This is a genomic window from Providencia sp. PROV252 (genome assembly GCF_033676005.1).
Lineage (GTDB): Bacteria > Pseudomonadota > Gammaproteobacteria > Enterobacterales > Enterobacteriaceae > Providencia > Providencia vermicola.
In genome coordinates, this window is sequence record NZ_CP096294.1 from 3,798,509 (window position 1) to 3,913,851 (window position 115,343).

Genomic DNA, 115,343 nt, shown 5'->3' on the forward strand with positions numbered 1-115,343 from the left:
ATATGTAGATCAACAGGACGAGCACCAATAGCACAACCACCTGGCAGAGAAACTTCACCATGACCAAAACGTGCCACTAAAGGTGCCAGCGCCCAGATAGAAGCACGCATAGTTTTCACGAGGTCATAAGGCGCGCAGTAAGTGCTTACTGTGCTCGCATCAACAAATACAGAACCATTGCGTTTCACTTTCGTACCAAGCTGGTTCAATAATTTGATGGTGGTGTCGATATCCCTCAAATGAGGAACATTCTGTATTTCTACTGGCTCTTCAGCCAATAGAGCAGCGAACAGGATTGGCAGCGCAGCGTTTTTCGCGCCAGAAATAGTAACCTCACCCGATAAACGGGTTGGTCCTTTAACTAAAAACTTATCCATTCAAGTATTCTCGTATGTCGAATTGTACAGGCTGTTCGCTTAGGCTTTGAAATCAAAGGCCACTAAGTTTACGATCGCGCTCCCATTGCGCAGGGGTGTACGCTTTAATTGATAGAGCATGGATGCGGTTATCCGCAATATATTCCATCAATGGCGCATAAATTGCTTGCTGTTGCTTAACACGGCTCATACCGTCAAACATGTCACCGACAGCGATAACCTGAAAATGGCTACCATCACCCGTAACAATAGCCTCATCCAGAGACAACTTTTCCATCAATACTTGTTTTATTTCGTTGGTTTCCATAGTGACTCTATTATGATTATTTGTGGTTTTTAATTTTACTCTGGCTAATTCTAGTTGAATGTGCCCAATTAGTCACAACTCGAATTAAAAGAGCATAAACGCCTATCCTAAAGGATTACGCCTAACACTTAAACCAAAGAAAACGCCTCTTACGCACAAATGCACGTAGAGGCGCTTATTTTTACATAACTTGACTAAATTTAAGACTCATCGCCTTAATCTAGAATGATGCTTTTCACCCCATATAACTCAATAAGTGTATTCAAGTTATCACTGGCCCCAATAATATTCAGAGGCTGTTTTTTGGCTTGAAACTCACCTTTTAAGCGAACTAACATAGCCAGCCCCGTTGAATCTACATGGGTTAAGCCAGAAACATCTATTTTCTCAATATGTTCCAGCAGTGGGGACTTTTTGTCCCAAAACGACATCAATGAGTCACGGTCTAATGACCCCGTCAGATACAACGTTGATTGCGTTTTCTCCCATGCCAATACCTGGCTCATATTAGTTTTTCTCTTCTAACGTAATTGGGGCTTTTGCACTGATTTCTAACTGTTTTGTTAAGCCATCAATACCTTGCTTACGTAAAATATCCCCCCACTCATTTTGCTTGGTGGTGATCATGCTTACGCCTTCAGCAATCATGTCATATGCCTGCCAGTAACCTGTTTTACTGTTTTTACGCCATTGGAAGTCTAAGCGTACTGGTGGGCGGCCATTGGTATCAGTTATCGTTACGCGAATGGCAACAATGTTTTTATCACCAATGGGTTGTTCTGGTGCAATTTGGTAAGTTTGACCATGGTACATCGCCAATGCTTGGCCATAAACCTGCTCAAGGTAATCTTCAAATGCCGCAAAGTAGGCATCACGTTGTGCGGGTGTTGCGCCTTTATAGTAAGTACCTAAAACGAGTGCACCTGCATATTTAATTTGCACATAAGGCAGTAATTCTTCACGGACAATCGTTCTTAGATATTCAGGATCTTGTTTGATTTTCGGCTGTTCAGATTTCAACCGAGTAAAAGTTTTTGCTGCCGCCTCATCCATTAATTTATACGGATTAGTTTGGTCTACTGCCATCGCAAATGGCGCAATAGCCAACATGGCAACCATCATTAAACGTTTAAACATAATTCATTCCTTTAACTATTTTGAGGGAGCTTCACATTACTTAGATGCAGGCTCTGCACCTTGGCTATCGCCACTCTTATACAAGAACTGCCCGATTAAATCTTCTAACACCATAGCGGGTTTAGTATCCTCAAGGCGTCCGCCATCTTTCAAAATCGCAATCCCTAACTCCTCATCATCAGGGCCAATATTCATGGCAATATACTGTTCACCCAGTAAACCTGATGTACGAATGGATAAAGAACTTGAATCTGGAATATTGTCATATTCACTTAATAAGTCGATTTTCACTTCAGGTACATAGTTCTTTTTATCGAGAGTGATACTGGCAACACGGCCGACAACCACACCACCGACTTTGATCGGAGAACCTTCTTTCAAGCCACCAATATTTTCAAAAGACGCTGAAATTTGATAGGTAGATTGGCTACCAATTGATTTCAAATCGGCGACTTTTAAACACAAAAAGATAATTGCGGCAATCGCCAACAACATAAAACAGCCAACCCATATTTCACTTTTTTTACTTTGCATGACTTAGTTCCCAAACATCAGTGCGGTAAGTACGAAATCCAGTCCTAAAACAGACAATGACGCGTGAACAACGGTTCTCGTTGTTGCTTGGCTGATCCCTTCCGAGGTTGGAATTGCATCATAGCCATTAAACAGTGCGATCCACGTCACCGTAAAAGCAAACACTAAACTTTTGATAACACAGTTAACCAGATCTAATCGCCAGTCGATAGAAGATTGCATTGATGCCCAGAAAAAGCCTTCATCAATCCCCTTCCAATCCACACCGACTAATGCGCCACCTAAAATCCCGACAGCCACAAAAATCAGTGATAACAAAGGCATACTAATAAAACCCGCCCAAAAGCGTGGCGCAATAACCCGTCTTAATGGGTCAACTGCCATCATTTCTAAGCTCGAAATCTGTTCCGTAGCTTTCATTAAGCCAATTTCGGCGGTCAACGCCGAACCTGCACGCCCTGCAAATAACAAGGCCGTCACAACAGGGCCAAGCTCTCTTAATAAAGAAAGCGCCACCATCATGCCAAGGCTAGCTTCTGCACTGAATGTGGTGAGGACAAGATAACCTTGTAGCCCCAGTACCATGCCAATAAATAAGCCCGATACGGCCACAATCAATAAAGACTGTACGCCCACAGCATACAGTTGCTTCATCAGAAGTGGCCACTGCTTGCCAAATTCAGGTTTCCCCAATAAGGCACGAAACAGCATATATCCAGCTCGACCAAAGGCAGAAAAAATATCAATCCACCGACGTCCGAAGGCTGCTATCGCCTTTATTATCATCTTATTTTACCCTAATAAATCGGCCAGATAATCATTGGCAGGAAAACGGAACGGCACGGGACCATCAGCGATACCATCAAGAAATTGGCGCACTCTAGGGTCTTGATTATCACGCAGCTCTTCACCCGTTCCCTGAGCAATAACATGCTGCTGGGCAACAATATACGCATTATCTGCAATGCTCAATACCTCTGGCACATCGTGAGAAACCACCACACACGTTACGCCAAGCGCTTGATTCAGTTCATCAATTAATTTAACTAAGACCCCCATAGTAATTGGGTCTTGCCCCACAAAGGGTTCATCAAACATGATCAAATCAGGGTCAAGGGCAATGGCACGTGCGAGTGCAGCACGGCGAGCCATCCCACCAGAAAGCTCTGATGGCATCAATTTTGCGGCGCCGCGTAACCCAACCGCCTCTAATTTCATCATCACTGTCGTGTGAATTAAAGACTCTGGCAAGTTTGTGTGTTCTCGCAGCGGAAATGCCACGTTATTGAACACATCCATATCGGTGAACAGCGCTCCTGATTGGAACAGCATGCTCATTTTTTTACGTGATTGATATAACTTGGAACGTGATAGCGACGGAATATTGTCACCATCAAACCAAATTTCCCCCTCACTTGGCCGTAATTGCCCACCAATCAAGCGCAGCAATGTGGTTTTACCAATCCCAGATGGCCCCATTATTGCCGTAATTTTACCACGAGGGACAGTCAGGTTAATATTTTCAAATATTTTCCGATTGCCTCGAGTAAAGGACATGTTCCGTACTTCAATTAAGTTGTCTGTCTGTGATTGCATTATTAAATAACTCGTTATACATCATGCCTGAGTATGCATTTATCCGTTCAGATATTACCGAAAGATAAACTGAAAATCGTCAAATATCACAACAAAGTGGAATTTATAGTATCATAGCGTCAAAAAGGTAACTGTTAATATTGTAGCTGTTTTTTATCTCTAAAAAGCGGCTAACTCCCTATGGAATTTACCTATAGTTAGGTAACTCTTTCATTAATAAAAGCAGATAGCTCTTAGAGTGTTGCAATTTACTAGCATGAGAATACGTGAATTAGCGAATACATTTTTGGTTTAGGGTGCTAATGACAGCGTATTTCATACGCCTTAAACATAAACAAAATAGCGATTAGGTGCAAAACTATCATTAAGAATAGCTTAACAGACAAAATACTTACTGATACTAAGTATTCGTTATACAATTTGATTTCGCTAATCCGATTAACTTAAAAGCTACGCATGGAACTAGAAATGTCAAACTTCGATTTTCAGAAAGTAGGTAAAGAAGTTCTCCATATCGAACACGACGGCTTAAAAAACCTCGAACAATATATTAATCATGATTTTGACTGTGCTTGCCAACTGATTTTCGGCTGCAAAGGCAAAGTTGTCGTTATGGGTATGGGAAAGTCGGGGCACATTGGCAGGAAGATTGCCGCAACATTAGCTAGTACTGGGACACCTTCGTTTTTTGTTCATCCTGGTGAGGCTAGCCATGGCGATCTTGGCATGATCACTAGTAAAGATGTGGTGTTAGCCATTTCAAATTCAGGGGAATCAGGGGAAATTTTAGCGTTACTACCTGTTTTAAAACGTATTAAGGTTCCCTTAATCTGTATGACTAACAACCCTGATAGTAATATGGGGAAATATGCAGATGTGCACCTGTGCATTAAAGTACCACAGGAAGCCTGCCCATTAGGGCTCGCGCCAACGACCAGTACAACCGCAACCTTAGTCATGGGTGATGCCTTAGCTATCGCATTATTGACTGCCCGTGGGTTTACAGCGGATGATTTCGCACTTTCTCACCCAGGCGGCGCACTCGGGCGCAAACTTTTACTCTTAGTTCGTGATTTAATGAATACGGGTGAAGATATCCCCCATATCCCTAAAAGCGCGTCTTTGCGGGAAGCTTTAGTCGAGATAACCCGTAAAAAACTGGGTATGACGGTTATCTGTGATGACGATATGAATATTGAGGGCATTTTTACAGATGGTGACTTGCGCCGTATCTTTGATATGGGAATTGACCTAAATAACGCGAAAATTGCAGATCTCATGACGCCAGGTGGCATTCGGGTTTCGCCCAATATGCTCGCGGTTGAAGCGCTTAATTTAATGCAATCAAAACACGTGACCTCATTATTAGTCGCACAAGACAACAAATTAGTCGGTGTTTTACACATGCACGATCTGCTCCAAGCAGGTGTTGTATAATATAAGGAAATACCATGAGTTCTCAAAACGTGGATACTTGCTACGGCCCTGTGGCAACATCCGTTATCGAAAAAGCCGCTAAAATTAAGCTGCTAATTTGTGATGTTGACGGTGTGATGTCCGATGGCTTGGTATATATGGGCAATAGTGGTGAAGAGCTCAAAGCTTTTAATGTACGTGATGGCTATGGCATTCGTTGTCTATTAACGTCCAATATTGACGTCGCCATTATTACAGGCAGAAAAGCGAAACTCCTTGAAGATAGAGCAAAAACTTTAGGCATTACACATCTTTACCAAGGCCAAAGCGATAAGCTTTTGGCGTATCGCGAACTGTTGGATACACTACAGCTAGCAGAAGACGAAGTAGCTTATATTGGCGACGACCTTATCGATTGGCCAGTAATGGCTCGAGTTGGGCTATCTGTTGCTGTTGCGGATGCACATCCACTGCTATTACCAAAAGCGAACTACATAACACGCATCGCTGGTGGAAAGGGTGCAGTACGTGAACTTTGTGACCTGATCCTTCTTTCCCAAGGTAAATTGGAAGAAGCAAAAGGCTTATCGATATAACGAATAGATTGAATTCATGAGCAATGCGAAGAAGTGGTTAATCATTATTTTATCCTTAGTTGTGCTGGGGCTTATCGGCTGGAATTTAGCGGGTAATGACACATCAGACTCACAGGAAAAAGTAATCAATGATGGGCAACCTAATTATCAAACTGATGATTCAGTAACTTACGTCTATAACCCAACAGGAAATCTAGCGTATAAACTCGTTTCGGATAAAATTGATAATTATACCGAAGGAAAAATCACGTGGTTTTCGAAACCCGTTTTAACCACTTATAATGAAGCGGGCGTGCCAACATGGACAGTCACTGCCTTTAAAGCAAGGTTAACAAACGATCGAGTGCTTTATCTGTACAGTGATGTTCAAGTCGATAGCTTAACGAAAGAGTCGCAAATCCAACGAATTACAACTGAAAGTGCAGTTGTCAATTTGACAACACAAGACGTTTCATCTGACGATAAAGTGACCATTATTGGACATGGCCTTAATTCTACTGGTCTAAAAATGAAGGGAAATCTTCGTACTAGAACCGCAGAATTAATCGAAGATGTGAAAACTCATTATGTGTTACAACCAGAAGAGCATCAAAATGAATCAAGTAACTAAGAAGCGTTTTATTCAAGGAGCGGTTGCCAGTGCAATTTTGGCTCTTAGCCTCCCAGCGATGGCATTAAAAAGTGACACCCAGCAACCGATGACAATTAACTCGGTTAAGCAATCCCTTGATCTAGAAAAGAACGTCACCACATTTACCGATGACGTCATCATTAAACAAGGTTCAATTGATATTCGAGCCAACAAAGTGGTTGTAACACGTCCAAGCAGCGACTCCGATAAAATCGTCATCGAAGCATTTGGTAACCCTGTGACCTTTTATCAGCTACAAGATGACGGCAAGCCAATTAAAGGCCATGCAAACAAAGCGCGTTATGAAGTTGATAAACAGCTCGTCACGTTAACGGGCGGTGCGTATTTAGAGCAGCTAGACAGCAATATTAAAGGCGACAAAATCACCTATGTTGTGCCAACACAGCAAATGGAAGCCTTTAGTGATAAAGGCAAGCGCGTGACTACTGTGATTTTGCCAGCGCAATTGCAAGAAAAAGGCCCAGCAGCAAACAATTCATCAGCAACTACGGGTAAGAGTAAATAATCGTTATGGCGACACTAACCGCAGAGAATCTGGCTAAATCCTATAAAAAACGCAAGGTTGTTGAAGATGTCAGCCTTGAAGTTAAATCAGGCGAAATTGTTGGCCTGTTAGGGCCAAATGGTGCCGGTAAAACCACCACCTTTTATATGGTTGTGGGCATTGTTCAGCGGGATGCGGGCAAAATTTTAATTGATGGTGAAGATATCAGCTTACTGCCACTGCATGAACGTGCGCGCCGCGGTATTGGCTATCTTCCTCAAGAAGCCTCTATTTTCCGTCGCCTTAGCGTTTATGATAACCTGATGGCGGTATTGGAAATCCGCGAAGATTTAACCTCTTCCCAACGTAAAGAACGTGCTGAAGAGTTAATGGAAGAATTTAGCATCACACATCTTCGCGACAGCATGGGGCAATCCCTTTCTGGTGGGGAACGCCGCCGAGTTGAGATTGCAAGGGCCCTCGCCGCTAACCCAAAATTCATCTTATTGGATGAACCCTTTGCGGGTGTCGACCCAATTTCTGTCTTGGATATTAAAAAAATTATCCAACATTTACGTGACTATGGCCTCGGTGTTTTGATTACCGACCATAACGTCCGTGAAACGTTAGATGTGTGTGAAAGAGCCTATATTGTCAGCCAAGGTCACCTGATTGCCCATGGTACACCAACCATGATATTGGAAAATGAACAAGTGAAACGTGTATACTTAGGTGAAGGTTTCCGGTTATAAACCGTATGTCGTATTCTATTGTTAGGGAGAAGAAAACAGTTTCATGAAGCAAAGTTTGCAGCTCAGAGTCAGTCAACAACTTGCGATGACCCCTCAATTACAACAGGCAATCCGTCTGCTGCAACTTTCTACACTTGAGCTTCAACAAGAAATCCAACTTGCGTTGGAAACTAACCCGCTTCTTGAGCAAGAAGAGTTAGGTTCTGAAACTGACTCGATTGATTCCCTTGCCACCACAGACAGCAGTGAGCTCGATACCAAAGACGCTTTAGAAAACAATGACATGCCTGAAGAACTTCCTCTTGATGCGGATTGGGACGAAATCTACACAGCAGGAACACCTTCAGGTACCAGCAACGATTACAGCTTCGATGAACTCCCTGTTTACCAAGGTGAAACCACTCAGACACTGCAAGATTACCTGATATGGCAATCGGATCTCACGCCGTTTACGGATACTGACCGTGCGATTGCCACCGCAATTATTGACTCCATAGATGACTCTGGCTATCTCACAACAACAATCTCTGATATACATGAAGGGATTGATAATCCAGAAATTAGTTTAGAAGAAGTGATTGCGGTACTTAAACGCATCCAGCACTTTGACCCACTTGGTGTCGCGGCACAAGATTTAAAAGAGTGTTTATTAATTCAGCTTTCGCTCTACCCAAAAGAAACGGAAGGTCTACAAGAAGCAAAGTTAATCATTACCAACCATATTGATTTACTGGCTAACCGTGATTTTAGGCAGCTTGGTAAATTAACGCGTTTAAAGGAAGATGCTTTAAAAACGGCTATCGACTTAATTCTCGCATTAAATCCAAAGCCAGGGCAGTCTATCAATACAGGTGAATCGGAATATGTTATTCCTGATGTTTTAGTGAAAAAGATAGCTGGGCACTGGCAAGTTGAGTTAAATACAGATAGCATTCCTAAACTCAGTATTAACAATCATTATGCTTCGATGGCAAATAGTTCAGCTAGCGATGATGATACACAATATATTCGCAGCCACCTGCAAGATGCAAAATGGTTGATTAAAAGCTTAGAAAGCCGCCATGAAACCTTGTTAAAAGTGGCGACCTGTATTGTCGAACAGCAACAAGAATTCTTTGAGCTGGGAGAGGAACACATGAAACCCATGATACTGGCGGATATTGCCTATCAAGTGGACATGCATGAATCCACCATCTCGCGAGTGACAACTCAAAAGTTTCTCCACAGCCCACGAGGCATTTTTGAGTTGAAGTATTTTTTCTCCAGCCATGTAAGCACGGATACAGGTGGCGAAGCCTCCTCTACCGCAATTCGGGCCTTGGTGAAAAAACTGGTTGCTGCGGAAAACCCCGCAAAACCATTGAGTGACAGTAAATTGACGAGTATGCTGGCAGAGCAAGGTATTCAAGTGGCTCGTCGTACTGTTGCTAAGTATCGTGAATCGTTATCTATTCCGCCCTCAAACCAGCGTAAACAACTGGTTTAATTGATAAAATAAGGAAGGTTGTATGGAATTTCAGATTACTGGACACAATATTGAAGTTACTCCAGCACTGCGTGAAACTGTTGAGAAAAAACTCAGTAAATTAGAGCAACTGTTTGACCGTATTAACAGTATCCAAGTCGTCCTGAAAGTTGAAAAAGTTCAGCAAATTGCTGAAGCAACCGTGCAAGTCAATGGAGCGGAGCTCCATGCATCAGCGGAAGAAAATGACATGTATGCCGCTATCGATTTACTGGTAGACAAACTGTCGCGCCAATTAACCAAACATAAAGAAAAACTGAGACAACATTAATACATTGAGGTGGCTGATTCGTTAGCCAACGAATGTTTCAAACCAGATGGTGGCATACATCATCTGGTTTTGTAGTCCTAAGTGAACAATAAAATGAATAGTGATATAGAAATCCAGTTAAACGATGTTTTATCATCAGCCTGTACACGTAATAATATTGTGTGCACCAGTAAAAAAAGAGCCCTAGAAATTATTAGTGAGCTGGCTGCCGTTGAATTGGAATTACCTGAAAATACGGTATTTGAAGCGTTATTAACCAGAGAAAAAGTCGGTACCACGGGTATTGGTGGCGGGATTGCAATCCCTCATGGCAAGTTAGATGAAAGCGAAAGTTCCCATGCTGTTGGTGTATTTTTGCATTTAGAAGAACCTATTGCCTTTGATGCGATTGATAATCAGCCTGTTGACCTGCTTTTTGCACTACTTGTGCCATCTGATCAATGCAAAACGCACTTACACACGCTCTCACTTATCGCCAAAAAGCTGGCCGATAAAACATTCTGTAAGCGTCTGCGTAGCGCACAAAGTGATGATGAACTATATAGTATTATTACTGAGTAAGTGATAATTTATGTGTCTTGCTATAGATTAATGATATTGCTATGGTTTTTATCATTAAAAACATGCAAAACACAGTTTATTAAGAAATACATCATTAGGAAACGAAAGGGAGTAAGCTCATGGTGCTGATGATTGTCAGCGGCCGTTCCGGTTCGGGGAAATCCGTTGCCTTACGTGCGCTGGAAGATATGGGTTTCTATTGCGTGGATAACCTGCCAGTCGTATTACTGCCAGAGTTAGCCAATTCACTGGCTGATCGTAACATCTCAGCAGCAGTGAGTATCGACGTGCGTAATATGCCCGACAATCCAGAAGTGTTTGAAGAAGCGATTGATAAATTACCCGCTAGCTTCTCTCCACAACTATTGTTTCTGGATGCCGATCGCAACACCCTGATCCGCCGCTACAGCGATACTCGCAGGTTACACCCACTTTCAAGTAAAAACCTGTCTCTTGAAAGCGCAATTGACGAAGAAAATGAGCTCCTAGAGCCACTTCGTTCACGGGCAGATTTAGTTATCGATACCTCTGAGATGTCTGTGCATGAACTTGCAGAAATGCTAAGAACGCGTTTAATGGGCAAACGTGAGCGTGAGCTGACAATGGTGTTTGAATCTTTCGGCTTCAAACATGGTATCCCTATTGATGCGGACTATGTTTTTGATGTGCGCTTTTTACCAAACCCACACTGGGACCCGAAACTGCGCCCAATGACAGGCCTTGATCGCCCTGTTGCTGCATTCTTGGATAGGCACACTGAAGTTCACAACTTTATCTACCAAACCCGTAGCTATTTAGAGTTATGGCTACCGATGTTAGAAACGAACAACCGTAGCTACTTAACCGTTGCGATTGGCTGTACGGGGGGGAAACACCGTTCTGTCTATGTTGCAGAACAGCTTGCTGACTATTTCCGCTCCCGTGGTAAAAACGTGCAATCGCGCCACAGGACTCTCGAAAAACGCAAGTAGCTGAAATGACTGTAAAAGCCACCATAACGCTAAAAAACCGCCTTGGAATGCATGCAAGACCAGCTATGTTACTTTATGATTTAGTTCAACAATTTAACTCTAAGGTTATTTTGCGGAATAATAGCCAAATTGAGGCAGAGGCGGATAGCGTTATCGCAATGTTGATGTTAGACTCGGAACAAGGCAGTAAAATTGATATTGAAGTGAGTGGTGCAGATGAAAATCAGGCATTATCCGCAATTGTTAACCTATTCGAGAGTGGGTTTGATGAAGAGTAAGCCTATTTCTACCTAACAATAAAAATATCAATATGCGTATTTTTACAAAGGCAGGCTTGGAGATCGTGATCCTGATCTCTTCCCTTTAAAGCGCATAGCGCCTAATATTTTAAACAAATTTATTAATAGCAACACCCCCTACCTTCTGGGTGGGGGGTGTTTGCTTTGTACGTCTCTATTGGAGTGTGGTATGACAAAGCCAACAATTATTATCAATGATTTAGATGCTGAACGCTTAGATGCACTAATGGAACAGCCAGCTTACGCAGGCACCCCTGTTGCTGAAGCGCTCAATGATGAACTTGACCGTGCGGATATTCTTAGCCCACAAGAAATTCCTGCTGACGTGGTCACAATGAACAGTACGGTTCGCTTTTTAGACCTCATTAGTAATGAAGAGCGCACACGTACATTAGTTTACCCTGCCTCGCTAAAAGACAGTTCAGAACAGTTATCTGTTATGGCGCCTATCGGTGCTGCACTATTAGGTATGCACGTTGGCGACGAAATTAGCTGGGAGCTGCCAAACGGTGTGCAAACACGCGTTCGTGTTCTTGAAATCGTGTATCAGCCAGAAGCGGCTGGTGAATTTCACCGTTAATTTCGACTTGCTGAATTAAGGATGGCTTAGCGAAAAAAGTTTTCTTGAAAAACTCAGGCAAGTCTTCTGGCATATTCAGGCACTCATTGAGTGCCTTTTTTGTGCCTAGTTATCTTGATAGATGATGCTACGGTTTTTTCGTTATACGCAGTAGCCTTTTGTGTTGCCACTGGCGAAAAAATTTATCCAATAAAAAGAGCCTAATCACCTTTATCGCTAATAACCCCCCCCAAATAGACATCACCCAAATTGGCCAATCACGCTGCGGAGTATAAAAAGAGTTAACGGTATACAATACGGCACACACAATAATCGCAATGATGATGTTCTTCAGTAATTTTATTTCATCATTAACCCGCTTTTTCGCCTCTTCTATACGGCTGTCCAACTCATAACTTTCGAGTAAAGGCTCAGAGGTTAGCTCTGATACACTCACATTAAAAACGGATGCGAGTGCACTTAGAGTTTCTAAACTTGGCACTTCATTATTTTCAATGCGTTGGATCGTTCTTGTACTTAGGGATGACAATTGAGCAAGTTGCTCTTGCGACCAAGCTCTTGCCAATCTGAGCTGCTTGACTTTGTTTTCCATCATAACCTACCTTAGACCTAGCAATCTTCGTGTATGGCTATACTGTCAACTCAATAGAATTTTGACCACGACGCCTTAGCGACAGAGGGACGACAATAACATGACAGTTTATAAATCAATAAATTAGATAATATTATCACCAAGTAAAAGCGCCTAATAAAAAGTATTAGGCGCTTAAAGTTGTTCGTTAGATGAGGAAAGCCTTACTCCCCTGCAATACTCATTTCTGGGATCAACACAGAGCCGCACTGAATATTACTGCGAGTTTCGATATCATCAGCAATAGTGACCATATTGGCCCACATATCTTTTAAATTACCTGCAATAGTAATTTCACTCACTGGGTATTGGATTTCGCCGTTTTCAACCCAAAAGCCTGATGCACCACGAGAGTAATCCCCTGTAATGCCGCTCACACCTTGCCCCATTAACTCAGTAACGACTAAACCTGTTCCCATTTGTTTGAGCAATGCATCAAAAGAAAGCCCTTGCCCAGCGATACGCCAGTTATGAATTCCCCCCGCATGGCCTGTACTCTGTAAGCCCAGCTTTCGAGCTGAATAACTGGTCATTAGCCACGTTTGTAGAACGCCATCTTCCACGATATTACGCTCAGTTGTGCGTACACCTTCGCTATCGAAAGGTGAGGAGGCTAAACCGCCAATTAAATGTGGCTGCTCATTAATGGTTAACCAACTTGGTAAAATTTGTTTGCCAAGGCTGTCTAATAAAAAGGACGATTTACGGTAAATGCTGCTGCCGCTGATCGCCCCAACAAGGTGACCAAACAACCCTGTCGCCACTTCTGACGCAAAAATGACAGGGGCCTTCATCGTTGGCAGTTTTCTTGGGGATAGACGCGCTAACGTGCGGCGAGCGCATTCTTGACCCACCCACTCAGGGGATTTCAATGCATCCACACTGCGACCAATGGTGTAAGCGTAGTCACGCTCCATATCACCATTATGCTCTGCAATAACGCAGCTCGACATAGAATAACGACTTGAACAATAGCTTTGCAGCATGCCGTGGGAGTTCCCAAACACGCGCACACCGTAGTGGCCGTTAAAGCTACCGCCCTCGGTATTCACAATGCGCGAGTCCGCATTGAGCGCTGACATTTCAGCGATAGACGCTAAGCGGATAGCTTCTTCAGGAGAGAGCGCTGTCGCTTGGAATAATTTAAGATCAGGTGCTTCAAACGCCAGCAATGATTTTTCTGCTGGGCCCGCACAAGGGTCTTCAGAGGTATAATTCGCAATATCGATAGCGGCTTGAACGGTACGCTCGATGGCTTCAGGGCTTAAATCTGTTGAAGATGCGCTACCTTTACGCTGTTGGTGATAAACGGTGATCCCAAGGGCACCATCACTGTTAAATTCAACATTTTCAACTTCGCCTTGACGGGTACTAACGCTTATCCCTGTGCTTTTATTCACTGCCACTTCCGCGGCATCACAACGTGACTTTGCAAATTCTAATGCGTGCGCAACTGCATCTTCGAGTTTTTTACGTTGTTCTGTGACTTGTTCGGTTACACTCATGCATTCAATCCAATAATGTGGGGAAAATGTTTTTCTGCCCTAACATGCAAATGCTAGGTAGTCATAAAGGGGTTTTCCCAGTTACAATAGATAATAGTCAAATGTTAACACTCACAACGCAGTAAATCATATTAATTACGTGTAATTTCACGACTGTGTTTGGAAAAAGGAAAATCGATATGGCCAAACAGCCTGATGACTGGCTGGATGACATCCCAGCGCCGCAAGACGAAGAAGACGAGGAGATCATTTGGGTCAGCAAAAGCGAAATTAAACGCGATGCTGAGATCCTCAAAAAACTGGGGGCTGAACTCGTTGATTTAAGTAAAAGCGAGCTTGAACGTATTCCATTGGACACTCAACTACTTGAGGCCATTGAGCTCGCTCAAAAAATTAAACGTGAAGGTCGCCGTCGACAATTACAGCTTATCGGTAAGTTATTACGTTCACGTGAAGTGGAACCGATTACCGAAGCCCTTGATAAACTGAAAAACCGCCATAACCAGCAAGTCGTTATTCTGCATAAATTGGAAGATTTACGCACCCGTTTGTTGGAAGGGGGTGATGATGTGATTGAAGAAGTGGTGACGCTGTTCCCAACAACGGACAGGCAACAACTGCGCGCCCTTGTGCGTAATGCGAAAAAAGAACGTGAAGGCAACAAACCGCCAAAAGCGTATCGTCAAATATTCCAATATTTGAAAGACCAATCTGAAATCGCCTAATCGTTTTCCCCTACGCCTATTTTGGGCTAGGGGCTGTTTATCTTTGCTGCTGATTTTTACCGCTAAAAAGGTCAAAAAACAATTAAAACAATGATAAATGTGTCAATCAAGATGACTGGCTATTATCTACGTTAGCTATTGTGCTTAAACGCTGCCCTGCGGGTTCGATTAAAGCGCGTTTCACTCATTTGATACTGTGTTGAGAGGCTCTTGCCTAGTTCACTAGGCGGCGAACCTCTCGCCTTGCCTAAAATCGCTTTAATTCGAATAAAAATTGACCATCAAAGATAAACAGCCCCTAGGGGAAAATCCTAAAAAGCATCCCTTCCATTGATAGCCCGCGTAAAGCGGCGTACTATTCGCCTGTTAGTCATACTCTGACCCGTATTATCGCGGCTGCTGAACCCCGATAAATAATGAGGAAGATATGGATAATACTCGAAATAGAGCATGGCGCAGAGCCCAAGCTCGTACCAATAAATCACGTGATCAACTGAACGCTCGCCTCGTCGACTGTTATGCGCCAGAAAAAAACTGGAAACAGATGTATGGGCGCAGTGAAAAAATGATCCGCGCAGCCCAACTCGGCATGGCCTACCCGCAAGTAAGCAGCGCCAAGCTTGTGCGTAATAGCCTTGATGAGATACAAGAAGATTAATGAATATTTTATTCATTTGCAGTAAAAATCAATGGCGTAGCCCAACCGCTGAACAGATCTGGCGCAATCATGCAAGCTGGGTCACCCGTTCAGCGGGAACCAGCCGCCACGCCAAACGCCCCGTTAATGCCGATTTAATCCGTTGGGCTGATGTCATTTTTGTGATGGAACAAAAACACAAAAACCGCCTTAAAGCTGATTTTTCGCGCCTACTTGAACACAAGCCCCTCCATGTTCTGGATATTCCTGATGATTATCAGTATATGGCTCCTGAACTGATAGCCTTACTGGAAGATGCAGTCCCTCACATCCTTAACCAAACTGCTGTTTAATTGCCTCAAGCAAGGTGGGAAACGTCGTGTAGCCTTCTCTATCCAGAAAATGCCCTGCATTCTCTTCTAAGATAACCTGTGTTTTTAATGCCTCCGCCAGCACTCTTGATGAGGATGGTGAGACAATTTCATCATTGGTCGATATGATTGAAATTCGCTTATCAGCCAGATCAGTTAATGTTGCATAGCCGAGTGGGCTCAAAGTGTGACTACGCAGCTCAGGTAGCGTCCGTTGCTCTTCATCAAAACCAGACACTAAGACATACCCCTTAACCGCTTGATTCTTATTTTGTAAAAAACGCAATGCGGTAACACAACCAAGGCTATGGCCAATCAACACAGACTCTTTATCAATGTCAAAAGGAAGCTGTTGCAAGCGCTGCTGCCATTTTACTGGATCAGGGGATAAAGAATCTGGCATGTCTGGCACATCAACTTGCGCGCCAAGCGCTTCAAGCTGGCTTTTTAACCATGGGAACCAATTTTTTTCGGGGGATGCTGTATAGCCATGGATAATAACGAATTTTTGATTTATTAATGGCCGTAACATCGAAGTGAAGTTGCTCATCTTAGAATTCCTATCAACTCAGTCATCTTGCTTAGACTTTACCATGAGTGATTGGAAAATCAGTTAGCACTTTTTGTTATATCTAAAGCAAAAACAAATTCGTCTTCCCACATGTCTTGTGCATCATTCATCACATCAATAATATCGGAAAATTCGATGCGTTGTTCTGCACTCATGTGGCTAAAAATAATTGTCACGGGAAGCTCAATGCCTGCAGAAACCATGTCCCACAAAGCATCGAGGTTATGACCAAACCAATCTGGAAGCGAAAATTGCTGAGCAAATTGCTGATAAAAATCATTCAGTGTGTTTATCTGGCGAAAATCAAAGCTCACCTGTTTGCTCATCGCGATGCTTCCTTTAATTAACTTGTTTAAAGCTCTTATAATGGTCGTGGGTAACAAAAATCATCCCATCTGAAGAGTATAGCAAACGATCGGCCCCGCGGTGCCCACAACGGTAGTTGATATCCGCTTCAAACCATTGGCGATTATCTGCGATAGGCAATGATTTTTCGCGATTCGAAAAACGATCCCCCCCAATTGCCCGCCCAGGTAAGACATCGCAAAGATTGCCTTTTTTGGCATCCCAACCCGCTTGTCTCGCCTCTTTTTTCGTTAAATAAAATGCAGGAAGTTTTTGATATTTCTGCATATAACTAACGACATTCTGTTGATCAGTCAGTTGGTCAATAGTTTTAGGAAGGGCATTTTCTCGAGCGATTGTTTGTTCTGGAATCGCTGGTTTGTCTGCTTGTGGTTTATCTTGAACATCACCACCACGAAAGTATAGGCTCAGTACAATCAAAACAGCCATCAACACCAGTGATATAACTCTTTTATTCATTTATTACCTTCATAATGACAATAACGGCAACCCATACTGGCGCAAAGGCTGCCGTTTAACCCGCTATAACGTGGGATATCGCGAAATTATGCAGTACCACCCACCGTCATTTTGTCTAATTTCAGGGTTGGCTGACCGACGCCCACTGGCACACTTTGGCCTTCTTTACCACAAACGCCGACACCTTTGTCTAGTGCGAGGTCATTACCTACCATGGAAATTTGCTGCATCGCCTCAACACCAGAGCCAATCAGTGTAGCCCCTTTCACTGGCGATGTGATTTTCCCATTTTCAATTAAGTAGGCTTCAGAGGTTGAAAACACAAATTTACCCGAGGTGATGTCAACCTGACCGCCGCCAAAATTCGGTGCGTAAATGCCTTTGTCGACGCTAGCAATGATTTCTTCTGGCGTTGAAGAACCTGCCAGCATGTAAGTGTTCGTCATGCGCGGCATTGGCAGATGCGCATAAGATTCACGACGTGCATTACCTGTTGGGGAAACGCCCATCAGGCGTGCATTCAGTTTATCTTGAATATAATTACGTAAAATACCATTTTCTATTAGGACGTTATATTGCCCTGGTACCCCTTCATCATCGATAGCAAGAGAACCACGACGACCCGCAATCGTGCCATCATCCACCACAGTACACAGTGGCGAAGCCACTTGCTCCCCCATTTGCCCAGAAAATACGGATGTCCCACGACGGTTAAAGTCACCTTCAAGGCCATGGCCAACCGCTTCGTGTAACAGTACACCTGGCCAACCCGCTCCCAGTACCACAGGCATCATTCCAGCAGGTGCTGCAACGGCAGATAAATTCACCAACGCCATACGTACCGCTTCACGGGCATATTGCTCTGCCACAATTTGGCCTTGATGTAATTCTAAGAAATATTCATAACCATAACGGCCACCACCGCCACTGGCACCACGTTCACGCTTGCCGTCATGTTCGACTAATACACTGACCGAAAGGCGCACTAATGGGCGAATATCTGCCGCCAATGTACCATCAGTTGCGGCAACCAGTACTTGCTCGTAAACACCTGTTAAACTCGCATTCACTTCGATAACACGCGGGTCTTCAGCACGGGCGACTTGGTCAACACGGTGCAATAAATCAATTTTTTGTTCACGCGACAGGCTCTGTAATGGATCAACTACGGAGTACAGTTTTTTGTATTCAACATTGCTTAAAACGCGTGATTTACCAGAGCCTTGTTCGTTCACAATGCTTCGTGCTGCGGTAGCGCTTTGCATCAGCGCTTGCAGTGAAATTTGGTCTGCATAAGCAAACCCTGTTTTTTCCCCGCTTACCGCTCTTACACCAACACCTTGGTCAATATTGTAAGAGCCATCTTTAATGATCCTATCTTCAAGTACCCAAGACTCATGGAAACTTGATTGAAAAAACAGATCCGCATAATCCAGATGGCGCTCAGATAATACCCCTAAAATGTCATACAGATTTTCTTGCCCAAGGCGGTTGGCGGCCAGCAAATGTTCGCTGACAGAAGCTAAACTCATATTCGTTACTCTTTGGTTGCGTCTTTTTTAATCAGAGAGGTCAGTTGCGGTCTGAAGCGGTTATGTTTAACGACTCGAATTTGCTCACGCATGACACTCAAACTGTCTGTTTTAATATTCAATACCGTCGATGCCACTGCATCCACGTTCTTTTTCATCACTTTACCCCAACCATCAACGGCAAGGCTATGACCCCACGTGCGGCGGGTTCCATGCACACCCACTTGAGCAGGTGCTAAAATATAACATTGGTTTTCAATCGCACGAGCGCGCAATAATGGCTCCCAGTGTGCTTGACCGGTATAACGGGTAAATGCGGCTGGAACAGAAATAATCTCCGCACCTTGTTCGCGCAGCGCTTGGAACAAGCCTGGGAAACGTAAGTCATAACAAATCGTCATCCCTAACCGACCCACAGGGGTATCCACCACCGTAATATGTTCTCCGCGTTGATAAATCACAGACTCATTATAGTTCCCTTGCTCATCTTCAATATTCACATCAAACATATGAATTTTATCGTAGCGAGCTTTGATATTGCCTTCGGAATCAAATAATAAGCTGCTGCTTGTAATACGTTCGGGATCTTCACGGCTGACCATCGGCATAGACCCAACGAGGATCCACACATTATACCGTTTCGCCATGCTGCTGATAGCGTCTTGCAGCGGGCCTTTTCCTTGGACCTCAGCTTGTTTACGGTAAGTCGCGGCATCCGCAAAGAGCAATGCATTTTCAGGTGTCAAAACTAACTGAACAGTCTCTGGCAACTGTTTGATTTGTTGCTCGATTTGCGCCAAATTGTGCTTAGTATTATTTCCGCTACATAACTGCAAAAGTGCAACGTTACCATTTTTCATTACTCTTGAGTCTCCTTTAGTTGACGTAATACTTCATCAATTTTTGGCTCGTCCAAGCTACCTGTTACACGATAACGGATAACAGAAACTTTGCTCCATAATGGACCGAGCACTTTCGTCGCCGCGAATACCGCAGCGCCTGCAAATGGGTTGACCACAAATGCGGTTGCTACCCCTACTGTAGCAGAAATTTCAGGAGTAATGACCGCTTCTAAGTTAATTTGACGTTTAACAAGGTCAACCTCACCATTTAAAGCAATATCCGCGACCAAGCCATCCACAACTGTGTTTTTTGATGTCATTACGCCATTGTGAAGGGTTGCATCCCCTTTAATCGAGTCAAAATCGAAATCGTTGTTAAACGTATCGCGAAAATCGAACTGTAACTTCCGTAATAAAGCGTCGAAGCTGACTAAGCGCAGGATCTGCCCTGCACGCCCACCGCCCATCTTCGCTATCGCCCCTTTACCCAGTTTTGCCGAGAGCTTACCGTTTAATGAGGCAATGTCTGGTGACCACGGCAAATTACCCCAGTCTAAATTAAATTCAATCGTATAAGGGGACTCAATAATTGGCACTAACATACCGAAATAAGCCGCCGTTTCATCGAAAGCTTCTCCCGTTAAGGAGCCCGCTACTTCGGTTTTATTGCCATCACCGCTGTGCCAAATAGCATCCAATTTTAGCTGCATTGCACTATTGTTTAGCACACCACCAGTGAGTTGCAACACATTGCCTTGCGGAATGATATTCGCGCTAAACTCACCCAGTTTTTGCCCCGCTAGCCAGCACTCTTTACAAGCCACATTCAGTTGAGGCCAGTGGCTAAAATCAAAGCGCTCGGAACCCGTTGTACTTTCCACGATTGAACTTGGGTTGTAATACAGGTAATCAATCTCGACTTTCCAAGGCTGTTTGGCATAAATTTGCAGCGAACCTTTTAGATTTTCACTATCTACGCTAACAACTTGGTCATCCCGTTGTAAATCATACGAAAAGTTTAAATCTTTCCAATACTGCCCACCAAGGTAAATAGAAGCCAGTTTGACCTCCAGTACTTCAGGAAGGCGAATATTAACGCCACCTTGACGGCTGTTTGATGAAACTAACAACCCAGCGAGTTTGTCCCAGTCCATGGCCTTAACAGGGGGAAGAGAGACAACAATCGCCGTATTTTTCGGTAATTCAGGTGCTTGGTTTTGCCATGGGGCAATGTGAGCTTTGACTAGCCTTAACGGCTTATCACTCAAGTTCCACACTGTATTAAAGCCAAGACGTTTGCCGATATCACCACCAATGGTCAATTGCTCAGTATCGCCTTTTGCTTGAACATTAATTTGCCCTAATTCTGCCAGTAACTGGCTATTTAGCGCAGGTAATTGGCTTTGTAGCTGCTTCAAGCCAGCAGTGACATCAATTTGCAAATTCACTTTTTCTTTTGCTGAGTCAGGTAAATTTATCGTGACATGACCTTTCCAATCACTGGTACCAGACACTTTCTGTTTAATTTCTTCAGGGAGCATCGCCAATTTATTCAGCGCCCAATTCCCCGCGATGTTCACATCAACCTGATAATCTTTCGAGCCCATCAACGTTGTAAAATCAACAGAAATAGGTTGCCCAAACCACTGTCCCTGTAGCTTATCACCAATCAAGTCGCCATTATTAAAGCTAAAACTGCCTGTTAGCGACGAAATAGTGCTATCAATCGGCTGAATGAATAAATCATTTTTATTAAGGTTAACCTTCCCTTTTGCGACAACATCTTTCCCCGCAGTTAATGGGATAGACAAACTGAGCTGTCCATTCACGATGCCACCAATTTGTAACTCTTCCAAGGTATCACCTATGGAATGTTTCATCGGTGTGTGCACAAAATATTGCTGAATTTGCTTTCCTGTGCCACTAATATCCGCATCGATATACAGCATTTCGTCGGTGTAATCACGGATAATCGCATCAAGGTTGGTTGCGGTTGCATCTGCCAGTTTGACCGTTGGCGCATGCATATACAAACCTGCACGGCGAAAATCTAAATCCATGTCCAAGTTGAGTAACGCTGGCCATTCGCTGTCATACTCGAAAGTGGCATCTCTCAGCGGCACATACACTTGGAATTGACCATCATTGTGGTCATATGGGAAATTGGCAGGGTCGCCTTTATACACCAATGTGGCGTTGTCGACCTTACCTGCAATAATTGCTTTTGTCAGGTAGTCAGCAACATCTTGCCCCATTAATTTTTGAGGGAAATAGCGCCATGCATCTCCTGCATCATCCAGTCGAATGCCCGATAGAATGGCTAAATCGGCATAATTGCCTTTTTTGGCTTTGGCATAACGAAATTCGCCGTTTGCCCACAGCGATGTGGCTTGTACATCTAAGGCAGGGCTCCAAAGCTTAAATTCACTGTCGTTATCTACCCAATACAGCTGCCCTTTTGCAGTGGAAATCGTAAAAGGCGCTTTAAATTCATCACGGTAATCGACTTCGCTGTCTTGCAGGTTGAAAGAGAGCCCACCACTTTGCATTCCCCCTATCAATACACCAGAGAAATGATCCACAGAAGGAAGCGCCTTCCATTTTTTCCAGCTAACATCCTGCCAATCTAAGCTAACTTGCAAAGATTCAGGCCTATTTTGCGTCGCATCCAGCGCAAATTCGCTCACGATCCCTGTTGGTTGTCGGTGTTGCCAATCTTGCACCATGTCTGGTGTGAGAAATGAAAACGTTGGTAGGACTTCACTTAGACGCTCAAGCTCAATATTCTTTGCTCGAACACGCCAATGGTCGTTATCTTGATATTTTTTCGATGCAGGTAAATACAGCACCGACACACTACCTTGCGGCCAAATGAATTCATTGGTTTTTAATGTATCAAGCTCAGGAATATTAAATAACCAACCATCTCCCTGCCTTTTCATTCGTAGCAGTAAATCATTCACTTGCAAATTCTGAGCTAACTCTCCCGTCCCCCAGTTAGCTTCCCCTTGACGCAGTTGAATCAAGCCACTTTCAATACGGTTATCTTTTAAACTGATCCAAGAAGATAGGCTAAAGTTCGCATCACGTAATGATGTGTTATCTCGTAACCAGCGACTTAACCAAGGCTGCATATCAATATTGTCGGCTTGAAGATAAAAAATGCCATCACTCAATGCACCATTTTTATCTGATACATCCAGTTTAACTTGCAGATACCCATGCTGTTTATTAATGGTTTCAAGGCTGACAAAGCCTTGAGCGCGGTGACGTTCATTTTCATTCAGCCAAGAAAGTTCTGGCAGAATTAACGTGGTCTTTTGCTCTGAAGGCGTTAAGAAGGTCAATTGACTGTCTTTTAACGTAAAATGGTCAAATTGACGTAAAAATAGCTCTTCAACGCCATCTAATGACCCACCTTCGGGGGAGCCTTCAAAAGAAAAGGGAATTTTGTAATCAACATTGAGTTGGTAGAATGTCAGGTCGCGAAAGCGCCAACGCAGGGAAAAAAGCGAGTTCCAAATATCCAGTTCGAGGTGGATTTGCTTGGCACTTACATCCGTTGTTTCATTTTGCAACGTGGTATCAGATAACGTAAGAATAGGGCCAAAATAACGCCATGCCCCTTCAATCTTACCTATTTTTACCGAAACATCGGCCTTTTTTTCGATATAAGCAATAAGATCGGGGCGATAACTATCAATATTCGGTAAAAGGAAACGCAGCCCTGTCAGCACCAGCGCGCACAGCAATAAAATAACCGCAGTGGTCACCAGTACTACACGTGGCAGTCGTTTCACTTATTTCTCCTTTAAGCAAACAGGCTACATCATCACAACATCAAAGCGTTCTTGGCTGTATAACGGCTCAGTCTGAACTTTCACTTGCTTCCCAACGAAGATTTCTACTTCAGCTAGTGCGTGTGATTCATCCCCTTTGAGCACATCCACCACAGCTTGTGATGCATAGACTAAGAAGCGATCAGCATCGATCGTGCGGTGAACTCTCACAATTTCACGTAAGATTTCATAACATACCGTTTCCACTGATTTCACCGTACCACGGCCTTGGCAAGTTGGGCAATCATCACACAATACGTGTTCAAGGCTTTCTCTTGTCCGCTTACGGGTCATTTCCACTAAGCCAAGTTGCGAGAAACCGTTGATCGTCGTTTTAACTTTATCTTTGCTTAACGCTTGTTCCAGCGATGCTAATACACGACGGCGGTGCTCAGCATCAGTCATATCAATAAAGTCGATGATGATAATCCCGCCTAAATTGCGTAAGCGTAACTGACGTGCAATCGCTTGAGTCGCTTCAATATTGGTATTGAAAATGGTTTCTTCTAGATTACGATGGCCAACAAATGCCCCCGTATTGATGTCGATGGTGGTCATGGCTTCAGTTTGATCGATGATCAGGTAACCACCTGATTTCAACTCAACTTTTCTGTCCATCGCCCGTTGAATTTCATTTTCAACATCAAATAAATCGAAAATCGGCTGGTTACCTTGGTATAACTCCAGCTTTGCCGTCATTTCTGGCACATACTCTTCGATAAATTCTTGTAATTGAGTATAGGTCAAACGGGAGTCAACGCGAATTCTATCGAGATGAGCGCCTGCAAAATCACGGATAATACGAAAAGCGAGCGCTAATTCACCGTAAATCTTTGTTCGGGTAACATTGCGTTTTTTCCGCTCAATAACTTTTGCCCAAAGACGTTTTAAGAAAGCGGCATCTTGTTTGACTTCATCTTCCCCCACACCTTCCGCTGCAGTACGAATAATAAAGCCACCATTTTCATCACAATATTGGGCAACACATTGCTTTAAGCGTTCTCTTTCTTCTTCACTTTCAATGCGTTGAGAAACCCCCACATGAGAAGCTCCTGGCATGAAAACTAAATAGCGTGAAGGCAGAGTAATGTCTGTCGTCAGCCTCGCCCCTTTGGTTCCTAACGGGTCTTTTACCACTTGTACAATCAGGTCTTGGCCCTGTTTAACCAGTTCGGCAATATCCCTGACGTGAAAGTTTTTTTGCTCATCACCCGCAATGCATTCGGTGTGCGGCATGATATCGGATGCATGCAAAAAGGCGGCTTTCTCCAGACCAATATCAACAAAGGCCGCCTGCATTCCGGGTAAAACGCGGCTCACGCGGCCTTTGTAAATATTCCCTACAAGTCCTCTTTTTGCTTCTCGCTCAACATGTATTTCTTGTAAAATCCCACCATCAATATAAGCTACGCGCGTTTCAGATGGTGTAATGTTCACTAGTAGTTCCGCTGTCATGACTTCCCCTTACCATCACCTAACGCTAAAAATCGTTGAATTAATTCATTTGTTTCGACCAAAGGTAAACCCACTACACCGTGGTAACTGCCATTAATTTTACGAATAAAACGACCACCAAGGCCTTGGATTGCATAGGCCCCCGCTTTATCCATAGGCTCACCTGACTGTATATAATCCTGTATTTCAAGTAAAGATAACCCGCTGAATGTCACATCTGTCACAATCAACTCGTGTAATGTCTGTTGGCGATCGGAAATTGCTATCGCTGTCATCACTTGGTGAGTTTTACCCGATAACGCGCTGAGCATCTCTTGAGCGTGCTGGTCATCCCTTGGTTTTTCAAGGATTTTCCCATCCAGAACCACAATCGTATCCGCCCCTAAGACAGGCTTATCTTCCGGTGCAATGGCAACACCTGCTAAGGATTTATCACACGCTAGTCGCTGTACATAACCTTCTGGCGTCTCACCCGGTTGCCACTGTTCCTCTACCTCTGGACGTAAAATTTCAAAAGAATAGTCAAGATATTGCACCAATTCGCGTCGGCGGGGTGAACCTGATGCCAAATAGATTAAATTCATAAAAAATATTTTCCGTCAGATACGACAGTTAAAGCCCTTAACACACTGAAAACTGTCGACGAATTTTTCGTAAAAGCAAAAACAGCCATGGCCACAGGATACCATTGACGAGACTATTCCAGAATACTTGCGGATGGAATAATACCTGAGATGATAAAAACTCAGCCCAAAATACCGCCAGATCTTGGATAATGGTCAACAACATAATGACGAGCGCTTGCTGCCATAGCGCCATATTGCGTAATAATTGATGTTTATAGGCGACGAGATAACAAATAATACTGAAGGAAAGCGCGTGAACGCCCAGAGCAGAGCCTTGAATGGAGTCAACAATAATACCTAAAATAAAGCTGGTGCCAACGCTCACGCGGTGTGGCAACGCCATCACCCAATACGCTAAAATCAACAGCAACCATGATGGCCGATAAAAATTAAGCTGTTCTGGCCACGGCATGACTTGCAAAATCAGAGCAATAATAAAGGACAGCCAGATAATAGCACGTCCATTACCACGGTATTCATCCATTTAATTCATTCCTCCTACCCATAACCATAATAATATTTCCTTTACCTATGGTTGCGATGCCATTGATGGTGGCAATGGTGGCCCTTGAATTTCACTTGGATTCGGTAAAACTTGCGGGAGCACTTTCATTAAGCGTTCATTTGCTGCACGGTACACTTCTGATGGCTGTAACGGCGTTTTCGGGTCACTATCATTACCCCATAAAAGCAGAAGATAACGTAAACGTTGTAGCTCAGCGCTTGGTCTGGCGCTAATGATAGTATATGCACGTTGTGTATCATGTTTCACCGCAGAGACTACCCCAACGGGGTAACCTTCAGGGAAACGCCCACCTAGGCCAGAGGTAACGAGCACATCCCCAACACGGATATCGGTGTTTTCAGGTAATGGCTCAAGCTGTAAATCATCCGCACACCCTGAACCCGCGGCAATGACACGCACATCATTGCGCAGAACCTGTACTGGAAGAGCATGTGTGGTATCGCAGATTAATAATACGCGGCTATTAAAGTTACTCACTCCCACCACTTGGCCGACAACGCCTTTATCACTAATAACGGGCTGACCTTCATAAACGCCTTCATTACTGCCTTTATCAATCACCACTTGATCACGATAAGGCGTGTTCGCACCTGAAATAACTTGCGTCACCATCATGTGTTCATCTTGGCGTAATGGCGAACCGAGAAGCTCCCTTAAGCGCGCATTTTCCTGCTTAAGTTGTTCCAGTAATAGGTTATCGGCTTTTTTCAGTAGCAGCTCTTGGCGCAATGCTTTGTTTTCAAATTGCAGCTGTTCCCGTGAAGAGAAACTTTCTGAGATATTGTCTAGGAACTGACGTGGGCCATTAGCTAAAAAATAGAATGGGCTGACCGCCGTGTCTAAGTAGTTACGGACTTTATTGAAGGGCTCGAATCGATGGTCAATCACCACCAGCACAAGTGCAATAATTACCGCAAAAAAAATGCGTAACTGTAGGGATGGACCTCGCCTAAAAATGGGCTTCATGTGTGGCTAAGTTTCGCTAATGTCAGAGGATCAAAAATAGTCAAAGCAGCTAGGCACCAACCTAACTGCTTATAGTTGGCCATTTAGTCTTCGCTAAACAGGTCACCACCGTGCATATCAATCATTTCTAACGCTTTACCACCACCACGGGCGACACAGGTTAGAGGATCTTCTGCAACGATAACTGGAATACCAGTCTCTTCCATTAATAAGCGATCTAAATTACGAAGAAGTGCACCACCGCCCGTTAAGACCATTCCGCGCTCTGAAATATCAGACGCTAATTCAGGTGGACACTGTTCCAGTGCAAGCATAACCGCGCTAACAATCCCCGTTAACGGCTCTTGTAATGCTTCTAAGATTTCATTGGAATTCATTTTGAAACCACGTGGAACCCCTTCAGCAAGGTTACGACCACGGACTTCAATTTCAAACACTTCATCAGTTGGGAATGCAGAGCCAATACCATGTTTAATACGCTCAGCCGTTGCTTCACCAATCAGTGAACCATAATTACGACGAACATAGTTAATAATGGATTCATCAAAACGGTCACCACCGATACGAACAGAGGATGAATACACCACACCATTTAATGAGATAACAGCGACTTCCGTAGTACCACCACCGATATCAACCACCATTGAACCTGTTGCTTCAGATACAGGAAGACCCGCACCGATAGCCGCAGCCATAGGCTCTTCAATTAAGAAGACTTCACGCGCACCAGCACTTAAGGCGGATTCGCGAATGGCTTTACGTTCAACTTGAGTTGCACCGACAGGTACACAGACCAACACGCGAGGGCTTGGACGCAAAAAGCTGTTGCTATGAACTTGTTTAATGAAGTGTTGTAACATTTTTTCAGTCAAGAAAAAGTCAGCAATAACGCCGTCTTTCATTGGTCTGATTGCAGAAATATTACCTGGTGTACGTCCCAGCATCTGTTTGGCTTCACCACCGACTGCGGCCACACTTTTCGGCGAACCTGCACGGTCTTGACGGATAGCGACTACAGAGGGTTCATTTAATTTTACGCCCTGTCCTTTGACATAAATGAGGGTATTGGCCGTACCCAAGTCAATAGACAAGTCATTAGAAAACATGCCACGAAATTTTTTAAACATAACGAAAGAGTTATCCTGCAAGCTGGGGACGAATATAAACCCGTCTACTCTACCAACCACTTGAAGCGGCCTCAAGACGTTAATGAGCTGCTTCTATAAATATGGTCAATTCATCTATTTTTCACGTACCGTACTGTACATGCTTCTTATCGAAACGAAGCAGATAAAAACCTCAAAAATAGATATTAATTTCACTTTTCCCATCACTAGATAGAATTACGTAAAAATAACCCCTACTCTTTGGCTGTTATATACTCCATTGTTTGTATTCCCAGTGTGACAAGTAATTGTGACTACAAGTTCAAATAATATTTTGATCTTTTTATTATTGCTACGCACTGGTTATTTTCACTACAAATCAGATGAATTTCACGAGTGTTCGCTCTATTATCTACCATAAATGAGGCAAATTTGTATTAGTACGCAAAATGAATTCGTCGTGATGCGTTATTTTGCATGATAAAAGCCTATTTATGCCAGAAAAAAATAAATTTTTACAAAATAATTACATTACTAATAGCTTAAGAACCGTTATTACGTCAATGAAAGACCTTTAAATTTTCGGCATTTTAAATGACATATTTAATCATTTCACTAGGAGTGAACGATGAAAGCTCTCGTCCTAAACAAATCCGATGAAAAAATCACCGCTAATATCCAATCTCTGACAACAGAAATGCTACCTGCCGGGGACATTATAGTCGATATTCACTGGTCCACACTAAATTATAAAGATGCGCTCGCCATTAATGGGAAAGCGGGTATAGTAAGGCAATACCCGATGGTGCCTGGTATCGATTTTTCTGGCGTCATTCACCACAGTGAAGACCCTCGTTTTCAAGTTGGGCAGCATGTTTTATTGACAGGTTGGGGGGTCGGTGAAACCCATTGGGGGGGCTTAGCCTCACAAGCCCGTGTTCCTGCAAATTATTTAACCCCCCTTCCTGAGCAACTCTCTTTAAAACAGGCGATGATTATTGGCACTGCGGGTTTTACCGCTATGCTGTGTGTCCAGGCTCTAGAAGATGCAGGCATTACGCCAGATAAAGGCGAAATCGTTGTCAGTGGAGCAAGTGGTGGTGTCGGCAGCACCGCGGTTCAACTGTTATCTTTATTAGGCTATGACGTGGTCGCCATTTCTGGACGTGAAGAAAATAACGCTTATTTGCAGACGCTAGGCGCAAAACGCGTTTTACCGCGCAGTGATTTTACACATCCCGCAAAACCACTCGATAAACAGCTTTGGGCTGGGGCTATCGATACCGTTGGTGGTGAATTGCTGGCTAACTTGCTGGCACAAACCCATTATAATGGTGCCATTGCAGCTTGTGGCTTGGCTGGTGGTTTTAACTTACCGACCAGTGTGATGCCTTTCATTTTACGTAATGTGCGCCTACAAGGAGTCGATTCAGTCTATTTTCCTGCGGCAAAACGCGCGAAAGTCTGGGAACGCCTTGCACGATTGCTGCCAGCTGCTTTCTATGAGCAAGTATGCTCTGAAATCAAATTGGAAGAAGCTGCAGAATATGCAAAAAAACTCTTAAAAAATGAAGTGACTGGACGTACTCTAGTCAATCTTTGCGAAAAATAACCGAATACGTGCGGCTCTCTGGCAAAAATACGGATTACCGCACATTTCACAAAATAAATTCGGGTAATTTCTCTGATAAGACCAGTATTTTGCTGCTATATGCCACGAAATAATTATAATAGCGTCCTTTGTCGGTAGAAATTCCATTTATTTTTATGATAAAAGATGACAAACGCTCAACATCGCGTTATGTTGTCGGACTATTGATATATCGTCGGAGTTAGCAGCATAATGGCAGAAGATATTCACATTTTACTCTTGAACGGGCCAAACCTAAACCTGCTAGGTACACGGGAGCCAGATAAATATGGCAACCAGACACTTGCTGATATCGTCGCAAAATTGGGCGTTGAAGCAGGCCAGTTAGGTGTAAAATTGAGTCATTTTCAATCAAATGCAGAGCATGAACTGATCGATAGAATTCATGCAGCACGCCATGATGTTGATTTTATTCTCATCAATCCGGCTGCATTCACACATACTAGCGTAGCTCTACGTGATGCGTTATTGGCGGTGTGTCTCCCGTTTATCGAGATCCACCTGTCTAATGTGCATGCGAGAGAACCATTTCGCCAACATTCTTATTTCTCCGACCAAGCTGTCGGTGTAATTTGTGGTCTAGGTGCTGATGGCTACCGTTTTGCTTTACAGGCAGCGGTTAACCGCGTGCGCCTAATTAATTCAATCCAAATATAAGAGTACGGAATCATATCCATGGATATTCGTAAAATTAAAAAGTTGATCGAGCTGGTCGAAGAGTCTGGCATTTCTGAACTGGAAATTTCTGAAGGTGAAGAGTCAGTACGTATCAGCCGTGTCGCTCCTGCTTCTCAAGTTATGGCTGCACCTCAACAATTTTACTCAGCACCTGTTGCACAACAACCTGCGCTGGCAAATGCTGTTGCACCATCTGAAGCAATGGCAACACCAGCTGCTCCTGCAACCGTTGCAGGGCATCAAGTTCGCTCACCAATGGTAGGAACGTTCTACCGTGCGCCAAGCCCAGAAGCGAAAGCATTCGTTGAAATTGGCCAAACTGTGAGTGTTGGTGACCCACTTTGCATCGTTGAAGCGATGAAAATGATGAACCAAATCGAAGCAGACAAAGCAGGCGTTGTTAAAGCCATTCTGTTGCAAAACGGTGATGCAGTAGAATTTGACGAGCCATTAGTTGTCATCGAATAACGAGGCGTCTCCATGCTGGAAAAAATTGTCATCGCAAACCGCGGGGAAATCGCACTACGTATTTTGCGTGCCTGTAAAGAATTAGGCATCAAAGCTGTAGCGGTTCACTCCACGGCTGATAGCGATCTAAAACACGTGTTGCTGGCTGATGAAACTATCTGTATTGGCCCAGCAGCCTCTGCAAAAAGCTACTTAAATATCCCTGCGATTATCTCCGCAGCAGAAATTTCAGGCGCACAAGCGATTCACCCAGGATATGGTTTCTTGGCTGAAAACGCTGATTTCGCAGAACAAGTTGAAAACTCGGGCTTTATTTTTATCGGTCCCAAAGCTGAAACCATCCGCCTAATGGGTGACAAGGTTTCTGCGATTAACGCGATGAAAAAAGCAGGAGTTCCGTGCGTGCCAGGTTCTGATGGCCCACTAGGTAATGACACCGAAAAAAATAAAACCATCGCAAAACGCATCGGTTTCCCTGTGATCATCAAAGCATCTGGTGGTGGTGGTGGTCGTGGTATGCGTGTGGTTCGCAACGAAAAAGATTTGGAATCTTCCATCAATCTGACGCGTGCTGAAGCGAAAGCCGCTTTCAATAATGATATGGTTTACATGGAGAAATACCTTGAAAACCCACGTCATATTGAAATTCAAGTTATGGCTGATGGCCAAGGCAATGCGGTTTATTTAGCAGAACGTGACTGTTCAATGCAACGTCGCCACCAAAAAGTGGTTGAAGAAGCACCTGCACCAGGGATCACCCCTGAAATTCGCCGTAGCATCGGTGAACGCTGTGCAAATGCCTGTATTGAAATCGGTTACCGTGGTGCAGGTACCTTTGAATTCCTGTTCGAAAACGGTGAATTCTACTTTATCGAAATGAATACCCGTATTCAGGTTGAGCACCCAGTGACTGAAATGATCACGGGCGTTGACTTAATCAAAGAGCAATTACGTATTGCTTCGGGTTTACCATTATCAGTGAAACAGGAAGATATTGTGGTTCACGGTCATGCGGTTGAGTGTCGTATCAACGCAGAAGATCCGAAAACCTTTATTCCTAGCCCAGGTAAAATCACACGCTTCCACTCTCCAGGTGGTTTCGGTGTACGCTGGGAATCTCATATCTACGCAGGCTATACAGTGCCTCCGTACTATGACTCAATGATTGGTAAACTGATCACCTATGGTGAAACCCGTGAAATTGCTATTTCTCGTATGAAAAATGCATTGAATGAGTTAATCGTTGATGGCATCAAAACCAACATCGAACTGCACCAAATGATCATGAACGATGAAAACTTCCAAAAAGGTGGAACTAACATCCACTATTTAGAGAAAAAACTGGGCATTTCTGAGTAATTTTGAAATTGTCTGTTTGACTCATCGTCAATTAATGCCGCAAAGCCCTGCTTCGCGGCATTTTTTTGCATTAAATACCTTTTCTCGCACTTTTATTCTGCCTTTTCTTACACTCTACCTGCGGATTATCGTACAATCCCTGATTATTTTTCTGTGAGTGAGGAGGAATAACGGATGGATAAACGTTTTCTTCAATCCAATAAGGAAGCGCGTTGGTCTCTCTATTTGACCATCGCATACATGATAGGCTGGATAATTAGTGCCTATCTACCCGACAATACGCGTGGTATCACTGGTCTACCGTTATGGTTTGAGTGGTCATGCATTATTGTCCCCGTCATTTTTATTTTGCTCTGCATTATGATGGTCAAAATCATTTTTAAAGATATTCCTCTGGAGGAGAAGGATGCAGATTGAAGTTCTTCTACCTTTAATTGGTTATCTAGCACTAGTTTTCCTGTTATCCGTCTACGCCTATAGAAAACGGACGAAAGGGGAATTCCTCAATGAGTACTTTTTAGGTAACCGTTCCATGGGCGGCTTTGTCCTAGCCATGACCATTACAGCAACCTATATTAGCGCAAGCTCATTTATTGGTGGGCCTGGTGCAGCGTATAAATATGGTCTGGGCTGGGTGCTCCTTGCTATGATCCAACTCCCTGCTATTTGGTTATCTCTCGGAGTATTAGGGAAAAAATTCGCTATCTTGGCACGTCGCTATAATGCAGTGACTCTAAACGATATGCTGTACGCTCGCTACCAAAGTCGATTTTTAGTCTGGTTCGCTAGTGTTAGCCTGTTGATTGCCTTCTTTGGGGCAATGACTGTACAGTTTATTGGCGGGGCAAGACTACTCGAAACCGCCGCAGGTATTCCCTACACATATGGGTTAATTATCTTCGGTGTCTCCATCGCGCTATATACCGCGATTGGCGGGTTTCGGGCGAGTGTATTAAACGATGCCTTACAAGGGCTCGTCATGCTGCTTGGCACGGTGATTTTACTTGTTGCCATCATTTATCATGCAGGGGGCCTCCCTGCTGCAATTGAAAAAATACAGTCTATTGATCCGAAATTAGTCTCCCCAGCAGGGGGCGATGATATTCTAAGTGGGCCGTTCTTAGCATCATTCTGGATTTTGGTTTGCTTTGGTGTTATTGGCTTACCGCACACTGCGGTACGCTGTATTTCATACAAAGACAGTAAAGCCGTTCACCGTGGTATTATTTTGGGCACTATCGTGATGGCGGTATTGATGTTTGGAATGCACTTTGCTGGCGCATTAGGTAGAGCAATCATACCTGACCTCACTATCCCTGACCAAGTCATTCCAACCTTGATGGTACAAGTACTACCGCCTTTTGCCGCAGGGATTTTCTTAGCAGCGCCTATGGCGGCAATTATGTCCACCATTAATGCCCAATTACTGCAATCTTCAGCAACTATCGTCAAAGATATTTACCTGAACGCAGCACCAGAACAAATAAGAAATGAGAAGAAGCTCGCACGGATCTCCAGCTTTTCTACTCTGATCTTGGGCGCATTACTCCTCATTGCTGCGTGGAACCCACCACAAATGATCATTTGGCTAAACCTGTTAGCCTTCGGTGGGTTAGAAGCCGTTTTCTTATGGCCACTGGTACTCGGACTGTATTGGGAGAAAGCCAACGGAACGGGCGCGGTTAGTGGCATGGTTGTCGGAGGAGTAAGCTATGCAATCTTAGCAAGCTTCAAAATCGAAATCATGGATTTCCACGCCATCGTACCATCACTGATTTTTAGCCTAATTGCGTTTCTTGTCGGTAATCTTTTTGGCAAAAATCCAGTACAATTGACGACAAATTAATTTAGAGACCTGTTTTTGACATTGTCTCGTCATATGACATTCATGCTCTAAATCGTGTGGGCTATCTGCACCAATTACGCGATAGCCCAAAACATAGTGAGCATTTAAGGAATACTATGCCTTGGATCCAAATCAAAATTAACTCCACAGCCCAACATGCGGAAGCACTGGGTGATGAACTTATTGAAACAGGCGCAGTCTCTGTAACATTTCAAGACAGCCACGATACCCCTGTTTTCGAACCGCTACCTGGGGAAACCCGTCTGTGGGGTGATACTGATGTAATTGGCTTATTTGATGCAGAAACGGAGATGAAATTCGTTGTTGCTCAATTAGAAAATAGCCCTCTACTGGGCACTGGTTTTGCCCACAAAATCGAACAGTTAGAAGACAAAGACTGGGAAAGAGAGTGGATGGATAACTTTCACCCAATGCGCTTTGGTGAGCGCTTGTGGATCTGCCCGAGCTGGCGAGATGTCCCTGATCCAACTGCGGTAAACGTGATGCTTGATCCTGGCTTAGCATTTGGAACAGGAACTCACCCAACCACATCCCTGTGTTTACAGTGGCTTGATGGCCTTGATTTAGAAGGTAAAACGGTGATTGACTTTGGTTGCGGATCTGGGATTTTAGCGATCGCTGCACTCAAGCTCGGTGCCGCTCATGCCATCGGGATCGATATTGATCCTCAAGCGATTACGGCAAGCCGTGATAACGCTGAACGTAATGGCGTTTCAGAGCGTTTATCTCTCTACTTACCGAAAGACCAACCCCAAGAGCTCCAAGCTGATGTCGTCGTCGCTAACATCCTTGCTGGCCCACTACGTGAATTAGCACCAATGATAAGCGTGCTACCGCGTGCAGGTGGGTTACTAGGACTTTCGGGTGTTCTCGCAACACAGGCAGAAAGTGTCGCAGATGCTTACCGCGCAACCTTTGAAATCGACCCTATTGCCGAGAAAGAAGAATGGTGCCGCATCACAGGTGTCAAGCATTTTTAATAGAAAAATTATAAAAATCAGAGAATAATTTCTTTGAAAATAAGCGCAGAATAGATTATCTTATAGCTCAAATATTGCTCAGTTGCTGGCGATAATCTGTTCTGCACGAGATTTGAACAGCATAACAGTTATTTTAATAAATGGTTACGTAGTTATCTTAACTATTTGTTAAATATAACTAATTTTAAAATTGCAAAAATGCAAGATAAAAAAATTAGTGATAAATAACCGTTTGCTCAAAGTTTGTCCTTTCATATCTCGTAAAAAATGCGTAATATACGCGCCCTTGCAGTCACAGTATGGCCCCCATTTAGATATGCGAATCGGACAATATCAGTTGAGAAACTGTCTTATTGCTGCCCCCATGGCAGGCATTACAGATAAACCGTTTAGGTCGCTCTGTTATGACATGGGTGCAGGGATGACAGTATCGGAGATGCTTTCTTCTAACCCTCAAGTTTGGAAGACAGACAAATCTAGACTCAGAATGGTTCATCGTGATGAACTTGGGGTTCGTTCTGTTCAAATAGCTGGCAATGATCCCGATGAAATGGCTGCCGCGGCTCAAATTAATGTTGAGAGTGGCGCTCAAATCATCGATATCAACATGGGCTGTCCAGCTAAAAAAGTGAATCGTAAGTTTGCAGGTTCAGCACTGTTACGTTATCCAGACATCGTTAAATCGATTCTCGAAGGCGTTGTTAAAGCAGTGGATGTTCCCGTTACGCTTAAGATCCGCACAGGCTGGTCACCTGAAGAGCGAAACTGCATAGAGATTGCCAAATTGGCCGAAGATTGCGGCATTCAAGCACTCACTATTCACGGCAGAACTAGAGCCTGTCTGTTTAATGGGGAGGCTGAATATGACAACATTCGGGCAGTTAAGCAGACTGTTACCATTCCGGTTATTGCCAATGGCGACATTACTGACCCGCATAAAGCCAGAGCAGTTCTAGACTACACAGGGGCGGATGCCTTGATGGTAGGCAGAGCCGCTCAGGGAAGACCCTGGATCTTTCGGGAAATCCAGCATTATCTGGACACAGGTGAGCTCTTGCCACCAATGCCTATGGCAGAGGTACAACGCATTATGCTCGCGCACGTACAGGAATTGCACGACTTTTATGGTCAAGGCAAAGGAGCCCGTATCGCGCGCAAACATGTTTCTTGGTACTTAAAAGAACATGCACCTGATGACCAGTTTCGGCGCTCATTCAACGCCATTGAGGATGCCAGCGAACAGCTGGAGGTGTTGGAAGCATTTTTTGAAAATTTTTGCGTAAATAAAGATAAGAGCTGACAGAACTATGTTCGAACAACGCGTAAATTCTGACGTACTAACCGTTGCTACTGTAAATTCACAAGATCAAGTAACTCAAAAACCGTTACGTGACTCAGTTAAGCAAGCACTGAAGAACTATTTTGCTCAATTAAATAATCAAGATGTTAACGATTTATATGAGCTGGTATTGGCTGAGGTAGAACAGCCTTTGTTGGACATGGTTATGCAATATACCCGTGGAAACCAGACCCGTGCAGCCCTGATGATGGGTATCAACCGCGGAACTCTGCGTAAGAAACTGAAAAAATACGGCATGAACTAATCCTAGTCGGTTAATGCAGTGTTTTTAAAGGCATTTCCTGTTTTTCAGGGAATGCTTTTTTGTTCCCCCTCCCCCCCAAAATTCTGCTCACAATCTCTTGGCACTTATCGCGGTAATCAACAATATCGCCCCATGACAAGCGATTCCAAAAAATAAGCACAAGGTGATGCGTTAAGTCTGATTAACAAATCAGTGATGGCTTATATTCTTATAGCCCCCTTAGTGGTTTACAATTAGAAACTGACCTTGAAGCGTTCCTGAGTCAAATTGACCAGAATACCTACGCAAAGGAATAAGATAATCTAACAAATACAGTTAGTTATCCTATCCCCCTATTTCAACTTAATCAACTAACGGGTTACACACTCGTTAGTTGAAACTTTCTAACCCCCTGCTGTAACTCCTGAGTTTGCTCAGCTAATGAACTGGCCGCCGTTGCCACTTGCTCAACTAAAGAAGCATTTTGCTGTGTAACGCTGTCCATCTGTGTAATCGCCACACCAACTTGAGCAATACCTTTACTTTGCTCTTCAGAAGCCACCGTTATCTGCTTCATAATCGCAGTCACTTCATTGATACCTTGCAGAATGTTTTCCATGGTTTTACCCATTTCATTAACTAGTCCTGTCCCTTTTTCAACACAGGCCCCTGAATCCGCAATCAAACGTTCGATTTCCATTGCCGCATCCGCGCTGTGACTCGCTAGCTTACGGACTTCAGCCGCGACGACCATAAAACCACGGCCGTGTACACCCGCCCTTGCCGCCTCAATGGAGGCATTTAGCGCTAATATATTGGTTTGAAAACTAATATCGTTAATCATATTGATGATATCTGCGATTTTTTGTGAGCTTTGGGATATCTCATTCATTGTCACAACAACTGAATCAACGATCGTATTTCCTTTGTTTGCTACGACAAACGCTTCACTTGCTAATTGGTTCGCTTGAAGAGTGTTTTCCATATTCAGCTGCACAGCCGCAGTAATTTGTTCCATACTCGCCGCCGTTTCTTCTAACGCTGCCGCTTGTTCTTCCGTTCTCGATGAAAGATCACTGTTACCATTGGAAATTTCACTCGCCCCGAGATAAATATTTTCACTGCCCTGCCGTATAATACTAACTGATCCGCGCAAGCTTGTTTGCATCTCTTCAAGCAACGGAAATAGTTTACCAACACAATTGTTTCCGAAAGGCTTAATTGAATGACTTAAATCCCCTTTCGCTATTTGCGAAAAATATTGTCTTAGCAAATCCAATGGCTTTTGCATCATAGCTGCAAGGTAGCGATCGGTGAAAATTAGAGTTAATACCCCGAGTACCGTCGCAACAATCATTACGACACGCGTAATATCCATTTGATTATCAACTTGGTCACGTGTTGCACTGATCATCTCTTCTGCTGATTGATTAAACTTTTGGATTGATGCGCCAAATGTTCTGCTCAATGCTGGGGTCACATTATGCGCGTGGGTTAAATATTCCTGTGAATTATCTCCCATGCCTAGAACTAACTGTGGCTTAACACCCTCATCAAGTAGTGCCTGCCAGCTATTAATCACTTGCTCAGAAATCTCAGTATCCATCGGCCCTGGCGAAATCGCTTTCATCTGCTCAAGATAGCTTGCCATATTCTCCATCGCATCTTTAACAGGTGCATAATCGATAGCTTTTCCCTCATTTTTACTTTCCATCACACGCGTTTACCGTGTGACAAAACGAAAATATTGGTCATTTCCTTGACTGAGTACTGTCATCTGTTTCACCAATTGCCTATCGATATCATTACCATCAGCAATCCGAGACAAAGACCAACCGCTATAGAGACTGGTTCCCCCCAAGATCAAGCATAGAAGCCCTAATAAAATGAGCATAACAGCACGAATTGAGTAGTTTCGAAGTTTCTGCATACAATTTCTCTTTTGGTGGGATAAAATGACGATATTTAACTTTATCGGCGATAAAGAGAAAAAAATTAGCCACTTAAACGGCTTAGTTAATAGACAAAAAACAATAAAATAAGTAAAAACGCTTATAATTCAAAAGGGTTATTATTTGGTTTTAAGAGAATTAATTTTGTATACGCTATAAATTAATTTTATAAGTTTGATAAGGATCGCTAAATACAAATACCCACCCTTCCTAAATACCTTCGTTATCCCCAAGGAAAAGTATTAACATCCCTCTTCAAAATGGCATGTGCTTTAGAATTCCCTCCGCCATTAAGCAGAAAAAAGGTACAGCAAACCCCGCTGTACCTTTACAGTTAGCTTAAAACAAGATTGAAAAATTAACGGTATATCGGTAAAAAATTAAACTGAGCGAGTAATTGGCAGATAATACCCAAAATACCAAAAGCAATAACGGCATAGATTAACCCTTTACCGCCCCATACTTTAAATTTTGAATCCGGGAAACGTTCTCTGACTTTCAATGCCATAATAGCAGGGCAGATTATCGCCCAAATACATGCTGCCATACCAGCATATGCTATTGCGATTAAAAAACCATTTGGGAATAACATGCAAAGAATTAAAGGGGGTAAAAAGCAAAGTAATGCTGATTTCATTCGCCCTGATGGGTTATCTTTAAAGCTCAAAGATGCAAGTATGTAATCAAATAACCCAATAGCAACACCTAAGAATGAACAAAATACAGCGCTAATAGAAAACCAAAGTAAAAATGTCGCAATGTGTTTACTATTCAGAACGGAATAAAGTGATTCAATAAATGCGTCTAAATTACCGCCTTTATTTATTATTGTTAAAAACTCAGTTCTTGGTAGATTACCCATTGTCCCCATAATCCAAAGAAAATAAAGAACGAGTGCTAATACACAACCAATCACACAGCTCTTAACCACTTTTCTTTCATTTTCATGATATAGCTTGTACAAACTGCACACATTACCATGGTAACCAAATGAAGTAATTGCATAGGGAATAATAATAAATACAAAAGGTAATAATGCGGTTTGCCCACCTTCAACAGGTGATGTTAATAATAAGTCCGTTTTGACAATCAAAAATAATCCAGAGAATGCGAGGATAAACAAAATAATTTTTATAAATAAAAATAATGATGTTAAACGACTCGCACCAACACCACTCCACCAAATACTCGCACCTAGTATTAATGTGAAGGCAATAAAAATAACTCTTAAATTAATATCATAACCATAAATAGCCGCAGCTTCTTTAATAACAGATCCCGCTGCAGATATATAGGCATAAATTAATATATAAAGGACAAATATTAATGCCATGTTAGCAATATAACAGGCCCATCTTGGTAAAAGTTCTTTTGATATAAAAAAGTAATTCGTCCCTGCGCCATATTTAGAAATACATTCTAAAATATAAATCCCTGAATGAAACATAAAAAAGCAAACAACTAACAAGATAACTACAGAGTTAATAAACCAAGCTCCAGCCATAATAGTTGGCAAGCTAAACATTCCCGCCCCTATCATGGCACCGCCTAGCACAAAACCCCCTACCATTATGGAGGGTTCTTTCTTGGCTGCCGAATTATTCATGGTGTTTACCTTAAGAATAAGGATGAGGTTCCCGCATTGCACGGGAACCATAATATATACCTATTTTTTATTTAATAGGTTTTAATCTTGCTGTGAAGTGTCTTAATACTGGTGGCTCATATTCAAAATCCAACCCTTTTAAGGTGGCAAATTTATCTTTTAAGCCAATCAGAGCATCTGCAATGTAATCCATGTGGTCATTAGTATAAACACGTCTTGCAATAGTTAACCGCATGAATTCCATGTCTGCATGTTTTTGTTTCCCAGTTTCGGGGTCACGTCCTAATAAAAACGAGCCAATCTCAACAGCACGAACACCTGACTCTAAATATAGCGCGTTAATAACAGCTTGCGCTGGGAATTGATCACCTGGAATATGTGGGACCAGTTTTTTACAGTCCACAAATACAGCATGTCCACCTGTAGGGTATTGAATTGAAATTCCACCTTCACGTAAACGGTCACCTAAATATTTTACTTGGCCAATACGATAATGTAGGTATTCTTCACCAGCGCCTTCCTCAAGGCCTTGCACCATCGCTGCCATATCACGGCCAGCTAAACCGCCGTAAGTTACAAAACCTTCCATCGGAACACAGCGCTGTCTTGCTAGTGTAAAGATATTTTCATCATTTTTAATACAAACTAATCCACCAATATTTAATAACGGATCTTTTTTCGCTGACATCGTTAATGCATCAGCATATTTGTACATATCAAGGATGATTTCTTTAATCGTTGCATTTTTATATTTCGGATCACGCTCTTTAATAAAATACGCATTTTCACAGAAACGTGCGGAGTCCATAACAACAAAAATATTATGTTGTTTTGCGATTTCATACACTTCTTTCAAGTTAGCCATAGATACTGGCTGGCCACCTGCACTATTACAGGTGATAGTAGAAACAATCGCAACAACGTTTTCTGCACCATACTGCGCAATATTATCTTTCAATTTTTGAATATCAAAGTTACCTTTCCAATCATCATAGGTATCTGAGTCATAGGCTTTTTCTGTAACGATATTGATTGCTTTACAATGGTTTAACTCAACGTGGGCTGCTGTCGTATCAAAGTGGAAGTTAGAAATAAATACGGGCTTTTTCGCTCCGCCTTGTTCCTGTTTGACTTTCAGCAATACAGGGAACAACATATTTTCAGCACCACGGCCTTGGTGAGCGGGAATGACATAATCGTAATCAAACATCTCTTTAACTTTATCTTTTAAATCATAATAGTTACGAGACCCTGCATATGCTTCATCACCCGTAATCATCGCTGCCCACTGGTGATCACTCATGGCATTGGTACCAGAGTCAGTTAAGAGATCGATATACACAGCACTGCTTGGTAATAAAAATGGGTTGTATCCCGCTTCTTTTAATGCAGCTTCACGCTCTTCTCTTGATGGGATACGGATATTTTCTACCATTTTAATACGAAATGGTTCTACGATTCTTTTAGCCATGATAATACCTTTAATTTTTCATTAAATAATAAATATAAGAATTCGAACTTATAAAAAATAAGCTAACGAAACTTTTAACTGAGGAAAAATTGAAAGGTTAATTATTTGGAAAAAAGAAGGCTAAGGAAATATCAATATTGAACCATTTCTTCATATAGAAGAAATACCTTGATATTAGTGACTCGTTTAACAAGAACATACTATGACTCCTATCAACAAGGAATTAGTACAACCATCTGCATTATATATATAACAGTTACATTCTTAAATTAACCCCTATTGTCATATTATTATACTTATATCACATTATTTAGGCTAAATAGCATAAACCCTTTGAGCTCAGTCACAATGTTTATTTTATGCAATTTAGGTGTTAAAAATAATTTAATTAATTAACTTATTTCACAAGGAACTGATAATAAGTATGTTAGTTGAATAATTATAAAGAATAATTTAGCTTAATATAAAAATATCTTAATTAAAATTAAATGGATAGAATCTTACAATAAGGCTTTATCCATTACTTAACTAATCGTTACTGAGCATCTTTGCCATACTTTGTTGACTTTGGACCGTATAAAATCCCATTAGGGCTACCTGCAGATAATAACCGAGTACTTGTTATACCCGCTATTGCATAGCTTTTATCTGTCATCGTATCTGCTATCTGATTCATAACAGCAGAAACTAGCGCACCTAAAATACCATTTGAAGAGGAGTTATAAACAAATGTAACCCATAGTTTCTTAGTGCGGGTTAAATAAAACACTCAACAAAACTTATTTTTAATGAGAATAACCCTCTGTATGCCATGAAATTTTCTGCACAAAATATCCACATCCTGCATTATTTTAACTTTTTATTAACATTAATGATTGTGCTTTCTCTCAGAAACAGTAAGTGTAGGGAGGGCACGTTGTGACCATAAAAATAAGCCTGCTACTAAAAATTATTAAACCCTCATAATAAGAGAGTTAATTATGACGATGCAAACAATCGCTGTGAAATCATTTACTTCCACAAAAACAACATCAAAGGTTTTGCTGATTTGCTGGATGAGTATTTTGTTTGAAGGATACGATGTCGGCGTAATGGGGGCGGTACTACCTACCCTTGCCGAATACAAGCAATGGAGTTTATCGCCTCTTGAGCTAGGAGCTCTAAGTAGTTATGCATTAATAGGTATGTTTTTTGGTGCCTTTATTATTGGCACACTAAGCGAATTATATGGTCGGCGGCGCATGTTATTAGCCTGCGTAACGTTATTTTCAGTCACCATGTTAGGCGCTGCATTGGCACCCACACCATGGGTTTTTGGGATCATGCGTTTTATTGGTGGAATTGGTTTAGGGGGTGTAATTCCTGTTGCCGCCGCTTTAACCATTGAATATTCCCCCAGTGAAAAACGCTCATTTAATTATGGCATTATGTATTCTGGTTATTCATTGGGGATTTTAAGCGCAGCTCTAGTCGCGATATGGTTGCTTGAACAATTCGGCTGGCGAAGCGTGATTGCTTTTGGTGCATTACCATTATTACTTATTTGGCCAATGGCACGCATTCTTCCTGAATCACTCGAATATTTAACCCATAAAGGCTTACACAGTGAAGCCAAGGCATTAGCTAAAAAACTTGATATTAATTACCAATCGACATCTGAGCATGTGCAAGATAACCCCCAAAGTATTAAAGAAATTGTTTCCGTTGTTTTTGCTTGGCGCCACTTACGAGCTACAGCTTGTTTTTGGATAGCCTTATTCTGCGGTATGTTATTAGTCTATGGATTAAATACTTGGCTACCTTCTATTATGCGTAAAGAAGGATATAACTTAGGTTCCAGCTTAACATTTTTAATTGTATTTAGCTTAGCCTCTGCGCTGGGGGGGTTATTCTTAGGAAAAATTGCAGACAGATATGGTGTTCGAAATTCTGTGGCCTTCTTCTTTTTGCTTGGTGCTATTGGCGTGGGAAGCTTGATATTCAAGCAAAATATTTATATGAACTATATGCTCGTCGCCTTTGCTGGGGTCGGCAGTATTTCAGCTGCATTGATATTAACAGGCTATATTGCCAATTATTACCCATCCAATGCGCGCGCATCTGCAACGGGTTGGGCACTTAGCTTCTCACGAATTGGTGCTATGACAGGGCCAATGTTTGGTGCATATATTGCGAGCCTTGGAATTGCCACAAGTTGGAATTTCATTGCATTTGCTATTGTCGCCATTATTGCTGCGATTGCTGTTATCTTATTACCAGCCAAACAGATCGTATAATATGATAAAAGGATAGAATATATTCTATCCTTTTAAAGATTCCATCAATTTTAATTCTAATCTAAATAATGGCATTAGCTTTAAAATAATTAATGCTCATTAATTGTGTATGCTAAATTATCACTCCCAAGATTTATTGACTTCTCCGCGACAACCCCCCCCCGAACAATGATACGAGCTAATTTTGGAGATAAATCTCGACTCACATTAATATGAAACTGATTCATTTCATCATCTCTAACTCTAATATTCTTCAGCTTATGGAAACTCAATAAACCATCAGTATATTCAACCTCAAGGTAACAATTACTATTATCCATAACCTTATCTGATTCATATATCATTCCATATGCTGAATTTAACGGAGGGTATATATAACTTGGTAATTCATTACGTGGATCGTAAAACCCAATAATAGTAATTACTTTCCTACCTTGTTCTAAAGGAACCAAGTCAACATAAGGTTCGTCTTCAATAACCCAAATAACGCCATTTGAGACATAGTATAATTCAATATTTTTTTCAGCTGATAAAATAGTTCCATTCATATGTAAATAAACACCATAACTAGATCTCGAGTTGATTTTTATAACATTGCCATTATTGTCATCATTCGCATCTGGAAAATAAACATTTCCAGCCCAATTCCCGTCATAAATATCAATATAAATATATTTATTTTCTTCAAAGTAATCATTTATATAATCAGCTGTAATATCTACAGAATTTTTAATAGTGACCCACTTAAAATCATATTTGTTTACCTTATTCTCATACTCTACCATTTTATTTTCTTGATTATTCCAAATGCTAAATCCTGTTTTAGAATTTGGATCAAATATCGCTTTGCTCTCCAAATCATTTTGAATATAAAATAATGAATATGGTGTATGTAAAGTAAAAACATTGTGCTTCTCATACATTGGACTGCCTCCCGCCATAGCATCTCTACCAAGAGAGTGGCCTTCAAAAGGGGGTGCACACGGCCCAATTCCTTCATCTTCTAGATATGTAGGTTTGTTGGTGATATCTTGTTTAAAATTAGGCAGAAAAAAATTATTATCGCAGTCCCATCCCCATGTAGAGTTTCGATGAGTTGGGATCTGAGCAACTGAGCCATCAAAATCCCCAGGGTAATGCCCTAAACCAAAGTTATGCCCAACTTCATGACTAAATTCATTTCCTATCGTGTCATCTAGCGTCACCATGCCACTTCCACCCGATCCTCCATGAACTTGTATGCCATTCTCATACATCCCTATACTTGTATGTACTGTAAATTGTGATGTATTTCCCCTTGGACCAAGCTCTCTACCTGTTACATTGATACCATAATTTGCATAGTTAATTCCTGAAGCAATCAGTGACTTGGCAATTTGTTCCCTCATAATTCCATCGTGCCAGCCACCATTCCCTGGTGCATGGCCAGTAAGTAAGCGTCCATCAGACAGCATCACCTCATCTAAATCGATAGGATCATATGTATTGACGATTAAACGAGATACTGGAATTTGTTGAAAATATTGACGATGATATTCAGGGTTTTCTTGAAATTCAAATTTCTCTCTATGGGGAGTTAACATACCAATTGCAATCGTATTTAAGAACAACTGATTAGGTGCTCTTACTATAGGCTTATCAATAAAGCCAAATTTATTATCTCGGATAAATTTAAGCTTTATTCCTGGTTGAATAACATCTTGAGGAACAACGACAGACCAAGTATTTCCTATATATTGAATTTCTGATAAAAACTTTCCATCACTATTGCTGTCAGTTGACTCGTACCATGTCCCTCTTTCATTAACAAGTAATAAGGAATCCCCTTGTTCAAGATTTTTCTTTGTAGAATTAAAGAGAATTGAAATCCCCCATGTTGATGTACATTGGAATAACACTTTTTTACCCGCATAATCCAAATTATAAAATAACTCAAAGGATGGAGAGTATCCGCCATCATAAGTTACTACATTTATTGTGTTATATTCGTCAATAAACTTATTAAAATACAATGGATCTTTAGCGTTTTGTAATTGTTCACTATTATCTAAGGTAAAATCAAAATAGGATGGCTGTGAAAAATCAGCCTCTATTTCAGCATATACGTTCGAACAGGTCTTGGTTAGGTGCTCAGGAGATAACATTTCCTGATTAAATAAAATATCAGAATTTTCATTATAAATAGCAATTCGAATAGGAGATTCGCTTAATAAATCGTCATGAGGCTTAAACATAAACATTGTTTTTCTATTTGATATTAACGTTGGTTGAATATCATTACTCACATGATTTTTTGCGGGTATAATACTATTTTGCACATAATAGACCGTACCTTTAAGATCACCATAAGTATCACTATCATATTTAGAATTATTAAAATAGGTTATGTTTTTTTTCATTTAAAATCTGCCTTTTCTTGTTGGACGGATTGTTTACTTTAAATAGCCATTAATTGTCATATAATTTAAAGAGGAAACAATATTAAAGAATTAAATAAAAATAATAGTAATTCAAATTAATAAATTACTTCCAATTCAAATCCCCATCAACTTGAAAAGTAAGATAATTAAAATCAATCATTAATGTTAAATAAAAAATAAACTAGACGCCTTAATTCGTTAAATATTATTTAACAGACTTAACTCATTATGGAAATACTAAAATATTGTATAACTATACTATTAAATAGAGGTGTGATAACACACCTCATAGATTAGCTATATTAAAAAGCAGATTGGTAAGAAACCTGAGCACCTCTAGTGAGAGTTCCCTCATTCGAGTAAGTACTTTCTACTTCAATAAAAGACTGGTTTTCCCCATTAAATATTTTTTTGTATAGTGAGAGATCTGGACGATAGCGAGTTTTCTTTGTAGCAATATCCATCATCAAATATTGTTGCGAGCCATTACCTGAAATCGAAACAATTAATCCTTGGTTACCAACATTTAAACTATGTAAATTGTTATAGCCACTCTCTGCGATTAATTCGAAGTTTCCATTGGGGTGAAATTGCATTAACGAAAACAATCGGCGAGACGGTTCTTGAGCAATAACAAAAATATCACCATTCAGGTTTTGTGCTGCTTCATTAATACGCACGGGTAGCCATTTACTACTAACCACTTGTTTAGTCGGAATATCCATAACTACTTCCAACGATCCCATTTGATGACCATAGCTATACCACATAACGACTTTGTCCCTGTATGTGGCAAAAGCAAATTCAGAGCGACTCTCTATTTCCTCAGGGTACAGTGACTTAGCGAGCTCCCGAACATCCATAAAATGTTCCCATGTCATACCTTTATCTTGGCTAACAAAAATTTTTTCATTATTTGCCACAACATAAGCAGGATAATTTTTAGATTGATAAATTTTACCTGTTATCAACCCTGCAAATTGAACGCCAGATTTATCTTCCCATGGCATAATGTTACTGGCTGATAGTGTTGTTAAATCGATAGTTTGGTAGCCATCTCTAAGAAACAATAAGCATTGTTTTCTCTCACATATCGCATTATAAAAGCTTTTATCACCACGAGTGATAAAACGGATACTTTGATTATCTGCAAATAATACTTGGTAGTCATATTCTCTTTCATATGCGTATGGATTATATGATGAGTAGTAATAATTTGAACTCTGGCTTTTTTGCGTCACAATTAATGTGCCATTTTCAGCGGGGAAAGTCGTCGCCCAATCATAATTGGTAATTGCAGAACGGTTTTCTTGATGATGTTCTATTTGCCAAGCAATACTACCGTCTCGCACAAAAATTAAAACGGTCGATAACAAACTTAATGCAAAAACTGCAGTTAATAAGATAAAACGCTTACTGAGAAAGGGGTTCATGAACGCACCTCCGTCACATAATCTGTTTGACCATGTTGGCGACGTAAATGTTTCAAAATATATTGTGATTGATAATAGGCCTTACCTCGTCGAGAGAATTGGTAATATATTGCAACGCCCAAACCAATTGAAAAGCTTATCCCCAATAAAATGGTTGTCGTAACGCTAATATACATTCCTCCTGTATCTAAGATATTAACCCAATCCCAATAGTCCCAATAATTGCCTTTCTCTATTGTTTCAGAAGTTGTTAGCCCGACAGCAATAAGAACAAAGAAAATTAAAAGAAAGCAGGTAAATCCCCATAAGCCGAAATAAAAACCACGTTCTTGTGGAGCACCTCGGCCAATTAGACTGTAGGCAAGTCCATCTTGATGGTTATAGATACCAAATATTGCCTGTTCATTTGAGTGATCTTGGATATTTTTATGGAAAACTTCGAGCTCATCACCTTGCGCAATAAATAAGTTGTGGTTATTAAACAAAGGCTCATTGGCTGAAACTAAAACCTCCATATGGCTTTTATTAATTTGTAAGCTGATAAGGTTTAGCGCTTGCTCTGTATCCCCTGCCTTAATGGTCAAACTTTGATTATCTGTAATATTCACCTTACCGCGAGTAACCGATAATGAGGTTTTATCAATGCTAATATCTTTAGTCTTACGTAAATTACTGGCCTTAGATTTAGGGTTTTTAATACCGTCAATTTCAATCAATGGGCTTTGTTCGTTAATTTTGAATCGCCCCTCGATAATAAGGTCTAATACTTTTAAAATTTGTTTTCGTTTAGGACTAATAATGCGCTTCGTTTGTGCAAGGGCTAGGCCAAATAAAACGATGCCACAAAAAGCGGCACAACCCAAAATTGCCACCAGCGCTATCATTAGAAAGCTATCTTCGGCAACCATAAAGCAATAATACACTACAGGGATTAAGGCCATTAACACGAGCGAAATGATATATTGCTTACCAAGAGAGCGCGTAAAACTCACATTTCTATCGGGCTCTAATCGACCATGTTTTTCATGATAGACCCATTCTAACCAATAGCTGCCATCGTTCAGTTCTTCTGCACAAATAACCAAAGAATCGCCTTCTTGTAGGCGTTCCAAAAAAATCTTACTATTTTTAAAGTCATCTTGATTAAAGAAAAAAACTTTCCCTGACGCTATCAGCCTTGCCATACCAATTGGACTGACATTTTGATAATCACACTGAGTAAGATTGACATGGAAATATTGAACTCGCATGAATAATGCCTATTTCGCTAAGTAAATTTAACATTATGATAATAAATAAAGGCATATTGCCCTAGTGAAACTTATCTTATAATAAAATAATTCAGATAATGACGAGTGCCCTTAAGCACCTATTTTTCGAGGTTTTATATTTCGAAATACGCGCTATCTACTAGTAAAGCCAATAATTACTGATAAACTTGCAATCACAAAAAAGTCTATACATATAATATGGCAATAAAATCGATTTACTCGGCCTTCCTCTAACGACAATTTTGAATAAAAGCGATGACATCACAACCTGCTTATAAGCAAATTCAGTCTTACATTTTACGCAGCATTGATTTGGGTATTTTTAAACCCGAAACACAGATTCCCACAGAGCTTGAGCTATGTGCGCAGTTTAATGTCAGCCGTATGACAGTAAACAAAGCCATTTCTGAATTAAGCCAAAAAGGGATTTTAAACCGAATTGCAGGTAAAGGTACTTTTGTTGCGACACAAAAGCATGAGCTTCCAGTGACAAAAGCATTTGATATCTTTGATGAAATATCCCTAAGCGGCAAGAAGTATAGTGGGCATCAACTGCAATTAAAAGTCATCCCTGCATCTGCAGAAATTGCGCTACAACTCGGAATTAGTGAAGGAAGTGAGGTCGGTTATTGTAAAGTACTACATTTTGAAAATGATATCCCTCTCATGTTGGAAGAACGCTACGTTAACCACGCAATCGTTCCTGAATTTGTTAAGCAAAAATATGGGGATACAGAAACACCAAGTGGCTATTTACAACGCCATTTTCCTGTAAGTGAAATGGAACACACCATAGAAGCGGCATTAGCCACAAAATCCATCGCTCAATCATTATCGATTAAAGAAAATTCACCTTGCCTGCAACTTAGGCGTCGAACTTGGACTGGAAATACACTGATTAGCTACGTCAATATGGTCACAGCAGGTTCTCGTTACAAATTAAAATTGCATTCGCGTATTGAGAATTAATGCAAAGATAAAAAAATGGGGCAAAATTGCCCCAAAGCGACTGATAAATATAAAAAAGACATCAAGCACATCTGCATCACAACAAATTTGTTTTCACATCCCCTGATATATTGGCCCTTCCCCACCTTGCGGTGCAGTCCAAGTAATATTTTGCTGCGGGTCTTTAATATCGCAAGCCTTACAATGCAGGCAATTTTGCGCATTAATCTGTAACTTCTCTTGGTGTTGCTCGCCAATAATTTCATAGACCCCAGCAGGACAATAACGCGTTTCTGGCGCGGCATATTTCTCTAAATTGACTCGAATCGGTACATTTGTATCTACCAGTTTAAGATGGCAAGGCTGATCTTCTTCATGGTTAGTATTCGATAAAAATACAGAAGAGGGTCGGTCAAAGGTCAGTTTTCCATCAGGCTTAGGGTAAGTGATTGGCTTGAAGTTTTTAGCTTCTTTCAATCTTTCGTGATCCGCCTGTTTAATCTTTAATGTCCATGGGCTACGGCCTTTTAACAATAATTGCTCTACACCAAATAACATTGAGCCCATCACTAATCCATTTTTCATATAAGGTTTGAAGTTACGAGTCTGGTAAAGCTCTTGATATAACCAGCTCTGCTCAAATCTTTGGCGATATTCAAGAGTAAATTGAGTAAAATCAATCGATTGATTTTTAAAGCACGCTAAAAAAGCGTCTGCAGCCAATGATCCACTTTTTACTGCACAATGTGTTCCTTTAATTCTGGCCCCATTGAGAAATCCAGCATCATCACCGATTAATGCGCCCCCAGGAAAACTCAATTCAGGGAGTGCGGATAATCCCCCAGCAACCATCGTTCGCGCACCGTAACTGAGCCTTTCCCCACCAGATAAAAAAGTGCTAAAGGCGGGGTGTGTTTTTAAGCGTTGAAACTCTTCATATGGAGATAAATACGGGTTTTCATAATTCAGACCAACAACTAACCCTATCGCAACTAAATTCTCACCGTAGTGGTAGGCAAACCCACCGCCGTAAGTGTGGTTATCTAACGGCCAACCAACAGAGTGAATAACTAACCCTGCTTGATGCTGATCTTTCGGGATCTGCCAGATTTCTTTAATCCCTAAACCATAGCTTTGTTTGCTGCTATTTGAATCCAAATTAAAATGATTTATCAACTGCTTACCTAATTGACCACGACACCCTTCGGCAAAAAATGTCATTTTAGCCAGCAAGTTCATTCCAGGTTGGTACATCGCCGTTGGGTTACCCGCTTTATCTAACCCCATATCACCCGTTGTCACACCAATGACTTGGCCTGCATCATCAAAAAGTACCTGTGTTGCAGCAAAACCAGAAAAAACGTCAACACCCAAAGCCTCGGCTTCAACAGCTAAAGCCGCACTTACTTGCCCTAGACTACCAATTAAGTTTCCTTTATTTTTTAAACAATTAGGCAATAGTGGTAACGGTAATTGGCTTGAGCTATTTTCTTTTAGCCATAAAAAGCTGTCCTGACTGACGGAGGTTAGCGGCGTCGAAATTTTATCTTGCCAATCAGGTAATAATTCATTTAATGCACGAGGATCTATCACTGCACCTGACAGAATATGGGCACCTATTTCTGCACCTTTATCAATCAAACATACTGACAGTTCAGAGCCTTGCTCAGCAGCAACCTGCTTTAAACGGATCGCCGCTGATAATCCCGCAGGCCCCCCACCGACAATCAGGACATCAAATTCCATCGATTCCCGCTCAGGAGCCTCGCTTACATTTTCTCTATTGTCGATAGCCATATGCACCTCTTACGCAAGCGCTTTATCAAGTTCAGGTAAGATTTCAAACAGATCACCAACAATACCGTAATCTGCTACTTGGAAGATTGGCGCTTCTGGATCGCTATTTATGGCAACGATCACTTTGCTCTCTTTCATCCCTGCAATATGTTGAATTGCACCAGAAATCCCAACGGCAATGTATAACTCTGGCGCGACAATTTTTCCTGTCTGCCCCACCTGATAATCATTGGGTACATACCCCGCATCTACCGCTGCACGGGATGCGCCGACAGCAGCACCCAATTTATCTGCGATGGTTTCTAATAACGCAAAGTTTTCACCCGAACTTAACCCCCTCCCTCCCGAAATCACGACTTTCGCTGAGCTCAATTCTGCGCGACTAACTTGTGTGAGTGACTGGCTTTTCAATTGAGCTCGTTGAATAAGTTTATTTGGGGTGATGTGTTCAATTTCTGCGCTATGTTGTGCTTCACATACGCCGCTAAATGCCGAACTGCGTACAGTGATCACCACCTGCTGCCCATTATTCTGTACTGTTGCCAACGCATTCCCTGCATAAATAGGTCGAATAAAATTTTGGTCATCAATAACTTGTGTGATGTCAGAAATTTGTGCGATACCTAATTTTGCGGCAACACGTGGGGCGATATTTTTACCAAAGGTTGTCGCAGGAAACAGTAAATGGCTATAATTTTGTGCAACAGAAACAATCGCACTGGTCATGGGTTCCGCCAGTTGGTCTTTCAAAGCATCTGATTGAATCGTTAATACTTTATTCACCCCCTTTAAGCCCGCTGCTTGTTCCACCACGTTTTCAGTGTTGTCGCCCACAACAAGTAAATGCAATTGTCCACCCACAGATAGAATATCCAGTGCAGCCGTAATACTATGAAAAGTTGATGATTTTATTGTCTGGTTATCATGCTCAACAATAACTAAAACTGATGATTGGCTCATTGTCATTCCCCTTGGTTAAATCACTTCTTTTGCTTGTAAGGCGCTCACTAATGCCGCTGCATCATTGAGTAAAGTACATTGCCCAGCCCGTTTTTTCGGCTCAGACACCTTGATAGTTTTGGTTTGCCCCAAAGGAGAGAAGTTCATATTCGAAATATCGATGATATCTAACGGCTTTTTCTTTGCTTTCATGATGTTCGGCAAAGTTGCATAACGGGGTTCGTTGAGACGTAAATCGGTTGTCACAACCGCAGGGAGCGCCATCTCCAGTGTTTCCAGACCACCATCAATCTCACGAGTGACTTGCAATGCGTTGCCTTCAACAACAATTTGTGATGCAAATGTCGCTTGCCCACAGTCTAATAATGCTGACAACATTTGCCCTGTTTGGTTACAGTCATCATCAATCGCTTGTTTGCCTAATAAAATTAAATCGGGTTGCTCATTTGCCACCACTTGCTGTAATAGACGCGCAATATCGAGTGATTCTAAAACTAACTCCGTTGGGCGTTGAATTAAAATGGCACGGTCTGCCCCAATCGCCATCGCACTACGCAAAGTTTCTTGATAGCTAATATCACCAATAGAAACGGCAACAACTTCAGTCGCTTTGCCTGCTTCTTTTAAGCGTACAGCCTCCTCAACCGCAATTTCATCAAAGGGGTTCATCGCCATTTTGACGTTAGCTAGCTCAACCCCCGAGCCATCGGCTTTTACGCGTACTTTAACGTTATGGTCAATCACTCGCTTCACTGCGACTAAAATTTTCATAGCAACTCCTATCCCAATTCTATTAACGATTGGCTTTTATTAAGGTGGTTTGAATCGTTTTTAGGTTGAGGGAAGCCTTAGCAGTGAAAGCTTCACTGCTATTGGCTCGCTCAATGTATTCTTTTATTAATTAAATCAAATGGTTCATTTGGTTATTTCGTGGTTGGTAATATCAGCCTATCAGCAACAGACATTGGCCATTTTTTAATCGCGATATAATAAATAATGCTGGTCGCAACTAAGCCCACTATCCATGAAACATCGACGCCACCAAGGTGTTCAACTAATGGGCCAGTATAGAAACCTGTTGAAATAAAGGGTAATTGGATCAATACGCCAATGATGTAAGTGAAAATCCCCACTTTATTCCAGCGGCCATAACGACCGTTCGGGTTTGCGAGTTCAGGCACATCGTAGCGGCCCTTTGTCACCCAGTAGTAGTCAACCAAATTGATCGCACTCCATGGAGTGAAGAATGCCAGTAAAAACAGTAAGAAAGCAGAGAATAATTTTAAGAACGAGTGCTGGCCAGCTAACCCTAATAAGGTTGAAAAACTCACCATTAAAACGATAAAAAACAATCTTTGCCCTTTCGTAATGGTGTTTTTCCCTCTAAACCCACAAACAATTGCCGCCATCGACATAAAGCTACCGTATGCATTTAACGCCGTGATGGTCACTTTCCCAAAGAAAATTGTGATATATAACAGTGCAGCAATGAGGCCTGTACTTCCCAATCCCACAATGTAGGAAACTTCGTTGCCTGCAAATTTATTCCCCGCTAAGGCCGCTGCAAACACCCCTAAAATCATTGACGCTTGAGTACCAATGACCGTCCCTGAACCCACCGCCAGAAAGGCTTTAATAGTTGGTGTTTTAGTTGGTAAATAACGCGAGTAGTCAGCAACATAAGGGCCAAAAGCAATTTGCCAAGATGCTGAGAGTGACATGGCTAATAAGAAATGTGTCCAATCAAAATGGCGATTTTCCATTAATACGGAGACATCATTCATGTAAAACAGGCGGAAGAATAGATAAAAGAATGCAATAACGCCAACAACACTCGCGGCCTTACCTAAAATATGAATGATCCGATAACCACAGATAGTGATCCCGATAATCACCGCACCAAAAATTAAGATCCCAACCCAATCCGTCACATGAAGCAGCTGCCCAACCGCTTGGCCTGCTAATACCGTTCCACTGGCAGAGAACCCAACATACATCATACAAACCAATAAGATAGGAATAACCGCACCATAAACACCAAATTGTACACGGCTTGAAATCATTTGAGGTAGTCCCAGTTTAGGCCCTTGCACCGCATGCAATGCCATCACAGCTCCACCTAATAATTGACCAATAAATAATCCAATTAATGACCAAAATACATCGCCCCCAAGCACAACAGCGAGCGCCCCTGTAACGATAGCGGTAATTTGTAAGTTAGCACCAAACCAAAGTGTAAACTGGCTAGATAAGGTGCCATGGCGTTCAGATTCAGGAATGTAATCGATGGAACGCGCTTCAATAAGCGGGACATTGTCCTGCCGACCTTTTTGCCCTGTTGCGATGTCGTTTGAAACTGTCATGGTAACTCCTCTTTAAGCAGGCTGGCTTAAAGAATGAACCAATTAACTGTAATGAATTCGTAAAAACTGTGATGGTGAGTACAGTGATTACACATTACATTGGGTGATGTTTTATCTGTTATCCACCCATAATCAATAATTGAAATACATTCTTAAACCTGATTGTTGTTGTGTTTTTAATTCCATGATCCTGTTGTCAGGTAGTGCTTCCTATGTTGCTTGACTCGCGAGTAGCCGCCTGTCCCGTCTACCCGCTTCTGGTAAAAATAATGATTTCAATAAATTACATTGCATCCAATACAGCACGCGAAATAATAATTTTTTGAACTTCGGATGTGCCTTCAAAGATACGCAAAATACGTGCATCACGAACATACCGCTCAAGGGGTAAATCACGAATATACCCATATCCCCCATGAAGTTGCAGCGCAGCATCAGTGACAAACCCCGCACACTCCGCCGCAAACAGTTTTGCTGTCGCCGATTGCAAACTAAAACGCTCACCTGAATCACGCAGCTCTGCAGCACGCCAAGTCAACATACGAGCAGCTTCAAGCTGTGTATGCATATCTGCTAGACGCCATTGTGTGCCTTGGTATGCCGCTAATGGCTTTTTGCCAATTTGACGCTCTTTTACCCAGCCCAACGTGCTTTCCATCGCCGCACGAGCAATGCCCAGTGATGTTGCAGCGACTTCAACACGGCCTTTGTCTAAGACTTCCATTGCAGTATGGAAGCCTTTATTTTCTTCACCGAGTAAGGCAGATTCAGGTAGCCAGCAATTCAGTGCTAGCTCGTAAATTGTACTGCCGCGTAACCCCATGGTTTTTTCTGGCTGAGAAAATGCCACCCCTTCAGTGCCTTTTGGGATCATAAATGCGCTAATACCGCGAGCCCCCGCTTCAACATCTGTTTTGGCATATAACACAATAAAATCCGCTTCTTTGGCGTTAGTAATATAGTGCTTATTCCCGCGAATACGCCAGCCACCATTTTCACGTGTTGCAATAGTACGCATATCTGCAGGGTTCGAACCCGCAGCGGGTTCAGTTAAACCAAAAGCACCCAGTAACTCACCTGAAGCGGCTTTCGGTAACCAATACGCTTTTTGTTCTTCCGTTCCACCGATCAAAATAGAGTCAGTGGCTAAAAAATGAGCGGTTAAAGAGGATGATGTAGAGGCACAAGCTGCCGCGACCGCTTCAACAATCATACTCATCGCAATACTACCAAGGCCGAAACCGCCATATTGTTCAGGTAGGTTAATTCCCCAAGCGCCCATTTCGCCTAATGCGGTTAAGCTTTCTGCACAAAATGTTTCCGTTTCATCGTAACGCTGTGCATTGGGTTGCAAAATATCGCGACACACTTTTTCAATTGCATCCACAATAGCTTGTTCTGTTTCATTAATTTCAAAACTCATTGTACGGCCTCCCTATTTTTGCTTATTGTTCTTGCCGATTTATACAGTGCATTTGCTTCGCCCAAAACAGGGGCTCTTCGTGTTGAATGGGGTTTTCTGCCATTAAAGAACACTGGCTGAGAGATCAATGGAGTCCCACCATCATTCAGGTGTGTGAGAACCTGCCGAACTTGAGCATGCTCGCTTTGTGTCGCTTGCTGTAGATTATGAATAGGCGAGGCGGGAACCCCTGCATTTAGCAGTAAATCACACACTTCATCTACCGTTTTTTGCGCAGTCCACCCCTCAATTTCCCCCCTTAACTCCCCATGATGGCGTGTACGGCTTGGGTCATCTTGAAAGCGTGAGTCTTGGCATAAATGCATTTTTCCCATACATTCACAAAAACGTTGGAACAGTTTTTCACTCGCAATGGCTATCACCACTAAACCATCTTTGGCATGGTAAGTATCAAATGGTGTGGATACAGGGTGACGATTACCCACTAAACTCGGTGCTTTATCATGTGCAAATAGGTTAGAAAGTCCCGTTAGTTGCATGCTGAGCAAAACATCAACCATCGCAACATCGATATATTGCGCCGCTTCGTTATGGCGCTCTCTGGCAAATAACGCACTGCTAATCGCCCAAGAGGCAAACATCCCCGCACACACATCACCAATAGATTCACCACTGCGCGTTGGCCCCGTTTCAGGGAAACCCGTCACGCTCATCAGCCCTGACATAGCTTGTGCCACAATGTCGTAAGCAGGGTAGCTCGCTAATGGGCTATTTTGCCCAAAACCGGAAATGCTTGCGTAAATCAGTGCTGGGTTGTGCTGCTTTAAACTGTCAAAATCAATACCAAGGCGTTTGGTCACACCTGGGCGAAAGTTTTCGACCACTACATCACTTTCTTTAACCAGCTGAAATAAAATGGCACGATCTTCCTCTGCTTTGAGATCCAGCTCGATGCTGCGCTTCCCTCTATTGATCAAGCCGTAATAAACACTTTCACCTTCAATAAAAGGCCCTAAGTGGCGGCTGTCATCCCCATGATCTGGCACTTCAATTTTGATCACTTCTGCACCGAGATCAGCCATCATTCCCGTGCAATAAGGCCCTGCTAAAACACGGCTTAAATCAATCACTTTGATCCCAGCCAGTGGCCCTTGTCTTTTCTGAGTTGACGCAGCATTCATACTGAATTCCTTATTTTCCAGAAAGTTGCCGACCTAAGCCGGCAAACGACATCACTTCACCATTGGCAAATTCAAACCTTGCTCTTTCGCACAATTAATGGCGATGTCATACCCTGCATCCGCATGGCGCATCACGCCTGTCGCAGGGTCATTGTGCAGAACGCGCGCTAAGCGTTTATCCGCAGCATCAGTGCCATCACAGACAATCACAACACCCGAGTGTTGAGAGAAGCCCATGCCAACGCCGCCACCGTGGTGCAAGCTCACCCATGTCGCTCCACCCGCGGTATTTAGTAGCGCATTCAGTAATGGCCAGTCGGAAACTGCATCAGAGCCGTCTTTCATCGATTCCGTTTCGCGATGAGGGCTAGCAACCGAGCCTGAATCTAAGTGATCACGGCCAATCACGATAGGGCCTTTTAGTTCGCCACTTTTCACCATCTCATTGAAAGCACGTCCTAATCTTTCACGGTCTTTTAAGCCAACCCAACAAATACGCGCAGGTAGGCCTTGGAAAGCAATTCGCTCACGCGCCATGTCTAGCCAGTTATGTAGATGCTTATCGTCAGGCAGTAATTCTTTGACCTTTTGGTCTGTTTTGTAGATATCTTCAGGATCGCCAGACAAGGCTACCCAACGGAATGGGCCGATGCCTTCACAAAATAGAGGGCGGATATAAGCAGGAACAAAGCCTGGGAAATCAAAGGCATTTGCCACTCCTTCATCTTTAGCCATTTGGCGAATGTTATTACCGTAATCAAACGCTGCTGATCCACGTTTTTGCATGGTTAACATCGCATCCACTTGCACGGCCATGCTTTTTTTCGCAGCGCTGGTCACTTCGGCTGGTGCAGTCTCTTGTTTTTCACGCCATTGGCTTAATGTCCAACCTTGCGGTAAATAGCCGTGTACAGGGTCGTGAGCACTGGTTTGGTCGGTGACTGAGTCAGGTGTAATATTGCGTTTCACTAATTCGCTATACACATCCGCAGCATTGCCTAATAGGCCAACAGAAACAGGCTTGCCAGAAACTTTGGCTTCTTCAATGTATTGCAGCGCTTCATCAAGGGAAGTCGCTTTTTTATCGACATAGCGTGTTCTTAAACGGAAATCGATACGGCTTTCATCACACTCGACAGCAATCATACTAAACCCAGCCATCGTGGCCGCTAATGGCTGTGCACCGCCCATCCCACCTAATCCACCAGTTAGGATCCAACGCCCTGCTGTCTTACCGTTAAAATGTTGTTTTGCTAGTGAAACAAAGGTTTCGTATGTACCTTGGACGATCCCTTGGGAACCGATGTAAATCCACGATCCTGCCGTCATTTGGCCGTACATCATCAAGCCTTTGCGATCTAGCTCATTGAAGTGATCCCAATTTGCCCAGTGTGGCACGATATTGGAGTTAGCAATCAGAACGCGAGGCGCATCAGCGTGGGTTGGGAATACACCAACAGGTTTACCTGACTGGACTAACAGCGTTTGGTCGTCATCCAGTGTTTTTAGCACCTCTAAAATTTTGTCGTAACACTCCCAATCACGGGCTGCACGACCAATGCCACCATACACCACAAGACTTTGCGGGTGTTCAGCCACTTCAGGGTCGAGGTTGTTTTGAAGCATGCGGTAAACGGCTTCAGTCAACCAACTTTTGCAGGTTTTTTCGCTGCCACGGGGTGCGCGGATCACACGTGTTGAGTCAGTACGGTTTAACATGGTTGTATCCCCTATCATCCATTTTTTAATTAACGCTAAATTAACAACTTTTGGTGATAATAATCTGTGAGGTACTTTGTTAGTGACTGTACACTTTTATTTTAAGTCAATTAATCAATTGAAAATCAATTGATTAATGATTCACCAACTTGCTCAAAGCTATTTATTCACTGAAGCTATTTCTCTTGCGTTTAAATATATATACATTTACTTCACAAAGTATATACATTTAATTTTGAAATTTTATACGAAGAGTGGAGGTCTGAAGGAAAGGGGAGTTATACAACAATAAGTAGCTCTCTGTTTCTATAGGAAAAGTTGTATATACATTTAATTTTATGTATAGAAACAAGCAAATAATGGATTTGCGAGTCGCTTCACAGAACCTTGCAACAATGTATAGAGACCAAATTTACACTGCCGCCCAAAATGCAGTACATAAAAAACAAAAACGGGCTACCTTCATCAACAAGCAACCCGTGTAATCAAAAAAAGTGAATGATGACTTAATTTTCTAACTTACTGCCATTTTCTAAATCATTCGCGTTGTGACTAGGCGGCAAGTGAAGCTAAGCCCTATGAACACACACAAGTATGTGACTAGGGTTAGCGAATGAAGCCAACTCCGCCACAGCACGAAGGGAGACGAAAATTTAATTTTCTAAATCATTCGCGTTGTGGCTAGGCGGCAAGTGAAGCTAAGCCCTAGGAACATACACAAGTATGTGACTAGGGTTAGTGAACGAAGCCAACACCGCCACAGCACGAAGGGAGACGAAAATTTTAGCCACCGAGATAAGCGCTGCGCACTGCCTCATTAGCCAATAACGCTTTCCCGCTATCTTCTAGCACTATGTGCCCATTTTCCAATACATACCCACGATCAGCGAGTTTTAGGGCTTGATTCGCATTTTGCTCCACGAGGAAAATTGTCATTCCCTCTTCCCGCAGCTGCTGGATAGTGTCAAATATCTGCATAATGATGATTGGCGCTAGTCCCAATGAAGGCTCATCCAGTAGCAATAATTCAGGTTGGCTCATCAATGCTCGTCCGATTGCCAACATCTGCTGCTCCCCACCAGACATCGTCCCTGAACGCTGAGTACGACGCTCATATAACCTAGGAAACAGCTTATACACTCGCTCAATGCGTTCTAGATATTGTTGGCGCGTGGCAAAAAAGCCGCCCATCGCAAGGTTTTCTTCCACAGTCATACGGGAAAAAACTCGTCGCCCTTCTGGCACAAGTGCAATATCTTCACGCATTATTTTTGAGGTCGGTAACTGAGTAATATCCACATCACGATACAATACTTGCCCTTCAGAGGCCCTTGGATCACCGCAAAGCGTGCTTAAAAGCGTGGTTTTACCCGCCCCATTTGCCCCAATCAGGGTGACAATCTCACCCTTTTGGATATTTAAGCTAATCTCATGTAATGCTTGAATTTTTCCATAATGAGCAGAAACTTTTTTAAATTCTAACATCAGTAAGCTTCCCCCAAATAGGCTTTAATAACATCAGGATGCTGGCGTATTTCACTCGGTGTGCCATTCGCCAATGGTGTGCCCTGATTGACGACGTAAATGCGATCTGAAATTCCCATGACCAGCTTCATATCATGTTCAATTAATAAAATTGAAACATTATGATGAGTCCGTAATTCGGCAATTAAATCATCTAAATCATTGGTTTCTTTTGGGTTAAGCCCTGCTGCGGGTTCATCTAACATTAAAATTTCAGGGCGTGTCACCATACAGCGTGCAATTTCTAACCGACGTTGCTGGCCATAAGCTAAGTTACCCGCTTGCCGATTGGCAAATGGTAGTAAATCCACACGTTCTAACCACTTAACTGCATTGTCTAAAGCCTCAGACTCTGCGCGGCGAAATGCTGGCGTTTTCAAAAGCCCTGAAAAAATACCACTTTTTAAATGCTGATGCTGCGCGACCAACAGGTTTTCGATGACAGTCATTTCCTTAAATAACCGCACATGTTGGAATGTGCGGATCACACCAAGACGCGCAATAGCTTGCCCTGTTAGACCTTCGAGATGCTTTTCTCGATACAAAATCGTTCCACTAGTTGGCTTATAAAACCCCGTTAAACAATTGAAAATGGTTGTTTTCCCTGCACCATTTGGCCCAATTAGAGAAACAATTTCCCCTTGATTAAGGGTAAGCTCAACATTATTCACAGCAAGTAGACCACCGAAGCGCATGGTTAACCCGCTGACTTGTAATAAAGGCGTGGTTAATTGGCTCATACCCCCTCCCCTTCAGGTATTTTTTTCACCTGAACTTGACGGCGTTTCATCGGCAATAAGCCTTGCGGTCGCCAAATCATCATTAACACCATCAATGCACCCAGCAATAACATGCTGTATTGGTTGAGGTCACGCATCATTTCCCTTGATACAACTAAGATAATCGCCGCTAAAATAACAGAGGTTTGTGAGCCCATTCCCCCCAGTACCACGATGGCTAAAACAAACGCGGACTCAACAAATGTAAATGATTCAGGGCTAATAAACCCTTGCCTTGCGGCAAATAACGTTCCCGCAAACCCCGCAAATGCGGCACTGATAGTGAATGCAGTGAGTTTGATACGCGTCGGGCTTAAGCCAAGTGAACGACATGCAATTTCATCTTCACGCAGAGCTTCCCAAGCGCGGCCTAATGGCATCCGCAGTAATCGATTGATCACAAATAGGGTTAAAACCACCAGCAATAAAGCGACAAAATAAAGGAAAATGATCCGATCGCCTGGATTGTAATCTAACCCAAAAAAGTTATGGAAAGTATCCCAGCCATCTTTTGCTGTTCGGCTAAATTCGAGGCCAAAAAACGTCGGTTTTGGCAATTGGCTGATCCCATTCGGACCTCCCGTAATCTCCGTATTATTCAGTAATAAAATACGGACAATTTCCCCAAAACCCAACGTTACGATGGCGAGGTAATCTCCCCTTAACCTTAGAACTGGAAAGCCCAGTAAAAAACCAGCCAATGCGGCTGTTAGCCCTGCTATTGGTAAGCTTTCCCAGAAACCAAAGCCATAATAATGGTTTAACAAACCAAAGGTATAAGCGCCAATCGCATAAAAGCCAGCATAACCTAAAACCAATAAGCCCGATAAGCCCACAACCACGTTTAACCCCAACCCTAACATCACATAAATAAGGGTTAAGGTGGCGATATCAACGCTTCCACGTGAAACAATAAATGGCCAAATGATAGCTGCGATAATGATAACAACAGCAAGAATTTTTTGCTTAGTCGTCGAGCCGTCAAAATCAGGGATCGACCACGCTTTTTTAGGTACACCTTGCCAAACCTTGCTTAAGGTTGGGCGAACCAATTGATAAACAAAAATGATCGCAATCCCAGCGATGATCCAGTTCCAACGAACAGAATCCCCCACGGTTACCACCAATTTCGTACCATCCAGCGCAAGCTGTAAGCCCATCATAAATAAGGCTAAAACAAAGAAGGTTGCCGATGCCACAATGGCATTAATCCAATTTTCTTTTCTCATACCTTTTCGACCTCCGGACGTCCCAGAATGCCGGTCGGCATGATTAACAGAACACCAATTAATAAACCAAATGACACAACATCCTTGTATTCAGTACTTAAATAAGCAGAAGTCATCGCCTCTGCAACTCCGAGGATCAAGCCACCTAACATAGCACCTGGAATACTGCCGATCCCACCTAATACTGCAGCAGTAAAAGCTTTCATTCCTGCCATAAAGCCAATGTAAGGATTGATCACACCATAAAATTGCCCCAATAAAACCCCTGCTACAGCAGCCATTGCAGCACCGATCACAAAGGTTAGTGAGATAACACGGTCAGTATTGATCCCCAATAAACTGGCCATTTTGAGATCTTCAGCACAAGCACGGCAAGCACGCCCCATTTTCGAATAGCGAATAAAAAGGGTTAATGCCAACATGGCAAGGAGCGTAACCACCCAAATAGTGAGCTGCATTTTTGTCACGGTTGCTTCAAAACCATCGCTTTCCCCTAATACCCACTGGCCTGTAATTAAGCTAGGTAATGCAAGATCGCGGGAGCCTTGAGACAAGCTGACATAGTTTTGCAAGAAGATTGACATTCCGATCGCTGAGATTAATGCGATCAGACGTTTAGAATGGCGCACTGGCCGATAAGCGACTCGCTCGATGCTCCAACCATACGCACTGGAAACGATGATCGCCGCAATAAAGGCGGCTGCTACGAGGATCCAACCAACATCAATCCCTAGCATCATCAAGCCTGCAATCACGATAAAAGAGACGTAGCTCCCAATCATATACACTTCACCGTGGGCGAAGTTAATCATCCCAATGATGCCATACACCATCGTATAACCAATAGCGATCAACGCATAGGTGCTGCCAAGGGTTAATCCATTAAGAAATTGCTGAATAAAATAAAGAATTTGATCTGACATAAGACTTTCCTTTCGAACTGCTTGTCCTGAATAGAGAACAGAAGCCGGAAGCGAGTCAACTCACTTCCGGTTATTGTTCACTACGTTGGAACACTACTGGGTACTATTTTATAGGAGTGGAAGTCCCATCTTTGTGCCATTCAAACACACCAAATTCGAACCCTTTCAGGTCACCATTTGGTTGCCAGCTCAGTGTACCCATCACGGTATCTACTGGATTTGCTTTCAGATCTTTGACTAAGTCTTCAGGTTCAATGCTCCCTGTACGTTCCATTGCAGTGGTTAAACCTTGGATTGCCGCATAAGTTGTCCACACAAATGGCCCCGTTGGGTCTTCTTTTTTCGCTTTGATGGCATCAACAATTGGTTGGTTAGTTGCGACTTGGTCATAACGTTTTGGCAATGTCACTAACATCCCTTCAGATGCATCACCTGCAATGTTAGACAGCGAAGAGTTACCCACACCTTCAGGCCCCATAAAGCGAATATTCAGGCCTGCCTGTTTTGCTTGGCGTAAAATTTGCCCCATTTCTGGGTAGTAACCACCAAAGTAAACAAAGTCCACGTTCTCTTTTTTCAGCTTCGCGACTAAGGCAGAAAAATCTTTGTCTCCAGCCGTGACACCTTCAAACATCACTTCTTTCGTCCCTGCTTTATTGAGGCTTTCACGAACAGAACGCGCTAAACCTTCACCATATTGTTGTTTATCATGAACAACAGCGATACGTGACGGCTTAATTTCTTCAAGAATATATTTCGCTGCCGTAGGGCCTTGGTCAGAGTCCAAACCCGTTGTACGCAGCACCATTTGGTAACCACGTGTCGTTAAATCCGCATTGGTTGCCGCAGGCGTGATCATGATAATGCCTTCATCTTCATAGATATCCGATGCAGGTTGTGTGGAAGAGGAGCACAAATGACCAATAACATGGCGAATTCCGTCATTGATAACTTTGTTTGCAACCGCAACCGCTTGTTTCGGATCACATGCATCATCGTATTCAACGGCAACTAATGTGTTGCCATTGATCCCACCCTTTGCATTAATATCTGCAATCGCTTGGCGAGCACCTGTAAACTCCATATCACCATATTGTGCGACAGGGCCAGACATCGCGCCCACAACTGCTATTTTAATTTCCTTCGCCCATCCTGCTGAGCTGAACGCCATTGCGATGCAGCCCGCTAATACTGCTTTATTTATATTCTTCATTTTATCGTCCCCGTCTTCATGGTTCTGAGTGTTTGTGTTTGATTTATAATCGTTTATTATGGTTGACAGGTACAATGCCTGATATTTCAAAATACAGCGAATAAGGCTATATATTTCATAGTATTAAACAAGATAATTATGCTAAATAGCAAATGGATATGGTAGGTTATTACATTAGATGCAGAATAAAAAACTGATGTGTTTAAGTAGGTTTTTTGTAAATACTAGTGTTATATTCTAGTTAAATTTAAATTAATCCGAGTGAAACTCGGAAAATGCAGTCTGACAAAATTTTTCTCTCTAAAATCAAAAAATCGGTTACAGATCACTCTGGCAGGACGAGTAGCTGCAACCCTTGCAGGGAAACAGATAAAACATCATGAGACTCACTATTATCCCTTTGGTCAATCCTACTGAGCAGCAGTACCAAGACTTGGATAAAATCTGGCCAGACCAGAAGATTGATAAACGTGTACAACCGCTCGGTGAAATGCACTTAATTTATGCAGCCCGCTTTAATGATAGATTACTTGCCGCAGCAAAAGTCACCATCGACCAAAGACAAGGCATTATTGATGATTTTTGCGTGCGAGAAGTCACTCGTAGGCGCGGTGTTGGCCTTTATTTATTACAAGAAATACACCGAGCACACCCAGAAGTCATGGTATGGCAATTTAAGTTTAATCAGTTAGATGAAAAACAAGTTCAAGTCATGCATGCATTTTTAACCACTTGTGGATTTCACGCCACTTCACAGACTGGTGTATGGAAACTCATCGTAGGCCATTTAAATGAAATTAAATAAAATTCACCATATTGCGATTATTGCTTCCCACTATGAAGTCAGTAAAGATTTTTACTGCCGCATTTTAGGGCTGAATTTACTTAGTGAACATTATCGCCCTCACAATGACTCATGGAAGGCCGATTTAGCATTTGGTGAGCTCTATCAAATTGAATTATTTGGCTTTTCAAACCCACCAGCAAGGCCTAGTTACCCTGAAGCCGCAGGGCTTCGCCATTTGGCTTTTAGCGTTGATAAGTTAGATGAGTGGATTGCCTATTTAACAAAACAAGGCATTACATGTGAAGCGGTGAGGACCGATCCCTATACACAAAAACGATTTACGTTTTTTGCTGACCCTGATGGCCTGCCGTTAGAGTTGTATAGTGATGAATAAATATGAAGTCTGCTGCAGTTAGCTGTATAACTTATTGATATGAGCATCTGCATTTATTCCCTCTTAGAGGCAATAAATGCAGATAACTTTAGGTGAAATGAACTACATTTCGTCGTCGTTTTCTTCCATCGCTAGACGCAATTTTTTCATTGCGTTTTTTTCCAACTGACGAACACGTTCTGCAGAAACACCGTATTTATCGGCTAATTCCTGCAATGTGGTTTTGTTGTCGTCATCTAACCAACGAGCACGAATGATATCTTGGCTGCGCTCATCTAATGAGTCTAGCGCATCCGCTAAACGATCAGTTGCATGGCTTTCCCAGTTATCATCTTCAATTGAGCCAGCAAAGTCAGATGATTTATCCTGTAAAAATAATACAGGCGCAACAGGGCCTCCGAAATCAGCACTGTCGTCGTCATCTGACATATCAAATGCCATGTCTTGCGCCGCCATGCGTGATTCCATTTCGCGGACATCTTTGGTACTCACACCAAGCTCTTGGGCGACCATATCGACTTCGTCTTGATTAAACCAACCAAGACGCTTCTTATTTTTTCTTAAGTTAAAAAATAATTTACGCTGCGATTTTGTAGTGGCAACTTTAACAATTCGCCAATTACGCAAAACATATTCATGAATTTCCGCTTTGATCCAATGCACGGCAAAGGAAACGAGGCGCACTCCCACTTCAGGGTTAAAACGGCGCACGGCTTTCATCAGGCCGATATTACCCTCCTGAATTAAGTCCGCTTGCGGTAAACCATAACCTGCATAACTACGAGCAACGTGAATAACAAAGCGCAAATGCGATAAGATCAGTTGCTTTGCAGCATCCAGATCGCCGTTATAATGCAGCCGTTCAGCAAGTTCCTTTTCTTCCTCAGCGGTCAGCATTGGGTAAGCATTAGCAGCTCGAACATAGGCTTCAATACTTCCTTGCGGAACAAGCGTTAATGATTGCATGTCTTTGGTCATTCAGATCCTCTATAAATATTAGGAATGAAATTTATTCGATGTTGATAACCATCATATAGGTTAACAATGAAAAAACGATATGCTGTAAACAAGTAGATAGTCTACCAGTTTCACCGCATTAAATAAATTATATACAAGAATTGTTAACGGTGGGTCAATATAGGACAAAACAATTCAGACTAAGTTCATTCTTAAAGTCAATATCTAATATAATCAAGGGCTAGGGTAATATAACCACCAATAGCCCTTACTGAAAATGACAAGAAAACAAACGGTTACTCAGGTGTAAAATGACGTAAATGTTGTAATGTGGCTAACCATGCCGCAATCCACCCCACCATCGCTGACAATAAAAGGATTAATAGGGATTCTTCCCAAAGTAACCCCTCAATATGAAATTGTGTGCCAAACACACTCGCGACTTGTGCCACACCACTACCTAGTTGCCAAACCAATAAGAAGGTCATGATCAGCGAAATAATCGCCCCCACACCACCGAGCACAATGCCGCCGTTTAAAAATGGCCGCATAATAAAACCATCTGTCGCACCAATTAATTTCATTACATTAATGGTGTCTCGCCTTGCGAAGATATTGAGACGAACACTATTACCTATCACTAAGAACAAAGACACAATCATGAGAAGACCAATGACTGAAGCTATTTTGCCCACCAGGCTCGTCAAGGCAGCAAGCCGCGCAAACCAGCTATCGTCCATACGTACTTCTTCAATACCATCAACTTGGCCGACTCTATCCCTTAATGTCGTTAAGACATCCGACCCTTCAAAATCAATTTTGGGTGTGATGATAGCCACAGCTGGTAATGGGTTTTCTTCTAGCATATCTAATGCGGTACTAAAGCCTGACCAACTGCGAAACTCGCTCATGGCTTGATCCCGTGATAAATAATTCACATGATCAACGCCTTCAAGTGCTTGCAGTTGCGTTACGACATTTTGCCCACCTTGTTCATCAAGGGATTTATCCAGATAAACCGTAAGTTGTGGCGTCGGATACCACTGTGCCGCAGCTTGAGATACGTTTTTCCAAACCACATAACATAAACTTGGCAAAGTTAATGAAATCGCAATCACCATGATGGTCAAAAAGGTTGCCAAAGGCTGTCTGAGCATATCTGCCAGTGCATTCAACCAAGAATAACGCCATTGTTCGCGCCATCCCCCTTTGAGTGCCTTGCTTTTTGATTGCATTGCACGTTCAGGCTTGGCTCTTCGAGCATTTTTAGCCATGTTGACCTCCAAGCATCCGACCTTCACTTAATGTCAGAACACGGTAGTTACGGCGCTCAATCAACGCAACATCATGGGTTGCCATCAAAACTGTCACTCCCACACGGTTAAACTCTTCAAACAACCGCATAATCCCTTCCGATAATTCACCATCAAGGTTACCCGTTGGCTCATCTGCCAAGAGCATTGTCGGCTTATTAACCACTGCGCGAGCAATGCCCACACGCTGTTGCTCACCACCAGATAATTGAATTGGAAAGTTTTTTGCTTTGTCTAATAAGCCCACTTTATCCAATGCCGCAGAAACACGTCGACGAATATCTTCCGTGCTTGCACCAGAGATAATTAGTGGCATCGCAACGTTGTCATACACTGTACGGTCAAATAGCAGGTGATGATCTTGAAAAATCATTCCAATCTGCCGACGCAGAAAAGGGATCTCCCGATTTTTCAATCGACTAATATCATGACCATTAAACAGAATATGACCCGCACTTGGGCGCTCTATGCCGCAAATGAGTTTGAGTAACGTACTTTTACCTGCGCCTGAGTGGCCTGTTAGAAATGCCATCTCCCCGGGTTGTAGATGAAAATCAACCCCTTGGAGAGCTTGGCGGCCACCGCGATAAGCTTTACTAACGTGTTCAAAGCGAATCATCGAAAATTATTCCTCTCGGGCAAATAGGGCCTCGATAAAGTCATCGGCTTTAAATGGACGTAAATCTTCAATCCCTTCACCGATACCAATATAACGAATTGGAATACCAAATTGATCGGCAATCGAGAAAATTACGCCACCTTTTGCTGTACCATCGAGCTTAGTCAATGTTATACCTGTCAGACCTACCGCTTCGTCAAAAAGTTTCGCCTGACTCACCGCATTTTGTCCTGTGCTCGCATCCAGCGTTAACATAATTTCATGCGGTGCGCTTTCATCCAGTTTTTTCATTACTCGGACGATTTTCTTTAATTCTTCCATCAGATGTGATTTATTTTGTAAGCGGCCCGCGGTATCCGCAATCAACACATCTACACCTTTGGCTTGGGCAGACTGAATAGCATCAAAAATAACAGACGCTGGATCTGCACCTGTGTGTTGCGCAACAACAGCGATTTTATTGCGTTCACCCCAAACTTGTAATTGCTCTACCGCAGCAGCACGGAATGTATCCCCCGCAGCCAACATCACGCTTTTGCCTTCAGATTGATATTGGCGAGCCAATTTACCAATCGTAGTGGTTTTACCGACACCATTAACCCCAACCATAAGAATAACATAGGGTTTTTTATCTTCGATCACGAGCGGTTTATCGACTTTCGCTAAAATATCAGACATTTCCTCACGCAATTTACCATACAGCGCTTCGGCATCTTTGAGATCTTTACGGCTTGCATGAGCCGTGAGGTTGTCGATAATTTTACGTGTTGTCTCAACGCCAACATCCGCAATTAGCAACTGTTCTTCTAATTCGTCAAATAAATCATCGTCAATTTTCTTACCCGTAAATAAGCTAAGAAAACCTGACCCCAGATTTTGACGAGTTTTTAATAACCCTTTCTTCAGCCTAGCAAAGAAACCCTCTTTTTTCGGTTTTTCTTGCTCTTTTGATAAACTATTTTTTTCCTCTTCCAAACGAAGACGTTCAGCTTCTGCTTCTTCTTCAGCTAAACGCGCAGCTTCCGCGGCTTGGCGCTCTTGTTCTGCTTGCTCTTCGGCTAAACGCGCGGCTTCCGCAGCTTGGCGTTCTTGTTCCGCTTGCTCTTCGGCTAAACGCGCAGCTTCCGCAGCTTGACGCTCTTGCTCTGCTTGTTCTTCCGCTAAACGCACAGCTTCCGCGGCTTGGCGTTCTTGTTCCGCTTGCTCTTCAGCTAAACGCGCAGCTTCCGCGGCTTGGCGTTCTTGTTCCGCTTGCTCTTCGGCTAAACGCGCAGCTTCCGCAGCTTGGCGTTCTTGCTCTGCTTGTTCTTCCGCTAAACGCGCAGCTTCCGCAGCTTGGCGCTCTTGCTCTGCTTGTTCTTCCGCTAAACGCGCAGCTTCCGCGGCTTGGCGTTCTTGTTCCGCTTGCTCTTCGGCTAAACGCGCGGCTTCCGCAGCTTGGCGTTCTTGCTCTGCTTGTTCTTCAGCTAAACGCGCAGCTTCAGCGGCTTGGCGTTCTTGCTCTGCTTGCTCTTCGGCTAAACGGGCAGCTTCTTGCAGTTCACGTTCAGCTTTGTCCTCTGCTGCTTTAATCGCGGCCAAATCGGCTTGACGTTGCTGCTCTGCTGCGTCTTCTGCGGCCTTGACCGCAGCCAATTCAGCTTCACGCTGACGCTCTAACTCTTCTTCAGCAAGGCGTTGAGCCGCTTCTTCTTGGCGATCACGCTCTGCCTTTTCTTCAGCTAAACGCGCTTCTTCTGCTGCAAAACGCTCACGTTCTGCTTGCTCTTGCGCAGCTTGGATCGCCTCTAGCTGAGCCTTACGTTCAAGTTCTGCTTGTTCTGTTGCGGCTTCTATTGCGGCTTGTTGCGCTTCATACTGGCGCTCAGCTTCATCCTCTGCTGCTTTAATCGCAGCTTGCTCCGCTTGGTATTGACGTTCTGCTTCTGAGGCAGCGGCATCTTCTACAGGGTGTTGATTTTCAACCTCATTTGCAGCTTCTTCCTGCTGAGCTTGTTGTTTTTGAGTCTCTTCTTCATCTTTACGACCAAAACCTAGCCATGAAAAAAAGCCTTTTTTCTTGTCTTTAGCCATCTGCCACTACACTCCTCGCGGTAAAAATATGGCGCTCGATAATCAAATCGCAATCAAATTACATGCAGTCTATCATTTCATCGCCTCGCAACACATATCTGAAAGAAAAATCCTGACAATTTAATCGGAATTTTTATGTTAAAACTGTGAAAACGACACGCTATAATCGAAATTCAGCCAATTGGGGATAACAACACTGCAACTTATCGCCTGACAGGTATACAATGGTAACAATCATTTTTAAGTACACAATTAGCTAAGTAGCAATACATATTATGGCAAGAAAACCACAATCAGCCCCTTTAGGGCAAATTCGTATTATTGGTGGGAAGTGGCGTGGTAGAAAGTTACCAGTCCGTGATAGTGAGGGCTTACGTCCAACTACAGACCGCATCAAAGAAACATTATTTAATTGGTTAATGCCAGTTATTCGTGATGCGCGCTGCCTTGATTGCTTTGCAGGAAGTGGCTCACTCGGTTTTGAGGCGCTTTCACGTTTTGCGCAAAACGTCACATTTATTGAGCTGGATAAACAAAACTCACAATTGCTCACTGAAAATAAAGCGCGTTTACAGGCAGAGGATGCAACCGTTATTAATAACAGTAGCCTGACCGTATTAAGCCAACAGGGAAGCCCTTTTGACGTGGTATTTATTGACCCTCCATTTCGTAAAGGCTTGCTCACTGAAACAATTCAATTACTCGAAAAAAACCAATGGTTAGCAGACGAAAGCTGGGTATACGTAGAGTCAGAAGCGGAGTCACCACTTACTGACCTTCCAGCAAACTGGCAGCTTCATCGTGAAAAAATTGCGGGCCAAGTTGCCTATCGCTTATTTATTCGAACCTCACTTTAGGAAAAAAGTATGTTAATTAACGTTGGTCGCCTGCTTATGATTTGCGTTTGGGGTTTTATGGTATTCAACTTGATCCACCCATTTCCTAAGCCATTGAAATATTTTATGGATATCGCAATGGTCTTTATGATTTTCATGCATGCATTGCAAACCATTTTCCTAAAAGCCACATTACCTAAAGGCGAAAAAATTTCAGGTTTAGTGCAAACTCGCATCTTTTTCTTTGGGGTATTCGAAATGTTAGCGATGCAGAAAAAAACCAAGGCTGCCTTAGACGAAGCGAAAAAAAAACAATCAGGGCAATAAGTTAATTTGGCTCAAAACGGATAAAACGCGTTCCTTGTAGAGTGAGTTTACCTTCTCGACCTAACTCAACACCGCGATATTGTTCTTCTGTTACAATGGATTTAATCACTTCGCCACTGGATAACGTTTTAAAATAAATCTCGTAGCGAAAAGTTTCAGGGGAAACCACATCACGTTCTCGGGAACGCATATTGGGATAAGGATAATCTTTTTTGTTATCTACTTTTACTAAGTAACTAACAGGTAAAGAATTATCGTTGATTTCATTTTGCTTGCGTTGGTCAAAAAAACGTTTAGTCGCAAGCACGGCAATGATTGCAATAACGATAATCAATAATATTGGTTTATTCATAATTTGTGCATTTCGCTTAAAAAGTTCCTAACTATAGTTTATCTTATTTGTAGAAACAGAACACGTTATCTCAGTGAGCGACCCTTTGTCGTTTCATTTATTGAACTTATAAGGATATGTGTATGATTAGTTGGCCATTTCTTGCAGTGCTTTTTTCTGGCTGGTTATATGTCGATGCGGCCTATCGCGGTCCAGGATGGCAACGTTGGTTATTCCGCCCTATCACGCTGTTATTGTTACTTTTTTGGGGCTGGAGTTCCGATGATTTAAATCTACAAAATTACCTTATTCTTGGTGGGTTGTTGGTTTCACTGATTGCAGATCTCTCACGAATGTTTTCAAGTGAACACTTACTAACTTCTGTCACCCTCATGTTCCTTAGCTACCTGATTTACACGATTAGCTTTGGTATGCAATTAAACTTTGGTTTATTTTTGCCTTGGTTAGCCGCGCCTCTCATTATTGCTGCTATCACACTTGTTCTTATTTGGGGCAAGTTGGAAAACCTACAAGCCATTGTTTTTGCATCTTTAATCATGTGTATGATTATGGCTTGGGTCGCTGGCGATCAATATTTTGGCCTTGGGCGTGAATATAACTTCTCCATAATGGTGGGGGCATCGCTGCTTTTCTTATCTAACTGCGTGTGGTTAATTGCCCATTTTCGCTTACCATTCAAAGCCTCAAAAGCGGTTGTTGCTGCATTATATTTCCTTGGACAATTTTTTATTGTCCGCGCAATTTATTTATAACGCCTCCTGCAATAAGTGCCAATTGATAAAAAATGCTATTTGAGAATTTTATCAGTTGGCTTCCCTCTTTTCGTTTGACTCTGGAGTAGACTCCAGAGTGTAGACTTATCAACAATCAGTGATGGAACTCATTATAGTTGGATAAGGGGGCGCTTATGCACTCACACTCTCATAAAGAAAATCATACACATACAAGCTCTTGCTGTTCAAGCACAAGTGCATGTTCATCCACTGTGCCACAAAAAAGTACACTGGCGAGTAATGACTCACATGTTCATGAGCATAGCGACGTCAAAAAACACCCTGATGACGATGAGGAATCCCACCGACACAGTGGTGGATGTCACTCAGATCACAACCATGGAGAGCATTCCCATGGGGCTCACGAGCACCAACATAGTGGTAGTTGTGGAGTAACAGCAAACACCACTGATGAAGTTGAACCTTTGCAAGCCGCTGGGCAGCGTTTTAGCTGGATTATCCGTGGGATGGATTGCCCAAGCTGCGCCAATAAAATTGAAAATGCTGTTGGCCAAATCGGCGACGTCAAACAAGCCAAGGTCTTGTTTGCTACTGAAAAATTAGTGGTTGATGCAAATACTAACATCAGTGCAGCGGTTCGTTCTACCGTAGAAGCTGCTGGCTATGAATTACTCGAAGTCGGTAGTAATAACGCGGCGGCTATTGCACCACCACAAAGCTTACTGAGCGAAGCTAAGCCAGTCATTATCTTAGCAATATTGATGGCAATCAGCTGGGGAATTGAAGCATTTAGCCCGAAAATCGGGAACATCGCCTTTATTTTAACCACCTTATATGGGTTATACCCTATCGCGAGTAAGTCATTACGTTTAATTCGAACGGGCACCCCTTTTGCTATCGAAACATTGATGACCGTTGCCGCTGTAGGGGCAATTTTTATTCAAGCTACAGAAGAAGCCGCTATGGTTATCTTACTGTTTATGCTAGGAGAAATGCTCGAGTCCTATTCGGCAGGTCGAGCTCGTCGCGGGGTCAGCGCATTAATGGCTCTGGTTCCAGAAGATGCAATTCTCATTAAAGATGGGCAAAAAACCACAGTTCCTGTTGCACAACTGCGCCCTGGGGACATTATTGAAGTCGCACCAGGCGGGCGTTTACCAACGGATGCCGTGTTAGTTTCAGGTTTTGCGAGCTTTGATGAAAGTGCACTAACAGGGGAATCCGTTCCTGTTGAACGCAACGCAGGTGAAAAAGTCGCAGCAGGTTGCTTATCCGTTGACCGTGCAGTTCAAATGAAAGTGGTTTCAGAGCAAGGCCAGAACGCGATTGACCGTATTTTGCAGCTGATTGAAGAAGCAGAAGAACGCCGTGCACCTATTGAGCGCTTTATCGACCGCTTCAGCCGTATTTATACGCCGATTATCATGTTAATTTCAGCGTTAGTGATTATTATCCCACCAATTTTCTTTTCTGCACCTTGGGAAACATGGATCTACCGCGGTTTAACATTACTCTTAATTGGTTGTCCATGTGCGCTTGTGATATCAACGCCTGCGGCAATAACCTCAGCCCTTGCAACAGCAACACGTCGCGGTGCATTGATTAAGGGTGGCGCAGCACTTGAGCAACTCGGTACCATCACCACTATCGCATTAGATAAAACAGGTACGCTGACGGAAGGTAAACCCCACGTCACTAACTTGGTTCCTGTTGATGGAATGACCGAAAGTGAGTTAGTCCAAATCACAGCATCTGTTGAAGTTGGCTCACACCACCCATTGGCAAAAGCAGTGGTAAATAAAGCAGAAGAGCTCTCTTTAGCTGTAACTGAAGCACAAGACCGTAAAGCGCTTGCAGGAAAAGGTGTCGAAGGGTTCCTGAATAATAAGCACATACTAGTCAGTGCACCGAATCGCTTAGAGACGCCATTAGAAAATGAATGGCAAAGCAAAGTTGAAGCATTGGAAGCTGAAGGTAAAACGGTCGTTGTCACATTGGAAGATAACCGAGTTATTGGTTTAACTGCGCTACAAGACACATTACGCACAGATGCCACTGATGCGATGAGCATGCTCAAAGCGCTCAATGTCAATGCCGTCATGTTAACGGGGGATAACCCGCGTGCTGCGGGAGCAATTGCAGGCCAATTAGGTATGGAGTTCCGTGCGGGTTTACTACCAGAAGATAAAGTCACCGCAGTTATGGAGCTGAACCGTAACCATAGCACCATGATGGTCGGTGATGGCATTAACGATGCCCCTGCAATGAAAGCGTCGAGCATTGGTGTGGCAATGGGTAGTGGTACTGACGTTGCGTTAGAAACCGCGGATGCCGCTTTAACTCATAACCGTTTAACAGGCTTACCAGAAATTATTGCGCTATCCCGTGCAACGCGGAAAATTATCCGTGAAAACATCACGATAGCGCTTGGGCTAAAAGGCGTATTTTTAGTCACAAGTTTACTCGGGATCACTGGACTTTGGGTAGCAGTGCTTGCGGACTCAGGTGCAACCGCACTTGTAACCGCGAATGCTGTACGGTTACTTCGAGTAAAATTACCTCAAGTGAAAAAGTAGTGTTTCATCAACTAAGCAAAGCGCCCAATGTGGCGCTTTTTTTTTCGAATCACAACTTAATATAATCAATTATTACAATTAGTTAATTACCATCTCATCCATAATTTTAGGACAAACTTTTTATCCGTGAGTCCGAAAGTTGCGTAAAATTACCCACGTAAGCAAGCTATTTGTTAAGTGGGAAATCAATATGGTAAAACAGCGTGATTCAACACCCAATGACGCCGCCTTTAAAGGGTTTATGTCTAAAGTAGATAATGCGCGTGACTTTTTTGATATCCACCTTCCCCCATATTAAGCAATTATGCCATTTCGACACATTAGCGATAACCAACACATTTTTTATTGATAAACAGCTGTATTCGCGTTTCTCAGATGTCTTGTATACCGTCGAAACACAGCAAGGTGATGGGTATATTTATATGTTAGTTGAGCACCAATCATCGCCAGATAAGCTAAGGGGATGGCGGTTGATGCATTACGCTTTTTAGCCATGAATCAACATCTACAACAAGGCAATAAAGACTTACCGTTAGTTGTACCTGTATTATTTTACCACGGAAAAGTGAGCCCTTATCCATATGCTCAACCTTGGACACATTACTTTCGTTGGCCAGATGTCGCATCAGATTTATATAGCAAAACATTTCCCATTGTTGATATCACGGTTATTGATGATGAACTCGTCAATCATCGCAAAGTTGCCGTCATGGAGCTTGCGATGAAACACAAGGACTTACGCGATGAATTTCAACGGGTTGTTCCCTTGTTGGCTCAAGCGCTCAACCAGCACTATAACCTATAATCCGCTGGCTTTTTTACGTAACAAATAACGGTAAGGGGCGCTTTCAGCTTCAACCGCCAGCAAGTCATGCTCCATAAAACGGCAAAAACCGGGAATATCACGGGTCGTTGCAGGGTCATCGGCAATAACCAGTAATGTCTCGCCTTCGGCCATATTCCGAACCGTTTTACGCACTAACATCACGGGCTCTGGGCAGCGTAAGCCTAGTGTATCAAGGGTTTTGGTTGCATTATTAAATAAATCAGACATATAAACGACTTCTTAAAAGAATCAATGGATTGATTATATAATAAAATGCGCGTTGATGAATGAACAGTTTTGCTTTTGTTGCGCAACAGGCGTATGATGCGCTACTCCCGATTTAGGGATGAATATCATGGGTTCCCTCACCCCATTGCGACTAAAAAGGTACAATATGTTTGATTTTACTCCGCAGCAAAAAGCCACTGCGTTAATTTGGCTATCTTTATTTCATATTTTAATTATTACATCCAGTAACTACCTTGTGCAGTTGCCGATTAATATTTTCGGCTTCCATACCACTTGGGGCGCGTTTACCTTTCCCTTTATCTTTTTGGCCACTGACTTAACCGTCCGTATCTATGGCGCACCGCTTGCTCGGCGAATTATTACGGCAGTCATGTTGCCTGCACTGCTGATTTCCTATGTTATTTCTGCGCTATTTTTTCAAGGTGAATGGCAAGGTTTTACTGCGCTCTCTGAGTTTAATATATTCGTTGCGCGTATTGCTGCCGCAAGTTTTATGGCATATGTACTTGGGCAAATATTAGATGTCAGCGTTTTCAATAAATTACGTCAAAATGCACGCTGGTATGTTGCACCTGCTTGCGCCATGTTTTTTGGTAATTTAATTGATACCATCGCTTTCTTCTTTATCGCCTTTTTCCGCAGTAGTGACCCATTTATGGCGGCAAACTGGGTGGAAATCGCGTTAGTCGATTACGTCTTTAAGTTACTTATTTGTATGCTCTTTTTCTTACCTGCTTATGGCGTTTTACTGAATTTCATCTTGAAATACTTCTTTGCAAATTCAGAAAAAAAACAATTAATTCGTCAACATTAAGCATAAAAAAGGAGATAGCGAAATGCTATCTCCAACTGGGTTAAACTCAGCTAAAACAAAGAATAACAACCCTACAATTCAGTTAACTATAATGCTTTTGCTAAGAGTGAAATTGGGTGCTCACATTTCTTACTTGTGGACATCTCAATTTGCCATTTACAGGTTTCACAGTCTGTAATGACCATATCAGCCCCACTTTCCTCTATCTGGCGGAATAGCCCTGCACCAATGCCTTGTGAAACTTCATAATTCTCTTTCTTAAACCCGTAAGTCCCTGCAATACCACAGCACTGGGAATCAAGTACTATTAACTCAACACCAGGCACGCGTTTTATTAACTCTAGCGTATAAGATGTCCAACCCATTTTTTCCATGTGGCATGGAGTATGGTAGGCGACTTTTAATGGTGTGTGTTTCAACTTAAGCTCTCGCCCCTGCTCTAAAAGACGGTAAATATAACGCGTTGCCAGCTCGATATTGTCACGCATTTCTGAGGTATCTACATCCAATACATGGGTATATTCATCACGGATTGTAAATGTACACGTCGACGATGTTGCGACCACAGGTATATGTTTTTCTAAGATCGTTTCTTGGAGTGATTCTAAGTTAACGTTAGCTTGGCGTTTCGCTTGTTTCATAAAACCGTTAGCAATCAATGCAACACCACAGCATTTTTCACGTTTAAGCAGTTGCACACCAATATTCATCCCATTAAAGACTTTAATTAAGTCTTTCCCTAACTGCGGGTGATTATAATTGACATAGCAACCATGGAAAAACGCAACCTGCTCTTCAAATTTAGCTTGTTCTGCCGCTTGCTTAGAATACCAACGACGGAATGTCCCAAATGAATATTTAGGCAATTCACGGCGATGGTCTATTTTTAACGCCTTATCCAAAATTTGGCGAACAGGTTTTAACCCTGTAATAGTATTTACCACGGGAGCAAATGGCGTAGAAAGTGAGCCCATTAAATCCGTATGGCTGAGGATTGCATCGCGGATTTTCGGTTTTTGCTGGCTATAGGTATTTCTTGCACGGGCAATAATATCGCCAATTTTTACATCCGATGGGCAAGCAACTTCACAACGTTTACAGTTAGTACAATATTTAAGAGCTTCATCATAGAGCATCGGGTCTTTTAAGCGTAAACGCTCACCGTCTGGCCCCGCTTGTTTTGGGCCCGGATACAATGGATTCACTTTCGCGACGGGGCAATATGTCGTGCATACCGTGCATTTAATACAGCTTTCAAAGCTTGCATCTTGAATACTCATTGTGCCACCTCCACCTGCATCGCTTTGTTTTTACTCACTTCATTAATGATTTCATTCGCGGCAAATAATGCGCTAATCATTGAAACCCCCGCACCGCAGCCTTGGGTTAATGGGTCAAAGCCACCAAGTACCGCTCCTGCAACATACAGGTTTTCAATCGCTTTTCCCGCTTTTTGAGCCCGCAGATTTTCATCTGTTTTCACACCAAAGGCCATATAAGGTTGGGAAGCAAAAAACTCTTGATTGGTCCATTTCGCACGTTCTGAAATTTCACACAAATCTAAATTCATCAGCGGTTCATACACACGGTCAAACTCAGCGACTAAACCATTATTAAAGAAGCTCCCCGTTGCCAACACAAAATGTTTAGCCTTGAGCGAAATATCCCCGTGATTGCGAGTCTGCACAGATTCAATACGGCCTTCTGAATGATTTACCGATGTCACTTTGTCCCCTGGCATGACAATCCCACCTTGGCGACGAAATTGACGTAATAGCATCTCATGCAGGCGAATACCTAATAATGAAGGTGGTAAAGTGGGTAATAAATACAGTTGCTTACCTAATCGTTTCTGTAATTCCAACATTGGCTGTTCGCTGTCCAGCCCTATACAAGCAGGCATAAAAACAGCTTCGGCATCAGCAATTAATGGCGAAATCTCCCCAACGATTTGGTCCATGTTTTCGGGTCTGTCGAGCCAACGAGCGACATTAATCGCTCTAAACTCACTTGGGTTTTCGCGCAGTCGGTCAAGTAGAGGCAAATGCACATAATGAGCACTTGCCTGTATTCCTTCTCGTTGTAACTCATCGGCTACCATTTGTGGCTGAAAATCCAAGAACCCTTCAATACCGACAACGGCAATTTTGCTGACATCCATTTTTTGATGTAAGCCAATGGTAGGGACTGACTCAGGGCTCAGCCACGTCATGCGTTTATGGCCTAACGGTGTGATGCGATAATGATTTTCTTCGCAAGAACCTTTTAAGCGAATTCCCGTTTGCTGCAAGATGGATTCTGCCATTCTAGCCAGCTCAGTCACTTGATTTTCCCCCATCAAACTATAGGGGTGAAAAGGTGCTTGCGATTTTAACTCACTAAGCATTGTCAGTGGTTTTTCTGCAATTTGGCCATCAGGTAAATGCGTTAATAAATCCAATGAACCCGATGAAAAATGCAGCGCATTTTGCCCAGCACTCACCATCGCACAAGATAGACCAGACTGGGTTAGGCGAATACCGCAAAGCAGCCCCGCGAGGCCACCTCCCATCACAACCACATCATATTTCATTATCCGCCTCCTTCTGAGATGCTTTGCCTAATGTGGCTTCATTCATCCCACATAACCCATGATAAACCCAACTGGTAAACTCGCTTTCGCGCAATGCATCCCCCCAAGCGATGGGGCGAACGCCCTTCCAACGCTCATTGAGAAAATGACCAAGTTGCTGCTCAGTTTCATGCGGTGTCGTGACATTAAACCGATTGAGTAAACCTGCCGCTCGACAAGCACACAGCTCTCCTTGGCAAGTTCCCATCCCAACGCGGGTACGGCGACGTAAATCCAATAAATTGTTTACAGTGAGCGAATTGACGGCATAACGTACTTCTCCTGCCGTTACAGCTTCACATTCGCACACTAAACTTTTATCTAAACGATCGGTACTTAAAATAGCGGAAGCACGGTCACCGTGGCGGTAAACCGCAGAACCACGAATTGGTGCAGGTATAGAAACCACGTTGCGCAAGGCTTCTTCCGCGCTGTGTTGAGAACCTGGCAGTGCAGCTTCAGCCGTTGTACATTTTGCTGAATGACCGAGTTTTTCACAGACTTTATCCGTTGCCCATTCTGCCATCAGTCGATAAGTCATTAATTTACCGCCTGTAATGGTGATAAAGCCTTCCATCCCATCGCGTTTCGCATGGTCTAAAAGCACTATTCCACGGCTCACATTTCGCCCTGAAGGGTCATCATCGCTAGCTACTAAGGGACGAACGCCTGCATAGGCGCGTAAAATGCGCGTTGTCGCCAATGCGGGTGATAACATCGAACCTTCACGAATAAGAATATCAACCTCTTCTGGGGTGACATACATATTGTCGATTTGGTCATATTCAATGTGTGTGGAAGTCGTTCCAATCAGCGAAATTGTATCGCCAGGCACTAAAATGTCCGCATCCGCAGGCTTACGGCAGCGGTTGATCACCATGTTATTTAGCCGATGACCTAAAATGAGCAATGCCCCTTTTGCAGGGAACATTTTAATTTTTAACTCACCGTATTCGGCAATTTTTTGTCCCCAGATCCCGCCTGCGTTAACGACAATTTCTGCGTAAATGTCATACTGTTTTTTTACCTGATGGTCGTAAACTGTCACACCGCGAACAGTATCACCATCGCGAATAAGGCCAATAACCTCATGGTAAGTCAGTACTTTTGCACCATGTTCTCTGGCATCTAACATATTTGCAGCCGTTAAGCGGAATGGGTCTACGGTGCCATCGGGCACGCGAACAGCACCAATTAATGCGGGGTTAACTGATGGCTCAAGACGGATAGCTTCTGCAGGGTCAATGGCATTAGCGTCAATACCTGCACTTTGGCAAGCCGTGATAAATTTCTGCTGATAATCGAGGCTATCTTCAGGCAATGTAATAAACAAACCATCCGTTCGCTCAATACAATGATGAGCAATTCGCTTTAAGATTTTGTTCTCTTCAATACATTCTCTGGCAGATTCACCGTCGGTAACTGCATAACGTGCACCACTATGAAGTAATCCATGGTTACGCCCTGTTGCACCAGTCGCAATGTCATGCCTTTCGAGTAAAACGGTTCTTAAACCTCGGCGAGCGCAGTCACGAGCGACTCCTGCACCTGTTGCGCCACCACCGATAATGATGACATCCGTTTCAGTCACAGATGAGCCATTCATGTCACATTCCTCACATTAATAAATAATTTCTATAATCGATAAGTATAGATTCTATTTTTATAATCTATTATTAAATATAGACCAGAAACGTGCTCAATGTTTGATAAGGAACAAAAACGAAAGCGATCTGTACATTTTTAGGGTTAAAAAGAACAGAATCGTGATGAAAATCACAAAATAATTAACATTTCTAGTTCCATTCCATTCACAAATGTCATTTACTATGCAACTTCATAAACAAAATCAATAATTGTGCGTTGGATTACAGATAAATTGTTTTTTAATGACTACAATTTAGAGCAATTAAGAAAATAAAAGCTCTTAAATTACTCGATTGTTTTCGTTTTTGTTACTTCACCAATAATAAACACTCAATCTTTCTCAGCACCGAGAGCGATCAAGTGTAAATAAATATTAGCATGCCATCGGAGGCGTATATGTTAAGCATTTTTAAACCAGCACCTCATATAGAGAGGCTGCCAGCTGATAAGATAGACCCCGTCTATCGTAAGCTTCGTTGGCAGATCTTCATGGGTATTTTCTTTGGTTACGCAGCGTATTATCTCGTCCGAAAGAACTTTGCCTTAGCAATGCCATACCTTGTTGAGCAAGGGTTTTCTAAAGGTGACTTAGGTTTCGCCTTATCAGGAATTTCAATTGCTTACGGTTTTTCTAAATTTATCATGGGGTCATTCTCTGACCGCGCGAACCCTCGTTACTTCCTACCTGCTGGTTTGATACTAGCCTCCGCAGTGATGTTGATCATGGGCTTCGTGCCATGGGCGACATCGAGCATAATGGTAATGTTCGTATTACTGTTCCTTTGTGGTTGGTTCCAAGGTATGGGTTGGCCTCCTTGTGGACGTACCATGGTTCACTGGTGGTCACAAAAAGAACGTGGTGGTATCGTTTCGGTTTGGAACTGTGCACACAACGTCGGTGGTGGTATCCCGCCATTACTATTCATGTTAGGTATGGCATGGTTTAACGACTGGAAAGCCGCACTGTATATGCCTGCATTGGCTGCTATCCTCGTTGCAATCATTGCATTTGCGTTAATGCGCGATACCCCGCAATCTTGTGGTCTTCCTCCAATTGAAGAGTACAAAAACGACTATCCAACAGACTATAAAGCATCTGATGAACAAGAGTTGACTGCAAAAGAAATCTTCATGAAGTATGTTTTCCCGAACAAACTGTTATGGATGATTGCGATTGCTAACGTATTCGTATACTTATTACGTTATGGTGTTCTTGACTGGTCACCAACTTATCTGCGTGAAGTGAAACACTTCGCAATGGATAAATCTTCATGGGCTTACTTCTTATATGAATACGCTGGTATCCCAGGCACACTATTATGTGGTTGGATGTCGGATAAAGTGTTCCGCGGTAACCGTGGCGCAACAGGTGTATTCTTCATGGTTCTTGTCACCATCGCGACTATCGTGTTCTGGATGAACCCAGCAGGTAACCCAAATATCGATATGGCCTGTATGTTAATCATCGGTTTCTTAATCTATGGCCCTGTCATGCTAATTGGCTTGCACGCCCTTGAACTTGCACCGAAAAAAGCAGCAGGTACTGCGGCTGGCTTTACGGGTCTATTCGGCTACCTCGGTGGTTCAGTAGCTGCAAGTGCTATCGTTGGTTATACCGTTGACTACTTCGGTTGGGACGGTGGTTTCGCTGTGATGATTGGTGGTTCAGCCCTTGCTGTTGTTCTGCTGTTTATCGTTATGATTAGCGAAAGCAAACACAAACGCGAATTAGCGAACTCTCAATAAACATTTCGTTTATGAATAAACGCTAAACCTGAGGGCTATATCATAATGATATAGCCTTTTTTTTATCCAAAAAGTGCCAAGGAGATATAATCATGAGCTTTCCATTAAAAACGTTGGTGGCAAGTATGGTTTTAGTGATGTCAGTGTCCGCAGCCGCGCAAGCGACAAACAAAGTGGTCATTGCCCATCGTGGTGCAAGTGGTTACTTACCTGAACACACCTTACCCGCTAAAGCGATGGCTTATGCACAAGGTGCAGATTTTCTAGAACAAGATTTAGTGATGACGAAAGATAATGAGCTGGTTGTGCTACATGACCATTATCTTGACCGCGTAACAGATGTGGCTGAGCGATTCCCCGATCGCGCACGAAAAGATGGCCGTTATTATGCGATTGACTTTACGCTGCCAGAAATTAAATCCCTGAAGTTCACAGAAGGGTTCGATATTGTTGATGGTAAGAAAGTCCAAAGCTATCCGAACCGTTTCCCTATGGGTAAATCTGATTTCCGTGTTCACACCTTCCAAGAAGAAATTGAGTTTGTTCAAGGCTTGAACAAATCAACGGGCAAAAATATTGGTATTTATCCAGAAATTAAAGCGCCTTGGTTCCACCAGCAAGAAGGCAAAGATATTACCAAGAAAACCCTAGAGGTGTTAAAAGCGTATGGTTACACAGATAAAGACTCGAATGTTTATCTGCAATCTTTTGATCCCAATGATCTAAAACGCATCAAAAACACATTAATGCCTGAAATGGGGATGAACCTTAAATTAGTTCAATTGATTGCCTATACCGATTGGGAAGAAACACAAGAGAAAAAACCGGATGGAACATGGGTAAACTATAATTACGATTGGATGATGAAACCAGGTGCGATGAAAGAAATTGCAACTTATGCAGATGGTATTGGCCCTGATTATCATATGTTAATTAATGAAGATTCCACTCCAAATAATATCAAAGTGAATGGTATGGTAAAAGAAGCCCACGAAAACAACATGGCGGTTCACCCATTCACTATTCGTGTCGATAAACTACCTAAATATGCCAAAGATGGGCAACAGCTTTATGACATCATATACAATCAGGCCGATGTTGATGGTGCCTTTACCGACTTCCCTGATCTAGGGGTTAAGTTCTTAGAGCAACAGAAGCAGAAATAATCGCTTCCGTGCCAAAAACAATAATGCAGCCATTTGGCTGCATTATATAACGATCTATAAGCTTGATAAGCGTTATGCAATCGTGACAGGAAAAGCAATCACATCACTGATCCTTTCAGCATTTAACGCAATCATAATCAAGCGATCAACCCCGACAGCAACACCCGAGCAATCAGGCAATCCATGTTCTAATGCCGCTAATAAATGTTCATCAATCGGTTGAACAGATAGCCCCATCGCTGCACGCTTACGGTTATCTTGTTCAAAACGTTGGCGCTGTTCGCTCGCATCCGTCAATTCATGGAAGCCATTAGCCAACTCCATACCTTTATAATACACTTCAAAACGTTCTGCGACGCGATGGTCTTCAGTGCTAATCACCGCTAAAGAAGCTTGAGTGGCAGGGAAGTGATACACAACAGCGGGCTTTTCTTTACCAATATGTGGCTCAACTCCCATCGTAAACAGCAGCTGTAAAAGCGTATCTTTATCTTCTTCATGAGCAGCTATATTGCTTAAATCAAGGCGTGCCGCCACTTCGCGCAGTTCACTTTTTTCTGCGGATAACGGGTCGATATCTAAATGGCGTAAAAAAGCCTGTTGGTAGGAAAGAAGCTCTGCACTTTCACATTCCAGCACTTGTTGCAATAAGTCATCCACCTCATTAATTAAGCGATACATATCAAAGTGTGGGCGATACCACTCCAGCATCGTAAATTCTGGATTGTGGTGCCTACCCGCTTCTTCATTACGAAAGCTTTTGCCAAGCTGATATATCGGCCCACTGCCAGCAGCAAGTAAGCGTTTCATATGGTATTCAGGACTGGTCATCAAGTAAAGATTGATGCCTTGCGCAGCGCCTGGGCCCACAAAACGTGTTTCAAATGGCACTAGGTGAAAGTCAGTCACAGTAGCCTGACTCATTGCGGGGGTTTCGACCTCTAGTACACAGCGATCAGTAAAAAAACGTCTGATTTCAGCAATAATTTTTGCACGCTGTAACAGGTTAGCGATGGGGGCGGTTGGCTGCCAATTCGCTATATCACTCATTAAGATGACTCCAAAATAAACTTAGTCGTGCAGTGTACTCACCTCTCGGACGACGCACAATGCATTCGTATGCTTAAAAGCACATTTATCTAGTGCAAAACACCATCAAGAAATAATCAGGCTTCTTCATACTAAGGGTGAGTAAAGATGGCATGATTATCCTCGGCTTTACTCGATTAAGCAAACCTTTACAGATAACGGGGCTTTTACCTAAAAATAACGTCGTAAGGTCATGTTAAACGTCTGGGTTTATGCGAGGGAAAACATGATTATTACTTATATTATGTGACAAAGCTGTTAACAAAAAAATGAAACAATTCGCTTTCTCAATACGTTAAAATAGAGAAATTAAAAAATAAAAAAGTGTATTTAAATAAAGAGTGAAGCAAGTCCCAATTTAATATTCGAGATGAATTAAAATCTTCACAGCAAATAACAGTATTATCCTCTTACTTTGAATAAAATCCGACTAGTTTACTTGGTTTTTAATCCTGCCTTTTTATGTAAAAATAATGATAATCATTTGAAATTTCTTTTTATTCATTCTTAACACGCTAAAAATACTCTCATTGTAAAAACATTTTATAAAAAGATGACCCACCTCACATTTCGTGGGTAAATTCACCCAAAACCCCCCTCTATATCAAATTTATCTCTTGGACTATTCGTTATAATTCACAGCACGATAAGTCATTATTAGCTATTATATTATTTACTATTAAAAAAGAGAGATTTGACAATTTGACATTAGGTTGAATTGAAAATGACCTAGCTAATTATCAAAAGTATTTAAAAGAATTTATCAATTTACACTTGAACAATGGAGAAGCGCAGTGCAAACCTTCAATGCCGATTTAGCGATTATCGGGGCCGGGGGCGCAGGCTTACGTGCAGCGATTGCTGCCGCTGAAGCAAATCCCAATATCAAGATTGCTCTGGTCTCAAAAGTATACCCAATGCGTAGCCACACCGTGGCAGCAGAGGGAGGATCAGCCGCAGTTACTCAGGCTCATGACTCCTATGACTATCATTTTAATGATACTGTCGCAGGTGGGGATTGGCTGTGTGAGCAAGATGTCGTCGATTATTTCGTCGAACATTGCCCAACAGAGATGACCCAACTCGAATTATGGGGTTGCCCGTGGAGCCGTAAACCAGATGGTTCAGTTAACGTTCGCCGCTTCGGTGGGATGAAAATTGAGCGCACATGGTTCGCTGCCGATAAAACCGGCTTCCACATGCTCCATACACTCTTCCAGACATCATTAAAATACCCTCAAATTCAACGTTTTGATGAGCATTTTGTTCTCGATATCATTGTTGATGAAGGTCAAGCTCGTGGACTCGTTGCACTTAACATGATGGAAGGTACGAAAGTTCAAATTCGTGCAAATGCGATCGTGATGGCGACGGGTGGTGCAGGCCGTGTTTATCGTTATAACACCAATGGTGGTATTGTAACTGGTGATGGTATGGGTATGGCATTCCGCCATGGCGTACCACTGCGCGATATGGAATTTGTTCAATATCACCCAACTGGATTACCAGGTTCAGGTATCTTAATGACCGAAGGTTGTCGTGGTGAAGGTGGTATTCTGGTTAACAAAGATGGCTACCGTTACCTGCAAGACTACGGAATGGGCCCTGAGACACCACTTGGTAAACCAGAAAACAAGTATATGGAACTCGGTCCTCGTGACAAAGTTTCTCAAGCTTTCTGGCACGAATGGCGTGCAGGACGCACCATTAGCACACACCGTGGTGATGTTGTGTATCTGGATCTTCGCCATCTGGGGGCAGAAAAACTCCATGAGCGTTTACCGTTCATTTGTGAATTAGCGAAAGCTTACGTGGGCGTTGACCCAGTAACAGACCCAATTCCTGTCCGCCCAACCGCTCACTACACCATGGGTGGTATCGAAACAGATCAACGCACTGAAACACGCATTAAAGGCCTATTTGCAGTGGGTGAGTGTTCTTCTGTTGGCTTGCACGGTGCAAACCGTTTAGGTTCTAACTCACTGGCAGAACTGGTGGTATTTGGTCGTTTAGCGGGTGAAGAAGCTGCACGCCATGCCGCCGAAGCAACCCCTGCAAATGCCAGCGCCATTGAAGCACGTACCCGCGATATCGAAAATGACCTGCAAAAACTCATGAACCAGAAAGGGAAAGAGAGCTGGTCGAAAATTCGCGATGAAATGGGTATTTCAATGGAAGAAGGTTGCGGTATCTACCGTACACCTGAGTTAATGCAAAAAACCGTTGATAAGATTGCCGAACTGAAAGAACGCTTTAAACACGTCGAAATTACTGACCATAGCAGCGTCTTTAACACTGACCTACTGTATACCATTGAATTAGGCTTTGGCCTTGATGTGGCGGAATGTATGGCTCACTCTGCAATTAACCGAAAAGAATCACGTGGTGCTCACCAACGTCTGGACGAAGGCTGCACTGAGCGTGATGATGTGAATTTCCTTAAACATACTTTGGCATTCTATAACCCAGAGGGCTCCCCTCGTTTAGAATACAGTGATGTGAAAATCACGAAATCTCAGCCAGCTAAACGTGTTTACGGTGCCGAAGCTGAAGCTCAAGATAAGGCAAAGAAGGAGCAAGCTAATGGATGATATGAAACACCTAAAAATGGAGATCATGCGTTACAATCCGGAAACGGATAGTGAGCCCCATTTGGTGACGTATGATGTCCCTTACGACGAGCAAACTTCTTTGTTAGATGCATTAGGCTATATCAAAGATAACCTCGCTCCAGACCTGTCTTACCGTTGGTCTTGTCGTATGGCGATTTGTGGTTCTTGCGGTATGATGGTCGATAAAGTGCCTAAACTGGCGTGTAAAACATTCCTGCGTGAATACCCGCAAGGTATGAAAGTTGAGCCATTAGGTAACTTCCCAATCGAGCGCGACCTTGTTGTCGATATGACCCACTTTATTGAGCGTTTAGAAGCCATCAAACCGTACATCATCGGTAATGATCGTAAACCTTCTGAGGGTCCAAACAAACAAACGCCTGCACAGATGGCCAAATACCATCAGTTCTCAGGCTGTATCAACTGTGGTCTGTGCTATGCAGCTTGCCCACAGTTTGGACTGAACCCAGAGTTCATCGGCCCAGCAGCAATCACATTGGCAGAGCGCTACAATTTAGATAACCGAGACCATGGTGCGAAAGAGCGCATGACCTTATTAAATGGTGACAATGGTGTCTGGAGCTGTACGTTTGTAGGCTACTGTTCTGAAGTCTGTCCTAAGCATGTCGACCCTGCTGGCGCTATTCAGCAAGGAAAAGTTGCCAGCGCGCAAGACTTTGTTATCGCCATGCTGAAGCCACGATAAGGAGAATTGAAGTCATGACTACAAAACGTAAACCCTATGTCAGAGAAATGAAGGGCGACTGGTGGCAAAAGCTGGGTTTCTACCGCTTTTACATCATGCGTGAAAGCACCTCAGTCCTTCAGGTCTGGTTCAGTATTTTAGTCCTGTATGGGGTATTTGCGCTAAAAAGCGGTCCTGAATCATGGGCTGGCTTTGTTGGGTTCTTAAGTAACCCAATCATTCTTATCATTAACATTATTACACTGGCTGCTACATTGCTGCACACCACAACGTGGTTCAACCTTGCACCAAAGGCCGTCAGTATTATTGTGAAAGATAAGAAAATGTCTGATGAGCCTATCGTTAAAGGCTTCTGGGCTCTCACGATTGTTGTTACCGCAGCAATCTTAGCTATCGCATTGTTATTTTAATCTAAGGAGAATCTGATGAATCTAACGCCTAAACGTTCCGATGAGCCGATTTTCTGGGGATTATTTGGTGCAGGTGGTATGTGGAGCGCCGTAATTGGCCCTGCTATCATCATTCTGTTAGGAATTTTAATTCCACTGGGTGTTGCACCAGAAATGCTGAGCTATGAGCGTATTATGGCATTTAGCCAAAGCTTTATCGGCCGTGTTTTCTTATTACTGATGATTATCCTGCCAGTTTGGTGTGGTATGCACCGTATCCACCACACACTGCACGATTTTAAAATCCATGTCCCAGCGACAAAATGGGTTTTCTATGGTGGGTCTGCAATCATTAGTGTTATTGCCCTGATTGGTGTATTTACCTTGTAATCACGCAATAATCTAAAAACGAACCAATACCCCATACGTGAAAACGATGGGGTATTTTTTATGGCTAGGAAATTAAAGTTTAATCATGAAATTTAATAGAAAATAACCCTTAAACTACGCAAAAATAGATATTACCTGTTCTAAAATAGTGTTTATTTTAATTCAGACTAACCTTAGTTGTTATAAAAAATCGGCTTGTTATGATAAGTAAAGGATAATAAAAACTTAATTTATCCAATTTAAATCAATAAGTTAAACTAATCATATTTACTTAAACAAGTTAGAGACTAACCGTCTCTATTTTTATATCACTCATGGTAAGAGAAAATAAAATGAAATTTAAAGGATTATTTATTTCGCTGTTTCTTTCTGGAGTCATAATATTACCCGCCCATGCCAATTCGTTTTCTACGGGAAATGAAAGTGCTAATGAAATGCCAACCGAAAAAGATTTCTATAATGAATGTGTCAGCACAAACACCTACAGTTATTTGCCCATGGCAGGGGAAGCACAATCTTCAGTAGATAAAAAACGGGCAAAGCAACAAGCGGCTGTTGAGAAAAAATGTAAGTGTGTTGCACCACTTGAGTATAAATTGTTCTATGAGTTAGTGGGTAATGACCCTGAAGCATTCGCAAAAAGAATGCAAGCAGACCAACAATTGGCGATGCAAACGGCACAAAAAGCAGTCGATAGAAAACGCCAAATAGATAAGCAATGCTCTAAATAGTTTTCCCCAGTTTAAGGTATGGCTCTACATTTATTTGCCATACCTTAACACTTAAGGTTTAAGGCCTTGAATTAACGCATCTAAACCAAATAAAAATGCGTCAGTTCCATCATCATTATCCATAATTTGGATAGCAGATTGTAACAATGGAGGCATTACATTCTCATCGTTCTGTTCTCTCTCTCCCTGTGCAGCACGATGTTCTTGCTGCTCAAGTACGCTTCCCAATGTAAAATGCCCCACTGCACTAATCGCATACAAACCCGTTTTTAATGAAAAGCCGTTATCCACCATAAATTGCAGCTGGGTTTCTACCGTGAAATATTGCTCCGCACTAGGCCGAGTCCCTAGATGTACTTTTGCCCCATCTCGGTAGCTCAATAGCGCTCGACGGAAGCTTAACGCATTATTTCGCAAAAATTCCTGCCATGTCTCACTGTCTTTTGGCAATGGGTGGTCATGATGGCGCTTTAGCATTTCAACGGATAATTCATCCAACAAAGCCCGCTTATTTTTCACATGCCAGTACAACGTTGGCTGCTCTACACCAAGCTTTTGAGCTAACTTTCGTGTTGTTACCCCTTCCATCCCCACTTCATTTAGTAAGTCTAATGCAGCGGTAATAATGGTCTCTTTGTTTAATCGCGCCATGAGCATCTCCTTATTTTTTCATTGACACTCTATCACTGATAGGGATATATTCCAAATCTATCACTGATAGAGAAAAAACCATGAATAAATTTGCGATTACCGCGTTAACGATCACCGCCCTTGATGCGATGGGGATCGGGTTGATCATGCCAGTTTTACCAGCCTTACTCCGTGAATATGTCTCCATAGAACACTTGGCAAATCATTACGGCATCTTGTTGGCTTTATATGCCATCATGCAGGTCTTTTTTGCTCCAATACTTGGCAAATGGTCTGATAAATTCGGCCGCAGACCCATCTTGTTGGTCTCCCTTGCAGGGGCAGCGCTGGACTACACTTTGTTGGCTTTATCCAGTTCACTATGGATGCTGTATTTAGGCCGCCTAATTTCAGGGATCACCGGTGCAACAGGTGCGGTCGCCGCTTCTGTTATTGCCGACCATACACTGCCACAACAACGTACCAAGTGGTTTGGTCGTTTAGGGGCTGCGTTTGGCGTGGGTTTAATCGCTGGCCCTGCAATTGGCGGTTTTGCTGGGCAGTTATCTCCTCACTTGCCTTTTGTGATTGCGGCGGTCTTAAATGCATGCTCTTTTGTGGTGATTTGGGTTATTTTTAAAGATCAACGTAAGACCGCCGTACAGGATGATCAGCATGAAGATCAACCGTCGCCAATTCCCTTTATGCAAATAATAAAACCAATCATCCTGCTGCTTTTCGTCTTTTTTATGGCACAGCTCATTGGGCAGATCCCTGCCACTACTTGGGTATTATTTACCGAAAGCCGCTTTCAATGGGGCAGTATGGAAGTCGGATTATCTTTAGCGGGGCTTGGTGTGATGCATGCGTTATTTCAAGCATTCGTTGCAGGGGCAATTGCTAAGAAATTTAATGAAAAAACAACGATTTTACTGGGCTTCATGGTAGATGGCTGCGCATTTTTGATTTTATCACTGCTCACACAAGGCTGGATGATTTACCCAACGCTAATTCTGCTAGCCGGGGGCAGCATCGCCCTTCCTGCACTTCAAGGGCTAATGTCTACGCAAGTGAGCCAAGAAAACCAAGGTAAACTACAAGGTATTCTTGTCAGTTTAACCAATGCCACAGGCGTCGTTGGCCCACTGTTGTTTAGCTTTATTTATGGCCAAACATTATCGTTTTGGGATGGCTGGGTGTGGTTAATTGGGGCGTTAATGTATTTATTTTTGATCATCGCTTATTTACTTTTTCAGCAAAAAGTAACCTATAGAACCAAGAAGGCCATACTTTCAATGGACTAACTTTTAACACATCGCCTTTCAATGCTATGATGCATTATTCCTACTGTTTTTTAGAACAAGACATTAAGAGACAAACCCAATGACACAACCACCTAAGAAGCCAAGAACAAAACCTGCAGAAGAACGGCTTGATGACCTGATGAATGCAGCGGAAGAGCTCTTTCTGTCTAAAGGGTTTGTCAACACAACTGTCAGTGAAATTGTGCGCTCTGCGGATGTGGCGAAAGGGACGTTTTACCACTACTTCCAGTCAAAAAATGACATCATGGAAGCCTTACGCACTCGCTATATGGATTGGTATTTAGGAAATATTGATGACGCGCTCGCCCTGCAAAAAAGTGCGGCGCATAAACTCCAGTCTTGGTGCGAAAACAGTGTCAAATATTACGTTGAAAAACAACAGGTTCATGACATGCTGTTTCATGATGAATATCACGGTCGCAGTAATGACCATGAAACGCGCGCAGTCCTGCAAATCAAAGCAATTTTAACCCTTGGCGAAAAAAACCAAGAATGGTCAGCCCTTCCTCCAGACCTTCTTGCCACCATGATTTACCACTCTATGCATGCCGCCGTGGACAACCTCGCCAATAGCCATGAATATACTCAACAAAATTTAGGCGAAATTTTGTATAAGCGATTTAGCCAACTGATTAAATAAAAAATACAGCGAGTGAATCGCCCAGACGAGCTCGCGTTGTTTTAATCTCACACAAAAAAATATTTCGAACGCTGTCATATTTATTTTTAATATCAATACGATAAATAATTTCTCACTCACCCTACGAATCCCTTTCTTCAATATTAAATGCAAATGATTATTAATTAGATTGACTGATGGTCGGTCGACGATCTATGCTAACGCCATAAAATTTCTCTTTTACTTTATTGGCTAAAATTGCATGCATAAATTTACTCATCGAACCTACACGCTTTCCACCCTAAGTTTATTGGTCTGCGCCCTGATTTGCTCAAATACCGCAAATGCAAAGCCCAAAACAGACGTCTTGGTCGTCACTGCCGCAGAAAACCAAGGCCAAGAACCTATTGGCTATGCCAGTAAAACTCAATCTACTGCCACAAAAAGCTCAGCCACCTTATTGGAAACGCCGCAATTTGTTTCGGTGATTAAACGCGAGCAAATGGATACTTTGCCTTCTGAATCAATCAGCCAAGCCTTACGCTACAGCGCAGGCGTAACCAGTGAAAAATTTGGCGCCTTTGGTGGCGGTATCGATTTTTCAAAAATTCGTGGTTTCGATGCAGATTATTACTTGGATGGATTACGGGTTATCGGCAACAGTGGGATCTGGGGGCCGCAAGTTGATTCATGGACACTCAATAGTATCGAAGCCGTTCATGGGCCGTCATCTGCACTGTATGGTCAAGGAGGAGCTGGGGGGGTTATCAATATGCAATCACGCCGCCCAAGTGCCAATGAATCACATCAAATTCAGTTCCAAAAAGGCAATTTTGATAACAATGCCGTCAAATTTGATACCACTGGAGCCATGAATGACGATGAAACATTGCTATATAGAATGAATGGATTAGCGCTATCAACGGATTCACAAGTGAATTCCTCGAAGCAATCTCGCTACTTACTGGCCCCTTCTATCACATGGCAACCCAATGAAAAACTCAATTGGACAGTCTTAAGCCAATATCAACATGATCCACACATTGGCCACTATAATACCTTGCCTGCTCAAGCAATTGGCTTGCTACCGAACCCAAATGGAAAGCTGGATTTCACTCAAAACTACAGTGACCCCAAACATGAAAAATCCACACGTACACAGTGGTCAGTGACCTCATTAGTTGACTACCAAGTCAGCTCGTCCGTCACACTGAAACAAAATATGCGCTACTCTGATGTAGATACCCACATTAAACGAGACTTCACGCGCGGCTTCTTAGCGGGGGATCGGTTACTCACCGCGGTTTACCAAGATTCACCAAGCAAATCCAAAACCTTTGTTGCTGATAACCAACTGGTTTATAAAGTTAAAACTGGCGATATTCGCCACGAGTTACTCACTGGGTTTGATTTTCAAACTGGAAAGCTGGATAAAGACTGGTGGGGCTCGCAAACCGTCAGTTTCGATCCATGGGTGAAACCTCATCATCCTGAATTTAAACCTTACCCCGTTTCCCGCACATCAACAACCCAACGTTTTGATCGTTATGGGGTTTATCTACAAGACCAACTTAGTTGGCAACAATGGGATTTGATCCTCAGTGGACGCTATGATTGGTCTTATTTAGATACTGATAATAACCTCTCTCACACAACGCAAAAAAATGACACTTCCGCTTGGAGCCAACGCGTTGGGCTAACCTATGCTTTTGAAAATGGCTTTTCGCCATGGATCAGTTTTTCCGATAGCTTTGACCCCGTTTTAGGGACAGATGCGGATGGAAAATCCTTTATCCCAACCGAATCAAAACAAGCCGAAGTGGGGCTTAAATACCAATCGGATAACCTCATGGCAAGCGTTGCAGCGTATGAGTTAGAACAAAAAAATGTCACCACCCATAACCCGCTAAATCCAGATTACTATAATCAAACAGGGAAAATTCGCTCTCGTGGGGTTGATTTTGAAAGCCGTATAGCATTAACACCGTCAGTGAATGTCATGGTGAGCTATGCCTTTACTGATAATAAAATCACCGAAAGCCAAGACCTTTCAGTCTTAAATAAGCACCCTGTTCAAGTCCCTAAACACAGCGGCTCCGCATGGGTTGACTACCGTTTTCACTCCCCTTACCTCGAAGGCGCTTTAGTCGGCGTTGGCGTGCGTTATCTCGGCGAAACATGGGGTGACAACACCAACACATTTAAAGTACCAGCAGTCTGGCTTGGCGATATTAGCGCAAGGTACCAAATGGATGCATTAGCCCCTGAACTCACGGGTATGGAATTGGGGTTAACTGTCAGTAATGTCACCAATAAATCCTACGTTGCCAGCTGTACCAGTTCCACCTATTGCAGTATTGGCACGAATAGAACGTTACTTGCCACACTTAATTACTACTTTTAATTCAATAGGTAAGCAACTTATGGAAAGTTCTAAAAGGAATTTGATTAAGGCAGGGTTAGCAATGGCGACGTTAAGTGCAATGCCTTGCCCAGTTGTCGCAGCCGCAATGCCCAAGGTGACAGACATCCTTGGACGCACTATTGCTTACCCAGAAAATGCACAGAAAATTTATTTGGCTGACCCATCACTGATTTTTCTCTTTGCCACATTGGGAATACCCAATTTTGTGGAGAAACTTGTCGCTGTTCCCAGTAACTTTCGTACTGCTGATTTGCGTAGTTACCAACAATACTGTACGGCGTTTCCTAAGATTGAACAATTACCCCACCTCCCCGCGATCGGCGGGGCGCAAGCTAATTTGGAAACGATTTTGGAGCTCAAACCTGACATTATTTTCACGACAACGGGCACATTTTCGGGTCTACAAGCCAATGGGCTTCTTATGCTTTTACTGCGCGCTAATGTCCCTGTTATTGCCCTTGATATGAGTGTTGACCCACTCACCAATACGCCGAAAAGCATTGCGATTATGGGGAAAGTCTTTGGTTTACAAGAAAGGGCTCATCGCATCAATCGATTTATTAAAACACAACTAGATAATGTAAATACTCGCCTCGCTAATGCAAATCCTATAAGGCCAAAAGTACTCCTTGAGCGTGCAGCAGGTTTTACTGAAGAGTGTTGCTTAGCCTACGGAGACGGAAATTTTGGTCAGTTTCTCTCGTTTGCGGGTGGAGAGAATATTGCTAACCAATACATTCATGGAACATATGGTGTTCTAAACCAAGAGACGATTATTCACACCCAAGCTCAAATGGTGATTGTCACCGGCACCGATTGGAGTGGCTATAACCCGAAAGGCAATTGGGTAGGATTAGGCCCTGGTGCAGATTTACCGCTAGCAAAACAAAGGCTTAAAATTTTAATGCAGCGTAATGCCTTTAAAACATTGCATGCAGTCAAACAGCAGCATGTTCATGCTATTTGGCACACTTTTTACGACAGCCCATTTGGCTTTATTGCCGCTCTAAAATTTGCGACTTGGTTACACCCTAGCATATTCCCTGATCTGGATGTTAATACGGTTTTCAAAGATTTTACTGAACAGTTCTTACCCATCAAGTGGCAAGAAGGCTACTGGGTTTCCCTTTAAAACAGAGGATTATGATGACCACAATTTATTCCCCTGATCCACTACGAACCCAAGTTGAAAAACAAAGCCATGGGCAACGAACCATTATTTACAGCCCTAAAGGCCAGCCGAACTATGTCTTCATCGTACCCCAGTTTGATTTACAAGACATTTCCCCCTCTTTAGGCACTGGTATCCATCCAGCTTTTATCATTCATGAGCGCCCTATTGATGCCTTTTTCTACGCCTGTTACAGCGCAAGTTTGCGAGATGATGAATTAGTTAGCCAACCCAACCAATCACCCGCATGCAATTTAGATTTAGCGCAATTTCAATCATTAGCGCAACAATCAGGTAAAGGCTGCCATATCAGTACTAACGCAGAGTGGAGTGCCATCTCAGCCTTAACTAATCAACACAATAACCTTATTCATGGTAATACGGATTACGGCCGTAATTATTTTAACCATGATGAATTTATTCCACGAATTGACGGGCTAGCGACTGGCGGTTTGCAAGGCACCCCGACAACCCCAACTAATGCACAATGGGAAAGCTGGTACCATAATCACCAACTTTCAGGGATAAGCGATTTGGTCGGTAACCTTTGGGAGTGGCAAACAGGTGCACGCCTAGTCGCGGGAGAAATTCAAATCATAAAAAATAATGATGCCGCTATTCATCTTGATGACGCATTGTTAGATTGGCGAGCTATTGATATGAGTAGTGGTGAGTTAATCCCCCCTAATAGCCCATCAAGTGCAAAATATGATTCACCAATAGCCAAACTTGATGGCAATGCTGGCACCCCGATAATCTCGACACAGATCCATCATTTTAATGGTGAGCCAATGGATTCAGGCTACCCACTGGGCCTGTTAGATAGCCCGTTTCGATTGGTTGGAACGACCGAGGGTGAACAAATTCCGACTTTATTGAAGATATTGGGTCTCGCCCCTTACAAAATTAAACAATCAGATGATCAAATCTATCTGCGTAACTATGGTGAACGCGCCTTAATGCGCGGTGGTGCGTGGTATTCACAACATAGCGCAGGCATTGATGCATTTTGCCTTAGCCATACTCGATTGCATAAAAGTACCACTGTCGGTGCCCGGACTGCATGGGTCTTGTAGCGGTTTTGTTACTCTAAAAAATAGTGCGCATCCCCTCATTCAGCTCATTGAACGAGGGGATGAATGGAGAAAAAGCTAAGTATGAGCGTGCTTTGGTAGTAAATAGGAAATAAAATACGATAACCCACAAACAGCGATAAATGCCCCAACGTAAGCTAAGTGATATTGGCTAAGGTAACTGACAATTAAAGGCGTGATCCCTCCAAGAGAAGCTGAAGCGCCATTATAACCAATGCCTAAAATTGCCGCCTGCCCATTTGACTTACTGATGAGAACTGCTGATAAATTACACAATATCATTGCTGAATAAACAGACATTAGTAGTTGAGCTATTAGTACGAGTAATAAGTTATTCGTTTGCAATATGAGATAAAGCGGTGCAGAACAGAAAACCATTAATATGACGCCAATATTAAAGACCTGCTTAGCTGAGCTGTATTTATCCGTTAGCCAACCACATATTAACATGAGGAGTAAAAGTAAACTTGACGATAAAATTGCGTAATAGTTTTTTATTTCTTCAATCTTTAATTGCTCTATTATCAATGATGTTGATAGGTTTTGAGAATAAAATGTAACAGTTCCAGGAATTGTGAATAAAAACACCCAAAACACATTCTTCCAATTAATTGATTGTTTATCTTTAGAAATCACTTGATAATTTGGAAGATTAAACCTAAACCAAAAACTCATTAAGATATTTGCAACCCCTATGAATAAGGGAATTCGCCAACCTATTGATTGCATCATATCTTCATTCAGCGTATTTTTTAACACCAAAACAATGCCTAAAGAAGCAATAACACCAAGCAAAGAACTACCGACAATAATAGACGAAACTCTTGCTTGCTCTCTAATATGTGCATCTTTAAATAAGTAGGTAATTAAAGACGGATACTCCCCTGCAAAACTAAATGACAAAGCGAGTTGTAATATTAATATAGCAACTGGTGTATAGTTACCTAATAGTTCAATAGGTAATATAGCCATCATTAATGTTGCAATACCTGTAATTAAGCTTGTTAATATTAAGGCAGGTTTTTTCCCAACCGTATCTGCATAGCGCCCTATAATATATCCGCCTAAAGGCCGTATTAAAAAACGCAGTGCAAATATCCCCCAAACCATTTCTGTCGCTTGCTCATAACCTAACTTTGTTAGCTCAGCGCTCAAATAAGTTGATATTGCAGCAAAAACAGCAATATCATAGTATTCGAGTGCATTACCTGCGACGGCACCAAACCTGAATTTCCATTTCATCTTTTTATCCTTATCATCCCTAGAATTTCATACATCAGCTATCTTATACATTGAAAATTAAGGATAATTGACTAAAGTTTCTAAGCAGGCGAGTGTAATTCCATTTTCTTTTAATGCACTAAATAAGCCACTTGAAGAAGCATGAGGGCAAGAAAGTTTCTCTTTAATCCTTTGAATTCGTTTGTGTTCACACACCTCTGAACATCCCTGTGCATAGCTAATTTCCTTTATTTTACAATGAGATAGAAGCATTCTTATTGTAATAATTTCTTTTCGAGTAAAGCGAATATTTCCAAAACGCATATACTGGTGAATATCTAAAATTTCACTTTCTAAGTCATTAATACTGTTCTTACCTTCTATTGGTATATCTAAACGACTTCTTAATGGTAAATAATTTTCATCATTTTGTTTCCATACTCCGTGAGTATAATCAGAAATAATAGGTCGGCATTTATATATTGCCATTATATCTTTTATCGATAACTTTCGTTTAGAATTAATTGACGTAATTTCATATACACTTCCATATTTAGCACAAAAATCCACTTTTAGTTTACACTTATCTGTTCTTAATAAGGTGTTCATATATTCTTTTGAGTAGTTACTCCAATACTGTATCCCTGTCGATAGCCGCTCACCAATCACTTTATCCAAATCCGCATCCCAATACATCAGAACCCAATCATAATTACTCGATGTAGTATAAACCTGCCTATTTAAAATATCTACTTTTGAAAAAGACAAGTCAATATCATTCCAATCAAAATAATTAGAAAAAGTATTTTTTAAACCTGAACATGTTTTTTCCAAGAGTTCACCCTTAACATCCATAATAATTCCTTTTAATATAATTAAATGTTAATAAAAAAAATAATAACCAAGGATATATATCACTATCACAGAATAAAAAACATTCAAAGTATAATTTAATAATAGTATTAAAAAAAGAAAATAAAAAATACAGTAATATTATTCTTAAAACTACCAAGCATTATTCAACTAATAACACTGGAGATATTATGAAACAAGATTGGCACCCAGCTGACATCATTGCGGCAATAAAGAAAAAAGACTCTTCCCTTGCTGAATTATCGCGTTCCGCAGGGCTAAATTCATCAACACTTAACAATGCACTATCAAGGCGTTGGCCAAAGGGAGAAAGAATCATTGCAGAGTTTTTAGGTATGGAACCTGCAGAAATTTGGCCATCTCGTTATAACGAAAAATAACAAAAGAGCCGTTTTCTTTATGCCCAAAAAATATCAAAAAATAAAGCGGGTAACTTTTTCTGTCACCCGCTTATTATTCATTTTTAATTAAATAATACTTGATTTGAAAACTAACTCGATATTTTTAAGCCAATTAGCCCTGTAATAATCAACGCAAGGCTTAATAAACGAAACATATTCGCAGATTCACCAAGGAAAATAATCCCAACAATAGCCGTACCCACAGCACCAATCCCCGTCCAAATTGCATAAGCCGTTCCGACAGGTAAGTCACGCATAGCATAGGCTAATAAGCCCATACTGGCGATAATCGCGACAATTGTAATAATACTAGGTGTTAAGCGTGTAAAGCCATGGGCGTACTTTAACCCTACAGCCCAAACCACTTCGAGTAAACCTGCAAATAAAAGGACGATCCATGCCATGGTCGTTGCTCCCGTATATAACTCGGGGTCGTCCCCATAATTGAATGACGAGATCCAGGTCGTCCTGAATACGTGTGATGTGTACCTCATTATAAACATTCACCAGCACAGACTCAAGCAACGAAAAATAACAAATAAATATAAATTAGCGACCTTTTTTAACCTGTTTATTCTGTTTTTTGCTCATAAGCATCATTGATATCGCACTCCCTCCTTAGCAAGGGTAAAGTAGAAAATCTTATCGAGCCTATCCATCGAGAAATTAGCATGAATTTCAAAGATATATTACTTGCCCTCTGTGTGGTCATTATTTGGGGTGTTAATTTTGTCATTATCAAGCTCGGTGTGACCGCGCTTCCGCCATTACTCCTTGGGGCATTGCGCTTTGTTTTTGTTGCCTTTCCTGCCATTTTTATTTTCAAGCGGCCTAAAATTCCGTTTAAATTGTTATTATTGTATGGGTTAACCATCAGCTTTGGTCAATTTGCCTTTTTATTCTGTGCTATCCGCGTTGGTATGCCTGCGGGGATCACCTCCGTTATTTTGCAATCTCAAGCCTTTTTTACCTTATTACTTGGTGCCATGATTTTAAAGGAAACGCTACAACCAACCCATTTTATTGGCATGTTTATCGCTATCGCAGGATTAACGGTGTTAGCCAATGGTGCGACAGCAGGCGGGTTAGATGATATTCCAATGCTCGGTTTGGCATTCACATTAATTGCTGGTTTATCATGGGCTTGTGGTAATATTACCAACCGAATTATTATGCAAAATCAAGGTGCAGAAAAATGCAGTGCGTTGTCTCTCGTCAGTTGGAGTGCGCTGATCCCCATTATTCCTTTCCTAATTAGTTCGTGGATACTTGAGGGCGAAGATGCCATTGTGGACGGATTAACAGGCTTTGATTGGCCTGTGCTCGGAGTGATTTTGTATTTAGCTTATTTATCCACTTTTGTCGGTTACGGCCTATGGGGTGTACTGCTCGGGCGCTATGAAGCATGGCGTGTTGCACCGTTTTCATTATTAGTGCCAGTGTTCGGTTTAAGCAGCAGTGCATTATTCCTTGGTGAGCATATTAATGGCATACAAGTCGCTGGTTTAATTTTGATCATGTTCGGTCTTATTACGACGCTTTTTGGCAAAAAAATTATCCAACGCTTAAGACACACCTAAGATAACTCATTTGATTACCGAAGGTTTTTAACTTTCGGTAATCAACACTCTCATTCGTTTCCATTTTATTCTCCCACCTCTTTTTTTAGATGAAAATATTGCATTATTAATAAAAATAAGATAAATACCAACACCACTAGCTATTCGCTAGTTCAAAACCAGATAAAATCCAATAAATGATCTTGGATTAGTGATATTCACTGCAATTATCGAATTTATCTAAAATTTCAATTAGGTGTCTCGTTTTAGCTACTTTTTCTTTAACTTAACTATCGCTATATCTTCCTCAGTTTTACTTAAATAAATAACAGATATCATTCATTGAACAGATGGGGATGACTATGGGTAAACAATTTATTTGGATTGTGCTCGCTCTGCTCGGTGCTTTTTCACTCGGTTACATCGCCTTATATCGTGGTGAACAAATAAATGCGCTGTGGATTGTGGTCGCAGCAGTATGTATTTATCTCATTGCGTACCGTTATTATGGGTTGTTTATCGCGAAAAAAGTCCTGCAAGTTGACGAAACACGTATGACACCAGCAATTCGTCATAATGATGGATTAGATTACGTTCCAACAGATAAAAAAGTGTTATTTGGTCACCATTTTGCTGCGATTGCAGGCGCTGGCCCCTTAGTCGGTCCAGTGCTTGCCGCGCAAATGGGTTACCTCCCTGGTATGCTGTGGTTGCTTGCTGGAGTCGTACTCGCAGGCGCCGTACAAGACTTTATGGTGTTGTTTGTTTCGACACGCCGAGATGGACGTTCGCTCGGCGAGTTAGTCAAAGAAGAAATGGGCAATACCGCAGGTGTTCTCGCTTTGATAGCCTGCTTTATGATCATGGTGATCATTTTAGCAGTACTTGCGATGATCGTAGTAAAAGCCTTAACTCACAGTCCATGGGGAACCTACACCGTCGCATTCACTATTCCACTGGCGATTTTTATGGGGATCTATACCCGTTATATTCGCCCAGGGCGCATTGGTGAAGTGTCTATTATTGGGCTGGTGTTCCTTGTTTTCGCTATTATTTCAGGTGGATGGGTTGCCGAAAGTGAAACATGGGCACCGTACTTTGACTATACTGGCGTACAATTAACGTGGATGTTAGTTGGATACGGCTTTGTTGCCGCTGTTTTGCCCGTTTGGTTGCTGCTTGCACCGCGTGATTACCTTTCAACCTTCCTAAAAATCGGGACGATTATTGGTCTCGCTATTGGTATTTTAATTTTAAACCCAAACCTGCAAATGCCATCACTCACGAAATATATTGATGGTACAGGCCCTGTATGGGCAGGAGATTTGTTCCCATTCTTATTTATTACTATTGCCTGTGGTGCTGTTTCTGGCTTCCATGCACTGATTTCTTCGGGTACTACGCCGAAGATGTTAGCGAATGAGAACCAAGCTTGTTTTATCGGCTACGGCGGTATGTTAATGGAGTCATTTGTTGCCATCATGGCGTTAGTCGCAGCGTGTGTGATTGACCCTGGTGTGTATTTCGCCATGAACAGTCCAATGGCAATGTTGGCACCAGCAGGCACCGAAGATGTGGTCGCTTCTGCCGCACAAGTGGTGAGCAGTTGGGGCTTCCAAATCACCCCAGAGCAGCTCAACACCATTGCCAATGAAGTCGGTGAAACCAGTATTATCTCCCGTGCTGGTGGTGCGCCAACGCTTGCTGTTGGGATGGCCTATATTCTGCATGGGGCGCTTGGTGGTCTGATGAATGTGGCGTTCTGGTACCACTTTGCCATCTTATTTGAAGCATTATTTATTTTAACCGCGGTGGATGCAGGAACTCGAGCGGCACGTTTTATGCTACAAGATTTACTGGGAGTGGTGTCTCCATCCTTGAAACGTACTGATTCATTACCTGCCAACTTGATTGCAACGGCATTGTGTGTGCTCGCATGGGGATATTTCCTCCATCAAGGTGTTGTCGACCCACTTGGTGGTATTAATACCTTATGGCCGCTTTTTGGTATCGCAAACCAGATGCTGGCAGGTATGGCGTTAATGCTGTGTGCCGTGGTACTGTTCAAAATGAAGCGCCAAAAATATGCATGGGTTGCCCTTGTCCCAACGGCTTGGTTGCTGATTTGTACTATGACGGCAGGCTGGGAAAAGACCTTCAGTGAAGATGCCCGCGTTGGTTTCTTAGCTGTAGCGAATAAATTCCAAGCGATGATTGATAGTGGCAATATTCCAGTGCAATATACCGAATCTCAGCTTACACAGTTGATTTTCAATAACCGTTTAGATGCAGGCTTAACGATTTTCTTTATGATTGTCGTGGTATTACTGGCTCTATTCTCCATCCGCACTGCGTTGAAGGCGTTAAAATCTGACCAACCAACTGCGAATGAAGTACCATACGAGCCAATGCCTGCCAACTACGAGGAAATCGTGGCAAATACGCGCCATCATTGATTTTCGCGGAAAAGTTTTTCATGTTGCGGGTACACGCTCTTTCTCCAAAATAATTGAAGCTACAACACAAAATACTCTAAATAGTTTGCGTTGTAGCTAGGCGGCAAGCTTGTTAAGCCCTAGGAGCATACACAAAGTATGTGACTAGGGTTAACAAGCGAAGCCAACACCGCTACAACACAAAATATGACGAGGATTTATGTTTGGAAACTTAGGAAAAGCAGCGAGATACCTCGGCCAAGCGGCAAAAATGATGGTCGGCGTTCCCGACTACGACAACTACGTCGCCCATATGCAGCGGACTCACCCCGATCAAACTCCGATGACTTACGAGGAGTTTTTTAAAGAGCGCCAAGATGCACGTTATGGCGGAAAAGGTGGGTTTAAGTGCTGTTAGGCCAGAAAAAGATGCAAAAAAAGCCGTGGCACTCGACCACGGCTTTTTATTTTTAACGATTCCGTATAGGATACGCCGTTATTTTACGCGTGAAACGTATTCGCCTGAGCGAGTATCAACACGGATAACTTCACCGATCTGAACAAACAGAGGAACCTTAACAACTGCGCCAGTGCTCAGTGTTGCAGGTTTTCCACCTGTACCTGCGGTATCACCTTTCAGGCCTGGGTCAGTATCGGTAATTTCTAACTCAACAAAGTTAGGTGGCGTTACCGCGATAGGACGACCGTCCCACAGTGTTAAAATACATTCTGCTTGGTCAACTAACCATTTTGCGTTGTCGCCAACGGTTTTTTCATCCGCGGCTAACTGCTCGAAAGTTTCGTTGTTCATGAAATGCCAGAACTCACCGTCGTTGTACAGGTAAGTTAAGTTCATATCCATGACATCTGCACCTTCAACAGAATCAGTAGATTTAAAGGTTTTTTCCAACAGTTTGTTAGAAATCAGTTTACGGATACGCACACGTGCGAACGCTTGACCTTTACCTGGTTTTACGAATTCGCTTTCTAAAACGACACAAGGCTCGCCATCTAACATGATTTTAAGACCTGAGCGGAATTCATTGGTACTATAAGTAGCCATGGTGATCCTCTAATTTATAAACTAAAAATGGCATAGCCAAAAAATGGTCGATATTGTAACTCAAAATACCTCATCCAGAGAAGTCTGGATACAACAACTTGCTGAAGCAATCACTAATCCTGATGAATTGCTGCAAATACTGAACTTGGAAAATCATCTTGCTTCGCAAGAAGGCCGTGAGGCACGTCAATTATTTCCGTTGCGTGTCCCAATGCCATTTATCTCACGAATGAAAAAAGGCGATCCACTAGACCCGCTGTTATTGCAGGTATTAACCGCAAAAGCCGAGTTTGATGTCCATCCTGGTTTTTCTACCGACCCGCTGGAAGAGCAGGATAATGAGATCCCAAGTTTACTGCATAAATACCACAACCGCGCATTACTGCTCGTTAAAGGTGGCTGTGCAGTGAACTGTCGCTACTGTTTTCGCCGGCATTTTCCTTATGAAGATAACAAAGGAAATAAAAATAACTGGTTGATGGCTGTGGATTATATAAAAAACCACACCGAACTCAATGAAATCATCTTCTCTGGAGGTGATCCATTAATGGCAAAAGACCATGAACTCGATTGGTTGATAAGCCAATTGGAAGAAATTCCCCATATCACCCGTTTGAGAATTCATACACGTTTGCCTGTTGTGATCCCTGAGCGTATCACAGATACCTTGTGCGAAAGACTAGCACGCTCACGCTTACAAGTGGTTATGGTGACGCATATCAACCACGCTAATGAGATAGACAAAGCATTAGCGAACTCAATGCAAAAGCTCAAAAAAGCAGGTGTAACATTATTAAATCAAAGTGTTTTACTGCGACAAGTCAATGATAACGTAACGGCACTGATGAATTTGAGTAATGCCTTATTTGATGTTGGGATCTTACCTTACTACCTACACGTATTGGATAAAGTGCAAGGTGCGGCCCACTTTCTCGTCAGCGATATTGAAGCTCGGCAATTGATACAACAATTATTGAGCAAAGTATCTGGGTATCTCGTGCCTAAACTTGCACGGGAAATTGGAGGAGAACCAAGCAAAACACTGCTCGATCTCAATTTAAGGCAGAGCTAATCAGCAAAACGCCCAAATAATCGGTATTTGGGCGTCGCTAATTCATTTTAGGGGCACTTGTACACTTGGCCAACCATTTTGCTATCTAGTGGGATAAAGCTAGATAACACAGTTTCACTTGGGCTAGTTGCACCGAAGATCACATTTCCGCCCATTTCAGCCGCTTTATTGCGCAAATCATTCGCTGCGCTACGCATTGAGCTGGATTCATTATTTACGCCACTCAACCAGTTGCTTTGTGTCCCTGCAACCTGACCGAGAAGTTGGCAATCACTTCCAGGTTGATTCTCAACAAAACGAACTTGTGAGCCTGCCGCAGTCAAGTTAGTTGACGTCGAACAACCCGCTAATAGCAGTAACGCAGCAGCACCAAGCAAGACTTTAATTCGCATGTTTTCCCTCATTTTTCATTGTGTTTTTGCAGCTGGTTTGAAAAATTATTAGCCCTAATACGGTATATCATAAATCGCTAGGAAGTGCTCCGCATACTGCGTCACAATTGCCACACATCACCAGCCGAATAGAGTCTACCACAAATTAATCAAGAAACTGCCCTATTCTTTGCTAATTCAAACCACTTACCTTACGTTAAATATAACCCGCTAAGCAATGTCGACGCAAAAATAAATCGTGTTTCGCATCAATTGTACATTGATTGGGGATATTAATTATTATCTATAATTAATGGTTCGATATAATTAAAAACCAAAAAAAAACCAGCGCGGCGAGATAACTCCACCGTGCTGGTCTTATTCAGGCTAAGTCACAAATATTCGTGACTAGTGCATGATGTTTGCCAAATGGCTTACATCATGCCGCCCATTCCACCCATGCCGCCCATACCAGCGCCACCTAAGTCAGGTGCATCAGATTTTGGCAGGTCAGTGATCATCGCTTCAGTGGTGATCATCAGGCCAGCAATAGAGGCTGCAAATTGCAGAGCAGAACGCGTGACTTTAGTTGGATCCAAGATACCCATGTCGATCATATCGCCATAAGTGTCAGTTGCTGCGTTGTAACCCTCGTTACCTTTCGCTGCTTTCACGTTGTTAACAACCACAGACGCTTCTTCACCTGCGTTGGTGACGATTTGACGCATTGGCGCTTCCATCGCACGCAGAGCAACACGAATACCAACGTTTTGTTCTTCGTTGTCGCCTCTCAGTGCATCAAGTTTAGCTGCAACGCGAACTAGTGCAGTACCACCACCAGCAACAACGCCTTCTTCAACAGCAGCACGAGTTGCATGCAGAGCATCATCAACGCGAGCACGTTTTTCTTTCATTTCAACTTCAGTTGCTGCACCAACTTTAATTACCGCAACACCGCCAGCTAATTTAGCAACGCGCTCTTGCAGTTTTTCACGGTCGTAATCTGAAGAAGATTCTTCGATTTGTTGACGGATTTGAGCAACACGGCCTGCGATCGCGTCTTCTTCACCGATACCATCAATGATAGTGGTGGTGTCTTTGTTGATCACGATACGTTTAGCTTGACCTAAGTCTTCTAATGTTGCTTTTTCTAACTCCATACCGATCTCTTCAGAGATAACAGTACCGTTAGTCAGAGTTGCGATATCTTGCAGCATTGCTTTACGACGGTCGCCGAAGCCTGGAGCTTTAACCGCTGCCACTTTAACGATACCACGCATGGTGTTAACCACTAAGGTAGCCAGCGCTTCACCTTCAACATCTTCAGCGATGATCAGCAGTGGCTTGCTTGCTTTCGCAACGCCTTCTAATACTGGCAGTAATTCACGGATGTTAGAGACTTTTTTGTCAACTAACAGGATGAATGGGTTTTCTAACTCAACTGCACCAGTTTCTGGTTTGTTGATGAAGTAAGGAGACAGGTAACCGCGGTCAAACTGCATACCTTCAACCACATCCAGCTCATCTTCCAGACCTGTACCTTCTTCAACGGTGATAACGCCTTCTTTGCCGACTTTATCCATTGCTTCTGCGATTAAACGACCAACGGTTTCGTCAGAGTTTGCAGAAATAGTACCCACCTGTGCAATCGCTTTGGTATCTGAACATGGAACAGACAGTGCTTTCAGCTCTTCAACCGCAGCAACAACTGCTTTATCAATACCACGTTTCAGGTCCATTGGGTTCATACCCGCAGCAACCGCTTTTAAACCTTCAGTGATGATAGCTTGTGCTAACACTGTTGCTGTTGTTGTACCGTCACCCGCAGCATCATTTGCTTTAGAGGCAACTTCTTTGACCATCTGAGCACCCATGTTTTCGAATCTATCTTCTAATTCGATTTCACGTGCAACAGAAACACCGTCTTTAGTGATAACAGGTGAGCCAAATGATTTGTCTAAAACAACATTACGGCCTTTAGGACCTAAGGTTACTTTAACTGCGTCTGCCAGAACATTCACACCACGAAGCATTTTCGTACGTGCATCACTACCAAATTTAACGTCTTTAGCTGCCATTATCTCTTTCCTTCAAATTCTTTTCGTTCGTTGAGAAGTTTTAAGTGAAAATTACGCTTCAACAATTGCCAGGATGTCACTTTCAGACATGATCAGGACTTCTTCATTGTCGATTTTTTCAGCTTTCACGCCATAACCGTCGTTAAAAATAACGATATCGCCAACTTTCACATCCAGCGCTTTAATTTCGCCATTTTCGAGGATGCGGCCTTGGCCTACTGCCAGAACTTCACCACGCGTTGATTTGCCTGCCGCAGTACCGGTCAGAACAATGCCACCCGCAGATTTAGATTCTACTTCTTTACGTTTAACGATAACACGGTCATGCAATGGACGAATTTTCATTAATAGTTCTCCTATAAATAAAGTCCACACTAGGTAAAAGGACGATACCAGCATGTCTTAAATAAACTAGTACCATGTTTGAGCAGATTGGGGCTAGACAGAGGGACTTCAAGGGGGGAGATAAAAAATTTTTCATTTTTATCTCCCCACAAATACGAAGGATTTACGGTTTCGGACGGTCGTCTTTATCTGATGAGTCTGATTTATCAGTGTTATCAATGGTAAAAGACGGGTCGTCTTGTTTACGTTGGAATTCGCCATCAAACGTATTACCGTTTTGATATCCGCCATTTCTTGACTGATTAAAACCCGCGCCAGGTTGATAGAAACGAATATGCGGGATTAATCGCATTACGATAAGTTTTTGTACTGGTGGAAGTAATAACAATAAACCAATAAAGTCAGTGAAAAACCCTGGCACGATGAGTAAAAAGCCCGCTAAAACGAGCGCAACGCTTTTAATCATCTCTGCCGCTGGGCTTTCACCAGACGCTAATTTTTGTTGGATTTGCAGGACATTTTTCATGCCTTGGTTTTTCACCAAGGAGACCCCCAAACAGGAAGTTAAGACCACTAAAATTAGTGTCATTAGAACTCCCACTTCGGAAGCGACTCTCACGAAAATAACCGATTCAATGTAAATGAGAATACATATCAGAATTAGTGGTAACCAGCGCACAAGTTCTCCTTTATTTCAATAAGCTATCAACTATTTTACGCCCCTCGGAAAACCTTTGTGAACTGCATCTAAGAGACAACTATCAATGTTCGCTTTTTTCTTTAGTATAGCCATAATAATTGGGGCAAAGATAACGTTTTTCAACTCATAGAGTTTTTTGATTAACCAGACTTATCTGTGATGAATATCACACAACGTAAAATCTGTTGCATAAATCAAACTATATAGTGATCTAGGTTCAAGGCATTGTTTCATTAAAGGCATATTATCTACCCATAAATCAGTAGATCATAATGCTGATAACGTAGTAGAAGGTGTTAATCGCTTGTAAAGTTTTATTTTGCGATATTAATCACCTGTTAAGTTTTGTTTTTACGATATATGGATTTTTAAAAAGCGCATAAACGGACAGTAACTGTAATCTAATTAAGAAGGTTCTCATGTCAAACAATACTCGTATCGAAGAAGACCTGTTAGGTAAAAAAGAAGTTCCAGCCGATGCCTATTATGGTGTTCATACTCTGCGTGCGATTGAAAACTTTTATATCAGCGACCGCACTATTAACGATGTCCCAGAATTTATTCGCGGCATGGTTATGGTTAAAAAAGCGGCGGCTTTAGCCAACAAAGAACAACACACAATTCCACGTAATATCGCGGAAACCATCATCAAAGCATGTGATGTTGTTTTAAATGAAGGCAAATGCATGGACCAGTTCCCTGTTGACGTATTCCAAGGTGGTGCGGGCACATCACTGAATATGAATACCAACGAGGTTCTTGCAAATATCGGTCTTGAACTGATGGGGCATAAAAAAGGGGAATATGAATTCCTAAACCCTAATGACCACCTGAACAAAAGCCAATCCACTAACGATGCTTACCCTACTGGGTTCCGTATCGCAGTATATAACTCTGTACTGAAGTTAATTGAATCTGTTGAATACCTGAAAAAAGGCTTTGAAGCTAAAGCTGAAGAATACAAAGACATTCTGAAAATGGGTCGTACCCAGTTACAGGATGCCGTTCCAATGACCGTCGGCCAAGAATTCCATGCTTTCGCTACCCTTCTGAAAGAAGAAGAGAAAAATCTGAAACGTAGCATCGAATTACTGCTCGAAGTTAACTTAGGTGCAACGGCTATCGGTACAGGCCTGAATACCGCACCTGGTTATTCAGAACTGGCAGTGAAAAAATTAGCTGAAGTGACTGGTTTACCATGCGTTCCTGCTGAAGACTTAATCGAAGCAACTTCTGACTGTGGTGCTTACATCACTGTTCACGCAGGCTTAAAACGTCTGGCAATGAAACTGTCTAAAATCTGTAACGACTTACGCCTGCTATCTTCCGGCCCTCGTGCAGGTCTTAAAGAAATCAACTTACCTGAGTTGCAAGCAGGTTCTTCTATCATGCCAGCAAAAGTTAACCCAGTGATTCCAGAAGTGGTTAACCAAGCGTGTTTCAAAGTTATTGGTAACGATATCTGCGTAACAATGGCAGCTGAAGCAGGCCAATTACAGTTAAACGTAATGGAACCAGCTATCGGTCAAGCAATGTTCGAGTCTATTTCTCTGATGAGCAATGCATGTCGCAATCTGCAAGAGAAATGCATTAGCGGTATTACTGTGAACAAAGAAATCTGCGAAGCGTTTGTCTTTAAGTCAATCGGTATCGTGACCTACTTGAACCCATTCATTGGCCACCATAACGGTGATATCGTAGGTAAAATCTGTGCAGAAACAGGTAAGAGCGTCCGTGAAGTTGTGCTTGAACGCGGTTTACTAACTGAAGCAGAGCTGGATGATATTTTCTCTGTTGAGAACTTAAAACACCCAGCTTACAAAGCAAAACGTTTTGATGACTAAAAGTTTATGTTTATCATAAATAATACTTAAAAAAATAAAGGCACGCCTCTCATCGGAAAGCGTGCCTTTTTTGATTCATGCACACACAAAAAATTAACATAACAGTTTCATAATTTTAATTTTCATTTTGTCGAGGAGTAAACACTATGTTAGCCGTAGAATTTGTCATTGTTCTGCTGGCCATTTTTTTGGGGGCCCGTCTTGGTGGGATAGGTATCGGCTTTGCCGGTGGCCTTGGTGTACTGGTACTCGCTGCAATTGGCGTGAAACCAGGTACCATTCCATTTGACGTTATCTCCATCATCATGGCTGTTATCGCCGCTATCTCTGCGATGCAAATTGCAGGCGGTTTAGATTATTTAGTTGCTCAAACAGAAAAATTACTGCGCCGCAATCCTAAATACATCACTATTCTTGCCCCAGTTGTCACTTACTTTCTGACGCTCTTTGCAGGTACAGGTAATATCTCTTTAGCCACACTACCTGTAATTGCAGAAGTCGCAAAAGAACAAGGCGTTAAACCTTGCCGTCCATTATCAACAGCGGTCGTTGCTGCTCAGATTGGTATTACTGCATCACCAATTTCTGCTGCGGTTGTCTATATGGCATCGGTCATGGAAAACCCTGCGATGATGGGTGCTGGTAATACAGTCAGCTACATCACCCTGCTGGGAATTTTACTGCCATCAACCTTCCTCGCGATTATGTTGATGTCATTTATTATCTCTTGGACGTTTAACTCTAAACTTTCTGATGACCCAATCTATCAAAAACGTTTAGCAGAAGGCTTAATTGAACTGCGTGGTAGCCAAGTCAAAGAAATCAAACCTGGTGCTAAATCTTCCGTTATGCTGTTCTTATTAGGTGTTATCGGTGTTGTCTGTTATGCCATCATCAATAGCCCAAGCTTAGGGATTGTCGAAACACCATTGATGAACACCACCAATGCGATTTTGATCATCATGCTGACTGTAGCAACGTTGATTACTATCCTTTGTCGCGTAAATACCGATGCTATCTTGAACTCCAGTACCTTTAAAGCAGGTATGAGTGCATGTATCTGTATCTTAGGTGTGGCTTGGTTAGGTGATACTTTCGTACAACACAACCTTGAGTGGATCAAAGCAACTGCGGGTGACTTAATCCACGAACATTCTTGGATGCTAGCGGTTATCTTCTTCTTCTGTTCTGCGCTTCTGTATTCACAAGCAGCAACAGCAAAAGCATTGATGCCAATGGCACTGGCTTTAGGTGTTAGCCCACTGACTGCAATTGCGTCATTCTCTGCGGTTTCTGGTCTGTTTATTCTGCCGACTTACCCGACACTGGTTGCTGCGGTACAAATGGATGATACAGGGACAACGCGCATTGGTCGCTTCGTCTTCAACCACCCATTCTTTATCCCTGGTACCATTGCTGTCGCATTAGCCGTCACTTTCGGCTTCCTGTTCGGTGGAATGATGCTCTAGCCCTATTCATCAATTGAACAGCCTAAAAAACCCGTGACATCATTCACGGGTTTTTTCTGTTCGAAAATATATTTATCATTGTCACTAAAGTGGCAATGATAAATATAAAATCTGTAAAGATCATTCATCAACATTATTTTCTGTCTCATATTATAAATTTAATAAAAGAGGTAAATATATAAACCATAGCTATCTTATATATATTCAATACACCAAAATAAGATATAAAAATCGAATAAAATAAACCAAATTTTTCCAATGAAACATTTATATTAATAACCTCAATATAAGTGTAACAAGCAATGAATATATTGATTAAATCTCAGTGTAATTCCGCTAAGTTCGTCAGAAAACAACAAAAACAATATAGCTAAAATAACGATATTTTTAAATGTATAATTTCAAAAAAAACAGATATTAACGTGATAAACCTTATATATAATCCTTTAAAATCAACAATGCATACTCTTTTATTGTGTATTATAAATAGGCGCTATCTATTAATACCCAAAAATCCATCCGCCATAAATATTGGTAATGCTAAACTCATCCTTGTCTAATAGGTATTAGAAAACCATTCAGGTTCTCTTTTAAACCCGTTAAACGAGCGCTAAATTATAGAATAAGTCCATTACTTAAAATAATTTATCTCATCAGCATTAATTTATTTGGGGGAGGAATGTTAAGTACTCAACGAAATGATAATACCGATATTTCCATTTATATTGGAACCTATCTAAAACACCGAAGAAAAGCGGTTGGTTTAACAGGTGCGCAATTAGCATCACGATTAAGCATTAGCCAGCAACAAATTTCTCGTTACGAAAGGGGTAAAAATGCCATCACCATACAAGGTCTGTTAGATATCTTACAAGCCCTTGAGTTAAGAAAGCATGATGTCGATGATTTTATGAAGAAAATTTTTCAGTTTTATTATATCGATGTTGCGCTAGAGGCAAATTTGATTAATTAACGTTCCAGTCTAAATTTGATATTCACTGTCAATTTAGATTCAGGGGGGATATTTCCCCCTCCTGTTCCTCCCGCCTTTCTACAAAAAATGCCCCGTTTATTCATTTATGTAGCTCCGCCAGCTCCATTGCTATTGAGCAAAGCGCTATAATTCAATATTGATCATTGCTATGATGAAAAAAACAGACACGATGCCGATGGAGTTCATAATGCCTATCCAGCGCGAAACAATTTTAAGCCATGCATTAAACCAGTTAGAAATTCAGGGGTTATCCGCATCAACAGAAAATTTACTCAGTGAAATTGAATCTGATTTTTCGACTATTCGCCAATTTTGGCCTGATGATGAAGCCCTTATTTATGATTGCTTGCGCTTTCATGGACAACAAATTGAAGTATGGCAGCGCCAAACGCTCCTAGAGGAAACGCTAAGCCCACAGCAG

Annotated in this window: 109 protein-coding genes and 3 pseudogenes (2 of these 112 running past the window's edge); 54 read left to right on the forward strand and 58 right to left on the reverse strand. The window is 42.4% G+C overall.

The genetic code is table 11. The features are described 5' to 3' along the window. The 7 genes from murA to mlaF all read right to left on the reverse strand — a co-directional run. On the reverse strand, positions 1-377 hold the 5' portion of the coding sequence (gene murA / locus M1F05_RS17480) for a UDP-N-acetylglucosamine 1-carboxyvinyltransferase (protein WP_206083560.1). Its footprint begins 886 nt before the window's first position; 377 of the gene's 1,263 nt are visible here — the first part of the coding sequence; its start codon is at positions 375-377; the stop codon falls past the left edge of the window. A gap of 52 nt (positions 378-429) precedes the next feature. Continuing rightward, positions 430-684 (reverse strand): BolA family protein, encoded by a 255-nt coding sequence (gene ibaG / locus M1F05_RS17485; RefSeq protein WP_206083559.1) that lies wholly within the window; start codon positions 682-684, stop codon positions 430-432. A gap of 215 nt (positions 685-899) precedes the next feature. Further along, positions 900-1,190, reverse strand: coding sequence for a lipid asymmetry maintenance protein MlaB (gene mlaB / locus M1F05_RS17490; protein WP_206083558.1), 291 nt, complete (start codon positions 1,188-1,190; stop codon positions 900-902). A gap of 1 nt (position 1,191) precedes the next feature. After that, the gene (gene mlaC, locus M1F05_RS17495; protein WP_206083557.1) at positions 1,192-1,821 is read right to left on the reverse strand and encodes a phospholipid-binding protein MlaC; all 630 of its coding nucleotides are present in this window, start codon (positions 1,819-1,821) and stop codon (positions 1,192-1,194) included. A gap of 36 nt (positions 1,822-1,857) precedes the next feature. Next, positions 1,858-2,355: an outer membrane lipid asymmetry maintenance protein MlaD gene (mlaD, locus tag M1F05_RS17500; RefSeq protein WP_206083556.1), complete on the reverse strand. Its 498-nt coding sequence runs from the start codon at positions 2,353-2,355 to the stop codon at positions 1,858-1,860. Between the two features lie 3 nt (positions 2,356-2,358). Beyond that, entirely contained in the window at positions 2,359-3,141 is a 783-nt protein-coding gene (gene mlaE / locus M1F05_RS17505; RefSeq protein ID WP_047756206.1) for a lipid asymmetry maintenance ABC transporter permease subunit MlaE, read from the reverse strand. Between the two features lie 6 nt (positions 3,142-3,147). Beyond that, a complete protein-coding gene (gene mlaF / locus M1F05_RS17510; RefSeq protein WP_206083555.1) occupies positions 3,148-3,951 on the reverse strand; it encodes a phospholipid ABC transporter ATP-binding protein MlaF in 804 nt (267 codons plus the stop codon). 468 nt (positions 3,952-4,419) lie between these two features. Between mlaF and kdsD the strand changes: the two genes are divergently transcribed. From kdsD to rnk, 11 genes are all read left to right on the forward strand, one after another. Further along, positions 4,420-5,388, forward strand: coding sequence for an arabinose-5-phosphate isomerase KdsD (gene kdsD / locus M1F05_RS17515; protein ID WP_206083554.1), 969 nt, complete (start codon positions 4,420-4,422; stop codon positions 5,386-5,388). A 14-nt stretch (positions 5,389-5,402) separates the two neighbouring features. Beyond that, entirely contained in the window at positions 5,403-5,963 is a 561-nt protein-coding gene (kdsC, locus tag M1F05_RS17520) for a 3-deoxy-manno-octulosonate-8-phosphatase KdsC (RefSeq protein ID WP_206083553.1), read from the forward strand. 16 nt (positions 5,964-5,979) lie between these two features. Further along, positions 5,980-6,573 carry an LPS export ABC transporter periplasmic protein LptC gene (lptC, locus tag M1F05_RS17525; protein WP_206083552.1) on the forward strand — a complete coding sequence of 198 codons (594 nt, stop codon included), beginning with the start codon at positions 5,980-5,982 and terminating at the stop codon, positions 6,571-6,573. Continuing rightward, complete coding sequence (lptA, locus tag M1F05_RS17530; RefSeq protein WP_206083551.1) at positions 6,557-7,120, forward strand: lipopolysaccharide ABC transporter substrate-binding protein LptA; 564 nt, start codon at positions 6,557-6,559, stop codon at positions 7,118-7,120. Before lptC ends, lptA begins: the two co-directional genes overlap by 17 nt. A 5-nt stretch (positions 7,121-7,125) precedes the next feature. Continuing rightward, positions 7,126-7,851, forward strand: coding sequence for an LPS export ABC transporter ATP-binding protein (gene lptB, locus M1F05_RS17535; RefSeq protein ID WP_206083550.1), 726 nt, complete (start codon positions 7,126-7,128; stop codon positions 7,849-7,851). A 43-nt stretch (positions 7,852-7,894) separates the two neighbouring features. After that, positions 7,895-9,337 (forward strand): RNA polymerase factor sigma-54, encoded by a 1,443-nt coding sequence (gene rpoN / locus M1F05_RS17540; protein ID WP_206083549.1) that lies wholly within the window; start codon positions 7,895-7,897, stop codon positions 9,335-9,337. Positions 9,338-9,359: 22 nt separating this feature from the next. Next, entirely contained in the window at positions 9,360-9,647 is a 288-nt protein-coding gene (hpf, locus tag M1F05_RS17545; protein WP_206083548.1) for a ribosome hibernation promoting factor, read from the forward strand. 93 nt (positions 9,648-9,740) lie between these two features. Next, positions 9,741-10,208: a PTS IIA-like nitrogen regulatory protein PtsN gene (gene ptsN, locus M1F05_RS17550; protein ID WP_206083547.1), complete on the forward strand. Its 468-nt coding sequence runs from the start codon at positions 9,741-9,743 to the stop codon at positions 10,206-10,208. A 119-nt stretch (positions 10,209-10,327) separates the two neighbouring features. Next, positions 10,328-11,179 carry an RNase adapter RapZ gene (rapZ, locus tag M1F05_RS17555; RefSeq protein ID WP_206083546.1) on the forward strand — a complete coding sequence of 284 codons (852 nt, stop codon included), beginning with the start codon at positions 10,328-10,330 and terminating at the stop codon, positions 11,177-11,179. 5 nt (positions 11,180-11,184) lie between these two features. Continuing rightward, positions 11,185-11,457, forward strand: a complete 273-nt coding sequence (npr, locus tag M1F05_RS17560) for a PTS phosphocarrier protein NPr (protein WP_206083545.1) — start codon at positions 11,185-11,187, stop codon at positions 11,455-11,457. Between the two features lie 190 nt (positions 11,458-11,647). Continuing rightward, positions 11,648-12,058, forward strand: coding sequence for a nucleoside diphosphate kinase regulator (gene rnk, locus M1F05_RS17565; RefSeq protein WP_206083544.1), 411 nt, complete (start codon positions 11,648-11,650; stop codon positions 12,056-12,058). A gap of 127 nt (positions 12,059-12,185) precedes the next feature. Here the strand turns inward: rnk and M1F05_RS17570 are convergent, their stop codons facing one another. Beyond that, entirely contained in the window at positions 12,186-12,650 is a 465-nt protein-coding gene (locus tag M1F05_RS17570) for a helix-turn-helix domain-containing protein (protein WP_306803795.1), read from the reverse strand. Between the two features lie 203 nt (positions 12,651-12,853). Beyond that, on the reverse strand, positions 12,854-14,194 hold the full coding sequence (pmbA, locus tag M1F05_RS17575) for a metalloprotease PmbA (protein WP_206083542.1): 1,341 nt from the start codon (positions 14,192-14,194) through the stop codon (positions 12,854-12,856). A gap of 179 nt (positions 14,195-14,373) precedes the next feature. On the opposite strand from pmbA, the gene yjgA reads away from it, so the two are divergent. The 3 genes from yjgA to M1F05_RS17590 all read left to right on the forward strand — a co-directional run bounded on the left by yjgA (position 14,374) and on the right by M1F05_RS17590 (position 15,909). Then, positions 14,374-14,919 carry a ribosome biogenesis factor YjgA gene (yjgA, locus tag M1F05_RS17580; RefSeq protein WP_206083541.1) on the forward strand — a complete coding sequence of 182 codons (546 nt, stop codon included), beginning with the start codon at positions 14,374-14,376 and terminating at the stop codon, positions 14,917-14,919. 427 nt (positions 14,920-15,346) lie between these two features. Next, entirely contained in the window at positions 15,347-15,577 is a 231-nt protein-coding gene (locus M1F05_RS17585; protein ID WP_206083540.1) for a hypothetical protein, read from the forward strand. After that, entirely contained in the window at positions 15,577-15,909 is a 333-nt protein-coding gene (locus M1F05_RS17590; RefSeq protein ID WP_206083539.1) for a low molecular weight protein tyrosine phosphatase family protein, read from the forward strand. The genes M1F05_RS17585 and M1F05_RS17590 overlap by 1 nt, the downstream gene beginning before the upstream one ends. Here M1F05_RS17590 and M1F05_RS17595 read toward each other — a convergent pair. The 11 genes from M1F05_RS17595 to M1F05_RS17645 form a co-directional block, all read right to left on the reverse strand. Continuing rightward, on the reverse strand, positions 15,890-16,477 hold the full coding sequence (locus tag M1F05_RS17595) for an RBBP9/YdeN family alpha/beta hydrolase (protein WP_206083538.1): 588 nt from the start codon (positions 16,475-16,477) through the stop codon (positions 15,890-15,892). The genes M1F05_RS17590 and M1F05_RS17595 overlap by 20 nt on opposite strands. A gap of 59 nt (positions 16,478-16,536) precedes the next feature. Next, positions 16,537-16,824, reverse strand: a complete 288-nt coding sequence (locus tag M1F05_RS17600; RefSeq protein ID WP_047757384.1) for a barstar family protein — start codon at positions 16,822-16,824, stop codon at positions 16,537-16,539. Positions 16,825-16,837: 13 nt separating this feature from the next. Further along, on the reverse strand, positions 16,838-17,323 hold the full coding sequence (locus M1F05_RS17605) for a ribonuclease domain-containing protein (RefSeq protein ID WP_206083537.1): 486 nt from the start codon (positions 17,321-17,323) through the stop codon (positions 16,838-16,840). Between the two features lie 86 nt (positions 17,324-17,409). Further along, the gene (gene tldD / locus M1F05_RS17610) at positions 17,410-18,855 is read right to left on the reverse strand and encodes a metalloprotease TldD (protein ID WP_206083536.1); all 1,446 of its coding nucleotides are present in this window, start codon (positions 18,853-18,855) and stop codon (positions 17,410-17,412) included. A 5-nt stretch (positions 18,856-18,860) separates the two neighbouring features. Further along, the gene (gene nit1, locus M1F05_RS17615; RefSeq protein ID WP_206083535.1) at positions 18,861-19,715 is read right to left on the reverse strand and encodes a deaminated glutathione amidase; all 855 of its coding nucleotides are present in this window, start codon (positions 19,713-19,715) and stop codon (positions 18,861-18,863) included. Beyond that, positions 19,715-23,497, reverse strand: coding sequence for an AsmA2 domain-containing protein YhdP (gene yhdP, locus M1F05_RS17620; RefSeq protein WP_206083534.1), 3,783 nt, complete (start codon positions 23,495-23,497; stop codon positions 19,715-19,717). The genes nit1 and yhdP overlap by 1 nt, the downstream gene beginning before the upstream one ends. Positions 23,498-23,521: 24 nt before the next feature. Further along, complete coding sequence (gene rng / locus M1F05_RS17625; RefSeq protein ID WP_206083533.1) at positions 23,522-24,991, reverse strand: ribonuclease G; 1,470 nt, start codon at positions 24,989-24,991, stop codon at positions 23,522-23,524. After that, a complete protein-coding gene (locus tag M1F05_RS17630) occupies positions 24,988-25,575 on the reverse strand; it encodes a Maf family protein (protein ID WP_206083532.1) in 588 nt (195 codons plus the stop codon). The genes rng and M1F05_RS17630 overlap by 4 nt, the downstream gene beginning before the upstream one ends. A gap of 37 nt (positions 25,576-25,612) precedes the next feature. Continuing rightward, positions 25,613-26,101, reverse strand: coding sequence for a rod shape-determining protein MreD (gene mreD / locus M1F05_RS17635; RefSeq protein WP_206083531.1), 489 nt, complete (start codon positions 26,099-26,101; stop codon positions 25,613-25,615). A gap of 45 nt (positions 26,102-26,146) precedes the next feature. Beyond that, positions 26,147-27,109, reverse strand: a complete 963-nt coding sequence (gene mreC, locus M1F05_RS17640; RefSeq protein ID WP_318825895.1) for a rod shape-determining protein MreC — start codon at positions 27,107-27,109, stop codon at positions 26,147-26,149. 83 nt (positions 27,110-27,192) lie between these two features. Continuing rightward, the gene (locus M1F05_RS17645; RefSeq protein WP_047756254.1) at positions 27,193-28,236 is read right to left on the reverse strand and encodes a rod shape-determining protein; all 1,044 of its coding nucleotides are present in this window, start codon (positions 28,234-28,236) and stop codon (positions 27,193-27,195) included. Between the two features lie 607 nt (positions 28,237-28,843). Here M1F05_RS17645 and M1F05_RS17650 point away from each other — a divergent pair. The 9 genes from M1F05_RS17650 to fis all read left to right on the forward strand — a co-directional run bounded on the left by M1F05_RS17650 (position 28,844) and on the right by fis (position 36,822). After that, entirely contained in the window at positions 28,844-29,827 is a 984-nt protein-coding gene (locus tag M1F05_RS17650) for an oxidoreductase (protein ID WP_206083529.1), read from the forward strand. A gap of 231 nt (positions 29,828-30,058) precedes the next feature. Then, the gene (gene aroQ / locus M1F05_RS17655; RefSeq protein ID WP_206083528.1) at positions 30,059-30,523 is read left to right on the forward strand and encodes a type II 3-dehydroquinate dehydratase; all 465 of its coding nucleotides are present in this window, start codon (positions 30,059-30,061) and stop codon (positions 30,521-30,523) included. 18 nt (positions 30,524-30,541) lie between these two features. Beyond that, entirely contained in the window at positions 30,542-31,012 is a 471-nt protein-coding gene (gene accB, locus M1F05_RS17660) for an acetyl-CoA carboxylase biotin carboxyl carrier protein (RefSeq protein ID WP_206083527.1), read from the forward strand. Between the two features lie 12 nt (positions 31,013-31,024). Beyond that, positions 31,025-32,371 (forward strand): acetyl-CoA carboxylase biotin carboxylase subunit, encoded by a 1,347-nt coding sequence (gene accC / locus M1F05_RS17665; RefSeq protein ID WP_206083526.1) that lies wholly within the window; start codon positions 31,025-31,027, stop codon positions 32,369-32,371. 174 nt (positions 32,372-32,545) lie between these two features. After that, the gene (locus M1F05_RS17670) at positions 32,546-32,788 is read left to right on the forward strand and encodes a YhdT family protein (RefSeq protein ID WP_206083525.1); all 243 of its coding nucleotides are present in this window, start codon (positions 32,546-32,548) and stop codon (positions 32,786-32,788) included. Further along, complete coding sequence (panF, locus tag M1F05_RS17675; RefSeq protein ID WP_206083524.1) at positions 32,778-34,217, forward strand: sodium/pantothenate symporter; 1,440 nt, start codon at positions 32,778-32,780, stop codon at positions 34,215-34,217. The genes M1F05_RS17670 and panF overlap by 11 nt, the downstream gene beginning before the upstream one ends. Before the next feature lie 116 nt (positions 34,218-34,333). Further along, on the forward strand, positions 34,334-35,218 hold the full coding sequence (gene prmA / locus M1F05_RS17680) for a 50S ribosomal protein L11 methyltransferase (protein ID WP_206083523.1): 885 nt from the start codon (positions 34,334-34,336) through the stop codon (positions 35,216-35,218). Between the two features lie 316 nt (positions 35,219-35,534). After that, on the forward strand, positions 35,535-36,518 hold the full coding sequence (gene dusB, locus M1F05_RS17685; RefSeq protein WP_206083522.1) for a tRNA dihydrouridine synthase DusB: 984 nt from the start codon (positions 35,535-35,537) through the stop codon (positions 36,516-36,518). 7 nt (positions 36,519-36,525) lie between these two features. Then, positions 36,526-36,822, forward strand: a complete 297-nt coding sequence (fis, locus tag M1F05_RS17690) for a DNA-binding transcriptional regulator Fis (RefSeq protein WP_004258438.1) — start codon at positions 36,526-36,528, stop codon at positions 36,820-36,822. Positions 36,823-37,180: 358 nt separating this feature from the next. Here the strand turns inward: fis and M1F05_RS17695 are convergent. From M1F05_RS17695 to M1F05_RS17710, 4 genes and pseudogenes are all read right to left on the reverse strand, one after another. Then, positions 37,181-38,731: pseudogene (locus tag M1F05_RS17695) on the reverse strand (methyl-accepting chemotaxis protein). A 380-nt stretch (positions 38,732-39,111) separates the two neighbouring features. Next, on the reverse strand, positions 39,112-40,359 hold the full coding sequence (locus tag M1F05_RS17700; RefSeq protein WP_206083520.1) for an aromatic amino acid transporter: 1,248 nt from the start codon (positions 40,357-40,359) through the stop codon (positions 39,112-39,114). 67 nt (positions 40,360-40,426) lie between these two features. Further along, complete coding sequence (locus M1F05_RS17705) at positions 40,427-41,830, reverse strand: tryptophanase (protein ID WP_206083519.1); 1,404 nt, start codon at positions 41,828-41,830, stop codon at positions 40,427-40,429. 535 nt (positions 41,831-42,365) lie between these two features. Further along, positions 42,366-42,551: pseudogene (locus M1F05_RS17710) on the reverse strand (GNA1162 family protein); the annotation flags it as partial. A 259-nt stretch (positions 42,552-42,810) separates the two neighbouring features. On the opposite strand from M1F05_RS17710, the gene M1F05_RS17715 reads away from it, so the two are divergent. After that, entirely contained in the window at positions 42,811-44,106 is a 1,296-nt protein-coding gene (locus M1F05_RS17715; protein WP_206083518.1) for an MFS transporter, read from the forward strand. Positions 44,107-44,195: 89 nt separating this feature from the next. On the opposite strand, the gene M1F05_RS17720 is transcribed toward M1F05_RS17715, so the two are convergent. The 3 genes from M1F05_RS17720 to M1F05_RS17730 form a co-directional block, all read right to left on the reverse strand. Beyond that, a complete protein-coding gene (locus M1F05_RS17720; RefSeq protein WP_206083517.1) occupies positions 44,196-46,505 on the reverse strand; it encodes a M66 family metalloprotease in 2,310 nt (769 codons plus the stop codon). Between the two features lie 323 nt (positions 46,506-46,828). Then, positions 46,829-47,959 carry a hypothetical protein gene (locus M1F05_RS17725; RefSeq protein ID WP_206083516.1) on the reverse strand — a complete coding sequence of 377 codons (1,131 nt, stop codon included), beginning with the start codon at positions 47,957-47,959 and terminating at the stop codon, positions 46,829-46,831. Continuing rightward, positions 47,956-49,209, reverse strand: a complete 1,254-nt coding sequence (locus tag M1F05_RS17730; RefSeq protein WP_241016813.1) for a hypothetical protein — start codon at positions 49,207-49,209, stop codon at positions 47,956-47,958. The genes M1F05_RS17725 and M1F05_RS17730 overlap by 4 nt, the downstream gene beginning before the upstream one ends. Before the next feature lie 276 nt (positions 49,210-49,485). On the opposite strand from M1F05_RS17730, the gene M1F05_RS17735 reads away from it, so the two are divergent. Further along, positions 49,486-50,199: a UTRA domain-containing protein gene (locus M1F05_RS17735; protein WP_206083515.1), complete on the forward strand. Its 714-nt coding sequence runs from the start codon at positions 49,486-49,488 to the stop codon at positions 50,197-50,199. A gap of 93 nt (positions 50,200-50,292) precedes the next feature. On the opposite strand, the gene M1F05_RS17740 is transcribed toward M1F05_RS17735, so the two are convergent. The 12 genes from M1F05_RS17740 to M1F05_RS17795 all read right to left on the reverse strand — a co-directional run bounded on the left by M1F05_RS17740 (position 50,293) and on the right by M1F05_RS17795 (position 65,289). Next, positions 50,293-51,975 (reverse strand): electron transfer flavoprotein-ubiquinone oxidoreductase, encoded by a 1,683-nt coding sequence (locus M1F05_RS17740; RefSeq protein ID WP_206083514.1) that lies wholly within the window; start codon positions 51,973-51,975, stop codon positions 50,293-50,295. Between the two features lie 9 nt (positions 51,976-51,984). Then, positions 51,985-52,935, reverse strand: coding sequence for an electron transfer flavoprotein subunit alpha/FixB family protein (locus M1F05_RS17745; protein ID WP_206083513.1), 951 nt, complete (start codon positions 52,933-52,935; stop codon positions 51,985-51,987). 15 nt (positions 52,936-52,950) lie between these two features. Next, the gene (locus M1F05_RS17750; RefSeq protein WP_206083512.1) at positions 52,951-53,706 is read right to left on the reverse strand and encodes an electron transfer flavoprotein subunit beta/FixA family protein; all 756 of its coding nucleotides are present in this window, start codon (positions 53,704-53,706) and stop codon (positions 52,951-52,953) included. Positions 53,707-53,858: 152 nt separating this feature from the next. Continuing rightward, positions 53,859-55,298, reverse strand: a complete 1,440-nt coding sequence (locus tag M1F05_RS17755; RefSeq protein WP_272516318.1) for a purine-cytosine permease family protein — start codon at positions 55,296-55,298, stop codon at positions 53,859-53,861. Between the two features lie 283 nt (positions 55,299-55,581). Continuing rightward, the gene (locus M1F05_RS17760) at positions 55,582-56,721 is read right to left on the reverse strand and encodes an acyl-CoA dehydrogenase family protein (RefSeq protein ID WP_206083510.1); all 1,140 of its coding nucleotides are present in this window, start codon (positions 56,719-56,721) and stop codon (positions 55,582-55,584) included. Further along, the gene (locus M1F05_RS17765; protein ID WP_206083509.1) at positions 56,718-57,902 is read right to left on the reverse strand and encodes a CaiB/BaiF CoA transferase family protein; all 1,185 of its coding nucleotides are present in this window, start codon (positions 57,900-57,902) and stop codon (positions 56,718-56,720) included. Before M1F05_RS17765 ends, M1F05_RS17760 begins: the two co-directional genes overlap by 4 nt. Positions 57,903-57,953: 51 nt before the next feature. Further along, positions 57,954-59,621, reverse strand: a complete 1,668-nt coding sequence (gene hutU, locus M1F05_RS17770) for a urocanate hydratase (protein WP_206083508.1) — start codon at positions 59,619-59,621, stop codon at positions 57,954-57,956. Between the two features lie 783 nt (positions 59,622-60,404). Next, the gene (gene livF / locus M1F05_RS17775; RefSeq protein WP_206083507.1) at positions 60,405-61,106 is read right to left on the reverse strand and encodes a high-affinity branched-chain amino acid ABC transporter ATP-binding protein LivF; all 702 of its coding nucleotides are present in this window, start codon (positions 61,104-61,106) and stop codon (positions 60,405-60,407) included. Then, positions 61,106-61,885 (reverse strand): high-affinity branched-chain amino acid ABC transporter ATP-binding protein LivG, encoded by a 780-nt coding sequence (gene livG / locus M1F05_RS17780; RefSeq protein WP_206083506.1) that lies wholly within the window; start codon positions 61,883-61,885, stop codon positions 61,106-61,108. The genes livF and livG overlap by 1 nt, the downstream gene beginning before the upstream one ends. Further along, on the reverse strand, positions 61,882-63,153 hold the full coding sequence (locus tag M1F05_RS17785) for a high-affinity branched-chain amino acid ABC transporter permease LivM (RefSeq protein WP_206083505.1): 1,272 nt from the start codon (positions 63,151-63,153) through the stop codon (positions 61,882-61,884). The genes livG and M1F05_RS17785 overlap by 4 nt, the downstream gene beginning before the upstream one ends. Then, on the reverse strand, positions 63,150-64,076 hold the full coding sequence (gene livH, locus M1F05_RS17790; RefSeq protein ID WP_206083504.1) for a high-affinity branched-chain amino acid ABC transporter permease LivH: 927 nt from the start codon (positions 64,074-64,076) through the stop codon (positions 63,150-63,152). The genes M1F05_RS17785 and livH overlap by 4 nt, the downstream gene beginning before the upstream one ends. A 103-nt stretch (positions 64,077-64,179) precedes the next feature. Continuing rightward, entirely contained in the window at positions 64,180-65,289 is a 1,110-nt protein-coding gene (locus tag M1F05_RS17795; protein WP_206083503.1) for a branched-chain amino acid ABC transporter substrate-binding protein, read from the reverse strand. A 379-nt stretch (positions 65,290-65,668) separates the two neighbouring features. Between M1F05_RS17795 and panM the strand changes: the two genes are divergently transcribed. Next, positions 65,669-66,094: an aspartate 1-decarboxylase autocleavage activator PanM gene (panM, locus tag M1F05_RS17800; protein ID WP_206083502.1), complete on the forward strand. Its 426-nt coding sequence runs from the start codon at positions 65,669-65,671 to the stop codon at positions 66,092-66,094. Then, positions 66,081-66,470 (forward strand): VOC family protein, encoded by a 390-nt coding sequence (locus M1F05_RS17805; RefSeq protein ID WP_206083501.1) that lies wholly within the window; start codon positions 66,081-66,083, stop codon positions 66,468-66,470. Before panM ends, M1F05_RS17805 begins: the two co-directional genes overlap by 14 nt. Positions 66,471-66,572: 102 nt before the next feature. On the opposite strand, the gene rpoH is transcribed toward M1F05_RS17805, so the two are convergent. From rpoH to ftsY, 4 genes are all read right to left on the reverse strand, one after another. After that, entirely contained in the window at positions 66,573-67,448 is an 876-nt protein-coding gene (gene rpoH, locus M1F05_RS17810) for an RNA polymerase sigma factor RpoH (RefSeq protein WP_206083500.1), read from the reverse strand. 275 nt (positions 67,449-67,723) lie between these two features. Further along, positions 67,724-68,701 (reverse strand): permease-like cell division protein FtsX, encoded by a 978-nt coding sequence (ftsX, locus tag M1F05_RS17815; RefSeq protein WP_206083499.1) that lies wholly within the window; start codon positions 68,699-68,701, stop codon positions 67,724-67,726. Further along, entirely contained in the window at positions 68,694-69,359 is a 666-nt protein-coding gene (ftsE, locus tag M1F05_RS17820) for a cell division ATP-binding protein FtsE (protein ID WP_206083498.1), read from the reverse strand. The genes ftsX and ftsE overlap by 8 nt, the downstream gene beginning before the upstream one ends. A gap of 6 nt (positions 69,360-69,365) precedes the next feature. Then, positions 69,366-71,432, reverse strand: a complete 2,067-nt coding sequence (gene ftsY, locus M1F05_RS17825; RefSeq protein ID WP_206083497.1) for a signal recognition particle-docking protein FtsY — start codon at positions 71,430-71,432, stop codon at positions 69,366-69,368. Between the two features lie 275 nt (positions 71,433-71,707). Between ftsY and rsmD the strand changes: the two genes are divergently transcribed. Continuing rightward, on the forward strand, positions 71,708-72,289 hold the full coding sequence (gene rsmD / locus M1F05_RS17830) for a 16S rRNA (guanine(966)-N(2))-methyltransferase (RefSeq protein ID WP_206083496.1): 582 nt from the start codon (positions 71,708-71,710) through the stop codon (positions 72,287-72,289). A 9-nt stretch (positions 72,290-72,298) separates the two neighbouring features. Continuing rightward, positions 72,299-72,595: a DUF1145 family protein gene (locus M1F05_RS17835; protein ID WP_206083495.1), complete on the forward strand. Its 297-nt coding sequence runs from the start codon at positions 72,299-72,301 to the stop codon at positions 72,593-72,595. Position 72,596: 1 nt separating this feature from the next. Here M1F05_RS17835 and M1F05_RS17840 read toward each other — a convergent pair whose 3' ends face one another. Further along, positions 72,597-72,947, reverse strand: coding sequence for a DUF2500 family protein (locus tag M1F05_RS17840; protein ID WP_206083494.1), 351 nt, complete (start codon positions 72,945-72,947; stop codon positions 72,597-72,599). Between the two features lie 122 nt (positions 72,948-73,069). Between M1F05_RS17840 and M1F05_RS17845 the strand changes: the two genes are divergently transcribed. The 3 genes and pseudogenes from M1F05_RS17845 to M1F05_RS17855 form a co-directional block, all read left to right on the forward strand. Next, on the forward strand, positions 73,070-73,699 hold the full coding sequence (locus M1F05_RS17845) for a lysoplasmalogenase (protein WP_206083493.1): 630 nt from the start codon (positions 73,070-73,072) through the stop codon (positions 73,697-73,699). Positions 73,700-73,854: 155 nt separating this feature from the next. After that, positions 73,855-76,257 (forward strand): zinc/cadmium/mercury/lead-transporting ATPase, encoded by a 2,403-nt coding sequence (locus M1F05_RS17850; RefSeq protein ID WP_206083492.1) that lies wholly within the window; start codon positions 73,855-73,857, stop codon positions 76,255-76,257. A gap of 190 nt (positions 76,258-76,447) precedes the next feature. Continuing rightward, positions 76,448-77,056: pseudogene (locus M1F05_RS17855) on the forward strand (Rpn family recombination-promoting nuclease/putative transposase); the annotation flags it as partial. On the opposite strand, the gene tusA reads toward M1F05_RS17855, so the two are convergent. After that, the gene (gene tusA, locus M1F05_RS17860; RefSeq protein ID WP_206083491.1) at positions 77,057-77,311 is read right to left on the reverse strand and encodes a sulfurtransferase TusA; all 255 of its coding nucleotides are present in this window, start codon (positions 77,309-77,311) and stop codon (positions 77,057-77,059) included. A 166-nt stretch (positions 77,312-77,477) separates the two neighbouring features. Here tusA and M1F05_RS17865 point away from each other — a divergent pair, with 166 nt between their 5' ends. Beyond that, the gene (locus tag M1F05_RS17865) at positions 77,478-78,146 is read left to right on the forward strand and encodes a 7-cyano-7-deazaguanine/7-aminomethyl-7-deazaguanine transporter (protein ID WP_206083490.1); all 669 of its coding nucleotides are present in this window, start codon (positions 77,478-77,480) and stop codon (positions 78,144-78,146) included. 86 nt (positions 78,147-78,232) lie between these two features. On the opposite strand, the gene glpC is transcribed toward M1F05_RS17865, so the two are convergent. Genes glpC through glpA form a run of 3 tightly spaced genes read right to left on the reverse strand, consistent with a single transcriptional unit; the run spans position 78,233 to position 82,363 of the window. Continuing rightward, on the reverse strand, positions 78,233-79,426 hold the full coding sequence (gene glpC, locus M1F05_RS17870; RefSeq protein ID WP_206083489.1) for an anaerobic glycerol-3-phosphate dehydrogenase subunit GlpC: 1,194 nt from the start codon (positions 79,424-79,426) through the stop codon (positions 78,233-78,235). Then, complete coding sequence (gene glpB / locus M1F05_RS17875) at positions 79,423-80,718, reverse strand: glycerol-3-phosphate dehydrogenase subunit GlpB (protein ID WP_206083488.1); 1,296 nt, start codon at positions 80,716-80,718, stop codon at positions 79,423-79,425. Before glpB ends, glpC begins: the two co-directional genes overlap by 4 nt. Continuing rightward, positions 80,708-82,363, reverse strand: coding sequence for an anaerobic glycerol-3-phosphate dehydrogenase subunit A (gene glpA / locus M1F05_RS17880; protein WP_206083487.1), 1,656 nt, complete (start codon positions 82,361-82,363; stop codon positions 80,708-80,710). The genes glpB and glpA overlap by 11 nt, the downstream gene beginning before the upstream one ends. Before the next feature lie 437 nt (positions 82,364-82,800). On the opposite strand from glpA, the gene glpT reads away from it, so the two are divergent. Next, entirely contained in the window at positions 82,801-84,150 is a 1,350-nt protein-coding gene (glpT, locus tag M1F05_RS17885; RefSeq protein WP_206083486.1) for a glycerol-3-phosphate transporter, read from the forward strand. Positions 84,151-84,242: 92 nt separating this feature from the next. After that, entirely contained in the window at positions 84,243-85,316 is a 1,074-nt protein-coding gene (gene glpQ / locus M1F05_RS17890) for a glycerophosphodiester phosphodiesterase (protein WP_206083485.1), read from the forward strand. A gap of 72 nt (positions 85,317-85,388) precedes the next feature. Here glpQ and epmA read toward each other — a convergent pair whose 3' ends face one another. Further along, positions 85,389-86,366, reverse strand: a complete 978-nt coding sequence (gene epmA, locus M1F05_RS17895) for an elongation factor P--(R)-beta-lysine ligase (protein WP_206083484.1) — start codon at positions 86,364-86,366, stop codon at positions 85,389-85,391. 833 nt (positions 86,367-87,199) lie between these two features. On the opposite strand from epmA, the gene frdA reads away from it, so the two are divergent. From frdA to M1F05_RS17920, 5 genes are all read left to right on the forward strand, one after another. After that, the gene (frdA, locus tag M1F05_RS17900) at positions 87,200-88,996 is read left to right on the forward strand and encodes a fumarate reductase (quinol) flavoprotein subunit (RefSeq protein WP_206083483.1); all 1,797 of its coding nucleotides are present in this window, start codon (positions 87,200-87,202) and stop codon (positions 88,994-88,996) included. Further along, a complete protein-coding gene (locus M1F05_RS17905) occupies positions 88,989-89,723 on the forward strand; it encodes a succinate dehydrogenase/fumarate reductase iron-sulfur subunit (RefSeq protein WP_004258616.1) in 735 nt (244 codons plus the stop codon). Before frdA ends, M1F05_RS17905 begins: the two co-directional genes overlap by 8 nt. A 14-nt stretch (positions 89,724-89,737) precedes the next feature. After that, positions 89,738-90,133, forward strand: a complete 396-nt coding sequence (gene frdC / locus M1F05_RS17910; protein WP_004258617.1) for a fumarate reductase subunit FrdC — start codon at positions 89,738-89,740, stop codon at positions 90,131-90,133. A gap of 15 nt (positions 90,134-90,148) precedes the next feature. Continuing rightward, positions 90,149-90,502: a fumarate reductase subunit FrdD gene (gene frdD / locus M1F05_RS17915; RefSeq protein WP_206083482.1), complete on the forward strand. Its 354-nt coding sequence runs from the start codon at positions 90,149-90,151 to the stop codon at positions 90,500-90,502. Between the two features lie 332 nt (positions 90,503-90,834). Beyond that, positions 90,835-91,233 (forward strand): hypothetical protein, encoded by a 399-nt coding sequence (locus M1F05_RS17920; RefSeq protein WP_206083481.1) that lies wholly within the window; start codon positions 90,835-90,837, stop codon positions 91,231-91,233. A gap of 51 nt (positions 91,234-91,284) precedes the next feature. Here the strand turns inward: M1F05_RS17920 and tetR are convergent, their stop codons facing one another. Then, on the reverse strand, positions 91,285-91,884 hold the full coding sequence (gene tetR, locus M1F05_RS17925; RefSeq protein ID WP_206083480.1) for a tetracycline resistance transcriptional repressor TetR: 600 nt from the start codon (positions 91,882-91,884) through the stop codon (positions 91,285-91,287). An 80-nt stretch (positions 91,885-91,964) separates the two neighbouring features. On the opposite strand from tetR, the gene tet reads away from it, so the two are divergent. From tet to M1F05_RS17950, 5 genes are all read left to right on the forward strand, one after another. Next, entirely contained in the window at positions 91,965-93,167 is a 1,203-nt protein-coding gene (tet, locus tag M1F05_RS17930; RefSeq protein WP_206083479.1) for a Tet(A)/Tet(B)/Tet(C) family tetracycline efflux MFS transporter, read from the forward strand. Positions 93,168-93,246: 79 nt separating this feature from the next. After that, positions 93,247-93,828 carry a TetR/AcrR family transcriptional regulator gene (locus M1F05_RS17935; RefSeq protein WP_206083478.1) on the forward strand — a complete coding sequence of 194 codons (582 nt, stop codon included), beginning with the start codon at positions 93,247-93,249 and terminating at the stop codon, positions 93,826-93,828. Positions 93,829-94,069: 241 nt separating this feature from the next. Next, the gene (locus M1F05_RS17940; protein WP_206083477.1) at positions 94,070-96,211 is read left to right on the forward strand and encodes a TonB-dependent siderophore receptor; all 2,142 of its coding nucleotides are present in this window, start codon (positions 94,070-94,072) and stop codon (positions 96,209-96,211) included. Between the two features lie 19 nt (positions 96,212-96,230). Beyond that, positions 96,231-97,364, forward strand: a complete 1,134-nt coding sequence (locus M1F05_RS17945; RefSeq protein WP_206083476.1) for an ABC transporter substrate-binding protein — start codon at positions 96,231-96,233, stop codon at positions 97,362-97,364. A gap of 14 nt (positions 97,365-97,378) precedes the next feature. Continuing rightward, positions 97,379-98,479: a hypothetical protein gene (locus tag M1F05_RS17950; protein ID WP_206083475.1), complete on the forward strand. Its 1,101-nt coding sequence runs from the start codon at positions 97,379-97,381 to the stop codon at positions 98,477-98,479. Positions 98,480-98,554: 75 nt separating this feature from the next. Here the strand turns inward: M1F05_RS17950 and M1F05_RS17955 are convergent, their stop codons facing one another. Together M1F05_RS17955 and M1F05_RS17960 are read right to left on the reverse strand one after the other, a co-directional pair. Beyond that, positions 98,555-99,739, reverse strand: a complete 1,185-nt coding sequence (locus M1F05_RS17955) for an MFS transporter (RefSeq protein ID WP_206083474.1) — start codon at positions 99,737-99,739, stop codon at positions 98,555-98,557. A gap of 57 nt (positions 99,740-99,796) precedes the next feature. Continuing rightward, complete coding sequence (locus tag M1F05_RS17960) at positions 99,797-100,573, reverse strand: hypothetical protein (protein WP_206083473.1); 777 nt, start codon at positions 100,571-100,573, stop codon at positions 99,797-99,799. Positions 100,574-100,761: 188 nt separating this feature from the next. Here M1F05_RS17960 and M1F05_RS17965 point away from each other — a divergent pair, with 188 nt between their 5' ends. Continuing rightward, positions 100,762-100,971: a helix-turn-helix domain-containing protein gene (locus M1F05_RS17965; protein WP_206083472.1), complete on the forward strand. Its 210-nt coding sequence runs from the start codon at positions 100,762-100,764 to the stop codon at positions 100,969-100,971. A 110-nt stretch (positions 100,972-101,081) separates the two neighbouring features. Here the strand turns inward: M1F05_RS17965 and sugE are convergent, their stop codons facing one another. Beyond that, positions 101,082-101,396: a quaternary ammonium compound efflux SMR transporter SugE gene (gene sugE / locus M1F05_RS17970; protein WP_206083471.1), complete on the reverse strand. Its 315-nt coding sequence runs from the start codon at positions 101,394-101,396 to the stop codon at positions 101,082-101,084. Between the two features lie 267 nt (positions 101,397-101,663). Here sugE and M1F05_RS17975 point away from each other — a divergent pair, with 267 nt between their 5' ends. From M1F05_RS17975 to M1F05_RS17985, 3 genes are all read left to right on the forward strand, one after another. Then, complete coding sequence (locus M1F05_RS17975) at positions 101,664-102,572, forward strand: EamA family transporter (protein WP_206083470.1); 909 nt, start codon at positions 101,664-101,666, stop codon at positions 102,570-102,572. 341 nt (positions 102,573-102,913) lie between these two features. After that, on the forward strand, positions 102,914-105,007 hold the full coding sequence (gene cstA / locus M1F05_RS17980; RefSeq protein WP_206083469.1) for a pyruvate/proton symporter CstA: 2,094 nt from the start codon (positions 102,914-102,916) through the stop codon (positions 105,005-105,007). A 199-nt stretch (positions 105,008-105,206) separates the two neighbouring features. Next, positions 105,207-105,404: a YbdD/YjiX family protein gene (locus M1F05_RS17985; protein WP_206083468.1), complete on the forward strand. Its 198-nt coding sequence runs from the start codon at positions 105,207-105,209 to the stop codon at positions 105,402-105,404. Positions 105,405-105,482: 78 nt separating this feature from the next. Here M1F05_RS17985 and efp read toward each other — a convergent pair whose 3' ends face one another. Then, on the reverse strand, positions 105,483-106,049 hold the full coding sequence (efp, locus tag M1F05_RS17990) for an elongation factor P (protein ID WP_004258667.1): 567 nt from the start codon (positions 106,047-106,049) through the stop codon (positions 105,483-105,485). A gap of 43 nt (positions 106,050-106,092) precedes the next feature. Between efp and epmB the strand changes: the two genes are divergently transcribed. Beyond that, on the forward strand, positions 106,093-107,121 hold the full coding sequence (gene epmB, locus M1F05_RS17995; RefSeq protein ID WP_206083467.1) for an EF-P beta-lysylation protein EpmB: 1,029 nt from the start codon (positions 106,093-106,095) through the stop codon (positions 107,119-107,121). 47 nt (positions 107,122-107,168) lie between these two features. Here the strand turns inward: epmB and M1F05_RS18000 are convergent, their stop codons facing one another. From M1F05_RS18000 to M1F05_RS18015, 4 genes are all read right to left on the reverse strand, one after another. Next, positions 107,169-107,513, reverse strand: coding sequence for a DUF4156 domain-containing protein (locus M1F05_RS18000; RefSeq protein ID WP_047756639.1), 345 nt, complete (start codon positions 107,511-107,513; stop codon positions 107,169-107,171). A 413-nt stretch (positions 107,514-107,926) separates the two neighbouring features. After that, the gene (gene groL, locus M1F05_RS18005) at positions 107,927-109,570 is read right to left on the reverse strand and encodes a chaperonin GroEL (protein ID WP_206083466.1); all 1,644 of its coding nucleotides are present in this window, start codon (positions 109,568-109,570) and stop codon (positions 107,927-107,929) included. Positions 109,571-109,621: 51 nt separating this feature from the next. Beyond that, entirely contained in the window at positions 109,622-109,915 is a 294-nt protein-coding gene (locus M1F05_RS18010) for a co-chaperone GroES (protein WP_206083465.1), read from the reverse strand. 163 nt (positions 109,916-110,078) lie between these two features. Continuing rightward, complete coding sequence (locus tag M1F05_RS18015; protein ID WP_206083464.1) at positions 110,079-110,594, reverse strand: FxsA family protein; 516 nt, start codon at positions 110,592-110,594, stop codon at positions 110,079-110,081. 440 nt (positions 110,595-111,034) lie between these two features. On the opposite strand from M1F05_RS18015, the gene aspA reads away from it, so the two are divergent. The 4 genes from aspA to dicD form a co-directional block, all read left to right on the forward strand. Further along, entirely contained in the window at positions 111,035-112,459 is a 1,425-nt protein-coding gene (aspA, locus tag M1F05_RS18020) for an aspartate ammonia-lyase (protein WP_206083463.1), read from the forward strand. A gap of 146 nt (positions 112,460-112,605) precedes the next feature. Beyond that, positions 112,606-113,928: an anaerobic C4-dicarboxylate transporter gene (locus tag M1F05_RS18025; RefSeq protein ID WP_206083462.1), complete on the forward strand. Its 1,323-nt coding sequence runs from the start codon at positions 112,606-112,608 to the stop codon at positions 113,926-113,928. Positions 113,929-114,607: 679 nt separating this feature from the next. Then, positions 114,608-114,901 carry a helix-turn-helix domain-containing protein gene (locus tag M1F05_RS18030; RefSeq protein ID WP_206083461.1) on the forward strand — a complete coding sequence of 98 codons (294 nt, stop codon included), beginning with the start codon at positions 114,608-114,610 and terminating at the stop codon, positions 114,899-114,901. A gap of 214 nt (positions 114,902-115,115) precedes the next feature. Beyond that, positions 115,116-115,343 carry the start of a division control transcriptional repressor DicD gene (dicD, locus tag M1F05_RS18035; protein WP_412990682.1) on the forward strand. 345 nt of this gene lie beyond the right edge of the window, so the window shows 228 of its 573 coding nt (coding positions 1-228); its start codon is at positions 115,116-115,118; its stop codon lies off the right edge, out of view.

Excerpts from the sequence above, each read along its gene's own strand:
- M1F05_RS17950 (WP_206083475.1), top strand. The coding sequence starts at position 97,379 with ATGACCACAATTTATTCCCCTGATCCACTACGAACCCAAGTTGAAAAA.
- M1F05_RS17985 (WP_206083468.1), top strand. The coding sequence starts at position 105,207 with ATGTTTGGAAACTTAGGAAAAGCAGCGAGATACCTCGGCCAAGCGGCA.
- M1F05_RS17715 (WP_206083518.1), top strand. The coding sequence starts at position 42,811 with ATGACGATGCAAACAATCGCTGTGAAATCATTTACTTCCACAAAAACA.
- lptB (WP_206083550.1), top strand. The coding sequence starts at position 7,126 with ATGGCGACACTAACCGCAGAGAATCTGGCTAAATCCTATAAAAAACGC.
- M1F05_RS17955 (WP_206083474.1), bottom strand. The coding sequence starts at position 99,739 with ATGAAATGGAAATTCAGGTTTGGTGCCGTCGCAGGTAATGCACTCGAA.
- lptA (WP_206083551.1), top strand. The coding sequence starts at position 6,557 with ATGAATCAAGTAACTAAGAAGCGTTTTATTCAAGGAGCGGTTGCCAGT.
- epmB (WP_206083467.1), top strand. The coding sequence starts at position 106,093 with ATGGTCGATATTGTAACTCAAAATACCTCATCCAGAGAAGTCTGGATA.
- mreC (WP_318825895.1), bottom strand. The coding sequence starts at position 27,109 with ATGAAGCCCATTTTTAGGCGAGGTCCATCCCTACAGTTACGCATTTTT.
- rng (WP_206083533.1), bottom strand. The coding sequence starts at position 24,991 with ATGACAGCGGAACTACTAGTGAACATTACACCATCTGAAACGCGCGTA.
- ftsE (WP_206083498.1), bottom strand. The coding sequence starts at position 69,359 with ATGATTCGCTTTGAACACGTTAGTAAAGCTTATCGCGGTGGCCGCCAA.
- M1F05_RS17740 (WP_206083514.1), bottom strand. The coding sequence starts at position 51,975 with ATGGCTATCGACAATAGAGAAAATGTAAGCGAGGCTCCTGAGCGGGAA.
- M1F05_RS17960 (WP_206083473.1), bottom strand. The coding sequence starts at position 100,573 with ATGGATGTTAAGGGTGAACTCTTGGAAAAAACATGTTCAGGTTTAAAA.
- M1F05_RS17940 (WP_206083477.1), top strand. The coding sequence starts at position 94,070 with ATGCATAAATTTACTCATCGAACCTACACGCTTTCCACCCTAAGTTTA.
- dusB (WP_206083522.1), top strand. The coding sequence starts at position 35,535 with ATGCGAATCGGACAATATCAGTTGAGAAACTGTCTTATTGCTGCCCCC.
- M1F05_RS18025 (WP_206083462.1), top strand. The coding sequence starts at position 112,606 with ATGTTAGCCGTAGAATTTGTCATTGTTCTGCTGGCCATTTTTTTGGGG.
- panM (WP_206083502.1), top strand. The coding sequence starts at position 65,669 with ATGAGACTCACTATTATCCCTTTGGTCAATCCTACTGAGCAGCAGTAC.
- M1F05_RS17865 (WP_206083490.1), top strand. The coding sequence starts at position 77,478 with ATGTTTGATTTTACTCCGCAGCAAAAAGCCACTGCGTTAATTTGGCTA.
- M1F05_RS17735 (WP_206083515.1), top strand. The coding sequence starts at position 49,486 with ATGACATCACAACCTGCTTATAAGCAAATTCAGTCTTACATTTTACGC.
- mlaF (WP_206083555.1), bottom strand. The coding sequence starts at position 3,951 with ATGCAATCACAGACAGACAACTTAATTGAAGTACGGAACATGTCCTTT.
- tldD (WP_206083536.1), bottom strand. The coding sequence starts at position 18,855 with ATGAGTTTAGCTTCTGTCAGCGAACATTTGCTGGCCGCCAACCGCCTT.
- M1F05_RS17590 (WP_206083539.1), top strand. The coding sequence starts at position 15,577 with ATGAATATTTTATTCATTTGCAGTAAAAATCAATGGCGTAGCCCAACC.
- livG (WP_206083506.1), bottom strand. The coding sequence starts at position 61,885 with ATGAGCCAATTAACCACGCCTTTATTACAAGTCAGCGGGTTAACCATG.
- prmA (WP_206083523.1), top strand. The coding sequence starts at position 34,334 with ATGCCTTGGATCCAAATCAAAATTAACTCCACAGCCCAACATGCGGAA.
- glpQ (WP_206083485.1), top strand. The coding sequence starts at position 84,243 with ATGAGCTTTCCATTAAAAACGTTGGTGGCAAGTATGGTTTTAGTGATG.
- M1F05_RS17730 (WP_241016813.1), bottom strand. The coding sequence starts at position 49,209 with ATGCGAGTTCAATATTTCCATGTCAATCTTACTCAGTGTGATTATCAA.
- M1F05_RS17785 (WP_206083505.1), bottom strand. The coding sequence starts at position 63,153 with ATGAGAAAAGAAAATTGGATTAATGCCATTGTGGCATCGGCAACCTTC.
- mlaC (WP_206083557.1), bottom strand. The coding sequence starts at position 1,821 with ATGTTTAAACGTTTAATGATGGTTGCCATGTTGGCTATTGCGCCATTT.
- nit1 (WP_206083535.1), bottom strand. The coding sequence starts at position 19,715 with ATGAAAAATGGTAACGTTGCACTTTTGCAGTTATGTAGCGGAAATAAT.
- accC (WP_206083526.1), top strand. The coding sequence starts at position 31,025 with ATGCTGGAAAAAATTGTCATCGCAAACCGCGGGGAAATCGCACTACGT.
- M1F05_RS18030 (WP_206083461.1), top strand. The coding sequence starts at position 114,608 with ATGTTAAGTACTCAACGAAATGATAATACCGATATTTCCATTTATATT.
- glpC (WP_206083489.1), bottom strand. The coding sequence starts at position 79,426 with ATGAGTATTCAAGATGCAAGCTTTGAAAGCTGTATTAAATGCACGGTA.
- rpoN (WP_206083549.1), top strand. The coding sequence starts at position 7,895 with ATGAAGCAAAGTTTGCAGCTCAGAGTCAGTCAACAACTTGCGATGACC.
- aspA (WP_206083463.1), top strand. The coding sequence starts at position 111,035 with ATGTCAAACAATACTCGTATCGAAGAAGACCTGTTAGGTAAAAAAGAA.
- M1F05_RS17585 (WP_206083540.1), top strand. The coding sequence starts at position 15,347 with ATGGATAATACTCGAAATAGAGCATGGCGCAGAGCCCAAGCTCGTACC.
- M1F05_RS18000 (WP_047756639.1), bottom strand. The coding sequence starts at position 107,513 with ATGCGAATTAAAGTCTTGCTTGGTGCTGCTGCGTTACTGCTATTAGCG.
- glpA (WP_206083487.1), bottom strand. The coding sequence starts at position 82,363 with ATGAATGGCTCATCTGTGACTGAAACGGATGTCATCATTATCGGTGGT.
- M1F05_RS17795 (WP_206083503.1), bottom strand. The coding sequence starts at position 65,289 with ATGAAGAATATAAATAAAGCAGTATTAGCGGGCTGCATCGCAATGGCG.
- fis (WP_004258438.1), top strand. The coding sequence starts at position 36,526 with ATGTTCGAACAACGCGTAAATTCTGACGTACTAACCGTTGCTACTGTA.
- ftsX (WP_206083499.1), bottom strand. The coding sequence starts at position 68,701 with ATGGCTAAAAATGCTCGAAGAGCCAAGCCTGAACGTGCAATGCAATCA.
- M1F05_RS17805 (WP_206083501.1), top strand. The coding sequence starts at position 66,081 with ATGAAATTAAATAAAATTCACCATATTGCGATTATTGCTTCCCACTAT.
- M1F05_RS17850 (WP_206083492.1), top strand. The coding sequence starts at position 73,855 with ATGCACTCACACTCTCATAAAGAAAATCATACACATACAAGCTCTTGC.
- M1F05_RS17570 (WP_306803795.1), bottom strand. The coding sequence starts at position 12,650 with ATGGAAAACAAAGTCAAGCAGCTCAGATTGGCAAGAGCTTGGTCGCAA.
- panF (WP_206083524.1), top strand. The coding sequence starts at position 32,778 with ATGCAGATTGAAGTTCTTCTACCTTTAATTGGTTATCTAGCACTAGTT.
- M1F05_RS17595 (WP_206083538.1), bottom strand. The coding sequence starts at position 16,477 with ATGAGCAACTTCACTTCGATGTTACGGCCATTAATAAATCAAAAATTC.
- kdsD (WP_206083554.1), top strand. The coding sequence starts at position 4,420 with ATGTCAAACTTCGATTTTCAGAAAGTAGGTAAAGAAGTTCTCCATATC.
- rnk (WP_206083544.1), top strand. The coding sequence starts at position 11,648 with ATGACAAAGCCAACAATTATTATCAATGATTTAGATGCTGAACGCTTA.
- M1F05_RS17705 (WP_206083519.1), bottom strand. The coding sequence starts at position 41,830 with ATGGCTAAAAGAATCGTAGAACCATTTCGTATTAAAATGGTAGAAAAT.
- npr (WP_206083545.1), top strand. The coding sequence starts at position 11,185 with ATGACTGTAAAAGCCACCATAACGCTAAAAAACCGCCTTGGAATGCAT.
- M1F05_RS17945 (WP_206083476.1), top strand. The coding sequence starts at position 96,231 with ATGGAAAGTTCTAAAAGGAATTTGATTAAGGCAGGGTTAGCAATGGCG.
- M1F05_RS17965 (WP_206083472.1), top strand. The coding sequence starts at position 100,762 with ATGAAACAAGATTGGCACCCAGCTGACATCATTGCGGCAATAAAGAAA.
- M1F05_RS17835 (WP_206083495.1), top strand. The coding sequence starts at position 72,299 with ATGTTAATTAACGTTGGTCGCCTGCTTATGATTTGCGTTTGGGGTTTT.
- M1F05_RS17605 (WP_206083537.1), bottom strand. The coding sequence starts at position 17,323 with ATGAATAAAAGAGTTATATCACTGGTGTTGATGGCTGTTTTGATTGTA.
- frdD (WP_206083482.1), top strand. The coding sequence starts at position 90,149 with ATGAATCTAACGCCTAAACGTTCCGATGAGCCGATTTTCTGGGGATTA.
- yjgA (WP_206083541.1), top strand. The coding sequence starts at position 14,374 with ATGGCCAAACAGCCTGATGACTGGCTGGATGACATCCCAGCGCCGCAA.
- ftsY (WP_206083497.1), bottom strand. The coding sequence starts at position 71,432 with ATGGCTAAAGACAAGAAAAAAGGCTTTTTTTCATGGCTAGGTTTTGGT.
- M1F05_RS17720 (WP_206083517.1), bottom strand. The coding sequence starts at position 46,505 with ATGAAAAAAAACATAACCTATTTTAATAATTCTAAATATGATAGTGAT.
- frdC (WP_004258617.1), top strand. The coding sequence starts at position 89,738 with ATGACTACAAAACGTAAACCCTATGTCAGAGAAATGAAGGGCGACTGG.
- glpB (WP_206083488.1), bottom strand. The coding sequence starts at position 80,718 with ATGAAATATGATGTGGTTGTGATGGGAGGTGGCCTCGCGGGGCTGCTT.
- M1F05_RS17700 (WP_206083520.1), bottom strand. The coding sequence starts at position 40,359 with ATGAATAATTCGGCAGCCAAGAAAGAACCCTCCATAATGGTAGGGGGT.
- M1F05_RS17845 (WP_206083493.1), top strand. The coding sequence starts at position 73,070 with ATGATTAGTTGGCCATTTCTTGCAGTGCTTTTTTCTGGCTGGTTATAT.
- epmA (WP_206083484.1), bottom strand. The coding sequence starts at position 86,366 with ATGAGTGATATAGCGAATTGGCAGCCAACCGCCCCCATCGCTAACCTG.
- mlaB (WP_206083558.1), bottom strand. The coding sequence starts at position 1,190 with ATGAGCCAGGTATTGGCATGGGAGAAAACGCAATCAACGTTGTATCTG.
- M1F05_RS17750 (WP_206083512.1), bottom strand. The coding sequence starts at position 53,706 with ATGAAAATTTTAGTCGCAGTGAAGCGAGTGATTGACCATAACGTTAAA.
- kdsC (WP_206083553.1), top strand. The coding sequence starts at position 5,403 with ATGAGTTCTCAAAACGTGGATACTTGCTACGGCCCTGTGGCAACATCC.
- M1F05_RS17765 (WP_206083509.1), bottom strand. The coding sequence starts at position 57,902 with ATGAATGCTGCGTCAACTCAGAAAAGACAAGGGCCACTGGCTGGGATC.
- aroQ (WP_206083528.1), top strand. The coding sequence starts at position 30,059 with ATGGCAGAAGATATTCACATTTTACTCTTGAACGGGCCAAACCTAAAC.
- rpoH (WP_206083500.1), bottom strand. The coding sequence starts at position 67,448 with ATGACCAAAGACATGCAATCATTAACGCTTGTTCCGCAAGGAAGTATT.
- ptsN (WP_206083547.1), top strand. The coding sequence starts at position 9,741 with ATGAATAGTGATATAGAAATCCAGTTAAACGATGTTTTATCATCAGCC.
- M1F05_RS17975 (WP_206083470.1), top strand. The coding sequence starts at position 101,664 with ATGAATTTCAAAGATATATTACTTGCCCTCTGTGTGGTCATTATTTGG.
- M1F05_RS17670 (WP_206083525.1), top strand. The coding sequence starts at position 32,546 with ATGGATAAACGTTTTCTTCAATCCAATAAGGAAGCGCGTTGGTCTCTC.
- M1F05_RS17725 (WP_206083516.1), bottom strand. The coding sequence starts at position 47,959 with ATGAACCCCTTTCTCAGTAAGCGTTTTATCTTATTAACTGCAGTTTTT.
- M1F05_RS17840 (WP_206083494.1), bottom strand. The coding sequence starts at position 72,947 with ATGAATAAACCAATATTATTGATTATCGTTATTGCAATCATTGCCGTG.
- hutU (WP_206083508.1), bottom strand. The coding sequence starts at position 59,621 with ATGTTAAACCGTACTGACTCAACACGTGTGATCCGCGCACCCCGTGGC.
- efp (WP_004258667.1), bottom strand. The coding sequence starts at position 106,049 with ATGGCTACTTATAGTACCAATGAATTCCGCTCAGGTCTTAAAATCATG.
- M1F05_RS17745 (WP_206083513.1), bottom strand. The coding sequence starts at position 52,935 with ATGAGCCAATCATCAGTTTTAGTTATTGTTGAGCATGATAACCAGACA.
- hpf (WP_206083548.1), top strand. The coding sequence starts at position 9,360 with ATGGAATTTCAGATTACTGGACACAATATTGAAGTTACTCCAGCACTG.
- rapZ (WP_206083546.1), top strand. The coding sequence starts at position 10,328 with ATGGTGCTGATGATTGTCAGCGGCCGTTCCGGTTCGGGGAAATCCGTT.
- glpT (WP_206083486.1), top strand. The coding sequence starts at position 82,801 with ATGTTAAGCATTTTTAAACCAGCACCTCATATAGAGAGGCTGCCAGCT.
- M1F05_RS17650 (WP_206083529.1), top strand. The coding sequence starts at position 28,844 with ATGAAAGCTCTCGTCCTAAACAAATCCGATGAAAAAATCACCGCTAAT.
- groL (WP_206083466.1), bottom strand. The coding sequence starts at position 109,570 with ATGGCAGCTAAAGACGTTAAATTTGGTAGTGATGCACGTACGAAAATG.
- M1F05_RS17920 (WP_206083481.1), top strand. The coding sequence starts at position 90,835 with ATGAAATTTAAAGGATTATTTATTTCGCTGTTTCTTTCTGGAGTCATA.
- ibaG (WP_206083559.1), bottom strand. The coding sequence starts at position 684 with ATGGAAACCAACGAAATAAAACAAGTATTGATGGAAAAGTTGTCTCTG.
- cstA (WP_206083469.1), top strand. The coding sequence starts at position 102,914 with ATGGGTAAACAATTTATTTGGATTGTGCTCGCTCTGCTCGGTGCTTTT.
- M1F05_RS17630 (WP_206083532.1), bottom strand. The coding sequence starts at position 25,575 with ATGAATTTAATCTATTTGGCATCAGGTTCACCCCGCCGACGCGAATTG.
- M1F05_RS17760 (WP_206083510.1), bottom strand. The coding sequence starts at position 56,721 with ATGAGTTTTGAAATTAATGAAACAGAACAAGCTATTGTGGATGCAATT.
- tetR (WP_206083480.1), bottom strand. The coding sequence starts at position 91,884 with ATGGCGCGATTAAACAAAGAGACCATTATTACCGCTGCATTAGACTTA.
- mlaD (WP_206083556.1), bottom strand. The coding sequence starts at position 2,355 with ATGCAAAGTAAAAAAAGTGAAATATGGGTTGGCTGTTTTATGTTGTTG.
- M1F05_RS17755 (WP_272516318.1), bottom strand. The coding sequence starts at position 55,298 with ATGACAGTTTCAAACGACATCGCAACAGGGCAAAAAGGTCGGCAGGAC.
- accB (WP_206083527.1), top strand. The coding sequence starts at position 30,542 with ATGGATATTCGTAAAATTAAAAAGTTGATCGAGCTGGTCGAAGAGTCT.
- livF (WP_206083507.1), bottom strand. The coding sequence starts at position 61,106 with ATGTTAGAATTTAAAAAAGTTTCTGCTCATTATGGAAAAATTCAAGCA.
- M1F05_RS17935 (WP_206083478.1), top strand. The coding sequence starts at position 93,247 with ATGACACAACCACCTAAGAAGCCAAGAACAAAACCTGCAGAAGAACGG.
- tusA (WP_206083491.1), bottom strand. The coding sequence starts at position 77,311 with ATGTCTGATTTATTTAATAATGCAACCAAAACCCTTGATACACTAGGC.
- tet (WP_206083479.1), top strand. The coding sequence starts at position 91,965 with ATGAATAAATTTGCGATTACCGCGTTAACGATCACCGCCCTTGATGCG.
- M1F05_RS17905 (WP_004258616.1), top strand. The coding sequence starts at position 88,989 with ATGGATGATATGAAACACCTAAAAATGGAGATCATGCGTTACAATCCG.
- M1F05_RS18010 (WP_206083465.1), bottom strand. The coding sequence starts at position 109,915 with ATGAAAATTCGTCCATTGCATGACCGTGTTATCGTTAAACGTAAAGAA.
- pmbA (WP_206083542.1), bottom strand. The coding sequence starts at position 14,194 with ATGAGTGTAACCGAACAAGTCACAGAACAACGTAAAAAACTCGAAGAT.
- mreD (WP_206083531.1), bottom strand. The coding sequence starts at position 26,101 with ATGGATGAATACCGTGGTAATGGACGTGCTATTATCTGGCTGTCCTTT.
- rsmD (WP_206083496.1), top strand. The coding sequence starts at position 71,708 with ATGGCAAGAAAACCACAATCAGCCCCTTTAGGGCAAATTCGTATTATT.
- mlaE (WP_047756206.1), bottom strand. The coding sequence starts at position 3,141 with ATGATAATAAAGGCGATAGCAGCCTTCGGACGTCGGTGGATTGATATT.
- M1F05_RS17645 (WP_047756254.1), bottom strand. The coding sequence starts at position 28,236 with ATGTTTAAAAAATTTCGTGGCATGTTTTCTAATGACTTGTCTATTGAC.
- M1F05_RS17600 (WP_047757384.1), bottom strand. The coding sequence starts at position 16,824 with ATGAGCAAACAGGTGAGCTTTGATTTTCGCCAGATAAACACACTGAAT.
- sugE (WP_206083471.1), bottom strand. The coding sequence starts at position 101,396 with ATGGCATGGATCGTCCTTTTATTTGCAGGTTTACTCGAAGTGGTTTGG.
- lptC (WP_206083552.1), top strand. The coding sequence starts at position 5,980 with ATGAGCAATGCGAAGAAGTGGTTAATCATTATTTTATCCTTAGTTGTG.
- livH (WP_206083504.1), bottom strand. The coding sequence starts at position 64,076 with ATGTCAGATCAAATTCTTTATTTTATTCAGCAATTTCTTAATGGATTA.